The organism is Sphingomonas sp. NCPPB 2930 (genome assembly GCF_042867205.1).
Classification (GTDB): Bacteria; Pseudomonadota; Alphaproteobacteria; order Sphingomonadales; family Sphingomonadaceae; genus Sphingomonas.
In genome coordinates, this window is record NZ_JBHZQU010000003.1 from 115,343 (window position 1) to 230,685 (window position 115,343).

Genomic DNA, 115,343 nt, shown 5'->3' on the forward strand with positions numbered 1-115,343 from the left:
TCGGATCGACGCGAACCGGGCCGTTCGCCGACGATGCATAGGGATTGCCCAGCACGTTGTTGAGGTTGGCGAGCGACGGCGTGCCATATCCGAAATTGCGATGCTGGTAGAAGAAGCCCGCCAGCGACACGAAATCGTTGCCGCCCAACGGCTGGTAGATCCGGGCGTTATACTGGGCCTTGCGCACCTTGGAATAGCGGTAGAGGTCATAGCTCTGGCTGCTGGCGGAGAACCAGGCACGGGTGCCGCTGGCGGTCAGGTCGCCGGTGTTGAGCAGCCCGAAGACGCGGTTCATGTTGCCGCCGCCATGCGAATAGACCGCCGTCGCGCTCAGCGTCTCGGTCGGGAGGATGGTGCGATAATTGACCGTACCGCCCGCCGCGCTGGCGGTCGGCGAGTCGACGTCGGTCGACCCGAAATTGACGTTGACCGATTGCACCAGTTCGGGATCGATCTGCTGGCTGGAATAGATCGCATAATTGCCCGCGTCGTTCAGCGGCAGGCCATCGAAGGTGAAGGCGATGCGGCTGGCATCGAAGCCGCGGATGCGAATGCCGCCGCCATTGCCGCCATAGGGATCGCCCGCATTGTAGTTGACGCCGGGCACGAGGTTGATCGCATTGAAGATCGACTGACCGGGGACGGTATGCTCGATATAGTCCTGCGTGACGATCGCGCGCGCCTTGGGCGAATTGGGCAGGTCCATCACCACCGGCTTGCGAGCGCGTTCGCCCACCACGACGACATCCTGCTCCGCCTTGTCTTCGGCGGCGATCGTGCCCGCCGTCTGGGCAAACACCATTTGCGGAAGCATGGCGCACAGGCACACGCCACCGATACCAGCAAGGCCGGTCCAGTTCTTGATCACATATTCCTCCACGGGAGATTTGGAAGAAGGCCGCCCTATGACCGAGGTTTTTCATTAGTGTGACAATGTTCATGTGTAATGATGATAAATGCAGTAGCGGCGCGGCGGGGCCCAGCCGCTTGATCTGTCGGCCAAAGCGCGACTAGGGCATGCGCCATGACCATTTCCCGCCGCGCGCTGCGCCGCTTCGCCATCGCGATCGCCCTTCCCGCCCTGACGGTGCCATTCTCCGCAGGCGCGACCGCGCAGGGCGTGAAGACGCGGCCTTCTTCGCCCCCGGCGACGGCAAATGGCGGCATCATCCCCCTTCCGCTGAATCCCATCGTACCGCCCGCCCAGCGTGCCTGCACCTCGCGGACGCCGTCCGGGCTGGGCTATACGGTCTTGCGTCCTGGCACGGGTGCGATGCCCGGTGCGGACGCGACCGCGCTGGTCAACTATGTCGGCTATCTGGCCGCGACGGGCGTGGTGTTCGACCAGGCGATGCAGTCGGTCATGCCGGTGGGCGAGGTCATCCCCGGCTTCTCGCAAGGACTGCAAATGGTCGGTCGGGGCGGCATCCTGCGCCTCTGCATTCCGGCCGCCCTGGGTTACGGCGCGCAGGCCTCCGGCCCTATTCCGGCCAATGCGGATCTGGTCTTCCAGGTCGAAATGCTGGACTTCAAGACCGCCGCCGAGATCGCCGAACTCCGCCGTGCTGCGGCGGCTCCCGAGAAGCCTGCGACGCCCCAACCCTGAGCGCGACATATCGAGGAGCCTGCGCGCTCCCGGCAGCCAATGTCATCATATGCGATTGACTCGCATTAGCTAATTTGGCAACGGCCCCGGATGGCCAGATACGGCACCGATGGTTCCGGGCCAAGGCTGGCGGGAGCGACGGGCATGCGAAGGATCGAGCGACTGTCGTCTGTGGCGCGGTCTGCCTTGTCCGTCGCTGCGGCAGAATATGCCGCCTTCGGGCTGGCGGCATGGCCCGCGCCATGACAGTCCTGCCGCCACTGGCCACGCTGTTCGCCGACCAGCGGCGACGGCTGATCGCAGAGGCCTCGCGTGTGACAGGCGACCCCGATTCCGCAGAGGATGTCGTGCAAGAGGCATGGCTGAAACTGGCGCAGCGGGGTCCGGAGCGGCCGGTCGGCGAACCGATGGGGTATATCCGACGCGTGGTCCGCAATCTGGCGATCGATGCCTATCGTCAGCGGCGACGGCAGGAACGGATCATGCCGCCGGATCTCGACGGCGAAAGCGACCGGGTAGCGGCTGCGGCGGCCGATGCGGAGCAGGCCGCGATCGCCGCCCAGCAACTCGCCATCGTCGCCGCCGAACTGCGCCGGATGACCCCGCCCATGCGCCGGGCGGTGGAGATGCATCGCCTGTCGGGGGCACCGTTGCGCGAGATCGCCGCAGAACTGGGCGTGTCGATCACGACGGCCCATTCGCTGGTCATAGAGGGCGTGGCGCGCTGTCGCCGCGCGCTTCACCCAGCGACGAATTAGTCTGCCGGGGCGAAAAAATCGCGGCCCCGTTCGTCCTCGGAGAGAAGGAAGAGGCTGAAGCCATTGTGAGCAAGGACGAGGGCGAGACATGTCACCAGCGCGAGGCGCTGGAATGGATGATCAGGTTGCAGGAGCAACCGGATGATGCCGCCTTGCACGGCCGGTTTCGGCTCTGGCGCGAGACACCGGCGCATGATGCGGCGTGGAGCCAACTCGACCATGTCAGCGCCCTGATCCGGCAGCTTCCATCATCGGACGGCGTGGCGAGGCTTCCCGCCGTATCCGATCGGCGATGGCGACGCGCAGGCCGGACCGTCCTGGTCCCGTTCGCGCTGGCCGCCAGCTTTACCGCCCTTTTTATCGGCCGCGACCTTTTGCCGATCACGCCAGCGGCGACGACGACGCGGACCGGCGAGGTCCGGACGATGACGCTCGCCGACGGCAGCCGCGTCACCCTGGCGCCGCGCAGCGCCATGACGTTCGACGGCGCCCGCCATGCACGCCTGTTGCGCGGAAGCGCCTATTTTCAGGTTCGCCATGATGACGACCATCCGTTCCGGGTCGTCGCGGGCGATGCGGTCGCCACGGATCTGGGAACCGCCTTCGAGGTCGCCATGGAAGACGCCACGACGCATATCGCCGTTCGCGAGGGAGCCGTCGGCGTATCCTGTGCCGGGGGCTGGAAGGATCCCCTCCCCTTGCGGCCCGGCCAGACCGAAGACCTCGACTGCGCATCGGGCGCCCGGCACCGGGGCGAGACGCCGCCCTCCCGTGTCGCCGCCTGGGCGACGGGAAGGCTCGTCATGATCGATCGCCCCTTGGCAGCGGCGATCGCGGCGTTGCGGCCATGGCATCAGGGATGGCTGATCGCCCGCGGCCCCGGCATGGCGCGCCATGTGACCGGCGTTTACGATCTGCGCCATTCCGACCGCGCCCTCGCCGCGATGCGCCAGGCTCACGGCCTGTCCATCACCCGGATCACGCCGTGGATCACCATCGTCCACGCCGATTGAACGGCGAACCCCAAAAAAATTTTGAAACCGCCCGAAAATCCGAGCCGCCCAAACGTCCAACTCATGAATGCGAACAATACGCATTAGCATTTACGGCGTGTGACAATGGGGGACTATGTGAAGAGCGGACGGATCGGTTTTCGATGGAAGCGGCTGGGCATCGGCTTGATGCTGACGGCCTCGACGATGGGGGTCATGGCTGCACCGCTGGCGGCTCAGGGGCGGCCGGACGAAATCAGCCTTGCCATCCCCGCACAACCGCTGGCCGACGCGCTGGCCCTGTTCGCCCAGCAGGCACAGGTGCAGTTGAGCGTCGATGCGGGCCTGCTCGCCGGGCTGCGGTCACGCGGGGCGTCGGGCCGCATGGACCGCGCCCGGGCGCTGGACCATCTGCTCGCCGGGACCGAACTCGACTGGCAGCTGTCGAACGGGGTGCTGACGCTCCGGCGTCGCCCGGCGCGGGCTTCAGGCGGCACGCAGGCCCCGGTGATCACCGACGCCCTGCGCGTCGAGGGAGACGATGCCCCCCGCAATGTCGCGGCAACGCGCGCCGAGCGGGGCCATGACGCGGTCTTCGACGCCGATTTCTCCAGCGGTTACAAGGACCGGGCGGAGATCGAACGCTATAAGGGCGTCACCACCTCCGACCTGCTGAGCGGCATGGTCAATGTCTTGAGCGGCGATGCGCGCAACAGCGGCGCGCTCGACCCCAGCATTCGCGGTATCCAGGGGCCCGGCCGCGTGCCCGTCGTGATCGATGGGACCGAACAGGCGCTGACTGTCTGGCGTGGCTATAACGGCGCGAGCAACCGGGCCTATGTCGATCCCAGCCTGATCTCCGGGCTTCAGGTGCTGCGCGGGCCGACCGATCGGGGCAATATCCGAAGCTCGACCGGCGGTACGGTCGTCATCAACACGCTGGACGCGGACGACGTGCTGCGTCCGGGCCGGACCTTCGGCCTCGACGTGCGGCTAGAGGGCGGCAACAACGCGACCGACCCGCGCCTGCCGACGCTGCTGACCGGGCGCGACTATCGCACCGTGCCCGGCTTCCCGCAAAACTCGCCCAGCTTCGCGCTGCGCGACCCCTCGCTGCTGATCGTGCCGCGCACCCGCGATGACAATCGCTTCTTCTCGCTGGGGGACCGCGCCGTGCGGGTTGCGGCGGCGTTGCGGATCGAGGGGCTCGACCTGTTCGGGGCCTATGCCTATCGCGAGCGGGGCAACTACTTCTCCGGGACGAGCGATCCGGATTATTACCGGCAGACGCAACTCCCCTCCAGCAATCTCAATCGAATCCGCCGCATGGCGCTGGGCTTCGCGCCGGGCGATGAGGTGCCCAACACCTCCAGCGATCTGGAGTCCGTGCTGCTCAAGGCGACCTGGCACATCGCCGACGACCAGTATCTGCTGGTCAGCCTGCGCGACAGCGTGACGCGATATGGCGAGATCATGCCGTCGCGCATCCTGATCGATACCGGCAATGCGCAATGGCCGCTCAGCAAGGTGCATGCCCGCGCCTATAATGCCGAATATAAGTGGCAGCCGGAGAGCCGCTGGATCGACCTGAAGGCCAATCTCTGGGCCACCGACACGACCAGCGACACCTATAATTCCGGCGGCATGCCCAATTTCGCGACCTTCGCCCGGCCGATCCTGGTCGACAATGCCCGCGCCAATGCGATCAACAACCGCTATGGCGTGAACGCCGCCAACACGGTCCGGTTGGGGTCGACCTTCGACCTGACGCTGAGCGGCAATTGGCAGCATGAGAAACTGGCGTCGCGCGACGTCTATGATCCGGCGCGCTTCCAGGGATGGCGGCAATTCCCGCGCGCGGGCCGACGCGAGGAGTTCCTGGTCCGGCTGGACGGCGAATGGCGGCCCGCCAGCTTCCTGAAGCTGAACGCAGGCGTCAGCTATGCCGGTTATTGGGCGGTGGACGATTTCGCGCGCAGCCAGATCGCCAAGGGCAATGCCAACCTGAATTCCACCGTCTATCGCGGCTATAATTCGTTCTTCAACGTAAAGGGCACCGGCGCCGATTTCGCCAAGCGCTACTGGCGCAGCCTGTTGACCGATGTCGATCCCAAGGAGGTCGACGCGCTGATCGCCGAGCTGCTGCCCGAATATCTCGCCAATCCCTATGAGGTCGCGTTCGAGGAACAAGGGCCGACCTGGAGCCCAGATGCCCAGGGACGCTATGCCCGGAACGGCAATCCCTGTCTCAACGGTGCGATCAACCAGATCGCGGGCAATGACGGGACGTGCCGTCTCCAGACCATCGTCGCCACGGTGCCGATCACCGCGCCGCGCCGTTCGGCGCGCCGCTGGGCGCCCAGCCTGTCGGCCACCGTCTATGCCGACGAACAGACCCGCGCCTATGCCCGCTATATCGAGACGTGGCGCTTCCCCAGCATGTTCGAGAGCACGCTGGGCTTCTCCGCCTCGTTTAACCCGCTGGCACCGCTCCAGCCCGAACACGCCAGGCTGTACGAGATCGGCCTGGTGCGCGACCTGCGCCGCCTGTTCCATCTGAATGGCGAGGATCAGCGCGCCGACGTCAAGCTGACCTTCTATCGCAACCATATCTCCAACGTGGTCGAACGGTCCACCAACCTCCAGTTCAGCAACATCCAGGAACAGACGATCGCGGGGATCGAGGCCGAAGCGCGGATTGATACCGGCGGCTTCTATACGCAGCTGGGCGCGGTCTTCATGACCACCAACCAGGTGTGCGACGAAAGCGCCGCCGCGCTTGCCGACAAGAAGAATGGCAGCGTCCCCAACTGCGTCAAATATGGCTTTCCCGACGGTTTCCTGCTGACCCAGGCGACGCCCGAGCAGACGGTGAACTGGACGATGGGCGGCCGCTTCTTCGACAAGCGGCTCGAGCTTGGCGGGCGGCTGACCTATTACAGCCGCTACAACAATCCCTTCTTCGAAAAGATCGCGAACCTGCCGCGCGCGCAGCAGATCGACGTCTATTCGCTCAACGTGCCGTTCAGCTGGGGCGCGATCATCACCGCCGACGCCTATGTCCGCTACAATCTGAACAACCGTTTCTCGGCCGAGCTGGTCGGGACCAACCTCAACGATCGTTATTATGCCGACCCGCTGACCCGTTCGCTGATGCCCGCACCGGGGCGCACCGTCCGGTTGAGCCTGACGGGCCGCTTCTGACGATCCCGCCATTCGACCCCGCCGCCCTCGTCCTTCCTGAAAGCCGGACGAGCGGCGGGGCCGGATCGATGCGCCCGAAGCGATCGGGCGCACACAACCGCAGGAGCAATAGCATGACCTCCATCCAGATGAAGACCATCCTTCTCGCCGGCCTCGCCACCGTCCTGGCCAGCGGCGCGGCGCAGGCGCAGTTCGCCGGGGGATCGAGCGACACCAGCAAGGTGACCGTGGGCGAAAGCGACGTGAATGGCGGCCCGCATGTCGCCGGCCGGGCGGGCATCGGCGTGCCGGGGACCAATGGACGTCGCGTCGATTTCCAGGGGCTGAGCCTCTATGCGGCCCCCGATCTCAACGGCGTGCGCCATCTCAACATGGCGAGCAGCGATACCGCCGATCATAGCAGCTATGGCGATTTCCGCTTTGCCCGTGTCGGCTCGGCGGACCTGTGGTTCGGCGAATGGTCGCAGACGGGCAATGCCTCGGCGGGGGATCACACCGTCTATTATGTCGGCAACACCAGCGGCACGACCGTCCCGACCAGCGGCACCGCGACCTACACGGTCAAGGGGATCGGCGACTATGGCAACAAGGGCGCGCTGACCGGCACCCTGACCGCCAATTTCGGCTCGGGCACGTCGGGTACGCTGCGTGGCAGCCTGTCCAACGCGTCGACCGGCGCGGGGGTCGATATCGGCACGGCGCGGATCATCGGGGCCAGCTTCTCGGGCAACGGGGGCGTGGCGACCCACTCGGGCACAACGGTTGCGTCGGGCGGCGCGGTGAGCGGTCGCTTCTTCGGCGCCGATGCGGCGGCACTGGCCGGGACCGTCAAGTTCGACGGCGCGCGCCAGCATGACACCGCCTTCGGCGGCACGAAGAACTGACGCAAGGGTCGGGGTTCCTGTCTCTCCCTTGCGGGAGCCCCGGCTTCGCCGAGCTCTTATGCGCCATATCCTCCTTCTCGGGTTCCTTTCGCTGTCGGCGTTCCTGTCGTCGGGCACCGTCCATGCCCAGACCGCGCGCAGCGAAGACGATCGCCTTCGCCTCGACCCCGGCATCGACCGCCGCCCCACCGCCCGCGAACGCGCGGCCATCGAGGCGAGCGATCGGCCGACCAGCATCACCATCGATGGTCAGACCTACAGCGTCGCCAACAATCCCGACGATCTGGGCCGCGCGCTATACCTGTCGGTCGCGCGCAGGCAATGGTCCGATGTCCGCCGTTTCCTGCCCGCCTATCTGGCGCTCGCCAATCCCGATCCGATGCTCGTCGCCTGGGCGCGGGGCGGACTGGCGCGCAGCGAGGGGCGGCTGGGCGAGGCCGAACGGGCCTATCGCGCGCTGCTGGCCATCCAGCCCGACTTCCTGCCCGGTCGGCTGGAACTCGGTCGCGTCCTGTTCGAGAACCGCAAGGACCGCGAAGCCCGCACGCTGTTCCGCGACATTCGGGCCGATCTCGCCGATCAGGGCGAGCGCGCCGCCGGGGTCCGCCGCTCGGTCGACACCTTTCTCTCGGTGCTGGACCGCCGACGCGGCTGGCAGGGGATGATCGCGATGGGGCCGGGTTACAGCAGCAACCTGAACCAGACCTCGGCCAGCCAGACCTGCCTGCTGATCGGCCAGGACGGCCGCTGCCTGATCGACCGGACCCTGCCACCGGCCATCGCCTCGGTCGGCGTCAATGTCGAGGGCAATGCCAGCCGCCGGATACCGCTTGGCGGACATGGTGGGCTGCTCGCCCGCGCCTTTCTCTATGGCGACATCTGGCCGGGCCATGGCACCTATGACCAAGCGATGCTGAGCGCGCAGATCGGCTATGATCATCAGACCGCGCGATATAGCCTGACCCTGTCGCCGACCTTCGACCTTGCAGGGTTCGGCCATCGCCTGCTCTACGCCGCGCCGGGCCTTCGCGCCGAGGCGATGGTCAGCCCGTCGCCAAGCACCGCGATCCGTGTCGAGCTGGCGCGGCGGCAGTTCGATTACCACGGTGGCCATGACGATCTGGACGGCGCCTTGACCGAAGCCAATGCCACCTTCTGGCTATCGCTTCGCGGCGGATGGACGCTGTTCGGCGGGGTGGAGGGCGGCGACAAGCAGGCCGCCGCCCGCGCCAATGCCTATCGCCATGTCGGTGCGCGGATGGGCATGGCGCACGGCTTTTCGGATTGGGCGGACCTGACGCTGATCGGCTCCGTCCGCCAGCGGGATCATCGGGGCTATAGCGATCTGCTGGGCGCGGTGCGTCATGACCGCGAGACGAACCTGACCGCCGTGCTGCGCCTGCCCAGGCTGCGCCTCGCCGGGCTGACCCCGAATATCCTCCTTCAGCACAACCGGGTGACGAGCAATGTCGACTGGCTCTATTCCTTCCGCCGCACCGCTGCGAGCATCAGGCTGGAACATGGCTTTTAGCGGCGGACGAGACCGAAGCGGCTACCGCCAGCCCGTCCAGGCGCGGGCATTCGGCACGGCGGCGCTCTTGGTCAGCATGACGGTCGGCGCGCTGCTGTTCAGCATTCGGTGGATCGCACCGCCAATCCCCTCGGTCGATGCCGGAGAGACGGCGGTGTTCCTCGCCCAGTCCATTCCACTCACGCCGGTCGTGGAGCCCAGCACCTCCCCCTCCCCGCCCCGGTTGCCGTCAAAGGCCACGCCACCGCCCGCGACGACCGATACAAGCGCGCCGACGCCGGCCGCCCCGATCTCCCCTGTCCCGATCTCTCCTGTCCACGCCATGCCCGCCTCGCCGCCTGCCCCCGCTTTCCAGCCTCAGGCAACGGGGATGGCGGCCCCGGTCGCAGGCCCCGCCATGCCCCCGGCATCCGCCCCGGCCACGCCCGCCAGCCCGACGTCATCGGCCAGCGCCGCCGCCGACTGGCGCGCCAGGCTGCTCGGCCATCTCAAGCGCTACCGACACTATCCCCGTCAGGCCGAGGCGGCGCGGCAGCAGGGCGTGGCTCGCATCGCGATCACGCTGCGCCGTTCCGGCGAGGTGACGGCGGTCGAGCTGATCCACGGCAGCGGCTTTCCGCTGCTCGATCAGGAAGCGTGCGCAACGGCCCGCCGCGCCTCCCCCGTGCCGCCCGTCGAGGATGGCATTCCCGGCGATCCCGTGACCGTCGAAGTCCCGATCGATTTCGCGCTTCGGCGCTGAGCCTCCCCGCCGTTTCTGCCGGTCGACGGAGGATCCGGGGCCGCCGCGATCGTCATAACCTGTCTCATGGAACCGGATAGCTCGCCTAGCTGACCGGCAATATATGCTTTTCTCGCAACTCCCATCGATTTGATAGGCTTTGACCCGTGGCGCCGAGTGGCGCCCGGTGAGGAGCCGTCCATGACCTCGAACCGCTGTCACGATCCGCCTGTGCTGCGGGCCAGTCGCGCCCGCTTCTAACCTCTGAACCATGATCGGGACCGGCAAGGGTTCGACGCCATCCGTGCGTCGGCGGCCGATGGCCCGCGCCTTGGTCCCATTGCCAGAACCATAAGAAAGCCAATCCATGAAAAGGGGATTTTCGGCGGCGATGACGCTCGTGTTGGAGCGCCGCTGCCTGTTGCTGGCCGCCACGGCTTTGATGCCGTCCAGTGCCGAAGCGCAAGTCGTTCTCGCCAGCCATGCCGTGCCCGCGAGCGGCGCCACCGAGAATGCCGAGCCCGAAGCCGCGCCTGATGGATCCGGCGACGTCGTCGTCACCGCCCGGCGGCGCGAGGAGCGGGCCCAGGACGTGCCGATCGCGCTCAGCGTCGTCGGTGCCGAGCAGCTCGGCCTGCGCGGCGATTACCGGCTCGACCAGGTGCAGCAACTGGTGCCGTCGCTTCAGGTCTTCAGCTTCAACCCGCGCAATACCAACATCAATATACGCGGGCTGGGCTCCAACGTCGCGCTGACCAATGACGGTCTGGAGAATGGCGTCGGCGTCTATATCGACAATGTCTATTACGGACGCGTCGGGCAGAGCCAGTTCGATCTCGTCGATCTCGACCGGGTCGAGGTGCTGCGCGGGCCGCAGGGCACGCTGTTCGGCAAGAACACCACCGCCGGCGCGATCAACATTTCCAGCCGCCTGCCGCAATTCCAATGGCATGCCGATGGCCAGGCCGATATCGGCAATTACGACTATCGACAGTTGCGCGGCTCGGTCACCGGCCCGCTGATCGACGGCCTGGCCGCCTTTCGTCTGAGCGCCGCCTATACCACGCGCGACGGTTTCCTCTACGACACGACCACCCGCCGCCGCGTCCATGATTATGAGAATGCGACGGTGCGCGGCCAGTTGCTGCTGACCCCGGCCCCGGCGCTGACCATCCGCATCATCGGCGACTGGGGGCAGCAGGACCAGTCCTGCTGCATCAACCTGCCGGTGCGGACCTTCGCGACCTATGACAATGGCAGGGCGATCGCGAACAGCTTCGAACAGCGGCTGGCGCGCTTTCCCAACTATACGCCGCTGCCGCTTGATCCCTTTGCCAGGCGGACCGATGCCAATTCGCCGTTCCAGGCCAATATGGACACCTGGGGCGTGTCGGGACAGGTCGATTACGATCTGGGCGGCGCCGCGCTGACGTCGATCACCGCGGCCCGGCAATGGAACTGGTTTCCGCGCAACGATGGCGACCTGACCGCGCTGTCGATCAACACGCAGGGGCATATCCTCAACTTCCAGCGCCAGTTCAGCCAGGAATTGCGGCTCGCCTCGACCGGTTCGCGCGCGGTCGACTGGGTGCTGGGCGTCTATTATTTCCAGCAGGTGGTGCGCGGCTATGGCCGCACCGAATTCGGGTCGGATGCCGCACTCGCCCTCTTCCCGACCGACGATCAGAGGGTGGCGAGCATCGCCACCAACGGCCTGCTGTCCGCCTACCGGTCCGATCCGCATACGAAGAGCGGCGCGGTCTTCGGCCAGGCGACCTGGCACATCACGCCCGCGCTGAGCCTGACCGGCGGCCTTCGCTACACCCATGAGGAGAAATGGGGCAGCTATGCCAATGATCGCCTCTTCGCGCAGCCGACCACCGGGCTGACCGCAGCGCAGGTCGCGCGCGTCGCCGCGATCCGCAACGCGCTGGTTCCGAACCAGGCCTTTTCGGTCGACACCGACGACGACAGCGTCTCCGGACTGGCGACGCTGGGCTGGAAGCCGGGCGAGGACGTGCTGGTCTATGCCACCTATTCGCGCGGGGCGAAGTCGCCGGGGCTGAACCTCACCAATCTGCCCAGCGGCGTCGATCCCATCGTCAGGACCGAGACGGTCGACAATTTCGAGCTCGGGCTGAAGTCCCAGTTTCTCGACCGGCGCGTGACGCTGAACCTCGCCGCCTATCAGACCAATGTCACCGATTATCAGACGACGATCGTCCAGCAGGTGATCGGCACCAACACCTATATCAACTATATCGCCAATATCCCCAAGGTCCGCTCGCGCGGGTTCGAGGGCGATCTGGCGGTGCGCCCGGCCGACTGGCTGAGCCTGACCGGCTCGATCGCCTATACCGACGCCACCTATCGCGACTATCCCAACGGCCCGACCCCGGTGGAGGCGCTCAACCCGACCGCCGCCAGTCCCGGCGGCTCGCCCGCGCGCGACTTCACCGGCCAGCGGCTGGCGGGCGTGCCCAAATGGGCGGCCTCGGTCGGCGGCGATGTCACCCGTCCGATCGGCGGGGGTGCGGAGGCCTATCTGCACGGCGACTGGTCGTATCGCTCCTCCTATTACACCGTCGCCAGCAACAGCCGATACGGGTTGGTCCCCGGCTATGGCTTGGTCAATGCGCGCGCCGGGGTCCGGCTGGGCGAAGACGGCCGCTACGACCTGTCGGTCTGGGCGCGCAACCTGTTCGACAAAGACTATTTCCAGACCTTGAACGTCATCAATTACGGGCTCGTCTCCGCCATTCTGGGCGATCCGGGCACCTATGGCGCGACGCTCAAGGTCCGTTTCTGACGGAGACGGCGATGGCCAGCATTCCCCTGCCCGCAATCGAACGCGATCACCCCGCGCCCCGACCGGCGCCACCCCTTGCAGCACCGGGCCAGCGTTACGGTGCGGCACGGCTGAGCGCCTTCGGATCGCTAGAGGTTCCCGCCTGGGGTGCGGAGTTGGCAATCGCCCTCTTCGTCCCGCAAATCTATGCCAGCCACTACGGCATTCCCTTGGCCGCGCTCGGGATCATCCTGTTCCTGGTCCGCCTTTGGAGCGTCGTCACCGATCCGATCGTCGGTGCCCTGAGCGACCGCAGCCGCACCCGTTTCGGTCGCCGCAAACCCTGGATCGCGGGCGGCGGGCTCCTGTTCGGGCTGGCGTCCATCGCCCTCTTCTTCCCGCCGACGGCTCCCGGGCCACTCTATCTGGCGGCGACGCTGTTCGTGTACACCATCGGATGGACCATGATCGAGGTGCCGTCCTGGGCCTGGGCAGGCGAGGTGTCGGGCGACTATCACGAGCGCACCCGCATCATGACCTATCAACAGGTGCTGCGGTCGATCGGCCTGTTGCTGATCCTGGTCCTGCCGACGCTGATGGATCGAGGAAGCGCGGCTGCGCCGAACGCGAAGCTCCATGTATCGGGCGCCTTCGTCCTGGCGACGCTGTTGCCCACGCTCCTCCTGACCCTGTCCGCGCTGCCTGAGCCCACGCTGCCAAGCCAGTCGCATCACCGCATCGGATTCTGGCGGACGGCCACGATCGTCTTTCGCGACCGGCTGCTCCTGCGCGTGCTCGCCTCCGACCTGGCGGTGACCGCGGGCCAGTCGATCCGCGCCGGGCTGATCGCCTTCTTCTGCATCAGCTATATGGGCCTCGCGCAATGGGCGAGCGGCCTGTACCTGCTGCAATTCGTCTTCGGCGTCGTCGCCGGGCCGCTCTGGCTGGCGATCGGGCGGCGGCTGGGCAAGCGCGAAACGGCGATCACGGGCGAGCTGGTGCAGGCGGCGATCAATATCGGCCTGCTCGCGGTCTTTCCCGACACGCTGTGGCTGCTGGTCGCGCTGGCGGTGGCGCAGGGGCTGACCCAGGCCTCGGGCAACCTGATGCTGCGCGCGATGGTCGCGGACGTCGCCGATGCCCATGAACTGGCGACGGGGCACAACCGCACCGGCCTGTTCTTCTCCGTTTTCAGCCTGGCGTCCAAGGCGGGTCCCGCGATCGGCATCGGCCTCGCGCTCCCGCTCCTCGCCTGGGTGGGTTTCCGGCCCGGAGGGCATAGCGCGCCCGCCGCGCTGGAGGCCCTGAAATACGTCTTCGCGCTCGGCCCCGCCGCCGCGCACATCATCTCGGCTGCGCTGATCTGGCACTTCCCGCTCGACCAGACCCGCCACGCCGCGATCCGCCGCGCGCTCGACACCCGCGCGGCCTCCGTTCCCGTCGAAGCCTGAAGGAGTGTGTGACATGACCGTGATCCAACACCAGTTCGATAACGCCGCCGACGCGCAGAGCCCGCTCGACATCGTGCCCGTGGCCGGGCGGATCGGCGCGGAGATCCGGGGCGTCGCCCTGTCGGGCGACCTGGACGACCTGACCGTCGATGCGATCAAGCGGGCGCTCGGCCGCCACAAGGTGATCTTCTTCCGCGGCCAGACCCAGCTGGACGACGAAGCGCACGAGGCCTTTGCCGCCCGGCTCGGCGAGCCGCTGGCGCATCCGACCGTCCCGGTGGCGGAAGGATCGCGCTTCCTGCTCGAACTCAACTCGCGCGAGGGCGAAGCGGCGTCGCAATGGCATACCGACATCACCTTCCTGCCCGCCTTCCCCGCCGCGTCGATCCTGCGCGCGCTGGTGATCCCACCGGCGGGCGGCGACACGCTCTGGGCCAATGCCGTCGCCGCCTATGAGGGGCTGTCCGCCCCGCTCAAGGCCCTGGTCCACGACCTGCGCGCGATTCACACCAATGCCTATGACTATGCCACCGCCAGCCCCGAGGCATCGTCGGAGGCGATCCGCCGCCACCGCGAGATATTCGCCTCCACCGTCTATGAGACCGAGCATCCGGTGGTGCACGTCCACCCGGTGACCGGCGAGAAGGCGCTTCTGCTGGGCAATTTCGTCAAGAGCTTCGTCGGGCTGAGCCGTGACGATTCCAACCGTGTGTTCCAGATCCTTCAGGATCAGATCACCAAACCGGAAAACACCGTCCGATGGCGCTGGCAGCCGGGCGATGTGGCGATCTGGGACAATCGTGCGACCCAGCACCGCGCGATCGCGGACTTCGGCAGGCAGAAGCGCCACCTGCGCCGCGCGACGATCGCCGGATCGGTGCCGGTCGCGGTCGATGGCGGCTCCAGCCGCGCGCTGAAGCCCGAGCGACTGCTCGAAGCCGCCGAGTGATCCCTTCCGCCGGCATCCCCGCAACACGGGATGCCGGCGGCTCCTTGCCCGACGTTACCGACGGCATGGCCGCGCGCGCCAGGACGCGCTGCATGACCGATTTTTCATGATATATTGTCTCCGCGACGCGCATGGTGCAGAGGTGCCGGACATCCGAGCATCGAGGTATCCATGTCGCTCCCACCATCCGCCCCGATCCTGATCGAGGACCTGTCGGTCGCCTATGGCGATCATCGCGTTCTCGACGGGCTGTCCCTGGCCGTGGGATCGGGCAGCATCACCGCGTTGCTGGGCGGCAATGGCGCGGGCAAGTCGACCACCCTGTCCACGCTGCTGGGCTTTACGCGCGCGCAATCGGGGCGGATCGCGGTGTGCGGCGTAGATCCCGGCACGGCCCCCGACGCCGCGCGTCGCCACATCGCCTATCTGCCCGAGAATGTCGCACTCTACGAGCATCTCTCGGCCATCGAGAATGCCGATTACCTGCTGGCGCTCAGCGGCGAGCGGCAGGGGCGCGACGCGATCGTCGAGGCGCTGCGGGCCGCCGGGTTACAGGAGCGTGCCTGGGACCAGCGGCTGGGCGGTTTCTCCAAGGGCATGCGGCAGAAGGTGGCGATCGCCGTCGCGCTGCTCCGCGCCGTCCCCGTCCTGCTGCTCGACGAGCCGACCTCCGGGCTCGATCCGCGCGCCACGGCGGATTTCAATGCGCTGGTGTCCGCCGTGCGCGAACGCGGCACCGCCGTGCTGATGGTGACGCACGATCTGCTGAGCGCCGCCGACGTCGCCGACGAGATCGCCTTTCTGGAGGCCGGTCGGGTCACCCACCGGGTGACGGCGAGCGGGCCGGACCGGTTCGACGTGCGCGCGCTCCATGCCCGGTTCCAGGTGAGCGGGGAGCGGATCGCCGCATGAGGATCGTCCGCCTGATCGCGCGCGACGAGTTGCGGCTGATGTTGCGCAACCGTGTCGCCCTGATCGCCTTTGCGCTGATCGTGCTGCTGACGCTGGTGGCGGTCGCGAGCAGCTGGTCGCACCAGCGCGGCGTCGCCGAGCTGCGCCAGCGGCATCAGCATGAGGCCGAACACGCCTTCGACGCGCAGCCCGACCGGCATCCGCACCGGATGGTCCATTATGGCCATTTCATCTTTCGCCCGCTCAGCCCGCTCGCGGCATTCGATCCGGGTGTCGATGCCTTTACCGGCAACAGCATGTTCCTGGAAGGACATCGACAGAATACCGCGAATTTCGGCGATGTCCGGCAAAGCTCGCTGCTGATCCGCTTCGGCCAGCTCACCCCGGCCTTCGTGCTTCAGATCGTCGCCCCGCTGCTGCTGATCTTCCTGGGGTTCGGCAGTCTGGCGCGCGAAACCGAGCGCGGCACGCTGCGCCTGCTGATGTTGCAGGGGGCGTCGCGGCGACAGGTGGTGGCGGGCAAGCTGCTCGCGCTGGTCGCGCTGGCGTTGGCGGCCGCCGCACCGGCGATGCTCGGCCTGCTGGTCATCGCCGGACAGCCGGGCGCGCTGGGCCTGCCGATGCTGGTGATCGCGCTGGGTTATCTGCTCTATCTGGGGTTGTGGGTGGTGCTGATCCTGCTCGTCTCGGCCTGGGTCCGCCGCAGCCGCGATGCGTTGCTGGTGCTGGTCGCCTTGTGGGCCGTGACGACGGTGCTGCTGCCCCGCGCCGTGCCCGACCTGGCGAGCGGCACCGTGCCCTTGCAGAACCGCCTGCAGACCGATGTCGCCATCGGGCGCGACCTGCGCCGCATGGGGGACAGCCACAATCCCGACGATCCCCATTTCGTGCAATTCAAGCAGGCGCTGCTCGACCGCTACCATGTCAAGCGGGTCGAGGATCTGCCGATCAACTATAAGGGGCTGCTGGCGCTGGAGGGGGAGCGGCTGACCTCCGAACTGTTCGACCGCTATGCCGCGCAGAGCTTCGCCGCGCAGGCCCGGCAGAATGGACTGGTGAGCGCCGCCGGACTGTTCAGCCCCGCCATCGCGCTGCGCGGGCTGTCGATGGCGGCGGCCGGCACCGACTTCGCCGCGCATCGCCGGTTCCTCGAACAGGCCGAGGTCTATCGCTATGCGCTGGTCCAGCGGCTGAACCGGATGCAGGCCGAGGATGTCAGCTATGCCGACGATACCGCCACCGATGCGGGGGCCGACCGGCGCAAGCGGATCGGCGGCGCGCATTGGCGGGCGATCCCCGATTTCCATTTCGTCGCCCCCACCGACGCGACGCTGGCACGGGCCGCGCTGCCCGGCCTCGCCATATTGAGCCTGTGGCTGATCGCCGCCCTGGCCTTGCTGGGGCTGGCCACCCGCCGACTGGGAGCACGCCGATGACCTTGTGGCGGCACGAACTTCGCTTGTTGCTGCGCCAGCGGCTGAGCGTCCTTGCGCTGGTGCTGCTCGCGCTGTTGACCGTCGCCGCGCTGGGAACGGGCATGGCCGAGGTCGCTCGCCAGCGGGCCGCCATCGCCGCCATTCCGCCCGCCCAGGCCGAGGATATCGGCGCGGTCGCCGACTATGTCGTCCGGACCAAGGACGCCGGAAGCGCGGCCTATTACAGCTTTCACGCCACGTGGGACGCGCCCGCGCCGCTGGCTTTCGCGGCGCTGGGCATGCGCGACGTCGCGCCCTACATCCTGCGCGTTCGCGCGCTGGGGCTGGAAGCGCAGATCTATGACGGCGACACCTTCAACCCCGAGGTCGCCCTGCCCGGCCGGTTCGACTTCGCCTTCGTGCTGGTGTTCCTCGCCCCGCTGTTCGTGATCGCGCTGTTCCACGATCTGGTGTCGGGCGAGCGGGAGGCCGGGCGGCAGCGCATGCTCGACGCGTTGCCGCGCGGTGGTGCGGCGCTGTGGCGGCGGAGGACCGGGTTGCGCCTGATCCTGCTATGGGCCGCGCTCGGCCTGCCGTTCGCGGTGGCAGCGGCGGTCGAGGGGGTCGCGGTCGGCGTCGTCCTGCTCGTCCTGGGCGTGATCGTCGCCTATCTGCTGTTCTGGATCGGCCTGGCCGTACTGGTCGGGCAGTTGCGGTGGAGTTCGGTCGCCAATGCCGCGACGCTGGCCGCCGCCTGGCTTGTGCTGGTGCTGATCGTGCCGACCCTCGGCAATGTCGTCATCGATCGCGCCATTCCGGTCGGACAGGGTGCCGAGATCGCGCTCGCACAACGCGAGGTCGTCAACCATGCCTGGGACATCCCGCGCGAGGCGACGATGCGCCGCTTCTATGCCACGCATCCCGAATTGGCGGACTCCCCGCCGCTGGGGAGCGACTTCCACTATAAATGGTATCTTGCCTTCCACCAGAATGGCGACGAGAGCGTCGCGCCCAAGGTGCAGGCCTATCGCGCCGCGCTGGAACGGCGCGACCGGGCGGGCCGCGCCTTTGGCTGGGTACTGCCCTCGGTCGGGGTGCAGGCGCTGCTTACCCGGCTGGCGCGGACCGACCTGACCGCGCAGCTGGCCTATCAGGATCGCATCCGCGCCTTTCATGCCCGTCTGCGATCCTTCTATTACGGCTATGTCTTCTACGACCGGCCGTTCGGGCGGGACGAGTTTCGGCGCGCGCCACGGTTCGACGACCAGGCGGGAGGCTGAGCCTCAGTCCACCTCCCGCGCCACCGGATATTGCAGCACATGGGGATGCCCCGGCCCGGCCTGCGCATAGAGCCAGGCCAGCCGCGCATCGGGATCGGCGGCAAAGCCCGGCTCGTCCCGCAGCCTGGCCTCGAACACGGCCTTCACCTCGGGCTGGGTCGCCAGGACATGTTCGCCCAGCCTGGCGAGGACGAAGGCGTCCGTATCCGGCGCCGGTGCCAGCATCTCGGGGAAGAAGCCCCAGGCCAGGAAGGAATCCTGGCTCTCCGGCTCCAGCAGCGCGGCGGCGAGCAGGCCGAGCGGCTGGTCGGCGGGCACCCGCACGCTGCCCGCAGGCATGGCCTGTTCGGCCGGTCGATGCTCGAAGCGCGCGGTGATCGGATAGCGCCCCTCCTTGGGCTGCGTCACCTTGGGATCGATCAGCCGGACCCGATCGACCGTCAGCGTGCGGGGCGTGGCGATCGTCTCGAACGCGATGCCGTGCAGGCGCAGGCGGTCGATCACCTCGGTCTGCGCGGACGGCACCCACCAGGCTTTGGGCAGGCGGACCGTCTCGACCGGCTGCTGACCGATGATCGGCATGCGAAAGGAGATGGGCTTGCCCAGCCAGCGCTGCTCCCGGCGGCCCGAGGCGGGTGACAGATAGGTGTCGAACGCCACGCCCTTGAAATCCTCCACCCATCCGATCGGCGTGGGCGCAGGCTGCCAGCGGGTCAGGAGTTCGGCCGGGCGGCTGCCCCGGTCCTCGGCCTTGGCGGCGGCGATGCGGGCGGCATCGGTCCCGGCGATCCTCAGCGCCGCCTCCATCAGCACATAGGTGCCCAGCACCCGCCGACGATAGGGCTTCAGCATGTGGTTCTCGACCAGCACCGTCGGCATGCCGATGAAGTCGCCATAGCCCGTCGAATAGCGCGGCCCTTCGGGGCTGTAGCGTATGCCCTTGTCGGGCTGGCGTGTGTCGATGGGGCTGGGATAGATGGTCGGGACATGCCCTGCGGCCGTCAGCGCCTGCGACACGGCCGGACCGAAGCGGTTCTCCAACCACCCCGCCGTCGCACGATGCCGCGCATATTTGCCCCAGCCTGCATAGGTGAAGGTCACGTCATACTGCATGTCGAAGCCTTCGCTGACATGGCAGTCGATATAGAGGATCGGATCGAGCGCGCGGATCAGGCCGATCATCGCGCGCGACTCCGGCGCGTCAAGCTTGGCATAATCACGGTTGAGGTCGATATCGCGCGCATTCGCATCGCGGCCCTTTTCGGCCGGGCCGCGAATATGCGGATAGTTGTACGCGCTGCGCTGTTCGTGGCCGTCGATATTGTAGATCGGGACGAATACCAGATCGACGGTGTCGAGCAGGCTGTCCTTGCCGCGCAACGCGATGTCGCGCAACAGCATCAGCCCGGCATCCTTGCCGTCGATCTCGCCCGAATGGATGCCGCCCTGGATCAGCACGACCGGCTTGCCGGGCCCGCCCTTGCTGGCGCGGACATAGATCATCTCGCGCCCCTCGGTCGTGCGGCCGAAGCTCTGCACGGAAATCAACGGCGATGCCGCGTCGAGCCGTTCCAGCCATGCGCGAACCTCGGCATAGCGCGGCGTGGTGCGGAAGGCCGCGGCCTCGGCCGGGGTAATCCAGGGGTCGTCCGCCGGGACGATCAGCCGCTCGCTCGCGCCCTTCCACGGCATCGTCGGCGGCAGGATCCTGGCGGACAGATCGTCCGACCCGACCTGCTCCGCCAAAGCGGGAAGCGGCGTCATGGCGACCAGTCCAAGCAGGGCGCCCGCGCGCAGGGCATGAAGAATATCGAGGCGAGAGTGGTTCACGTTCACGGTCCTGTCGTCCGCCATCACCGATGGCGTGGAAGGCCGCCTGCTGGCGCATCCTGAACGATAAGACAATATATCGTTTCCTCAAGCATCCCGTTGGTCGGTCTGGCAAAACTCGGCTCAAGCAGGGAATGGCGATGCTTCGGCACGTTATTCCGGGTGAGCCGTTTGCTGCTGACCCCTTTCAGCAGGAACCGACATGACCGACGATCCCCGCACCAGCCAGCCGACGCATTTTCCCGACGAGCCGCACCAGCCCAGCCCCGGCCTGACCACCGCGATGCACACCAAGCCCGACCATGGCGAGGAGAGCTATGTCGGCAAGGGGCTGCTCACGGACCGGATCGCGCTCATCACCGGCGGGGACTCAGGCATCGGCCGGGCCGTCGCCATCGCCTATGCCCGTGAGGGGGCCGACATCGCCATCTCCTACCTGGCCGACGAACAGGCCGATGCGGAGGAAACGCGCCGCTGGGTCGAAAAGGCGGGACGGCGTTGCCTGTTGCTGCCCGGCGACATACGCGACCGGGATCATTGCGCCAGCCTGGTCGAGCGCACCGTCGCGGAGCTGGGCGGGCTAGACGTCCTCGTCAACAATGCCGCCGCCCAGACCATGAACGAGGGGCTCGACAGCATCGACGATGATGAGATGCAGGACGCCTTCGCTGCCAATGTCTTTGCGATGATCCGTCTCGCCAAGGCGGCTGCACCGTACATGAAGCCGGGCTCGGCGATCATCAACACGACCAGCGAGCAGGCCAAGATCGCCAACAAGTCGATGATCGTCTATGCCGCGACCAAGGGCGCGATATCGAGCCTGACGGTGGGGCTTTCCAACCTTCTGGCAGGTGACGGCATTCGCGTGAACGCGGTGGCGCCCGGCCCGATCTGGACTCCCATCCAGCCGATCGCCAAATCGCCGCAGGAACTGGAGACGCTTGGCCATGACACGCCGATCGGGCGCGCCGGACAGCCGGGCGAACTGGCCCCCGCCTACGTGCTGCTCGCCTCCGCCGAGGGCAGCTATATGTCCGGTAACGTCGTCGCGGTCACCGGCGGCGTCCCGATTTCCTGACCCCCGAAGGCCGGGCCTCGACCGGCGGCCTGTCCGCACATGGCCGAGGCCCGCACCGGATCGCGCATTGTCCGGGCGCGCGGCGATGCTAGGGGTCCGTTCCTTCACGGATTGGAGACGGAGATGACGGTCACATCCAGGCCATGGGACGGCGCGGCGGTCGGCCAATGGCTCGACCACCGGGTCCAGGCCGCCAGGCTTGACCAGGCGGCGGCGGACCGGCGGGGCTACGAGGCGCAGGACGACTATGACAAAGCGGCGGCGGAGGAATGGGTGTGCCGTGCATTGCAGGCTGGCGGAAAGGCCGATGACCAGGCGGCCTTCGCGCTGCACCTGAAAAGCTTGCTCGCGCAGGAGGAGTACCGGACGACCGGCATTTATGATGACCGGCGGTTCGACCGGAACGTCCGTGCCACGCTCCGCAAGATCGCCAAGATGACCAAGGCGAATGAAGGCTTCGAGAACCGACTTCGCTATCAGCGATCCGCCTGACCGCCGTCATGCCCGTGGCGAGCGTGGCGCGGCTTAGTCGCGCCGCGCCATCGCGATCAGGGTCGGTGCATCGACCGTGAACTTGAACCCGAAGACGAGCGCATTGCCGATATGGGTCTTGCGGAACGGGGCGCCGGTCTGGTCGGGGTTCAGGATATACTGGATGTTGGGCGACAGGCGGATGGCGGGGCCGATCTGCGCGCCATAGGCCAGCTCCATCATATATTGGTTGCGGCGAATGTCGCCATCGCCCCCAGCGGACAGGCGCGCGGCGCGCATCCGGGCCATGGCCAGGTCGGAAAAGCTCTGCTGGTTGATGACGAAGCCGATCGTATCGCGATCGCGCCCGGCAAAGGTCCCCGTCTGGAGCAGGCCTAGTTCAAGGAAATGCCGCTCCTCGACCCGGCCCGACAAATTGGTCATCGCGACCCCGAATACCGCCAGCCCCCGGTGCGAATTCATGTCGGGGCGGGTCAGCATCTGGTCGAAACGGGCATAGAGGCCGCTGCGCCCCTTGCGCGTGGCGGACGGGCGTCCGCTCAGGATCGCGATGCCGCCCCGATCGTCGAGCAAAGGATCGGCATAATCGCCGCGATCGACCCAGCCGCCCAGAATGTAGTGGCGCGGTAATCGGTCGGTCTTGAAGTCCGAGGCATAGCCGACCTCATAGGGCACGATGAAACCCGTGCCGCCCTTGAAGCTGAGGCTGAAGCCATTGTCGTCGGCCCGCTTGCGGTTCGGGTTGACCTCATAGATGCCGGCATGGGCGAACCAGTTGTCGGCGATGGTCAGCTTGGCACGGGCCATCCAGCTCGATGCCGGGAAATAGGTGAAGTTGCTGTTCTTGAAGACGAAGGTGGGATTGCCGCACGCCGAATTCGACTGGAAGTTGCAGTAGAGCGGCGAGTTCAGAAAATGGATGTTCGCCTGGCTCTTGCCCGCCTCGATATCGAGCCGGTTGTCGAACAGCCTTTGTTCCCAGGTCAGGATGGCCAGATGGGTGTTCTGCGTGCCCCATACCTCCTGCACCGAGGTATTGTTGCCGATCGCGATCTGCGACAGGCTCTGGCCATGGCGGTTGGTGATCGCGAGGTGAAGGCCACCGCCGCCGATGCCCGCGATCTTGTCGAAGTCGAAATCGGCCCCGACATAGATTTGCCCGGTATAGGCGGCCTTGCGCTCCAACCCGCCGGTGACGTTGGTGGCGGCTTCGCCCGTATAGTTCAGCGCCAAAGTGACGCCGTCGTCGGCCAGCGGCTGCCAGGTCTCGTCGCCCTTCCTCCGCTGGCCCAGGACCAGCGGCACGGCCTTGGTCGCATGTTGCGAGACCTGCGGCGTCGTGGGATCGGACGCGACCGGCGACCTATCCTCGGCGACCACCGTGGCGGCCGGATCGACCGTACGCGACCAGAGCGGGGACACCGGCAAAATGGCCGCTCCGACAATGACACCCAGCTTGAATCGGACCTTGTCCATCCGCATCCTTACCATCATGTTATAGAAAACGTTTTCTCAAATGTTCGCGTTAGGCAGCCGAAGCATTTAGCTATCGTCCCGTAGAACGATTTCCCGCCAAGACCAGTTTATCGCCCCCTAGAAACGGCGCTCCGCCGCCCCGCCCTTATCCCGAGGCGGCAAGCGGCAGGACGGCGTCCCTCTCTTCGACATCGCACAGCGTGGCGACCTCGGCAGCATCGCCCAGCACCACGCCGACCCGCTGGTGCAGGCCCATGGGCTGGATGTCGAGGATGCGCATCGCGCCATCGATCGCCGCACCGCCCGCCTGCTCGATCAGCATCGCCATGGGATTGGCCTCATACAACAGCCGAAGCCGTGCCTTGCCCGGATGGCGGTGATCGGCCGGATAGAGGAACACCCCGCCCCGTTTCAGGATGCGATGGATGTCCGCCACCATCGAGGCGGTCCACCGCATATTGTAATCGCGGCCCAGCGGCCCCTCGCTGCCCTGAACCCGCTCTTCGACATAGTCGGCGATGCGCGGCGACCATTGCCGCCGCCGCGCCAGGTTGATCGCGAACTCGCACGTCCCGGCGGGCAGCCGCATCGGACCGTCGGTCAGCCGCCACGAACCGACCTCCCGGTCGAGCGTGAATTCATAGACGCCGGTGCCGATGGTCAGCACCAAGAGCGTCTGCGGCCCATAGATGGCATAGCCCGCCGCCACCTGATCGCGACCGGGCTGGAGGAAATCGGCCTCGGTCGGCGTACGACCGGCGCAATCCTCGGGCGCGCGCAGAACCGAGAAGATGGTGCCGACCGACAGGTCGACATCGACATTGCTCGACCCGTCGATGGGATCGAACAACAGCAGATATTCGCCCTTGGGGTAGCGATTGGGGATGTGATGGATCGTCTCCATCTCCTCCGACGCCATCGCCGCCAGATGCCCGCCCCATTCATTGGCGTCGAGCAGCAGTTCGTTGGCGATCACGTCCAGCTTCTTCTGGACCTCGCCCTGGACATTCTCCTCGCCGAGACTGCCCAGCACTTCGCCCAAAGCGCCCTTGGACACGGCGTGGCCGATCGTCTTGCAGGCGCGCGCGACCGTCTCGATCAACAGGCGCAATTCGGCGGGCAGCGCGGCGTCGGCGCGTTGCTGTTCGATGAGGAACCGGGTGAGCGACATGCGTTGCATCGTGGTCAGGCTCCGAATAATGTCGGCGGCGCAGTTCGCCCGCCCGTGATATGGATCATGCCGTCACCGAGGGAGACGGGGCGGAAATGGGCGAAAGGCTTGAACCGCGCGAGATCAGTCGCCCGGCCAGCACGACTTTCCGGGTGGCGGCATCGGGATGGTCGAACCGGTCGATCAGCATCGCCATAGCGGTGCGACCGATTTCCTCGACGGGCTGCTCGATCACCGACAGGCCGCCGCCGACAATGTCCATCCACCCTTCATTGTCGAACCCGACCAGTGCGATGTCGTCGGGCACCGACAGTCCATGTTCGCGCAGCGTGCGCAACACCGCCAGCAAGGTCACGCCGTTGCTGGCGACCAGCGCCTGGGGCCGGTCGGCGCGCGCGAGCAGGTCGGCCATGACCTCCGCCACCTCGCCATCGCCATGCGGCACCGCGATCGCCTCGGCCACCAGCCCCAGCCGCTGCGCCGCAGCCTCGAACCCGGCGCGACGCTCCATGCCGGTACGGCTGGTCGCGCCGAACAGACCCGCGATCCGGCGAAAGCCCCGATCGTGGAGATGCTCGACCAGCATCTCCGACATCGCGCCATTGTCCAGGACCACGCAGTCATGCGCGATGCCCGGCGCCGCGCGATCGATCAGCACCATGGGATAATCGGGCTTCGTCCGGGTGATGTTGGCCAGCCCGTCGCGGGTCGGCGCCAGGATGACCCCGGCCACCCGCTCCTCCTGCATCAGTTGCAGATACATGGCCTCGCGCGCGGGGTCCTCGTCCGTGTTGCACAGGATGACCCGCTGTCCGCGACTATAGGCCAGATTCTCGATCGCGCGGGATACGGCGGTGAAGAAGGGATTGCGGATATCGGCGACGATCAGCCCGATCGTATTGGTATGACGCGACCGCAGCCGCCGCGCCGCGAGATTGGGGCGATAGCCCGTCGAGCGCACCGCCGCGAGAACACGCTCGCGCATCGCCAGATCGACGTTGCGACCCGCCAACACGCGCGATACCGTGGCCGCGGACACGTTGGCGACGCGGGCGACGTCTTTGATACCCACGCTCATGGAAAACGTATTCTCCTCTCCGCGCCGTTCTCTCCGGCTCATTTCCATCCTTCATGTCGCGTAAGGCGATTCGTTGCAAGGCCCATTGACAAAGTTGCGGGAAAACGTTTTCCAGTCGGGCAAGCGAAGAATTGAGACTCGCGGCGGAGAGGCCAACAGAGACATGCACACCCAGTCCCCATCACCCGTGATCGGCCCGGAGCTGATCCGCCTCGCCGTGACGGCGACCGACAAGAGCGATGCGATCCGCCAGGCGGGCCAGCTGCTGGTCGCCGCCGGTTGCGTCGCGCCGGGCTATGAGGAAAGCATGATCGCGCGCGAAGGCGTCGCGAACACCTTCCTGGGCGCGGGCGTCGCCATTCCCCATGGCCTGGGCGAGGACAAGGGGCTGGTGCGGCGCGACGGGATCGCGGTTCTCCAGTTCGTCGACGGCATCGAATGGAATCCCGGCCAGATCGCGCATCTGGTCATCGGCATCGCCGCCAGTTCGGACAGCCATATCGCGATCCTGCGCCGCCTGACGCGGCTCATCCAGGACGAGGCGCGGTTGCAGCAACTGGCGAAGACCAGCGACCCGGCGCTGATCGCCGCCGCACTGAGCGACGATGCGCGCGATCAGGGCCAGGCGCGCCCTCCGGCCGAGGATCTGGACGAGCGGGTGAGCTGGACCATCGACTATCCCACCGGGCTGCACGCACGCCCCGCCGCCGCCTGGGCCGAAGCGGCCAAGGCGCTGCCGGTCGCGTTGCGGGTCCGGCATGGTGCCGAGACCGCCGATCCGCGCAGCCTGGTGGCGCTGTTGCAGCTGGGGCTGAAGGCGGGTGATACCGTCAGCATCTCCGCATCCGGTCCTGCCGCCGCCGGCGCGATCGAGAACTTCCGCGCCGCGATCAGCCGCCTGACCGGCCGCGAAAAGGCGGATGCCGCCCGCGCGGCGGAAAAGGCCGCCGCCGCCATACCCGTACGCGGCTGGAAGCCCGTCGGCACCCCGGCGATGATCGCGGGGGTGGCCGCCAGCCCCGGTCTCGCGATCGGCAAGGTCCATGTCCTGGCGGCGGCCGAACTGGACGTCCCCGACCAGCCGGTCGATCTGGCGCGCGGCGGCGCGCTGCTCGACGAGGCGCTGGTGCGCACCCGCGCGCAGATGACGACGCTGATCGACGAGACCACCCGGCGTCTGGGCGCAGGGGATGCGGCGATCTTCGAGGCGCAGGCGACGCTGCTCGACGATACCGATCTTATCACCCTCACCTGCCAGTTGATGGTCGAGGGGCATGGCGTCGCCTGGTCCTGGCATCAGGCGATCGAGCGGATGGCGGGCCAGTTGTCCGCGCTGGGCAATCCGGTGCTCGCCGCGCGCTCGGCCGATCTTCGCGATATCGGTCGGCGCGTGCTGGCCCAGATCGATCCCGGCCTGGGCCTGGGCACGCTGGACGACCTGCCGAAGGAGCCGTGCATCCTGGTCGCGGCCGATCTGGCGCCGTCGGACACCGCCGCGCTCGACACCCGCCGCGTCGCGGGCATCGCCACCGCGCTGGGCGGCCCCACCTCACACAGCGCCATCCTCGCCCGTACGCTCGGCCTGCCATCGGTGGTCGCGGGCGGCGCGGAGCTCTTGTCGCAGGCGGCGGGATCGATCGCGATCGTCGATGGCGATACGGGTCGCGTCTGGCTCGATCCCTCGGAGGCCGATCTCGCCTCCGCGCGGGGTTGGATCGCCGAGATCGCGGCGCGGCGCGCGGCGGAGGAGGCCGAACGCAGCCGCCCCGCGGTGACGCGCGACGGCCATCAGGTCGCGATCGCCGCCAATGTGAACCGGCCCGATCAGGTGGCCGATGCGCTGGCCCAGGGTGGCGAGGGCGTCGGTCTGATGCGTACCGAATTCCTGTTCCTCGAACGCGGCGACAGCCCGAGCGAGGACGAACAGTTCGCGGTCTATCGCGCGATGATCGATGCGCTGGATGGCCGCCCGCTGATCGTCCGCACGCTCGATATCGGCGGCGACAAGCAGGTGCCGCATTTGCATCTGCCCAAGGAGGAGAACCCCTTCCTCGGCGTGCGCGGCGCGCGGCTGTTGCTGCGCCGCCCCGACCTGCTGGAGCCGCAGCTGCGCGCGCTCTACCGCGCGGCCAAGGAGTCGGGCGATCTGTCGATCATGTTCCCGATGATCACCTCGGCCGCCGAACTGGTGGCGTTGCGCGAACGGTGCGAGGCGGTGCGCGTCGCGCTGGACGCACCGGTCGTGCCGATCGGCATCATGATCGAGGTTCCCGCCGCCGCCGTGCAGGCCGATGCCCTGGCCGCCCATGCCGATTTCTTCTCGATCGGCACCAACGACCTGACCCAATATACGCTGGCGATCGACCGGCAGAACCCCGAACTCGCCAGCGAGGCCGACTCGCTTCACCCGGCGGTGCTGCGCCTGATCGCCATGACCGTGGCGGGCGCGCGGCGGCATGATCGCTGGGTCGGGGTGTGCGGCGGGCTGGCGGGCGATCCGTTCGGCGCGGCGCTGCTCACCGGGCTGGGCGTGACCGAATTGTCGATGACCCCGCGCGACCTGCCCGCGGTCAAGGCCCGGCTTCGCACCAGCGAGCTTCCGGCGTTGCAGGCGCTGGCGGCGCGTGCGCTGGAGATGGAGAGCGCAGCGGATGTGCGGGCGCTGGATGCCGCCCCGACCGGCGACCAACTCGAAAGGAATGCCGCGTGATGCGTATCGCCACCGTCACCTTCAATCCCGCGATCGACCAGACGATCACGCTGGATCGGCTGATCCCCGGCGAGGTCCATCGCGCCCGTTCCGTCCGACAGGATGCGGGGGGCAAGGGTATCAACGTCGCCAGCTGCCTTGCCGACTGGGGCGTGCCGGTCAGCGTATTCGGGCTGCTGGGACAGGCCAATGCGGCGCTGTTCGAGACGCTGTTCGCGCAAAAGGCGATCCATGATCGCTTCCTGCGCGTATCCGGCGATACCCGCGTCAACATGAAGCTCGTCGACGATGCCGACACTACCGACATCAACATGAGCGGCGCGGCGGTCGAGGAAGCGCAGGTCGCCGCCGTCGAGCAGGCGGTGGCGGACTTTGCGGGGCCGGACACGCTGATAGTCCTGTCCGGCAGCCTGCCGCCGGGATGCCATCCCGGCGTGTATGCCGACATGATCCGAACCCTGAGCGATCGCGGCGCCAAGGTGCTTCTCGACACCAGCGGCCCTGCTTTGACCCAGGCGCTTCGCGCGGCCACCCTGCCTGCGATCGTCAAACCGAACCGGCGCGAACTGGCCGCCTGGTCGGGCGAGCCGCTCGACGGCCTGGACGATGTCGTACGCTGCGCCGAGACGCTGCTCCGGCGCGGGGTCGCGCTGGTCGTCGTGTCGATGGGAGAGGATGGCGCGCTGTTCCTGTCGGACGAAGGCGCGATCCTGGCGAAGCTGGCGGCGGGGCCGCTGGCCAGCACCGTCGGCGCCGGGGATGCCATGGTCGCGGGCCTCGCTGCCGGAATTTCCGAGGGCGCCTCGCTCGAACGCATCGCCAGACTGTCGACGGCCTTCGCGGTCGCCAAGCTGGGCCGCACCGGCCCGCACCTGCCGAGCGGGGCGACGATCGATTCCCTGGCCGGGCAGGTCATGATCCGCCAGGTCGCCAAGACCGGCCCGGCGATGACGGGAGAGGACGCATGAAGCGGATTTTTGCGATCGTCGATGCGCGCGAGTCCGGCGTCACCGGCGTGCTGGCGGGCGAAGCGCTGCGCCGGGCCGCGCGCGATATCGGCTCGCCGATCGAGATCGAGCTGCGCACCGCGCAGGGTATCGTCAACCCGGTCTCGCCCGGACCGACGGAGAGCGGCGACCGCCTGCTGTTCGTCGGCGCCGCCGACACCGCCGATGCGGCGACCCGTGCCCGCGCCGACCAGATGGTGACGCTGGAGGCGGTGCTCGCCGATCCGGCCGCCGCGCTCGACATGCAGTCCGACCGCGCGGTCGCCGGTCGGGTCCGCAAGATCGTCGCCATCACCTCCTGCCCCACCGGCATCGCGCACACCTTCATGGCGGCGGAGGGGTTGCAGGAGGGCGCGCGGCAACTCGGCTATGACATCCATGTCGAGACGCAAGGGTCGGTCGGCGCGGGCAACCCGCTGACCCCCGAACAGATCGCCGAGGCCGATGTGGTCCTGATCGCCGCCGATCGCGAGGTCGATCGTGCGCGGTTCGCGGGCAAGCGCGTGCTGGTCAGCAACACGAAACCGGCCATCACCGGCGGCGCGGCGCTGATCGAAAAGGCGTTGGCCGAGGCGAGGGTCCAGGGCGAGGCCGCCAGTGGCGATGCGCCCACCGCCTCCCCCGCCAGCGAGCGTGCCGGGCCCTATAAGCATCTGATGACCGGCGTCTCGTTCATGCTGCCCTTCGTGGTGGCGGGCGGGCTGCTGATCGCCCTCGCCTTCGCGCTGGGCGGCATCCACGCCAATGACGATGCCGCTGCGGGCACGCTCGCCCATGCCCTGTTCACCATCGGGGCGAAGGCGGGCTTTGCGCTGATGGTCCCGGCGCTGGCCGGATATATCGCCTATTCGATCGCCGACCGGCCCGGCATCGCGCCGGGGATGATCGGCGGGATGCTCGCCAGCACGCTGGGTGCGGGCTTTCTCGGCGGCATCGTGGCGGGTTTCATCGCGGGTTACGGCGTCGACACGCTGAACCGGGCGATCCGTCTGCCCAAGAATCTTCAGGGCCTGAAGCCCGTGCTGATCCTGCCGCTGCTCGGCACGCTGCTGACCGGGTTGCTCATGATCTATGCGGTGGGCACGCCGGTCGCGGCGGCGCTGGCCTTCCTGACCGAATGGCTGCGCGGGATGCAGGGGTCCAACGCGGTCCTGCTCGGGCTCATCCTGGGCGCGATGATGGCGTTCGACATGGGGGGGCCGGTCAACAAGGCGGCCTATGCCTTCTCGGTCGGGCTGGTCGCGTCGCAGGTCTATACGCCGATGGCGGCGACCATGGCGGCGGGCATGACGCCACCGCTCGCCATCGCGCTCGCGACGCGGCTGTTCCGCACCCGTTTCACCGCCGACGAGCGCGAGGCGGGGGCCGCTGCCGCCGTTCTCGGGCTGGCCTTCATCAGCGAGGGCGCGATCCCCTTCGCCGCGCGCGATCCGCTCCGGATGATCCCGTCGCTGATGGCGGGGTCGGCCGTCACCGGGGCGATCTCGATGGTCGCCGGTGTCGAGCTGCGCGTGCCGCATGGCGGTGTGTTCGTGCTGCCCATTCCTGGTGCCGTCACGCATCTGGCCGCCTATCTCGTGGCGATCCTAGCCGGCGTGGTGGTGAGCGCACTGCTCATCGGCGTGCTGAAGCGTCCGGTGGCGCAAGCATGATTTCGGGGCGGTCGTGATCGGCCGCCCCCCCCCCCACGCCCGGCAATCCCGCCGATGAATGCCGCGCCACGCCCCGTGGCGGGCAAAAGCGACGTTCGGGCCGATGCTTACCCGAGTTGCAACCCGTCGTGGGATCGCGCAGGAGGGACGCCACATAAAAGGGCTTGGACGGAATATGGGGGTAAGGCGCCGGGCCTTTGGGCAATTGCCGCTGCTTCGCGAGCGCAGGGCGCTGGCCTATGCGGCGGCGCTGCTGCTGTCGGCCATCGCCTGGTGGGTGCGCTGGGCGCTCGATCCGGCCTTTCCGCCGGGCTTTCCCTATCTGACCTTCTTTCCGGCGGTCATCATTTCCGCGTTCCTGTTCGGGCGCGGTCCGGGCACCGTTTCGGCCATCGTCTGCGGCCTGCTCGCCTGGTATTTCTTCATTCCGCCGGTCCATACGTTCGATTTCGAATCGCGCACGCTGGTGGCCCTGGGCTTTTACGCCGGGGTGGTTGCGGTCGATATTGGGCTGGTCGATGCCATGCAGCGCGCCAATGAACGCTCGTCCCGACTGGCGGCCGAGCAGCGGCAGCTGGCCGAACGGACCGAGCTCCTCTTCCACGAATTGCAGCACCGGGTGTCCAACAACATCCAGATGGTCGGCGCCATGCTGTCCCTGCAACAGCGGCAGATCGTCGACCCGATCGCGCGCATGGTCCTGACCGACGCGTCCACCAAATTGCAGCTGATCGGGCGGATCCAGCGGCAGCTCTATTCGACCACCGGCGAGCAGGTGCCGCTGAACATCTTCCTCCGCGACCTGATGACGGACCTTTTTGCCGCCGACAGCAAACCGGGCATCCTGCACCGGATCGAGGCCGTGCCCGGCATCCGCCTGTCGCCCGATGCGGCGATTCCGCTGGCCCTCATCATGGCCGAAGGCATTGCCAATGCGATGGAGCATGGCTTTGCCGACCGGGAATTCGGCCAGCTCGTCGTCACCCTGACCCTGGAGGACGATATCATAGAGCTTCGCGTGATCGACGATGGAGCGGGCTTGCCGCCGGATTTCGACCTCCATCGATCGGACAGCCTCGGCCTGAAGCTGGTGCGCAGTCTGGCGAAGCAGATGGAGGCCGAGATCAGCATCCAGAACAACAGGTCATCAGGGACGATGCTGCGCCTCTCGCTGCCGAACAGCGCCGATCAGGGTTGATCGGCAAGGCGCCGCGTGCCGCGCGAATGGGTGTGTCCCGTCGAACCGGTCAACGCGCATGCTCCTCATACACTGCCAGCGTCCGCGCCAGCGCGGCCTGGTCGAGCATCACGCGCTCGACATTCTGCCGCAGCTCATGCGCCAGCGCGCGGGTCGTCGCGACCGCGTGAGGCAGGGCCTCACCCAACGCGCGGAGGATCTTGAAGGCGCGGATGGCGACCTCTTCCTCGCCTGCCCCCTCCCGCACGATCGGCGTGAAGCCGGCGCGGATCATCTCGTCCACGGACGGACGCGGGACATGGACGGGCGGCAGATCGGCGTCCGCTGACGGCGCCTGCGCGGGCAGCTCGCTCAGGGTGCGCAACAACGCATTCAGCACCTCGACGGCGGTGCCGGGATCATTGGTGGCAGGTGCCAGCGCCCGCCCCGCAATCTCGCCAAGGGCGATCTGTCCGAGCCGGGGATCGTGGTCGAAATCGCGGTGCCGCTCGATCACGAAGGCGCCCGACAGGTCGTCGTCGCAGTCCGCCGTCCCCCCGACCACATGGAGCAGCGGACGCCCCTTGTGCACCAGCGTACCGGGGATCGCCTCCACATGCACGACGAGGTCGTGTTCCCGGGCCAGCGCGGCCAGTCGCCCGATATCGACATGCGTCACATAACCGATCGTCTGTGACCGCACTGGCCGCGCATGGGCGGGAACCGGGATGGCCGGTCGTCCGCCCAGATATGGGTCTTTCGCGAACGTCTGCATGGCGGCCCCTGCCGCATCCTCGACCCGGTCGATCACGTCCGACATGCGCCCGAACGCCGCGAGATGGGCGATCCAGCGCAGCAGGGTCACGACAACCAGCGCGACGAGCAGGACCGTGGCGATCAGCAGCAACACGCGCCCCTGCCCGCCATAGAGGCGGGTTTGCAGACCGATGATGCCGACCACGGCAAAGATGAACGCCCCGAGAAAGGTCGAGAGCGCATTTTGCGACATGCGATCCGAGATCAGCAACCGGGTCGCCCGCGGCGTCGCCAACTGGGTCGCGGACGAATAGGCGCTGACCATCGCCGTCAACGAGAAGGTGGTGACGGCGAGCATCGAGGAGGCGATGATTTCCAGAACCGTTCCCACGGCATTCTGGCCGATGTCGCCGGTAAAGTGATAGGGGACCGTTCGGGCGACGATCCCCGCAAAGGCGGCGACGACCACGCTGGCGGCACTGATCAGCGCGGCGCGGAACCAGATCTTGCGTGCGATACGATGGAGGAGCCATCCGATGCGGGCCTTCGAGATCATTGGGTCCTGTGTTTCCTTTTGCTGCCTGTGCCACTCTTGTCGACGACGATCCCTCCCACCGCGTCGCTGGCCCACCGGGATGGAACGCGGGCGCACGGCAAAGGGATGGCGTCCTCTCCGGCAGCTTATACGCAGACGGCCGATCTTTGGCTCACCGCCCCTCAGCGACAGGACAATTTTTCCACGCCGCGCCCGGCCGATTACAGCCCGTTCAGCATCTTCAGGCCCGCGCTATAGATCGTCGGCATGCCATGCTCGATATAGAGCGCCCGCGCATAATCCTTGATAACGTCGATGCGGTAGGCGGTCATGGCGTCGCCGAAGCGAAGCACGACATAATCGCCCTCAAGCGCCGCCAGTAGCGCGTGCTGCTCATCGGCGTCGAGGCGGCGCGTCTCGAAATGGAGGACCATCGGCGAGGCTCCATGGCCGAGAATGTCGAGGATGATCGCCCTGTCCATGCCTCCGGCGTCGACTACTAGGATGTCCGCCGCGCGGCCGCCGGTCTTGGCCAGCATGTCCTGATAGGTGACGACCGGCACCGCCGTCTTTTCGATACAGGACGAGCCTTGGATCATGCTCGTCTTGCCGTTGATCGCCTTCCTGCCATTGCGGACCGGGGAAGCGCCGACAGCCTGGGCCAAGCCCGGTGCCGCGACCATTATCGGGTCGACCGCATAGACACTCCCCTCACCCGTCTCGTATCCGAAGGGCAGGAACATCGCGTTGCGGTTGTTGCGATAGCCACGCTCCAAAGCCGCGAACCTGTGCGCATCGGGCTCCAGCAAAACTGCGGGTGAATCATAGTTGACCATCACCGGCCGCAGCGGGTCGAGCGGCATGCCCTCGCTCGCGCCGATCCGCCACACCATATGGCCGCCATCGCGGTCGAGCAGCCAGGCCGCGACCTTGCCGAATTCGAATGCGAGTCGGTCGTCCGCATCGATCGACATATCGGGTTGCAAAATCGCCGCCATGCCGACGCTGCCGGTGCGGATCTCCCGCATTCCCTGGATCAGAATGCTGACATCCTGTGACCACTCATCGTCGTAACCTGCTAGGATCGCGGCGGGTTCTTCCAGATCGCCCTTGCGGAGCAGATCCATCGCCTTGTCCTTGCGCACCTGCTCGGGCAGCCAGGAGCCGCCCCAGACGTGGATGCCATAGGTGTTTTCCAGCGTCCGTCGGCGCACCGACGCCAGCGGCTGGTCGTAAAGATACGGGTAGAACGCCTCGGTCCCGAGCCGGCGATGCGCATGCCGCTTCAAGAAAGCGCCGAACAGCCATGGCCCGGTCGAGATATTGACCCGTGTCTCATCGAGATCATGGCTCATGATATGATCGAGCAATTCGCGGAAGATCGCGTGCCCCTTCGGCGCGCCGATGAAACCGATCGAGCAATAGTCGGTCGAGGCGTCCTCGTTGCAAACGGTCAGCGTCCGCGACATTTCGGCGGGGTCGAAATGCCGATGCGGCATGACGTCGCAATCCAGGCAGATACCACCGAAGCGATAGAGGATTTCGTAGCGTGCGATGTCGGCGCGCATCGGAAGGACCGAGACGGCCTCGATCTTCTCGCGCGACATGGTCAGTTTCGCGACGTCGGCGTCGGTCCATGTGATGAAGCGCGCATCCGGAAACTGGCGCTGCCACGCCGCCCAATAGGCTTCGTAATGCGGCGGGATCGGCTTGTCTCCGAACCAGACCCGGTGGAACAGACCCTGCTCCAGATCCGGGTCATGCACCGCCACCGGGGCCTCGGGCTGCGGGGCCGGAACCGGAGCGGCGGAGACGAGCGCGTGTTGGTGGATCACGTCATAGGCGCCGCGCGTCGATCCCCAGAGCTGGTGCGCATAGACCGGGTCACCGCCGTCATAGGCGATGCCGGTGAAATGCTCCGGGATGAAATAATGGCTGGGATAGATACGCAGCCGATTATAGCCATAGGCACGATAGGCGTCGGTCACCCGTTGCGGGCCGACGCTCTGCCACGCCATCCGGTCGGTGACGCTGGTCTCGGCGGCGATATCCTTGATGATCTGGCCGACGAACGGGTTTTCGCTCTCGCACCCGAAATAGCCCGCGGCGATCAGGCCCGGACGTGCCACCTCGCTCTCCCAGCAGGCGAACGCCTCGCAGTCGAGGAGATGCTCATCCAGCGGGCGGACGCAGATGCTGTCGGCATCGACCAGAACGCCGCCATGGTGGTAGAGGATTTCCCAGCGCATCATGTCGGCGACGCCGTTGAGTTCGCGCGACCACATCGCATCCATATGCGCGCGGTTGGCCCATTGGCAGGCGGAAAAGTCCTGATTGCCCCATAAGCGGAACTCCCAGTCCGGATGCATCGCCCGCCAGGTATCGATGCAGTTGTTCGGCCGCTTGGCTTCGTCGCCAACCCAGATGACGTGGAGGCGCTTGGGGATCATGGCGGCAATACCTTCTGGCTTGGTCGGGATGTTTGCCGAAGGGTAACCGGACGTGTTTAAGATTGTGTTGTCGCAATCGGAACGGAAAGAATCCGGGCACGAGTGCCGCCCGTGCTGCCCGGGCCACGCGATATTGGCGAACAACGTTTCAGATCGTCAGGCCGACGAAGATCGCGCCGGTCCGGCCACGATCCTGCGCCGCTTCGAACGCGTCGTTGATCCGGTCGAGCGGGAAGCGGTGGGTAATCAGCTCCTGCGTCTTCAGCACCCCGCGCGCCACCAGATCGATCACCTCGACCTGTTCGGCATGGATGTCGTAAAAGGCGAAGCTGGCGCTGGGGATCAGGGTGATCTCGGACATCTGGATACGCTGCCATTCCAGCGGGATGGCGATCGCGCCATCGTCGAAACCGCCGACGATGACGACCTTGCCGCCGCGCCGCACCAGCCGCGTGGCGAGCGGCAGCGTGTCGGGCATGGACTCGCCGCCTGCGCATTCGAACACGATGTCGGCGCCGCGATCGTCGGTCATGGCATAGATCGCAGCCTGCGGGTCGTCGTCGTCCGAATGGACAAGGCGGTCGGCGCCCAGCCGCGCGGCCAGCGCGAGTGCGTGCGGCATCCTGTCGATGATCGTCACGGTCGCCCCGCTGGCCTTGGCGAGCATCAGTTGGCCCAGCCCGATCGGCCCAGCCCCGATGATCGCCACCCGCGATCCGATGGTCAGGCCCGACAGATGCTGGGCATGCAGCGCCACGGCATAGGTATCCAGCAGCGCCGCATCGTCGAACCCCACGCTGTCGGGCAGGCGGTGGAACTTGTGCTGCGGCCCGACGACATATTCGGCATAGGCGCGCGAGACGCTGGCACGGCGGGTCGGATAGAGGTCCGGACAGCGATTATATTGCTGCACCCGGCACCAGTCGCAATGACCGCAGCCGAGCACGGATTCAACCAGCACCCGGTCGCCGATCGCGACGCGGGTGACCGCCGAGCCGATTTCGACCACCTCCCCCGCCAGTTCATGGCCCATGATACAGCAGTGAAGCTCTTCCTCCGCCTTTTCCCAATGGCGCAGGTCGGTTCCGCATATGCCCGCCATCCGCACCCGCGCCTTGACCCAATCGTCGGCGGGCAGGCGTGGCTCCTCGACCTCGGCGATCTCGAAACGGCCATTGGCGGTCTTCCGGGCGGCTTTCATGGCATGTCTTCCGAATGGGCGGCGACCGGGTTCCGGCCCGCCGCGATGGTGGTCGATGTCAGGCCCCTGTCCCCCATGCGAATTGCGCCCCCCGCCAGGGCGGCGGTCAGCACCCGGCCGTCGCGCAGCCCCGCATCCCATCGCTGCCGCACCGAGCGGGGCGAGAAGTCCAGCGCCTTGCCCGCGACCTCGTCCTGCTGGTCGGCATAATGGAGCTGGACCAGCGTGACCGATGCCTCCTGTCCATCGGAGGCGCTGGCATAATGGTCCCGCCAGCGCGTCAGGGTCCGGCGCGACTGTGCGGCGAAGGCCAGATCCTGCGTTCGGCTGATCATCCCGCCGATGCTCGGCGCGCGCGGCCCGGCCAGCGGCAAGAGGTCGACCGCGATACACAGCAGCGGCGCGTCGCCGGGCCGGACCAGCACGGGATCGAGCGGCAGGTTGGCGGACAGCCCGCCATCGACATAGAGCTCGCCATCGACCGCGACCGGGGGAAAGGCGGGCGGCATGGCGCAGCTCGCGCGGATATGGTCGGGCACGATCCGGCCGCGCCCGCTGTCGAACACGACCTCCTCGCCCGTATCCAGCGCCACCGCCTGCACCATATAGCGGACCGCGCCGTCATTCAGCCGGTTGAAATCGACCAGCCGGGCCAGCGTGCAGGCCAAGGGCGTCGTGTCATAGAGCGCGGGCGTATCGCGCGCGGCCAAGGCGGTGCCCAGCGGCGCGAAAAGTCCTCGCCGCCCGCCGAGCAGCGTCGCGATCACTTCCCCGCTGCGCCGCCAGCTGTCGATCATCGCGTCCCATGCCGGCACGCCCACAGGGTCGGTGACTTCGGGACGCCACAGGTCGGACAGTCGCGACAGCCGGTCCTCCGGCGCATTGCCCGCGATGATCGCGCCGTTGATTGCCCCCGCCGAGGTGCCGACGATCCAGTCCGGCGCGATGCCGGCATCGTGCAATGCCTCATAGACACCGGCCTGATACGCGCCCAGCGCATTGCCCCCGGCCAGGACCAGGGCGATACGCAGATCGGGCGGCATGTTGAGCGTCATCCATCGACAAACCCGCGAACGCCCGGATGGTCGCGCGGAGAAACGTCAATATCAGGCATTCTCAATGATATAGATCAGCATTGCTGATAGTCGACGGCAACTCGCGTCGCAGCCGGGACGTTGCCCCGGCACCGATGACCCTGGACCCGCAAGCCGAGCTGACCGATTCCGACCGAGAGCGCGGCTTGCGGCTGCTCGTCATAGAGGCGGGGTTTTCCGGCGGCGCGGCGGCACTCACCAGCGGGGTGATCCTGACCGCCTTCGCGCTGCATCTGGGTGCGTCGAACGTGATGGTCGGCATCCTCGCCGCGATGCCGTTCCTGGCACAGCTGCTGCAACTGCCCGCCATTCAGCTGGTCGAGCGATGGCGGCGGCGCAAGCGGATCGCGGTTCTGTCCAGCCTGATCGGGCGGACCATGTTGGCGGTGATGGCGGCACTCGCCTTTTTCAGCGGGACGGCCGCACTGCTGATCTTCCTGGCGGCGCAGATGCTGTTGTGCGGGCTGGGTGCGGTCGGAGGATGCGCGTGGAATGCCTGGATGCGCGATCTCGCGCCCGACGACCGGTTGGGCGACGTCTTTGCACGGCGGACGGTCTGGCTGACCGCGATCAGCCTGATCCTGGGCCTGGCGGCCGCGCTGGCGCTGGACTGGACGCAGGCCGGATCGTTCGCGCGGGACATGGTGTTCGCCGCGATGTTCGCGACCGGCTGCCTGACCGGGCTGATCAGCGCGCGGATCGTCGCGATGATGCCCGAGCCGCGGATGCCGCCCGCCCCCGGCCCCATCGCGCTGCGCGCGCTGCTGTCCCAGCCGCTGGGCGACCCGAATTTCCGCCGGTTGCTGGTCTTCGTGGCCAGCTGGCAGTTCGCGATCAATCTCGCGACGCCCTTCTTCACCGTCTTCATCGTCCGCCAGCTGCATTTCGCGGTCAGCTTCGTGCTCCTTCTCAGCGTCGCCAGCCAGCTTGCCAATATCCTCGCGCTCCGGCTCTGGGGGCGGCTCAGCGATCGGTTCGCCAACAAGTCGGTCCTGGCGGTCTGTGCCCCCGCCTATATCCTGGCGATCGTCGCGATGATCGGCGCCTCGCAACTGGGCGACCGGGGTGCGGTGAAATGGTGGCTGATCGGGCTTCACCTCGTCATGGGCGCGACCATCGCCGGGGTGACGCTGGCCAGCACCAATATCGCGCTGAAGCTGTCGCCCAAGGGGTCCGCCACCGCCTATGTCGCGGCCAATGCGATGACGACCGCCATCGCCGCCGGGATCGCGCCGATCCTGGGCGGGTTGCTCGCGCAATTCTTTGCTGCGCGCCAGTTCGAGCTGCTCGCGCGGTGGCGCAGCCCGAACGGCATCTTCACCCTGCCAATCACGCTGACCGCCTGGGACTTTTATTTCCTGCTGGCCGGGCTGATCGGCATCTATGCGATCCACCGGCTGTCGCTGGTGCGCGAGACCGGCGAGATCGAGCGGCGGGCAATGGTCGGGCAGGTGCTGAACGAGACGCGGCGCAGCATCCGCAACATCTCCTCGGTCGCGGGCCTCCGTGCCGCGACCGATCTGCCCGGTACGCTGCTGCGCGATGCACGCACGCGCATTCGCCTAAAACGGGCGCAGGCAGCGCGGGCGGCACGAATGCGTTGACCCAGTTTAGCGGAACGGCATTTTCCAGGAACTCCGCTCTTTTCCAGTGGGTTGGTCGTCACACCCGTTACACTTTCGGAATTGTGCCATGCCCCGAACCGCGACGGCTGAAGCGCCGCCCGCCATCAGCCCCCATCTGCTGGACCTGCGCGAACTGCTGCGCGACGAACCCGCCCCGCTGGCCGATTTCACGATCGGCGACCTGACGGTCGGGCTGCACCGAACCGACGCATCGGTCTTCGCGATCGTGCGGCGCAGGGGCAGTAGCGGCGGGCTGGCGGTGCGGGCAGCCTTCCTGTCGACCAACTTCGACTGCGCGGTCCTGCCGCCGGAAGAGGGGGAGGTCGCCCGGCTCCGCGTGACCAGCGCGATGGGCGACCATATCATATCCTGCCTTACCGACCGGCTGGCCTTGGAGCGGCTGCGCATAGCGACGCGCTTCACGCCCGCCCGGCCGATGGTCATGCCCCCAACCCCGCGCGACCTATATCCCTTTGGCGCAGGCGACGATCCCTTGCGCGCGCAAGGGGTGGTCGAGGCGTCGCAGCGCGGGCTGAACACCGGCCTCCTCTATTTCCGAATCGATACGCCAGCCTTTGGCAACATACTCTACATCCAGAATCTCACCGCCTCGAACGCCTATTTCCGCGCCACCGGAACCGTGCCGCGAGAGACGGTGGGGGGCAGCTGGCCCGAACTGGGCTATGCGCTGCCCGTCCCCGATGCCGAGGCCGACCCCGCCGAGGTCGCGCTTCCGGCGGGGAAGAGCGTGACGCTGTCCGACACGCTCCTGGTCTTTCGCCACCATGCCGCGTCGCACGAACGCGAATCCGCGCGCCAGTTCGTGCAGATGCTGGGCAGCGCCTATGACCTGCTCGACCCGCCGCCGGTCGCCTATCGCGACTGGATCGACCGCGCCGAGCGTGCCGCGCGCGATCTGGACGAAGCACCCGACGCCACGATCCGCCATTACGGCCATCGCTATGTCCATCCCTATACGGGGGCGGAATATCCCGACATCATGGTGCAGATGTCGGTGATCGCCGCGCTCCACCGTTGGGGCAAATGGCGCGGCGAACCGCATCCGCTGGAGGCGACGTTCAAGGCGGGGCTGCCGCGCTTCTTCGACGAGGGGCTCGGCACGTTTCGCCGCTATCTGCCCAATGTCGGCAAGGACAAGAATGCCGATGCGGTCGATAGCTGGTATCTCTACCACCCGCTGCTGAACCTCGGCACGCTGGCGCTCGACGGCGATGACGAGGCGCGGGCGCTGTTCCTGAAGGCCATCGGCTATGGCGTGCGCGTCGCGCGGCATTTCGACTATCGCTGGCCGATCGAATATGACGTCACCGACTTCTCGGTCATCACCAAAGAGGCCCCGGTCGACGGGCGCGGGCAGACCGATGTCGGCGGCATCTATGCCTGGGTCATGCTCCAGGCGTTCGAACTGACCGATGACAAGACCTATCTGGACGAGGCGCGCGCGGCGATCGACGCCGCCATCGGGCTGGGCTTCGCCATCAACTATCAGGCCAATCTGACCGCCTGGGGGGCCGCCGCCTGCATGCGGCTGTGGCGGATCACCAATCGCGACGTCTATCGCGAACAAAGCTATGTCTATCTGGCCAGCTTCCTGCACAATGCGGTGATCTGGGACAGCCAGATCGGGCATGCCGCCCATTACGAGACGTTCCTGGCGGTGACCTGTCTTCAGGATGCGCCGTATATGGCGATGTACGAATGTTTCGACAGCTATGCCGCGTTCGAACGCTATCTGGACGATGGCGGTCCCGACCTCGACCCGGAGGCGCGGATGCTCATCGGCGAATATTGCCGCTATGCCCTGTCGCGCGCCTGGTTTTACTATCCCGACGCGCTGCCGCCCGAGGCGATCTCCGAGGAGCAGCGCGAGCCCAACGGTCATATCGACCATGGGCTCTCCTTCCCGCTGGAGGACCTGTATCCCGACGGCCAGCCCGCCGGGCAGGTGGGACAGGAGGTGTACGGCGCGGGGGCGGCGTTCATCTTCGCCTCCAGCGCCTTCCACACCGTCGAGGGCGCACCGTTCCGCCTCTATTGCGACATGCTGCTCCGCGCGGTCGAGCGGGTCGGGGACCATGCGCTGTCGATCCTGCTCGACGGGGGCGAGACGCGCACCGCCTGGCTGCGCCTCGTCCGGCTGAAGCGGCGCACGCTGACCGACAGCCGCGTCACCACCGCCAGCGGCGAGGCCATCGCGCCCGATGCCGTCGACGCCGATCGCATCGATTACCGCGTGCCCGCCCATGGGCGCCTGATCCTGACCTGGGAATAGCCAATGACCAAGAACCCCACCATGTTGTCCGGCCGCCGCATCCTGCTGACCGGCGGCACCACCGGCATCGGCCTTGCCGCGCTGAAAGCTCTGGCGGCCGAGGGTGCACGCGTCCTGACCTTCGGGCGGCATCAGGACGCGCTCGACGCGGCGCTGGCCGGGATCGATGGCGATGTCACCGGGATCGCCGAGGATGCCGCGACGCAGGAGGGTATCAAGCGGGTCTTCGCCGCCGTCGACGACAGGCTGGGCGGTATCGACATGCTGGTCGCCTGCGCCGCACTGGGCGCGCAGCCGATCCACGAGATGGCCGACGACGACTGGCGTTATGTGATCGATGCCAATCTGACCGGCTATCTCGCCTGTGCCCGCGCGGCCATCCTGCGGATGCAGGACCAGGGTGGCGGCCATCTGCTGTTCGTCGGATCGATCAGTACCGAGATCAAGGCCGCAGGTGAAAGCGTCTATGCCGCGACCAAGGCGGGCATCCAGGCCTTCGCCGAGACGCTGCGCAAGGAGGTGGCGGACAAGCGTATCCGGGTCAGCGTGATCCAGCCCGGATCGGTCGACACCGACATGCAGGAATGCAGCGAAGAGGAAAAACAGGCCGCCGTCGCGGATGGACGGATGTTGCCTGCCGAGGATGTCGCCGACGCGATCCTGTTCGTCCTCAGCCGCTCCGCCACCTGCGACATCGTCAATCTGCGGATCGAACCGCTGATCCAGAAGACGGCCTGACGCGGATCAAATCCCTCGACGGCGAGCGCCGCGATTGGCGGCCAGCATCATGAATTATGGTGATCATATGAACGTAACAGAGCCCGACGAGACTTCTTCCAAGGCGGATCGGCCCGATGCCATGTCGGGCGTTTCGCGCAGCGCGATGCTCGATCTGCTCGGCATGCTGCGTTCGATGGATTACGACTTCATCGCGCCCACCCCGGCGTCGCAGGCGCGGGTGATGGCGCGACCCGATCGACAGGTCGGTTCGACAGTTGCCGACCTGCTGGGATGGTCCCTGCCCTGCCGCCGCGACGCCCTGCCCCCTGCTCTCCTCGCGATCCTTGCCGCGCAAGGGTTGCTGGAGGAGCGTCCGGACGGACTGGTGACCGCCGCCATCCGCGTCTCGAACGTGCTGGGGCAGCTGTTCCTTCATTCGCGCTATCCGACCACGGCACGCGATGCCGTATTCCTGGGCCCCGACAGCTACCGCTTCGCCGACTATATTTCACGCCACTTGGCCGGGTTGCCGACCGAGGCGCGCATCCTCGACTATGGCGCCGGGGCCGGGGTTGGCGGCATCATCGCCGCATCGCTGCACGGCAAGGCGGAGCTGACGCTAGCCGACATGAATCCCAAGGCCCTGCACCTCGCGTCGATCAACGCGACCTTCGCCGGAATCGCCAACCACGGCGTTGTGGCGCAGACACCCGAGGAGGTCGACGGCCCGTTCGACCTGATCGTCACCCATCCGCCGTTCATGATCGATCCCGTCCGCCGCGCCTATCGCGACGGCGGCGATCTCTATGGCGGCAGGCTGTCGGTCGACTGGACGCTGATGGCGATCCGTAAGCTGGCGCCGGGCGGCCGCTTCCTGATGCATACGGGCGTGTCGATCGTGGGTGGCCGCGACGTGGTTCGGGACGCGATACAGGACGCGATCCCCAGGGCGGGCTATCGCCAGGATTACCGCGTGCTCGATCCCGACATCTTTGGCGACGAACTGGACAACGCACCCTATGCCGAGGTCGACCGCATCGCGGCGATCGGATTGTGCGTCGAGCGCGCGACCGCCGACCATGACTGACCTCGCGCGGCCATTTCACCGTCATCCATGAGCGAAAAGCCGAACAGAGACGCGGGCGACGATGGGCATGGCCTCATGACGCGGGCCGCCAATCATCGCCTGGCATCCGTGCCATTCGAGCAAAAATTCGGCCGCCCGCCGCTTCCGCCCCACCATCCCGACGCGCGGATCAACGACGTCATCTATGACCGGATGATCGGTCCGCATTGGTCCGCATCGGAGCAGGTCTTTGTCGACAAGCAAACCGCCAAGGTCGAGGCACAGCGACGTTGCCCCGATCTTCATATCCCCGAGACGCTGGCCGTCATCCCGGTCGAAACGCTGGCCTCGCCCGAAGACCTATTCGACCGGCTCCGCCCCTTTATCGGGACCGATGCCCTGGCCAAGCCGACCCATGCCAGCGGCGGCGTCACCTTTTTGCGGGATCTCGCCGATCCTGCGGCGCTGCGCGACCTGTATGATCTGGCCTCGATGGATTACGCGTCGATCCTGCGCGAAATGCAATATTGGCGCCTGCCGCGAAAGATCATCGTCGAGGCGATGATCCCGACGCATGTGGCCGGGCCGCCCGACGATTACAAATTTCACTGCATCCATGGCGAGCCCCTATTGTGCCAGATCGACCATGGCCGCTTCGGACAGCCCTGGAGTCGCCTGTTCCGCGTGCCCCATTTCGATCCGATGGATAAAGGCGACGGCCTGAGCGCGCCGGACGGCTTCACCATGGCCGCGAGGGACCGACTGGAACGGATGATCGCCGCTGCCCGAGCGCTGTCGGCTCCGTTCGCCTTTGTACGCGTCGACCTGTATGACGGCCGCGACGGCATCTATTTCGGCGAGCTCACCTTTACCCCCGCCGCATCGCTGGGCATCGCGCCGTCCAGCGCCGGTGTCCACCGGGAAACCGCGACGCACCGCATCTACAGCCGCATCCTGATGGACGCGCTGCGCAGGACGAAGCAGGCGCCCTAGCCCCCTTCGATCAGCGCCTTGATCCGCGTTGCCATGGCCTCCATGGCAAAGGGCTTGGTCATGACATGCATGCCCGGTTCGAGCTGCCCGTTGCCCACCGCCGCATTCTGGGCAAAGCCGGTGATGAACAGAACCTTCAGATCGGGTCGGGTTACACGCGCGGCATCGGCCATCTGCCGACCGTTCATGCCCCCCGGCAGACCGACATCGGATACCAGAAGGTCGATCCGTGCATCGGATTGCAGGACCTTCAGCCCGGCGGCGCCGTCCGCCGCCTCGATCGCGGTATAGCCCAGTTCCTCCAGCACGTCGGTGACCAGCATGCGCACCGATGGTTCGTCGTCGACGACCAGCACGGTCTCGCCCGATATGGCGCGGGGGGCATCTGCCAGATCGGCATCATCGTCGTCCGGCTCGGCGCGGCCGATATGCGCGGGCAGATAGACGCAGACGGTCGTCCCTTCGCTCGGCTGGGAATGGATACGCACGCTGCCGCCCGACTGGCGGGCGAAACCATAGATCATCGACAGGCCAAGGCCGGTGCCGACGCCGATCGGCTTGGTGGTGAAGAACGGGTCGAACGCCTTGGCGACGACATCGGCGGTCATCCCGGTCCCCGTATCGGACACGCAGACCGCCACGTAGCGCCCCGGCTCCATCTCGTGGAACCGCGCGGTGCGATCGTCGAGCGAGCGGTTGGACGTTTCGATGGTCAGCCTTCCGCCATCGGGCATCGCATCCCTGGCGTTGATGCAGAGATTGAGCAGCGCGTTTTCCAGCTGATTGGGGTCCACCAACGTGGCCCAGAGATCCGCCTGCGCCACATAGCGGGTATCGATATCGGGCCCCGCCGAACGCACGATCAGCTCCAGCATGTCCTCGATCAACCGATTGGGGTCGATCAGCCTGGGGTCCAGCGTCTGGCGGCGGGAGAAGGCGAGCAGGCGGTGAGTCAGGGCGGCGGCACGCTTGGCCGCGCCGTGCGCCGCCGCATTATATTTCTCGACATCGCCGATCCGCCCCTGTGCGATACGGATCGCCATCATCTCCAGGCTGCCCGTGATGCCGGTCAGCAGATTGTTGAAGTCATGCGCCAGCCCGCCGGTGAGCTGCCCAACCGCTTCCATCTTTTGGCTCTGGCGCAATTGCTCCTCGACGCGGCGATGATCGGTCATGTCGCGGCCGATCGAGTAGAACAGCTCCGCCTCGGGCGCGGTGGTCCAGGAGATGACGCGATAGCGGCCGTCGCGTCCGCGAAACCGGTTCTCGAAATGCGCAGCCTCCTCTCCCTTGGCGAGCCGCGCAAACTCGGCGGCCGTCGCCTCGCGGTCCTCCGGATGGATCAGGTCGAAGAAATTACCGCCGAGCAGTTCCTCCTCGGTCCAGCCCAGCATCGCCGTCCAGGCGGCATTGACGGTGTGGAGGCGACCATCGGCGCTGCACACGTCCATCAGGTCGCCCGACAGCTGCCATATCCGGTCGCGTTCGCGGGTGCGTTCGGCAATCTCCTCGGACAGCGTGTCGTTCCGCGCCCGCAACGCGATCTCCGCCGCCTTGCGCTGGCTGGCGTCCTTGAAATAGACCGCCAGCCCGCCGGTCGTGATCGGATGGATGTCGATGTCGATCCATTTGCCCAGGATCGGCGACTTCGCTTCGAGCCGGATGGCGGTGCGCTCGACCATCGCGCGTCGATGGGCATGATAGGGTTCGCTGCCGACCGCCTGGGGAAACTCGTCCCAACAGATCTTGCCGATCAGGTCGCCGGGCGCCCGCCCCCACAGTTCGCCCGCCTTGCGGTTTATATAGGTGAAGCGCCCTTCCGCATCGACCGCGTAAAACGGGTCCTCAAGCGACTCGGTCAGTTCGGCCAGCATCGCATGGGCGCCGCTGGTCGCCTTGCGGCTGTCCTCCAGGTCCTGGACCGCGCGACGCTGATCGGTGCGGTCGCGCAGGATTTTGACATAGCCGCCTTCCTCCAGCCGGAGCGGCATCAGCTCGCCCAGCGCGAAGAACAGGCTGCCGTCGCGCCGTACGTGCCAGCGTTCGTCGGCGGCGCGTCCCGCTTGGTCGGCCAGCTGCATTTCCCGGCGCGGCACGTCGGCCGCACAATCCTCCGCCGTGAAGATGATCTCGCCCGGCTGGCCCAGCGCTTCTCCCGCAGACCAGCCGAGCACATGTTCGGCTCCCTGGTTCCAGCTCGTGATGATGCCGTCGGAATCGAGCGATATGATCGCATAATCCATCGCGCTTTCGATGATGGCATTCGCAATGGCGGCTTTACGCTTCATCGTCTTTCAAACTCGTTGCAATAGGTCCCGCATCGATCGGCCCGACCCCACACATTCGGCCGATCACGTCTGCTCCGCGACCCAGTCGGCCACCTGATAGGCGGCGAAGGGGGAAAACAGCACCGCGCCATCCTCTTGCCCTTCGACGTTGCGAGGCCCCATCACCGTCAGATAGGGCAGCGCCCGGTGGTTCAGCATCGCGATCAGTCGAGCCCGATCCTGCGAGGCTGCGGTGTCGAACAGGATGGCGGCACGGACGGGCTGCGTCGCCAGGACCTGCACGGCCTGCGATGGGTCCACCAACGGGCCGATCATCGAAATGCCACGCTCGCAGAGGACGCTCGCCACGTAATCGGTGACGAAGTTCGTCTCGGCCGCCAGCAGGACGACCGGTCTGACGGCTCCGTCCGCTCGCTGGTGGTTCATGCCGCGCTACGTCCCCCCGCCAGTGCGGCGACACCCGGCATCGCGGCCTCGTCCAGCATCGGCTTCAACCGGCGATAGGTCGCCAGCGCCTGCCCGACGACCTGATCCATATTGTAATAGCGATAGGTCGCCAGCCGCCCGACGAAACTGACATGCGGCTCGGCCAGGGCCAGCGCCTCATAGCGTCTGTAGAGCGCCTGGTTCTCGTCGCGGGGGATCGGGTAATAGGGATCGCCCGTCGCGCTGGGATATTCATAGGTCAGGCTGGTCTGCGGCGCGACCTGCCCGGTCAGATGCTTGTATTCGGTGATGCGCGTATAGGGGACGGCCTCGTCGGGATAGTTGACGACGGCGACGGGTTGATGCCGTTCCTCGTTCAGCGTCCGATGCTCGAAGCGAAGCGAGCGATAGGGCAGCCGACCGTAACGATAGCCGAAATACTCGTCGATCGGCCCGGTGAAGACCAGATGGTCGTGCGGATAGGCGTCGCGGACATCGGCATAGTCGACCCCCAGCAGCAGGTCGATATTGGGATGGTCGAGCATCGCCTCGAACATTCGGGTAAAGCCCTGCGCCGGCATCGCCTGATGGCGATCGCCGAAATAGCGGTCGTCGGTGCAGGTCCGCGTCGGCACCCGCGCGGTGACCGACTTGTCGAGTTCGGACGGGTCCATGCCCCATTGCTTGCGGGTATAGCCCTGGAAGAACGTCTCGTAGAGTTCGCGGCCGACCTTCGACACCACGACGTCGGCGGATGTGCGGATCGGATCGACCGGCTCGGCACGCGAGGCCAGGAACGCCTCGACCTCCGCATCGCTCGACAGGTCCAGCCCGTAGAGCGCGTTGAGCGTCGTGCGGTTGATCGGTATCGGCACCTGCTTGCCGCCGACATCGGCCAGCACGCGATGCTCATAGGGCCGCCAATCGGTGAAGCGCGACAGATAGTCGAATATCTCGCCCGAATTGGTATGGAAGATGTGCGGGCCATAGCGATGGACCAGGATGCCCGCCGCATCGTGATGGTCATAGGCATTGCCCGCGATATGCGACCGCCGGTCGACCACCAGCACGCGCTTGCCCCCATCGGCCGCCAGCCGCTCCGCCATCACCGCCCCGGCGAACCCCGCGCCGACGACCATCACGTCATAGCGATCATGCCGCGGCGGCCAGGTGACGGGGGAGACGATCGGCTCATGCCGGTTGCGCCCCGCCATCTCCGCCTTGATCAGCGCGGTCATCTCCAGTGCCGTGCTGCTCCACGAACCGCGTGAGAGCTGCCTGTCCGCCTCGTCGCGCCAGCCATTCCCTGCGGCCCGCAAGGTCATCGCCGCTTCGCAGGCGGCGACGAAGGCGGCGGGCGTATCGGCGATGGTCACGCCCGCCAGGGCGCCATAATGGCGCACGACATCGGTGATCGGCGTCGAGACGACCGGACACCCCGCCGCCAGATATTCCGGCGTCTTGGTCGGGCTGATGAACCGCGTCGCCTCGTTGATCGCGAAGGGCATCAGGGCGACGTCCCACCCGGCCATATAATCCGGCAGCGCGCTATAGGGCCGCCCGCCCAGATAATGGATGTTGGCGCGTCGCGGCAGGTCGGCTTCGTCGATCTTCACGACGGGGCCGATGACCACCAGCGACCATTCGGGATGGGCATCCGCCAGGGCGGCGAGCAGGGCGAGGTCCATCCGCTCGTCGACGACGCCGGCAAAGCCGAGCCGTGGATGCGGCAGCGACGCCTGATCCGCCGGTTCCCCGCCCCCCGACCGCGCGCGTCCGAAATGCGCCGCGTCGATGCTGGAGGGAAAGGCGTGGACATTGGAATGGCGGCTGCGCTTCGCCTCGTACAGGCTGGTTCCGCCGGTAAAGACCAGATCGGCCCGCTCGATCAGCCGCTGCTCCCGCTCGAGCAGCTGTGGCGGCGCGCCCTTGAAGGCCGAGAGTTCGTCCATGCAGTCATAGACGATGCACGCCGCCGGGACATGGTCCGAAAAGGGCAGCATCATCGGCGTGTAATACCAGCGAATGACCGGGCCGTTCACACTCTCCAGCTCGGTATCGAGCAAAGCCGCCAGCGCCTCGTCCTCCCGGCCTTGCAAGGCCGCGTCGAGTTGCGGGGTCAGCACCACCACGCCGCTTTCCGGGCATGTCCGGCGATGCAGTTCGGATGGGCCGGGCCGATATTCGGGTTCCTCCCAGAACAACACATCCTGCGTTGCTGCGAAGCGCGTCATCAGATGCTGCGGCCGTTGGAAGACGAAGGCCCAGCGAAGATGGCTAAAGCAGATCAGCGTCGATCGCGGGCGGCGGTGGTAAAGGCTATTTGAGCCATGGGCGGCGCTCGACAGCTGGGCGGTCACGGAAGCTCCTTCTAGGTCTCTGTTACAAAACAGAAACATCCCGCCGCTTCGCCACGTTCCGTCTAACCTACTGTATATAAATGCAAATCAGTCAGTTTCCCGGAACGCCCGCAACGCCGGTCCGTTGGGCCCAGGGGAGACAGCGATGGATGGCCTGGAACTTTGGGGTGGCGTGGAATGCACCGTCAATCGCACCGCCACGGGCTATCGCGATCAGATCCGCCTGAGCGGGCATCACGACCGGATCACCGATCTCGACCTGTTTGCCGGCCTGGGCCTGTCGGCGATCCGCTACCCCGTCTTGTGGGAACGCGTGATGGCGGACGGCCAGACGCCCGACTGGTCGTGGACCGACGAGCGGCTGGCGCGGCTGCGTTCGCTGAGTGTCAGGCCCATTGCCGGGCTGGTCCATCATGGCAGCGGCCCGCCCCATACCCATTTGCTCGACGACGGGTTCGCCACCGGCCTTGGTGACTATGCGCGGCAGGTGGCGGAACGTTATCCGTGGATCGAGGACTGGACCCCGGTCAACGAACCGCTGACCACGGCGCGCTTCTCCGCCCTATACGGCCATTGGTATCCCCATGCGCGCGACGAAGGGGCATTCTGGCTGGCGCTGCTCAACCAGATCGACGGCACGCGGGCCGCGATGCGGGCCATTCGCCGGGTGAACCCGGCGGCCCGATTGATCCAGACCGACGATCTCGGCCGCACCTATGCCACCCTGGTCCTGCGCGAACAGGCGGCGTTCGACAATCTGCGCCGCTGGGCCGGATGGGACCTGCTGTTCGGGCATGTCACCCCGCATCACCCTTTATGGGAAAGGATCAACGGCTTCGGGTTCGGCGACCGGCTGCGGCGCATCGCCGACGCCCCCTGCCCGCCCGACATCGTCGGGGTGAACCATTATCTGACCAGCGACCGGTTTCTCGACCACCGGTTGCAGCGCTATCCGCCGCGCAGCCATGGCGGCAATGCCCGCCGCGCCTATGCCGATGTCGAGGCCATACGCGTCCTCGATCCCCCGCCCCCCGGACTGGCCGGGGCCCTTCGCGAAGCCTGGGACCGTTACGGCGTCCCCCTGGCGGTGACGGAGGTGCATAATGGCTGCACACGCGAGGAGCAGTTGCGATGGGCGGCGGAGGCCTGGGACGGCTGCGCCCTGCTCCGGCGGGAAGGCGTCGATATCCGGGCCGTCACGGCGTGGTCGCTGCTGGGCTCGCAGGACTGGGATCGCCTGTTGACCGCGCCCGGCACCTATGAATCGGGTATATTCGACATATCCGGCGGCACGCCGCGCCCGACCGCCCTGGCGTCGCTGTGGAAAGGACTTCCCGCCGCCGCCGAACGCCATCCGGTCGCCCGCGCGCCGGGGTGGTGGCGGCGTCAGGATCGGCTCGTCTATCCGGCGATCCCCCATCCCATCAGGACGCCACCCTCGCACGCAGCGCCCGCCGATCCGGTTCTGCTGATCTGGAGCAGCGACGAGGCTCTGGCCCAGAGCTGGTCGCAGATGTGCAAGAAGCGCGGCATCGCCCATCAATTGGCTAAATGCGAAGCGCATGGAGGAGACATCGCCGCGATGCTGGATCATATCCGGCCATGGGGTCTGGTGCATGCCGACGCCCCGAGCACAGCCGATGCGATCGGACTGGCGCGGGCCTGTGAGAGCAGAGGGATAGCGAGCCTCCACCTCATCCCCGCGCCTGACGGTCACGCCCCGCATGAAACCTTACGAGCCGCAGAAGACGACATCCCACCGTCGTTCCCCGCCAGCGCCTTGCTCATCCCCTGGGAAGGGAGAGCCTCGATCGCAGACCTTGCGCGAATGGATATCGCGCTGGACCTGCTGATCGACGGCCGGGGCGGCCTGCACGATCCCATCCGATCCGCGGCATCGGAGCCCCCCGAAACCGCACGACACGCCGCCGCTATGGGAGCTTTTGGCGACGCCGCTCAAATTTGAGCGAACGGCATCCCTCCTCCGGTATTTCTCAATTCCCCGATCATCACCCCATCGCCGGAGATTTTCATGCCGAAGATCAGAGAGATGATGAAGCGGCAACAGGTGCTTGCCGATTTCGGCGATTTCGCCATCCGCTCGGAGGATCTCGACGCGGTCCTGACCGAGGCCTGCCGCCTGGTGGCGAAGGCACTGGGTACGGACCGCGCCAAGGTCCTCGAAATTCAGGAGGAACGACAGCAACTCTTCGTCCGCGCCGGTGTCGGCTGGGCGAAGGATGTCGTCGGGCATGTCCACCTGTCGATGACGGAGGCCTCATCCGAAACCTACTCGATCAATGCCGGCGAACCCGTGGTTTCCCAGGACATTAGCAAGGAAGACAGGTTCGTCATCCCCGCATTCATGAAAGAGGCCGGAGTCGTCGCGCTGGTCAACGTACCCATATTGGTACCGGGCAGACGCCCCTATGGCGTCCTTCAGGTCGATGCGACCGGCCCGCGCACATTCGGCGACAACGAAATCCAGTTCCTGCGGACCTATGCGACCATATTGGGCCCGGTGATCGACCGGCTCCGCAAGGTGGATCGACTCCATGCCAGCGAAGAACGCTTCCGCCGCATCGTCGAAACCGTCCAGGACTATGCCATCTTCACGACCGATGCCGAGGATCGCATCGACAACTGGTTTCCGGGTGCCGAGGCCGTCTTCGGCTGGACCGCCGACGAGGCGGTGGGGCAGCTCGGCAGCATCGCCTTTACTCCCGAGGACCGGGCGGCGGGAGAGGACAAGCGGGAGATCGAAACCGCGCGTCGCGACGGCTATGCCGCCAATATCCGCTGGCACCTGCGCAAGGACGAACGACGGATCTTCATCGAGGGGGCCGTGTGGGCGCTTCTCGACGAGGGCGGCACGGCTCGCGGCTTCGTCAAGGTCGGTCAGGACGTGACCCAGCGCAAGCGTGCCGAGACGGCCCTGCGCGAAAGCGAGGAGCGGCTTCGCAGCGCGGTCGAAGTCGGTCAGCTGGGGTTATGGGACTGGAACGTCACCACCGGAGAAGTCCACTGGTCCGACGAGCATTTCCGCATGGAAGGCTATGATGTCGGAGAGGTGACCCCCAGCTATGAAGCCTGGTCGTCGCGCATCCATCCCGAGGATCGCGCACGGACCGAGGCGGCGCTTCACCAGGCCATGGAACGGCAGGAGGAATTCGCCCATGAGTTTCGGGTCGTCCATCCGGACCACTCGGTCCATTGGCTGTCCGGTCGGGGCAAATTCGATCATGATGCCGCCGGTTGCCCGATCCGCATGGTGGGTGCGATGGTGGAGACCACCGATCGCCGCGAATGGGAGGAGCGCCAGCAGATCCTGGTCAAGGAATTGCAGCATCGCACCTTCAACCTGATGGGCATGGTGCGCTCGATGGCCGATGCGACCATCCGGTCTAGCGTCGACCTGAAGGACTTCCGCGCCAAATTCCGCGACAGGATCGAGGCACTGGCCAGGGCGCAACGTCTGTTGTCGCAATTGCGCGACGACGAACGGGTGACCTTCGGCGACCTCATCCAGGCGGAGCTGGACGCGACCGGCGCGCTCGATGCCGCCCGTCCGCGCGTCACGCTGGACGGCCCGCACGACGTCCCCCTGCGCTCCGGCACGGTGCAGACCTTCGCGATGGCGCTGCACGAGCTGACGACGAACGCGGTCAAATATGGCGCGCTCAGCCAACCGGGCGCGCATCTTGCCGTTCGCTGGCGGGTCGAGGACGGCGCGAACGGGGAACCGTGGCTGCACGTCGACTGGCGGGAAAGCGGCGTGACCATGCCCCCCGATGGCCAGGCGCCGGGCGGCACCGGCCAGGGTCGCACCCTGATCGAAAAAGCGCTGCCTTATCAATTACAAGCGGAGACGACTTACGTTATGGCGGCAGATGGAATTCACTGCTCCATTGCTCTGCCGGTATCCAACCGGAGCCCATTGGAGTCGCATGATGCCTCTCACCAATCGCCGGATCCTGATCGTTGAGGACGAATATATGCTGGCCCAGGATCTCCAGCTGGAACTGGAAGAGGCCGGCGCCATCGTCATAGGCCCCGAAGCCTCGGTCCCCTCCGCCCTGTCCCGCATCGAACAGGAAGACCGGATCGACGCCGTGATCCTGGACGTCAATCTGGGCGGGCAATTCGCGTTCCCCGTGGCCGACGCCCTGACCGCGCGGCACATCCCGTTCATATTCGCCAGCGGGTATGAGGACGACGTCGTGAAGAGCCGCTATCCCGACGTCGTCAACTGCGCCAAGCCGTTCGTTGCCAGACAGCTCCTACATTCGCTGGAGAATGTCCTGCCCTGACCTTCCGGGCCCATTTGCGCCGTCGAGGCTGACGGGTGGCGCGATCGCACATGGGGGCATGGACCCGATGGACTTGATCCGGATCACGTTGCATGATCCGGAAAGCGCGGGGGTGAAGAGCGGGGGCGCGACCTCGCCAGCGGCGCCAGGGGCGGATTTGACAGAGCTCGCATCGTTCCGGCGTGGCATCCGGCACGGCGGTCAGGAGGTCGGATTGGCGTATTCCTCGAATGTCGGCGGCCAGCACTTCGTCTTTCGCGATCTCAAACACGTCCTGGCCTGCGCATCGCCGCTGCGCTCCGGCGACGAACTGGCCGGTATCGCCGCGGAAAGCGCGGCGCAGCGCATGGCGGCCCGGTTCGTCCTGGCCGATCTCCCGCTCGACCGGTTTCTGCACGAAGCGCTGGTCCCCTATGAGGAGGACGAGGTCACCCGCCTCATCATCGACGGGCATGACGCCTCCGCCTTCGCGCCGCTCGCGCATCTGACCGTCGGGGGCTTTCGGGACTGGCTGCTGTCCGAACAGGCGGACACGGCCATGCTGGCGGCGGTCGCGGGTGGCCTGACCCCGGAAATGGTCGCCGCCGTATCCAAGCTGATGCGCAACCAGGATCTGATCGCGGTGGCGCGCAAGGTCCGCGTCGTCACCGCCTTTCGCTCGACGATCGGCCTGCCGGGGCGATTGTCGACGCGGTTGCAGCCCAATCATCCGACGGACGATCGCCATGGCATCGCCGCGAGCGTGTTCGACGGGCTGTTGTTCGGAGTCGGCGACGCGACGATCGGCATCAACCCGGCGACCGACAACGTGCCCAACGCGATCGACCTGATGAAGATGCTGGACGATCTGCGCCAGCGCTACGACATCCCGACGCAGACCTGCGTGCTGACCCATGTCACCAACACGATCGACATCATGGCGCGCGGCGCCCCGGTCGATCTCGTCTTTCAATCCGTGGCGGGCAGCGAGGCGGCCAATCGCGGTTTCGGCATCGACCTGGCCATCCTGCGCGAGGCGCACGACGCCGCGCGGTCGCTGCGTCGCGGGACGGTCGGCGATAATGCGATGTATTTCGAGACGGGACAGGGCGCGGCCCTCTCGGCCGACGCGCATCACGGCGTCGACCAGCAGACGATGGAGACACGCGCCTATGCGGTCGCCCGCGCCTTCGACCCGTTGCTGGTCAACACCGTCGTAGGCTTCATCGGCCCCGAATATCTCTACGACGGCAAGCAGATCATCCGGGCCGGGTTGGAGGATCATTTCTGCGGAAAGCTGCTCGGCCTGCCGATGGGATGCGACGTCTGCTACACCAACCATGCCGAGGCGGATCAGGACGATATGGACGTCCTGATGACGGTGCTGACCCATGCGGGCTGCACCTTCCTGATCATGGTGCCCGGCGCCGACGACATCATGCTCAACTATCAGAGCCTGGCCTATCACGACATGCTGTACCTCCGCTCCGTCCTGGGCGTCCGCGCCGCGCCGGAGTTCGAGGCGTGGCTCGACCGCATGGACATGCTCGCCCCCGACGGCACGATCCGCGCCATCGGCCCGGACCAGTCCCGGCTGCGGGCATTGGCGGACATGGGGGCGGATATGGGGGCAGCGCGGCCATGAGCGAGGATCGCGACCGTCCCCTGATCGAAGACGCCAAGCCGCGCGATCCATGGACGATCCTTCGCCGGGCGACCAAGGCCCGTATCGGCCTGGGCCGCTCGGGCAACGCCATTCCGATGGACGAGGTCCTCCGCTTCCAGGCGGCCCATGCCATGGCGCGCGACGCGGTGCATGCCATGCTCGATGTCGCCGCGCTGGAGCGGGACCTCGCGCCGCTGGCCGCAATCGCCGTTGCCAGCATGGCCCCGGACCGGGCGACCTATTTGCGACGGCCGGACATGGGACGCCTGCTGGCGCCGGACGATGCGGAGCGGCTGACGACCCTGCGCGGCCCCTTCGACATCGTGTTCGTGGTCGGGGACGGCCTGTCCTCCACCGCGGTACAGCGGCACGCCGCGCCGATCATCCATGCTTGCCGTCAGGCTCTGCCCGAGCTGTCGATCGCGCCGGTCGTCATCGCGCGACAGGCCCGCGTGGCCATCGCCGACCCGATCGGGGCAGCGCTCGGCGCACACCTCAGCGTCATCCTGATCGGCGAGCGACCGGGCCTGACCGTCTCGGACAGCCTGGGCCTGTACCTCACGCACGACCCGCGTCCGGGGCGGCGGGATTCGGAGCGCAACTGTATCTCCAACGTCCACCGGCATGGCGGCCAGAGCTATGAGCAGGCGGCCCGGACGCTGGCATGGCTGGCGCGCGAGGCGTTGCGCCGGTCGCTTTCGGGGGTCGCGCTGAAAGAGGGGCAGAATGCGGACACCCTGGAATCCCAGGGGACCATGCCGCGCATCGCAGGCGAATAATCGTAAGGGGGCTTATGACGCACGGGGCAGACACGCATCTCAAGAAATCGCTGAACGCCTTCCACCTCTGGGGCATTGCCGTCGGCCTGGTCATATCGGGGGAATATTTCGGCTGGAGCTATGGCTGGGCGACGGCCGGGACGCTGGGCTTCCTTGCCGTCACCGCGATCGTCGCGGCGATGTACATCGCCTTCATCTTTTCGTTCACCGAATTGACGACCGCCATTCCGCAGGCTGGCGGCCCCTTCGCCTATGCCTATCGCGCCTTCGGCCCCTGGGGCGGCGCGATCGCCGGTTTCGCCACGCTGATCGAGTTCGTGTTCGCCCCGCCCGCCATCTCGCTTGCGATCGGCGCTTATCTCGCCGTGCAGTTTCCGTCGCTCGATCCCAGGACGGCAGCACTGGGGGCCTATGCGATCTTCGTCGCGCTGAACATCGTCGGGGTCGGGATCGCGGCGACCTTCGAGCTGTTCGTGACGATCCTGGCGGTGGGCGAATTGCTGGTCTTCATGAACGTGGTCGCGCCGATCTTCTCGCTCGACCATTTCGTCGCCGGGGGCTGGGCGGGCAGCGATACGCCCACGCTGCGATCACTCGGCGGCATGTTCGCCGCCATCCCCTTCGCGATCTGGTTCTTCCTGGCGATCGAGGGCGTGGCGATGGCCGCCGAGGAGGCCAAGGAGCCGCGCCGGACGATACCGATCGCCTATGTCACGGGCATAGTGACGCTGACCGCGCTGGCCTTCGGCGTCATGATCCTGGCGGGCGGGTCGGGCGACTGGAAGTCCCTGTCCAACCTGAACGACCCGCTGCCCCAGGCGATGCGGCGGGCGGTGGGGGATTCCAGCGGCTGGCTGCACATGCTGGTCTGGCTGGGTCTGTTCGGCCTCGTCGCCTCGTTCCACGGCATCATCATGGGCTATGCCCGCCAGATGTTCGCCCTGGCGCGCGCGGGATATCTCCCGGCCGCGCTGGGGCGCCTGCATCCCCGGTTCCGGACGCCGCATATCGCCACGATCGCCGGTGCGGCGATCGGCATATTGACGATCTATAGCGACGGCTGGATTCGCTTCGGCGGGCAGCCCCTAACCGCCAGCGTCGTGACGCTGTCGGTCTTCGGCGCCCTGACCATGTACATCATGTCGATGCTGTCGCTGTTCCGGCTGCGGCGGCGCGAGCCCGACCTCGTCCGGCCCTATCGCGCACCTGGCTTCCCGGTCGTGCCCGGCTTTGCTCTGGGCATGGCGGCGGTCGCGGCCGTGGCGATGGTCTATTACAACGCGGCGATCGCGATGCTGTTCGTCACGGTCATGCTGATCGCCGTGCTGCTGTCGGTCCGGCTGCGCGCGACGGCGTCACGCGACCATGGAAACCGGACGGACATGGTCGCCGCCAGCGACGCGTGACGGACCTCCCGGTGCCGCGACATGGGCGCGGCACCGGTTGCCTCGCCGCGGCCTATCGCTGCCGCGTCTCCCACCCCTCGGCGCGGTAATAGTCCGCGTTCGAGGAGGGCAGCATCGGGCGGCCCAGGATATGGTCGGCCGCCTTTTCGCCGATCATGATCGTCGGCGCGTTGAGATTGCCGGTCGTGATCGACGGCATCACCGAGGAATCGACCACCCGCAGCCCCTCGATCCCGTGTACCCGCAGCGCCGGGTCGACCACCGCCATGGGATCGGACGCCGCGCCCATCGCGCAGCTGCACGAGGGATGATAGGCGCTTTCGACATGGCTGCGGACGAATGCGTCGATCGCCTCGTCGTCCATGACCGCCGCGCCGGGCTGGATTTCGCGCCCTGCGAAGGGCGCCATCGTCGGTTGTGCGAAAATCTCGCGCGTCAACCGGACACAGGCCCGCATCTCCACCCAGTCGTCCGGATGGCTCATATAGTTGAAGCGGATCGAGGGCTTTTCCGCCGGATCGGCGCTGCGCAGGCGGACATGGCCGCGGCTCTTAGACCGCATCGGTCCGACATGCGCCTGGAACCCATGGCCCGTCGCGAGCGACGATCCGTCATAGCTGACCGCCAGCGGCAGGAAATGATATTGGATGTCGGGATAGGCGATGCCCGCGCGGCTGCGGATGAAGCCGCAGCTCTCGAAATGGTTGGTCGCGCCGAGGCCCTTCTTGCCGAGCAGCCATTGCGCGCCGATCAGCGCCTTTCGCAGCGGATTCATCGCAGGGTACAAGGTGATCGGCTGCTTGGATTCGATCTGGAAATAGAATTCCAGATGGTCCTGCAAATTCTCCCCCACGCCGGGCAGGTCATGGACCGGGGAGATGCCGTGCGATGCCAGTTCCGCCGCCGGACCAATGCCCGACAGCTTCAGCAGTTGCGGCGAATTGATCGGCCCGCCCGCCAGGATCACCTCGCGCCGGGCATGGACCGTCGTCTCCACCCCGCCGCGACGATAGACGATCCCGGTCGCCCGACGCCCCTCCAGCACGATGCGGGTCGCCAGCGCATGGGTCACGACCGTCAGGTTCGGGCGGCGCATGGCGGGCTTCAGATAGGCATTGGCCGCGCTCCAGCGGCGTCCGCGATGGACGGTCATGTCCATCCGCCCGAACCCTTCCTGCTGACGGCCGTTGATGTCGGCGGTCTCGGGATAGCCCGCCTCGCGCGCCGCATCGATGAAGGCCCGGTACAGCGGGTTGGCCAGGCGGCCATAGCTGGTATGGAGCGGCCCGGAATCGCCGCGCCACGCATCGCCGCCCTCCTCCCGCGTCTCCGCACGCCGGAAATAGGGCAGGACATCGCGATAGCCCCAGCCCGTCGCGCCCTCCGCCTCCCATCGGTCGAAATCCGCCGGATTGCCGCGCACATAGACCATGCCGTTGATCGAGGACGACCCGCCGAGCACCTTCCCGCGCGGGGTATGCAGCCGCCGTCCGTCCAGATGCGGCTCGGGCTCCGTCTCATAGCGCCAATTGTACCGCGCCATGTTCATCGGGATCGACAGCGCGCTGGGCATCTGGATGAAGACCGAGCGGTCGGACCCGCCCTGCTCCAGCACCAGCACCGAATGGCGCCCCCCCTCGGTCAGCCGCGCGGCCAGCACGCACCCGGCCGAGCCCGCGCCAACGATGATGTAATCGAAGCTGTCGGTCATCGCAGATCCGCTCAATAGGGGCAGTCGATGTCGGTCATCGCGACATAGACGCTCTTCAGACGGGTATAATGTTCGATCGCTGCCAGACCGTTCTCGCGGCCCAGGCCCGACGCCTTGTAGCCGCCGAAGGGCAGCTCGATGGGCGTGACGTTATACTGGTTGATCCAGCACGTCCCGGCCTCCAGCCGTGCGATCACGCGGTGCGCCCGCGTGATGTCGGCGGTGAAGACGCCCGCCGCCAATCCGAACTCGGTCGCATTGGCGCGCGCGATCACCTCTTCCTCGTCATCGAACGGCAGCACCGTCATGACCGGGCCGAACACCTCGTCCCGCACGATGGAGGCGCGGTCGTCCTCCGCGACGAAGATCGTCGGGGCGACGAACCACCCGCGCGCGAGATCGCCTTCGGTCAGCCGCTTGCCGCCGGTCAGCAGCCGCACGCCCTCGCGCCTGGCGCGCTCGATATGGCCGAGCACGATGTTCATCTGGGTTTCCGTCACCAGCGGACCGATCTGCGTCGCGGGATCGAGCGGGTCGCCGACGACCAGGCGGGCGGTACGCGCCGCGAGACGTTCCAGAAAGGCGTTCAGCACCGACCGATGCACGAAGACGCGCGTGCCGTTGGAGCAAACCTGCCCCGTCGAATAGAAATTGGCGAGCATGGCACCCGACACCGCATTGTCGAGCGCGGCATCCTCGAACACGATCAGCGGCGACTTGCCGCCCAGCTCCAGCGTCACCGCCTTCAGCCCCGGCGCGGCGGCCGCCATCACCGCGCGGCCCGTGGGCACCGATCCGGTCAGCGATACCTTGGCGATGTCCCTATGCGTCACCAGCGCGCGGCCGAGCGGACCATAGCCCTGCACGACCTGGAAAATGCCGTCGGGCAGCCCGGCGTCCCGGAAGACCTCCTCCAGCGCGGAGGCGGTCAGCGGCGTCTGTTCGGCGGGCTTGAAGATCATTGCATTGCCGCAGGCCAGCGCGGGCGCCGCTTTCCAGCAGGCGATCTGCAACGGATAGTTCCACGCACCGATTCCGGCCACCACGCCCAGCGGCTCGCGCCGGGTATAGCCGAACGCCTCGGCCCCCAGGTCGAGATGCTGTCCCGCCACGGTCGCGGCGACGCCCGCATAATATTCCAGGCAATCCGCGCCGGACAGCACGTCGACCGCCTCGGTCTCCTGGACCGGCTTGCCGGTGTTGAGCGTCTCGATCCGCGCCAGTTCCAGATTGCGTTCGCGCAGGAGATCGGCGGCTCGGTGCAGGATGCGGCCACGATCGCGCGGGGCAAGCGCCGCCCAGGCGGGCTGTGCGGCACGGGCGCGCGCGACGGCGGCGTCGAGGCCGCCCTTGTCCGTCACCGCGATCCGGGCCAGCACCTCGCCGGTCGCGGGATTGCACGGCACGATCTCGCGGCGCGGCGGCGGAGCGGCCGGTATGGCGGCCAGGCGGCTGTCGACGAACGACCCGATCAGCGCGCACGCGCTATCGCCGTCGATCTCGCTCCACTCCGACAGGGCCCCGCGAAGCCACACCCCGTCGATCATCGCCGCGATGGTCGCGGCCAGCGCGGGCGCCTCCTCGGCCGACACCAGCGCGCGGAGCGGATGGCGCAGGTTGGACAGCATCCGCCGCTGATACACACGCTGGATACGGAACAGGCGGGGTTGGTGGCGGACATGCCCCCAAAAGGCCAACCAGACCTTGCTGGTCGCGCCGTCGAGTTCCTCGGGCGCCAGGTTCGTGTCGATCACCGCCTGAAGCCGCTCGCGCGGCCCCTCCGCCTGGGCCAGCCGGAGCCGGAGCCTGGCCCCGAGGCGCGTGGTCAGCGCCCGGAACACCGCTTCGAGCAGGCCTTCCTTGTCGCCGAAATAATGGGCGACGAGCCCCGGCGACACGCCCGCCCGCCCGGCGATCTGGACGAGGGTGGTTCCGACGAACCCCAGCTCGGCCAGGCTGTCGATCGTCATCTCGACCAGCTGGCGGGCGCGACCATCGTCGGCGATCGGTGAAGAACGGGCAATGACCATGTTCTGAAGACTCGTTCAATTGAGCAAGGCATGGAAATCACGATGCCTGGGGTTATATGGCGTTTCTGACCAGGGTGACCAGCCCGTTCGTTGAACGCTTGGTCAATCGCTGTCAACACCTGCGACCGATTCGCAGGGGCCAAGGCCGCCATGGCTCCCCCCTCACCCCGGAAGCACCGAGAAATGATGGGCGGCCGCGATGATCGCTGCGGCCAGGGCCAGCGCCGCATAGGGGCGTATCCCCGCACGCGGCGGATCGGCCGGCCGCGCGCCATCGCCGCGCGCCGCCGCCGGGAACCGGCCCCCGTCCTGGACATAATGGCGAAAGACGAACACCGGCAGGATCATCGCGGCGGCGACCAGTCCGTTGCGCAGCGTGCCGGGACCCCACACTTCCGCCCCGGCGCCCAGCAGCGCCAGATTGACGAACCCCAGCATCGCGCCGACCGCGATCAGACAGTTCGGCGCGCGGAACGGACGCGACCATTGCGGACGGTCGATGCGGTGGATCCACCCCGCCTGAAGATTGAGGAAGATGAAGATCATGTAGCAGACGTTGGACACCATCAGGACCATGAAATAGTCCGACATCATCAGCAGGATCAGGTTGAAGCCCAGGTCCGTCCACATCGCCGCCGTCGGCGCGCCGTGGCGGTTCACCCGCGACAGATAGCGTGGCAGCCAGCCGTCGACCGATGCCTGGTACAGGGTGCGCGAGGACCCCATCATCGACGACATGACGATCAGCAGCAGCGCCAGGATGAACATCGCGACGAACAGGTTCGTGACGATCACGCCGCCCTTCACGATGCTCGCCAGCGCCAGCGCCACGCCCGTCCCGTCATAGATGGCGGGATCCATCAGCCCGCGCAGGCCCAGCGACGCCTGGAACGCCAGCGGCACCAGGGTGAAGATCGCCAGGCACATCAATCCCGCCGAAAAGATCGCCTTGTACGTGTCGCGCGCCGGGTCCCGGAACTCCCGCACATAGCAGACCGCGCCCTCGAAGCCGTAGGTCGACCAGCCCGCCCCGAACAGCCCCGCCGCCAGCACCGTCAGCCCCGCGGCATTCCAGCTGCCAAAGCCGATATGCCCCGCCGCATCGCGGACGATGGGGACGAGCGGAAACAGGTTCGCGGAGGGCAGATCGCCCGTGACGATCGGCACCAGGCCGATGAGCGCGAGCGGGCAGAGACAGGCGAGCGCCAGCACCTTCTGCGTTCGCGCGGCCCGGGCCGCGCCCTGATGCTGCAACAGGAAGGTCATCAGCAGGAAAGCGGCGCCGATGATCGCCACGGCGTTGATCCGCAGCGTCAGTCCGGGCCGGATAGCGCCCAGGTCCAGCAGCGTCAGATGCCATGTGTTGATCGCCGCCCCTGCCGGAAACAGGCTGGTCAGGACATAGGCCGCGGCCAGCCCCGTACCCAGCGCCAGCACCGGCGACCAGGCCAGCCAGTTGCACCATACGGAGATCGGCGCGACGAACTTGCTGTAGCCGATCCAGGCCGCCGCGCCATAGACCGATGCCCCGCCGGACTTGTCGGGATACAGACCCGCAATCTCGGCATAGACGAAACATTGCAGGAAGCCGATCAGCACCGACAGGATCCAGACCGCCCAGGAGGCCTGGCCGACCACCGTCGCGACGCCCCCCATGGTCAGCAGCACCCCGGCGGGCACGCCGCTGATGGCCCAGAATGCGCCGCGCCAATCGAGTGCCCGTTGCAGCGTCGGGAGGCGCCCGCCCGGCGCCTTGGGCCGGATACCGGCCTTCGCCTCGCCGTCCCAGCGCGTCGCCATCACCACATCGTCCGCCATTTCGCCCCCCCTCGTTCGTCAACGGGTCGATCGTCGTCTCGCCGGGGCGGATCAGCCGCCGCCCCGCCATCGCCCCGCTGCCCCCGACAGGCCCCACCCACGCGCCGTCGCCCGCCATGTGGCGGCGGCACGGAGTCCATCGAGAGCAGGCGGGAACGGGTCGCGGCGACCGGATATCGCCGCGACCTGCATCAGAAGCCGCGCCGAAGCGTGACGAACCACTGGCGGGGCGCGCCAGCGAGCAGGGTCTGGTTGTCGCCACTGGCAGTGAAGCCATTGGTACCGACGGTCGAGATGTAGCGCTTGTCGGTCAGGTTGGTCACGCTGCCCTCGATCGCGACGCCGTGGAGCGCTCCCGCATCCTCCCCGAAGCGATAGCCGATGCTGGCATCGACCAGCACGCGACCCGGCACCGACTGGTCGTTCAGATAGGTGAAGTAGCGTTTCGACAGATAGTCCGCACCCGCACGGGCAAAGACATGGCCGTCGTCATAGACGACCTCGCCCTTGACCATATGCTCCGGCGTATCGACCACTGTCTTCCCGGCGGTCGCGGTCAGCACGGTACCGGCGGCGTTCTTCACATCGTCCTGATAGGTGGCGTGATTATAGGAATAGCTGGCGAACAGGCTGAGCGGCCGGACGATGCGATAGAAGGCGGACACTTCCGCGCCATAGCTGTGCACGCTGCCCGCATTGTTCAGCGTGGGCGGATTGCCCTGGATGCCCGACCCGTTTGCGAAGCTGAGCAGCCGGTTCGAGAAGTCGATGAAATAGCCCACCGCCGACAATTGCAGCCCGCCGCTGCGCAGTCGCCCGCCGCCCTCGATCGTCTTCGACGTCTCCGGCTTCAGGGTCGAACGGATACCGTTGAAGCCCGCCTGGGTCGTGGCGAACGGACCCGTCGTCGCCGACGAGACGAAGGCGCGCATATTCTCGGTATAGCTCGCGAAGAGTTCGGCCGCCTCGCTCACATGATAGACCGCACCGACCTGCGGCAGGAACCAGTCCTCGGCCTTGATCCGGCCATTCACCAGGCTGCCGACCAGCAGGTTCGCCTGGTTCTTGACGCGCATCCCCTTCCATCCGCCGTTCAGCGTCAGATTGCCGAGGGTCAGCGTGTCGGCGACATGATATTGCAGGGTCTCGGTGTCGTATTTGCCGTACCATTGCGTCCGATACGGGTTCGACTGGAATTCGAGCGCGTTGCGGTTCGGTCTGGTCCCATCGTTCATGCCGTAGAAGCGGCGCGCCTGGGTGAAGCTGTTGCTCTCATACCAGACACCGACCTCGAAACGGTTCGCCCCGGTCTCGTAGAACAGGTTGGTCAGATTGCCCCCGCGGCTGATGCTATATTCGGTTACCCGAAAGCCCAGCGGCGAGGCGAGCCCCGTGGTCGATGTCGAGGACGCGGCCAAGGGCTTTCCATCCGGCCCCAGTGCACCGGCGGGCGTCGCCGAATAGGGGGTGATCCAGGATCCCTGCCCCTTGTTGTAATGATAATAGCTGGTCGAGACGATCGACAGTTCATCGGTCAGCTTGCCGTCGAAGGTCACGCCCCCCAGCACGTCGCGGCGCAGACCGGCCGCGTTATAATAGGCGTCGTCTGGTGTCCCGAACCCGCTGGGATAGGTGAGACCCGCACCCGTCCAGGGCGCGACGAAGCCCGCCGACGAGCCGTTATTCGCCTTCTGATAGCTCGCGAGCGCGGTCTGGTTCTGGTAAACACGCGCGATCTGCAGCGCGAGCGAATAATTGTCGGTGATATTGTCGTTGTTCAGGCCCCGACGCCGGATGATGTCATAGCTCAGGTCCTGATAATCATTCTCGCGCCGGTCGGAATAATCGACAAAGGCCGTGATGCTGCCGCGCGCACCCATGTCCTTCATCAGCTTGGCATTGACCTGCTGCTGGCGCTGGCGGCCGAACCCCTTCCACTTGTCGGTGGTGAGATAGGCGTAGCTGAGATAGCCCTTGACCCCGCCACCCAGATCGCCGGTGTCGAGCCGCGCGAAGCCGCGCCAGGTATTGTTGCTGCCATAGGTGCCCGACCCGACGATGTCGAACGTGTCGGACGGCTTGCGGCTGACGAATTGCAGCGTGCCGCCCAGGTTGCTGGTCGACGCCGTCCCGAGCGCGCCCGCCCCTTGCGCGACGGTCGTGCTGGCGAGGTTGTCGGAAATGATCGCGCGGCTGATGTGCAGGCCGTTGACATTGCCATAGCTCATGTCGCCGAGCGGCACCCCGTCGAGCGTGAAGCCGAGCTGGTTCTGGTTGAACCCGCGCAAGCTGATCCGCGTCGACCATTCATAGGCGCCGAACGCATCGGCCGACTGGAAATTGACGCCCGGCAGCTTGGCGATCGCCTTGAGCGGCGACGTGCCGGGGGTGAGCCGCTCCATATCGATGGCCGCGACCGTCTGCACCTGGCGCGCCTGGCCAAAGCCCAGCACGACGATGTCGCCATGGGCGGCCTCGGCATCGCCCGAATTGCCCTGCGCGCCGATGGTCGGCTTCGGCGCCTTGGCGGCATCCTGTGCCTGGGCCGCAACGGCCATTGTGAGCATGCCCGTTCCCGCAAGCAGATAGGCAACGATCTTAGTCATCCCACACCCCCCAAAATGTTCCGCGACGGCCCGATTCGGCATTCAATTGTTCGCATCCGCACAAATTTTTGCAAGATGGTTTCACGAGCGTTGAACGAGCGATCAGCATCTTCCATGGGGCATATTAGCGAACGTTATGGCCGCTGCGCTCCTAAGGTGGGGCAAGGCGCGATGCGGGGAGCAGGGCATTGCATAGGACCAGAATGATCTTGTCCGGCATTCCTTGATTGTTTATTCAACGCAGCGATCGTAGGGCGGGACCGACAGGCCCGGCCGCGCTTGGAGGCCGACATGGATCAGCACAGTCGCCGTCATTTCCTGTCCTCGATGGCGGGCGCTGCCGCAGCGTGCGCGATGCCGCCGTCCATCGCGCGGGCCCTCGCGCTGCCCGCCGATCGCCGAAGCGGGACGATCGCCGATATCGACCATGTCGTGATCCTGATGCAGGAGAACCGGTCCTTCGATCATTATTTCGGCACCCTGTCGGGCGTGCGAGGGTTCGGCGATCCGAGGCCGCTGACGCTGCGGTCGGGGCGCAGCGTCTTTCACCAGCCTGGCGCCGATGGTCATGGGATCGTCCCGCCCTTTCACCTCGACACGTCGCGCACGCGGGGCCAGCTGCTGAAGAGCCTGGATCACAGCTGGAAATCGAACAGCGCCGAATGGGCGGCCTATGACTGCTGGGTGCGACACAAGACGCCCATGACGATGGGCTATTTCCGTCGCGCCGACATTCCCTTTTACTATGCGCTGGCCGATGCGTTCACGATCGGCGATGCCTATTACGCCTCGCTTCACGGTCCGACGAACCCAAACCGCATGTATCTGTTCACGGGAACCAGCGGCCTGACCGTAGGCGATCGAGGTCCGCAGGCGGTCGACAATGCCGATGACGGCAACTGGACCGGCGATGCCGCCCGCGACCGCCCCGACTTTCCCGGCGCGCGCTGGACCACCTATGCCGAACGGTTGCAGCAGGCGGGCATCCGGTGGAAGCTGTACCAGGAACATGACAATTACGGCGACAACAGCCTCGCCTATTTCGCGGCGTTTCGGGGCCTTTCTCCGCAGGACGAACTGTATCGGCGCGGCCGGGCGATCGTGCCCGGATCGACGGCGGCGAACGCGGCGGAGACCACGGCCCAGCATCTGGTCGACGCCTTTGCCGCCGATGTGACCGCCGGAGCCTTGCCGCAGGTATCCTGGATCGTCGCCCCCCAGCGTTATTCGGAACATCCCGAGGCCCCACCGGCACTGGGCGAGTCGCTGGTGTCGCGGGTGATCGATGCTCTGACCGCGAACCCGGCGGTCTGGGCGAGGACCGCCCTGATCATCACCTATGACGAGAATGACGGCTTTTTCGATCATATGCCGGGGCCGCTCCCGGCACTGACTCCGACAGCCGGGCGGTCGGGGATCGATGTGGCGGGCGAGAGCTATCGCGGGCAGCCGGTCGGACTGGGCGTTCGCGTCCCCCTCATCGTGGTATCGCCATGGACGCGGGGCGGATGGGTGAACAGCCAGGTCTTCGACCACACCTCCGTCCTGCGTTTCCTGGAGCGGCGGTTCGGCGTCATGGAACCCAATATCAGCCCGTGGCGGCGTGCGGTCACGGGCGATCTGACGAGCATGTTCGACTTCGAGGATCCCGATGCGTCGGCGCTGCACGCCTTGCCATCGACGCGCGATGCCACGGCCCGCCTCGCCCGTCAGGCCCGCCTGCCCGAGCCCGTGCCCGGCACCGTCGGCGATCCTCCCGTGCAGGAACCGGGAGGTCGTCCGGCGCGGCCATTGCCCTATCGGCTGACGGTTGACGAAGCGACGGCGCCGGGCCTGGCGCTGCGCTTCGCCAACACCGGGACCGCCGCCGCCGTCTTCGCGGTGTACGACGTGATGGGAATGGCGGGGCCATGGCACTACACCGTCCTGCCCGGCACGACCATGTCGGACACGCCGCACGGCCTTCCCGCGCACGGCGACTATCGACTGGAAATCCACGGACCAAATGGTTTCCTGCGCGGGCTTTCCGGGACGATGGACGGACCGCCGGGATTGCACGCGTCCCTGGCTGAAAGAGGTGACAGGATCATGCTGACGATCACGCATCACGGCACCGCGCCCATCCGGGTTGCGGTGACACCCCCCGCTGGCACCGGCCATCCCGAACAGACGTGGCGGATGGCGCCCGGCGCGACCCGCACCATCGGCTATGACGTGGCGGGGAACGACCATTGGTACGACCTGACGGTCGCGATAGCGGGCACGACATGGGCCCGCCGCTTCGCTGGTCATGTCGAGACGGGGCGTCCCAGTCGCAGCGATCCCGCGATCCGGACGGGAGCGTCGGCATGAAGCGGCTCGTCATGGCACTGGCGTCCATCGCCCTGGTCGGCGCCGCCCCCGATACGCTCGCCAACTGGACACCGGCCGAGCGGGCCGCGATCGATACGACGCTGTCGCACGCCCAGCCCGGCGACTATGCGACCTTCGACGCCGACAACACGCTCTGGGTCAGCGACCTCGAAGAATCACTGCTGCCATGGCTGGAAAACCATGGGTTCCTGCGTGCGGACCGCCTCGATCCCATGCTGAAGCCGGTGCCGATGCTGCCGGGGGAAAGCCTGTATGGCTATTATCATCGGCTGTGCGAGGTCGATGACAATCTATGCTATCCCTGGATCGCCCAGGCTTTCTCAGGTCTGTCGCTGAAGCTGTTGAAGCAGCAGGTCGACGCGATGATCGCCGATGGGCGACCGATCCCGGTCCGCTACCGGGTCGGCGATCGCGAGGTTGCGGGCACGGTCATGCCGCCCCGCATCATGCCGGGGCAGCGCCAGCTGCTCGCCGGCCTGCGCGCGCGGGGCGTGCGGATCTATGTCGTCACCGCCTCGCTCGAGGAGCTGGTGCGGATGGTCGTCTCCGATCCGCGCTATGGGCTGGACGTGCCGCCGGACCGGGTGATCGGTGTCACCATGCTGCTCCGCGATCCGAAAACCGGGGCGGTAACGACCGCCCGGCAACAGATCGCCAAGGGGCATTTCCTCGACGGCGTCTATTCCGCCGAGCATCACGCCGACATGGTCCTGACCCCGACGCTCTGGGCGCCGCTCACCTGGCATGAGGGCAAGGTCGCGGCGATCCGGACCTATATCGACCCGGTGCGCCATCCGCTGCTCGCCGCCGGGGACAGCGCCAGCGACTGGCCGATGCTATTCTATGCCGACGGATTGCGGATCTGGGTGGAACGTCGTGCGACGCCCAACACCGCCCTGCTCGCGCGGCGCCATTTCATGGCCGACGGGTCGCATGGGCGCGAAAGCGGTACGGGGGCATTCGACCAGCACTGGATCTCCCCCTTCCAGAGCGATCTCGCCCGCGGCGATTGAACACCGCTCCGCCCGCAGCGCCCGAAAGGCCTGCGGGCGGACGCGTCGTGATGGGGGGCAGGATCAGCGGGGCGGCTAGGCCCCGACCTGCACATCGCCGCGCGGAACGGAGCAGCAGGCCAGGATGTATCCGTCCGCTATGTCTTCGTCGAGGATGCCGCCATTGTGGTTCATGTCGACCGCTCCGGCGGCCAGGCTGATCCTGCAGGTGCCGCAAAGCCCGGACTCACAGGCGGCCGGGATGCGCACGCCGACCGAGCGGGCGATTTCGAGGACGGTCTGGCCAGCGGGCGCGACCGCTGCGACGTCGGACTCCAGGAACCGGATCGTCGCAGCATCGGCATCCGGCGCGGCCGGATCGGCGGGTGCCTCGCGGGTCGCCACCGGCAAATCCCCGAAACTCTCCTGATGATAGCGCGCCATGTCGTGGCCCGCATCGGCGAAGATGCCGCGCACGGTGTCCATGAAGCCATCGGGGCCACAGCAGAACACCTCGCGCGTCAGCATGTCGGGCACGAGGATGGGCAGCCGCGTGGCGTCCAGACGGCCGCGATGCCCGCTCCAGGCCACGCCCGGCGGCGTGTCGCGCACGATCATGCTCAGCGCCAGGTTCGGCATCTGCCGGTCGAGCAGTTCGAGTTCGTGCCGGAAGATCAGTTCGTCGGGACTGCGCGCCACGGTGACGAAGGCGATATCGCTGTCCGGCGCGACATCGGCGATCCAGCGGAGCATCGCCATCATCGGGGTGATGCCCGATCCCACCGATACGAACAGATAGCGCGACGCCGGATGGGCGACATGGGTGAAATGCCCCGTCGGACCATAAGCGCGCAGCCGCATGCCGACACGCAGATGATCGAACATCCATCGCGTGCCGATGCTCTCCGCCTGCGCCTTGACGGTCACCGCCACCGACAGGGGGCGGGACGGCGAGGACGACAGGGTATAGGTGCGCAGCAGCGGCCCACCCTCGATCGGGAGTTCCAGCGTCACGAACTGGCCCGGACGATAGCGGAACCAGAGGCCGGGATCGGCGCGGAAGACGAAGGTCCGGACCGTCGGGGTTTCGGCATGGACGCCGATCACCTCCAATTGGTGGAGCCGGTCGTTCCATACGGCCATGTCATCGAGATGCAGATGCGTCCCCCCGCTCATGCCACGCGCCGGACATGGCCCCGCCCGGCCCCGCCCAGCCGTTCCTCGACGGAGCGCGCATACCAGTCGACGAACTGGATCACGCCGCCTTCCTGCAAGGGCGAATAGGGCCCCGGTTCATAGGCGGGCGAGCGGATGCCCAGCGCATTCTCCTCGACGATGCGACGATCCTGGTCGTTGGTCTGCGTCCAGACATGGGTCAGCCGGTCGAGGTCATAGTCGACGCCCTCCACCGCATCCTTGTGGACCAGCCATTTGGTCGTCACCGCCGTCTCGTTCGGCCCGATCGGCATCACGCGGAAGGTCACGGCATGGTCGATCAGGACATGGTTCCACGTCGTCGGATAGTTGAACAGCATCAACGCGCCGATGCGTTCGGCCGCCACCCCGTCCGACAGCCCGCGCGCCACCGCGCGCGCTCCGTTCATCGTATAGCTTTCGGCATCGCGCAGCAGCGGTGCCCGGATCGCACGGAACTGGCCGCTGTCGTGCATGCGGAATTGCGCGGGCAGCCCCGCCGCCTCGCACCGCGCCCAGTGGTCGGCCATCTCGGGATCCTCGCCGCCGCCCGCGACGCCGGTGACGTTGGGCGATTCCGAATAGGTCTTGCACAATTCGGGATGACTGCCCGCGCAATGATAGCATTCGCGGTTGTTTTCCCACACCAGCTTCCAATTGCCCTTCTCGACGATGGTCGACTGAAAGGCGATCTTCGTATCGGCCAGGTTGTGCGGCGCGAAATAGGGGCGCATCAGGTCGCTGAAGGGCGCAAAGGCGGGCGGCTCGGCCGCGAGGCAGACGAAGATATAGCCCGCGACACTCTCGCACGCGACGGGCTTCAGCGAATGCTGGCTGCGGTCGAAATCCTCGCCCATCTGGCGCGCGAAGGCCAGCGAACCGTCCAGATTATAGGTCCATTGATGATAGGGGCAGACCAGCTTCGGGGCGACGCCACGCTCCGCATTGCAAACCCGGCTGCCCCGATGGCGGCAGCTATTGTGGAAAGCGCGGATCGTGCCGTCGCGATCGCGCAGGACGACGATCGGATAGGCCCCGACCTGCATCGTGAAATAGCTGCCCGGCTTGGCGAGTTCGCAGTCGTGCCCGGCGAACAGCCAGTCGCGATACCAGATCAGCTCCAGATCCAGGTCGAAGAAATCCTGGTCGACATAGAAGGGCTGGGGCAGCGAATATCCCGCCTTGCGGGACCGGATCAGGTTCAGCATCTCGCTACGGGCGTTCACCTTGCCATCCTTCTTCTCATGGGTGGTCCCGACCGACGTGAATCACACGGGCGAGCTTCGGGGATCATTGTCGCAACGCTGATTTTATGAGCAACCCGGCATTTGCTAATAGTCGCTGGCGTCAGCTCTTCGGCTTGCGGTTTTCGGGGTCGTAGAGCGGGCGATAGCCGACCGAGGCGACCTCCACCGGATAACGCTCCCCGAAATATTCGACCTCCAGCTTGCGCCCCTCTTGGCACAGCGCCCAGGGCAGATAGGCCAGCGCGATGTTCTTGCCGATCGAGGGGCCATAGGCGATCGAGCTGGTGTAGGACCGCCGCCCCAGTTCGTCGACCGGCACTTCGCCCGTCTCGGGATCGATCACCGGCAGGATGCCGACGGGATAGCGCTTCACCCCCTTCGCATCGACATTGTCGGTCATCACCAGCGTGCACAGCTTGGCGGGCTGATGCGCGCGCGCGCGGTGTTCCAGATGCTTCGCCTTGCCGCGGAAATCGGCTTCCTTGGCCTTGGGGCGCGCCAGATCGGCTTCGAGCAGATTATAATGGGTCAGCAGGTCGGCATTCTGCAGGCGCAGGCTTTTCTCCATGCGCCGCGAATTGGCATAGGTCTCGATCCCGACCGCGATCACGCCGGTCGAGCGCAGCGCATCCCACACTGCCAGCCCGTCTTCATAGGCCATGTGCAGCTCCCACCCTTGTTCGCCGACATAGGAGATGCGGAACGCCATCACGTCTTTGCCCGCGATGCGAACGGTGCGGATCGCGGCGAAGGGGAAATTCTCCAGCGACAGCGCGTCGGGGTCCTCCACCACCTTCTGGAGATTGACGCGGGCGTTGGGGCCCCAGATGCCGATAGTGACGTACTTCTCGGTCACGTCGGTGACGGTCACGTCCAGCCCGCGATCCTGCGCGACGCGGCGCATATAATGGACGTCGCGCGGACCCGCATCGGCGCCGTTCACCAGGCGGCAGCGGTCGGCGAGGCGGAACACGGTGAAGTCGGCGCGGACATTGCCCTCGTCGTCCAGGAAATGGGTATAGACCCCCTTCCCGATCGTCGCATCGCCGCCGACCTTCGCCGCGCACAGCCACTCCATCAGCGCGACGTGATCCGGCCCCTCGATATCGGTGATGTGGAAGTGCGACAGGTTGATCAGGCCGCAATCGGCACTGAGTTCCAGCTGCTCGGCGTTGGACACGCGCCAGAAATGGCGATTGTCCCACTCATTCTCGCGCACCGGCACCTGATTGGCATATTTCTCCAGCAGATGCTCGTTCGCGGCATAGCCATGCGCGCGTTCCCAGCCGCCGAGTTCCATGAAATAGCCGCCCAGTTCCTTCTCGCGCTCCCAGAAGGGCGAGCGGCGAATGCCGCGACCGCCCGAAAAGGGCTCGCGCGGGTGGACCGGCGGGTTATAGATCTTGGCGGCGGTCTCCAGGCAGCGTTCCTCGATGAATTTCGCCTCCAACTGGAACGGGTTGAAGCGCGCATAGTCGATGCTGGCATGGTCGATCGCGGTGCGCCCGTCGGTCATCCAGTCGGCGACCAGCTTGCCCATGCCGGGGCCGTCCTTCACCCAGATACCGACCGCATACCACAGGCCGCGCACCTTCTGGCTCTCGCCGATCGACGGGCCGCCATCGGTGGTGGTCTGGAGCAGGCCGTTGAACGAATGGCTCTCATTATAGCCCAGCTCGCCCAGGATCGGCGTCAGCTCGATCGCGCGTTCCAGCGGTTCGAGCACCTGTTCCATCTCCAGGTCGCGCTGCGACGGCGAGAGGCGCGCCTCCTCCTTCTCCAGCAGGTCGCGCGGATGGACGAGGCGGGGCGCGTGCTCCTCATAATAGCCCCATTCGATCTGCCCGCCCTCGGTCGTACGGGGATCGCCGGTGTCGCGCATATAGGCCGAATTGCCCTGATCGCGCAGCAGCGGATAGCCAATGTCCTTCCCCGTCCCCTCGAACTCGTTATACGGACCGAAGAAGGTCAGCGGGTGGTCGACCGGGAAGACCGGCAGATCCTCTCCCGCCATCTCGGCGATCAGGCGGCCCCACAGGCCGGTGCAGACCACGACATAATCGGCCATGATCGTGCCGCGTGTCGTCACCACGCCCTTGATCCGTCCATCCTCTATGATGAGCGATTCCGCCTGGTTGTTGGCGAACACGGTCAGCTTGCCCGCCGCGACCGCCTGGTCGACCAGCTTGCCCGCCACCGTCTGCGACCGGGGGACGACCAGACCGGCATCCGGGTCCCACAGTCCGCCTTGCACCAGGCTTTCCTCGATCAGCGGGAACTTCGCCTTGATCGTCGCGGGATCGACCAGCTCCGCGCGCGTCCCGAATGCCTTGCCCGAGGCGACCTTGCGGCGGATCTCGTCCATCCGCTGATCGTCGCCGACCCGCGCGACTTCCAAGCCGCCGATGCGCGAATAATGGCCCATCTTCTCGAAGAAATCGATCGAGTAGAGCGTCGTCCAGGTCGACAGATAATCGTGACTGGTCGCGTAGCAGAAGTCGGAGGCATGCGCGGTCGAGCCGATATCGGTCGGCACGCCCGACTTGTCGATGCCGACAATATCGTCCCAGCCGCGTTCGACCAGATGATGGACGACCGATGCGCCGACGATACCGCCGACGCCGACGATCACGACACGGGCCTTTTCGGGAAGCGCTGCCATTCTCTACTCCTATCGGTACGAGGTCGTCGCGGGGATCATGTCGTGCATCCGCCCGGCCTTCACGGCGCGAACACCACGGTGCGGTGGCTGTTGAGCATCACCCGCCCTTCGAGATGATATTTGACGGCGCGGGCCAGCACGCGAGATTCGATGTCGCGCCCTGCCGCGACGAAATCCTCGCTGGTCATCATATGGCTGACCCGCTCGGTTTCCTGTTCGATGATCGGCCCCTCGTCCAGGTCGGGGGTGACGTAATGCGCGGTCGCGCCGATCAGCTTGACCCCGCGCTCATGCGCCTGGTGATAGGGCTTGGCGCCCTTGAAGCTCGGCAGGAACGAGTGGTGGATGTTGATGACCCGGCCGTAGAGCCGTTCGGACAGCTCGTTCGACAGCACCTGCATATAGCGGGCGAGGACGACCAGTTCCGCCCCCGTCTCCTCGACCAGGGCGAGCAGCTTGGCTTCCTGCTCGGCCTTGTTGTCCTTCGTGACCGGCCAGTGATGAAAGGGCACCCCCTCGATCTCCGCCGCCCTGCGCGCCGCATCGTGGTTGGAGACGATCGCCACGACTTCGGCGTTCAGCCAGCGAACCTTGATCTGGTACAGCAGGTGATGCATCGCATGGTCGAATTTCGAGACCATCACGATGATCTTCGGACGCTCGGCGACATCGACGATCGTCAGATCGAGGCCGAACCGCGCGATGGCGGGGTGCAGCACCCCCTCGATCGCGTCGCGCGTCACCGCCTCGCTCACCGTCACCGCGATCCGCAGGAAGAAATGATCCGCCTGCCGATCCCAGAACTGGTTCGATTCCAGGATATTGGCCCCCAGCCCCGCCAGCGCGGTGGTGACGGCGGCCACGATGCCCGGCTGGTCCTTGCAACCCAGCCGTATGACATAGGACTTCTCGGTCATGGAAAGGCTTTCGCTAGGGCTCAGAGCTGGCGTTCCAGGTCCGGCAGGACCTCGAACAGGTCGCCGACCAGGCCGTAATCGGCCACCTGGAAGATCGGCGCGTCTTCGTCCTTGTTGATCGCAACGATCACCTTGGCATCCTTCATCCCCGCCAGATGCTGGATCGCGCCGGAGATGCCGCAGGCGACATAGAGGTCGGGCGCGACGATCTTGCCGGTCTGTCCGACCTGCCAGTCATTGGGCGCATAGCCCGCATCCACCGCCGCGCGCGACGCGCCGACCGCCGCCCCCAGCCGGTCGGCGAGCGGCAGGATCGTCTCGCGGAACTTCTCCGCCGATCCCAGCGCGCGACCGCCCGACACGACGATCCGCGCGGCGGCCAGATCGGGACGCTCGCTGGCGGCGAAGCGATTTTCGACGAAGGTCGATAGGTCGGGCGCGTCCGGAACGTCGACCGTCACGATCTCGGCTAGGTCATCCTGGAAAGCCGCCGCCGCGAAGGCCGCCGTGCGAACCGTCACCACCTTGACCGGGTCCGTCGACCGCACCGTCTGCACCGCATTGCCCGCATAGACCGGCCGCTTGAACGTATCAGGTGCGACGACCGCCACGATCTCCGACAATTGCATGACGTCCAGCAACGCGGCCACGCGCGGCAGGATGCTCTTGCCGTTGCTGCTCGCCGGGGCGACGATCGCGTCATAGCCACCGGCCAGCGACACGATCAGCGCGGCGGTAGGTTCGGCCAGCCGATGTTCCAGCGCTGCCCCCTCGGCCAGCAGCACACGCCGCACCCCGGCCAGTCTGGACGCCGCCAGCGCCACATCCCGCGCACCCAGGCCCGCCACCAACAGGTCGATCTCGCCTCCGATCGCCGACGCGGCGGTCAGCGCGCGCGCGGTCAGTTCCGAAAGGGTCGAATTGTCGTGTTCGGCCAATAGAAGAATGGACATTGCTCTCGCTCCCCCCTTCGCGATCAAAGGATGCCGGCCGCTTCCTTCAGCTTGCCGACCAGTTCGGCCGCCGAGCCCAGGCGCACGCCCGGCTCGCGGACCTTCGGCTCCTCGGTGGTCAGCACCGTCAGGCGCGGCGCGACGTCGACGCCAAGGCTGTCGGCGTCGACCTCCTCGAGCGGCTTTTTCTTGGCCTTCATGATGTTCGGCAGCGAGGCATAGCGCGGCTCGTTGAGGCGAAGGTCGACCGATATGACCGCGGGCAGAGCGACCCGGATCAGCTGAAGGCCGCCATCGACCTCGCGCATCACATCGGCCACGCCGTCGGCGACGGCGATATGCGATGCGAAGGTCGCCTGCGACCAGCCCAGCAGCGCCGACAGCATCTGCCCGGTCTGGTTGGCGTCATCGTCAATGGCCTGCTTGCCGAGCAGGATCAGTCCCGGCCCCTCGCGCGCGGCGATCTCCCGCAACAATTTGGCGACCGCCAGCGGCTCGGGCATCGTGTCGGTCTTCACGAGGATCGCCCGGTCCGCGCCGATCGCCAGTGCGCTGCGCAGCACGTCCTGCGCCTGGGCCGGGCCGATCGAGACCACGACGATCTCGCTGGCGATCCCGGCTTCCTTCAGCCGCACCGCTTCCTCGACCGCGATCTCGTCAAAGGGGTTCATCGCCATCTTCACATTCGCAAGATCGACCCCCGATCCGTCGCTCTTGACGCGAATCTTCACATTGTGATCGACCACGCGCTTGACGGGCACCATCACCTTCATTCCGCCGCCCCCTCGCCAGAATAATCGTGCCGAACCGGGTGAAATCCCTTTCGACAACAGTAGGTTTGCGACGGGGTGCGCCGAGGCGGAAAGAATATTTGCGTCAAATGGACACAAACTCTACGACATGCCGTCCGAAGTTTATCGGCCGACCGGAGAACGGAATGGATCGCCCCCCACCGTCGGTACTGAGCGCGTCGCTGCAACGCCGTGCAAAGGGACTGCGATTGTCGGTCGGTTTCATTCTCGCGCGGCGGTTCACGCTGTGCGCCTTCGCCAACTTCGTGGACGTCCTACGGCTCGCCGCCGACGAGGGCGATCGCAGCCGACATATCTTGTGCGACTGGAAGATCCTGTCGCGCAACTCCGCCGCCATCCCCTCCAGTTCCGGCATCGCCATCCAGCCCGACGAACAGCTGGGCGACCCCACCCGCTTCGACTATATCGTCGTGGTGGGCGGACTGGTCGATGAGATCGACGGCTTCGACAGCGAATATGTCGCCTATCTGCGCAAGGCCGCCGCGCTGGGCGTGCCGCTGGTGGGAGTATGCACGGGCGCGTTCCTGCTCCACAGCGCGGGCGTGCTGGCCGGGTATAAATGCTGCGTCAGCTGGTTCCACCACCGCGACTTCCTGGACCAGTTTGACGGGCTGGACCCGGTGTCCGACCAGATCTTCATCGTCGACCGCGACCGGCTGACCTGTTCCGGGGGCGCGAGTTCGGCGCATCTCGCCGCCTATCTGGTCGACAAGCATGTCGGGCGGGCACAGGCCAGCAAGAGCCTGCACATCATGATCATCGACGAGGCGCTGACCGGCGAAAAGGCCCAGCCCGGCGCGATGCTCGACTATCGTACCGACGATCCCATCGTGCTGCGCGCGCTGCTGATCACCCAGCAGAATATCGAGACGCCGCTGTCGGTCGCCGACATCGCGCAGCGCATGGGGAAGAGCAAGCGGCAGCTGGAACGCCGGTTCAAGACGGCATTGGGGGTATCGCCGCAGGCAGCGTTCATGGACATTCGGCTGTCGCTCGCCCGGCACATGCTGGAAAGCAGCGCCAAATCGATCACGATGATCGCGGTGGAGTGCGGCTTCTGCGACTCCTCGCATATGAGCCGGATGTTCCGGCGGCGCTTCGGATGTTCGCCGCTGGAGTCCCGCCACGCGCTGGCCAACGGGCGCGCCGTCGCCAGCGCCGCTTCGGATTGAGGCACCGGCAGGCGCGCTTTCGCCCTATGAGGGCGGCCCCTCCCAGGCCATAGCCCCCTCGATCCAGGGAAACATGCGGATGAGCGAGTCCACTTTCCCGCCCCGCAGGATCGCGGCGGCCTGAAGCGCCATGTCGCGCGGCAGGTCGCCGAATTCGCCCTTGCGCGCCACCAGCTGGATGCGACGGCGAAAGCTGCCCCGCGGCATCGGCAACACCGTCAGCGCGGGCAGAAGCTCGATCTGACTGGCCAGGCACAGCGGGGTGGCGATGCTCCACCCTTCCAGCGCGACGACGGTGGACAATTGCTGATGGGTGGAATCCACTTCGATCACATTGGGAATGCGCAGCTTCATCCGGGCGAGCTGGCGTTCGATCCGTTGCCCCATCGCCGACAGGAGCGAATAGCGGACAAATGGCAGCTGGGTCATCGCATCGATCGAAACCGGCATGTCCGCATAGGCGGCGGGCGCGACGATCACGAAGGGTTCCTCCATGATCGGGTGATGCTCAATCTCCTCGACATCCTCCAGCTGGCTGGACCCCGTGATCAGCATGTCGATGCTGCGTGCCAGGAATTCGCGGTGCTGGACCAGCGATATACCCGATCGCATCTGCCATTGCTGCGCCCGCGATCCTAGAGCGCGCAGCAACGGCGCGGTCAGGTGGTTGGCGATGCTCTCCGCCATGGCGACGACGACGCATTCGGCGGTCTGCGAGGATTGCTCGCAGACCTCGCGTGCCAGCATCCTGGCCGCCGCGACCAGTTCCGCGCCTTCGCGCCGCAACAGCTTGCCCGCCGGGGTCAGCGCCAGCGGGCGCATGGTGCGATCGAACAGACGCGTATTGAGCGCCATTTCGAGCTTCGAGATGATCTGCGAAACCGCCGATTGCGTCATGCCCAGATGCCGCGCGCTCTGGGTCATGCCGCCAAGCTCGGAGGTCAGGATGAAGACCTCCACGGCGTTGAGGTCGAAGCCCGGCGTCAATCTGGCGGACATTGGCATTACCATCCCATGTGGTGGAGGATGTCGGCGACACCGCCCGGTCGGACCATCAGGATCGCGACCTCACGGCGCCACGGATGCCCCGCCCGGCAGCGCGACGACCCGCACGTCATGGCCAAGCCCCTCAAGCCACGCGACCATCGGCGCGAACGGCACCGCGATGGTCGCGCTGTTGCGCAGCGGATGGACGGCGATCCGCTCGGCGTGGCGGAAGCTCTCGTCAAAGACCAAAGATACCGGGCCGGGCGGCGCGTGCGTGACCGCCAGCGGCGTCACCGCGCCCGGCGTCACGCCCAGCAGCTGTTCCATTTCGTCGGGCTTGCCGAACGAGAATTTGCCCGCGCCCAGCGTCTCGGCAAAAGCCTTCAGGTCGGCACGCCGGTCATGCGGCAGCACGATCAGCCAGAAGCGCTTCTGCTTGTCCTTCAGGAACAGGTTCTTGGTGTGCGCGGCGGGCAAGGCGGCATGGATGCCCGCGCTCTCCTCGACGGTGAAGACGGGCGGATGCTCGATCTTCTCCATCGCGATCCCGGCGGCCGCGAACTGGGCGTAGATTTCGTCTTCGGTCATGATCCACTCGTCAACATTCGGGAAAACTCACCGCCAAGCCGCCTTGCGACGTCTCCTTATACTTGGCGTGCATGTCGGTGCCGGTGCGCATCATCGTCTCGATCACCTGGTCGAGCGAGACGATATGCGTCCCGTCGCCGCGCAGCGACAGAGATGCCGCATTGATCGCCTTGACCGCACCAAAGGCATTGCGCTCGATGCAGGGCACCTGCACCAGCCCCGCGACCGGATCGCAGGTCATGCCGAGATGATGCTCCATCGCGATCTCGGCCGCATTCTCGGTCTGCGCGTCGCTGGCGCCCATCACCGCGGCCAGCCCGGCGGCGGCCATCGCGCTGGCGGTCCCGACCTCCCCCTGACAGCCGACCTCCGCGCCGGAGATTGAGGCGTTGAGCTTGGTCAACACCCCGATCGCACCGGCGGTCAGCAGGAAGTCGTGCATGCCCGCGCGGTCGGCATCGGGCCAGAAATCGCGGTAATAGCGCAGCACGGCAGGCACGACCCCGGCGGCGCCGTTGGTCGGCGCGGTGACGACGCGCCCGCCCGCCGCATTCTCCTCGTTCACCGCAATGGCGAACAGGCTGATATGGTCCATGATATTGTGCGGCGCCTGCCGGTTGCGGAAACGGTCGGCGGCCAGCTTCTGGCGCAGGGCGGGTGCCCGGCGCGGCACCTTCAGCCGCCCCGGCAGGACCCCCTCGGTCTGCATCCCCCGGTCGATGCAGGTCATCATCACCGCGATGACCCGGTCCAGATAGACATCCAGTTCCTCCTCCGAGGTGCGCGCGCGTTCGTTGGCGCGCATCACCTCGGCGATCGACAGGCCGTGCCGACGGCAGATGGCCAGCAACTGCGCGGCGGTGCGAAACGGAAAGGGCGGCTCCCCGCGATCGTCCTCGGCCGCATCTTCCCCGAACCGCTCCTCGGGCACGATGAACCCGCCGCCGATCGAGCACCAACGCTCGCTGACCACGGCCTCCCCGTCCCGGCCCAGCGCGGTCAGACGCAGCGTGTTGGGATGGACCGGCGTCTCGCCGTCGCGGTCGAAGACGATATCGGCGTCGGGATCGAAGGCGATCGCCCGTCCGGCCACCATCAGGCTCCGCGCGGCACGGGCCTGCTCGACGACCAAGTCGATCTGCTCCGGCTCGATCGTGTCGGGGAGAAAGCCCGCAAGCCCCAGCATGACCGCCTTGTCGGTCGCATGGCCCATGCCCGTCCAGGCCAGCGAGCCCAGAAGATCGACCCGCACCCGCTCGAACGCCAGGCCCCGGAGCCTTGCCGCAAAGCCCTGCGCCGCCTTCATCGGCCCGACCGTGTGCGACGAGGAAGGCCCGATGCCGACGCGAAACAGGTCCCGCACGCCCAGCATCGGCCTACGCCTCGGTCTCCGCGACGTGGAGCAGCCCCTCGACATAGCGCGCGAAGGACCGCCACGTCTCGAGATGGAAACGGTCCGGCGCGCGGCGCCAGAGGATGATTTCCGCCTTGTCGTACATGGTCCGCGTGCACATCCCGACCGGGAAGGCACGAAGCGACAGGTCGAGCGCGCAGCCGCTCGCCAACAGCGTCTCGGCCATCATGCGCCCGCCCGCAATCTCCAGCGCGACCTGCCGATGGCTGACATCGACCAGCGAACACACGGCATCGCGCAGCCGCGCCTGGAGCGTCGCCACCCAGTCATCGCGCGCATCCGCCGCCAGGAGCAGCCATTCGTCCGGCCCCAGCCAAAGGGCCGCGACATCCGCCTCGATCGCCGAGCGGCAAGCCTCGCGCGGCAGGACGATGCCGAGCCGTTCGGCGACCAGATCGAGGGTCGCCGCCGGACAGCGCAGCACGGCGCGGCCGAAATGGCCCAGCGGACGGACCGACGCGCTACCGGCCGCGAAAGGCGAAGCGGGGGAGAGATCAGACATCGATGCGGGTGCCTTCCGGATCGTAGAAAACGGGGGAGACGATCTCGACCGCGATCGGCCCGCCCGGCATGGGCACGTGGAGCGTCTCGCCCAGACGCTGGTGGCCGCCGCGCACCAGCGCCAGCGCGATCGGCGCGTCCAGTACGGCGCTGCGATAGGCGGAGGTGACATGCCCGATCGGCGTCGTGGCAGCCGACGGCGCCACGATCTGCGCGCCCTCCTCCAGCACCGTTCGACCGTCCAGGCTCTTCAGGCCGACCAGCTGCTTGCGGTCGGGCGCCCTCATCGCGGGCCGGGCGAGCGATCGCTTGCCGACGAAATCGGGCTTCGCCTTGCCGATCGCCCAGGACAGGCCGACATCGTCGGGCGTGACCGTACCGTCGGTTTCCTGTCCGACGATGATATAGCCCTTTTCCGCGCGCAGGACGTGCATCGTCTCGGTGCCATAGGGCACCATGTCGAACGCCTTGCCGCATTCCCAGATCGCCTCCCACACCATCCGGCCATGACCGCTCGGCACGTTCACCTCGAAGCCCAGCTCGCCGGTGAAGCTGACCCGCATCAGCCGCATCGGCACGCCGCAGATGCGGGCATCGGCGATGCTCATATGCGGGAAGGCGGCGGCCGATATGTCCAGCCCCTCGATCAGCGGCGCGATCACCTCGCGCGCCTTCGGGCCCTGCACCGCGATCACCGACCATTGCTCGGTGGTCGAGGTCAGCCAGACGTTCAGGTCGGGCCATTCGGTCTGGAGATAATCCTCCATCATGCCCAGGACCCGCGCCGCGCCGCCGGTGGTCGTCGTCACATGGAAACGATCCGTCGCCAGCCGCCCGACCACGCCGTCGTCCATCACGAAGCCGTCCTCGCGCAGCAGCACGCCATAGCGGCACTTGCCGACGCCCAGCTTGGTCCAGGCATTGACGAAGAAGCGGTTCATGAATTCGGCCGCATCCGGCCCGACGATCTCGATCTTGCCCAGGGTGGAGGCGTCGAAGATGCCGACGCCCCGCCGTACGCCCACGCATTCGCGCGCGACGGCGGCGTGCAGGTCCTCGCCGGGACGCGGGAAGTAATGCGCGCGGCGCCAGTTGCCGACATCCTCGAACGCCGCGCCTTGCTCCCTGGCCCAGTCGTGGATCGCGGTGATCCGCGCCGGATCAAACAGGTCGCCACGCGCATGGCCCGCCAGCGCACCGAACGTGACCGGCGTATAGGGCGAGCGGAAGGTGGTCAGCCCGATCTCCGGGATCGACCGCCCGGTCGCCTCCGACACGATGCCCAGCGCGTTGATATTGGACAGCTTGCCCTGGTCGGTCGCCATGCCCGTGGTCGTGTAGCGCTTGACATGCTCGATCGATAGGAACCCCTCGCGGGTCGCCAGCAGGATGTCGCGGGCGGTGACGTCGTTCTGCCAGTCAACGAACGCCTTGGCCTTGCCCAGATCGCGCGACGTCGGGGCTGCGCCCATATGGCCACCCTCGCCTTGCGCATGGCGCAGCGCGACCATGGGAAGCAGGGCCGGGCTGGACGCCGTGAAGCCCGCCGCCGACGCCGCGTCCCGCCCCGCCGCGATACCGTCGCCCAGCGCCTCGGCCAGCGCGAACCGGCCCCGGCACGCGCCTGCCGACCGCTCCGCCTCGGCCGATACGTCGGGCAGATAGGCCTGGAGCCCCTCGTCCCAGGCCAGCTTTCCGCGCGATTGGGAGAAGAGGTGGACGCTGGGCGTGAAACCGCCCGCCATCAGCACCGCATCGCAGTCGTGACGCACGGTCTTGCCCTGCGCGGTGATGGTGATGGACGCGACCCGCAGGCCGCCGGTCGTGCCCTCGATCCTGGCATCGGTCGCGACCGGCAGCCCCGCCGCCTGCGCCGCCCCCGATGCGGCGGACGGCCGGCGGATGTCCGCGACCATCGCGACCGTCACGCCCGCCGCCGCCATCTCGTGCGCGACGCGATAGGCATTGTCGTGTGCGCCGACGATGACGATGCGTTGCCCGACCGCGACGCCATATTGCTGGAGATAGGTACGCGCGGCGTCCGCCAGCATGATGCCCGGCCGGTCATTGTCGGGAAAGACCAGCGGCCGCTCGATCGCGCCTGTGGCGAGCACGACCTGGCGGGCGCGCACCTGCCACAGCCGCTCGCGCGGCATGCCCTCGGCCGGGTTCGCCAGATGATCGGTCAGCTTCTCGGTCAGCCCGATCCAGTTGTGCGGGTAATAGCCGAACGCGATCGTGCGCGGCAAAAGCGTGACGCCCGGCAACGCGGCCAGTGCCGTCAGCTCCCGCGTCAGCCACTCCGTCGCCGGCAGCCCGTCGATCATGGTGTCGGCCGCCGCCAGCAGCGATCCGCCGATCCGGGGGCGATCGTCGCACAGCATCACCCGCGCGCCTGCCTCCGCCGCCTGCCGCGCCGCCGCGATCCCCGCCGGTCCGCCGCCGATGACCAGCACGTCGCAATGCGCGTAACGCTGCGTATAGCGATCCGGATCGGGCTCGGACGGTGCGATGCCCAACCCCGCCGCCTCGCGGATGCGCGGTTCGTACAGCCGGTCCCACGCCTTTTTGGGCCACATGAACGTCTTGTAGTAGAAGCCCGCCGGAATGAAGCGGCTCAACAGCCGATCATTGATCGCCATGCGGTCACGTTCGAGGCTTGGGTGCCGGTTCTGGCTGACCGCATCCAGCCCGTCATAGAGTTCGACCTGGGTCGCGAGCAGATTGGGCGTATAGCGTGCCCGGTCGCGACGAATGCCGACCAAGGCATTGGGCTCGTCCGCCCCTGCACCCATGATGCCGCGCGGCCGGTGATATTTGAACGACCGCCCGACCAGGTGCACGCCGTTCGCCAGCAATGCCGAGGCGAGCGTGTCGCCCTCCTGCCCGGTATACTCCTTCCCGTCGAAGGTGAAGCGCAGCGTGCGTCCGGTGGTGACGCGGCCCGGCGCGATGCGATGATGGCCGGTCGTCATGCCTGGTCTCCCTCCGGCGGCTGTTCGCCCACCTTGTAGGTCGCGACGAACGCGTCGGTCCGCGTGTCGCGGATGGCGTTGAAGAAACGGGCGCAGCCATGGAGGTGACGCCAGCGCTCGGCATGTCGCCCCTTGGGATTGGACCGGGTGTAGAGATAGGTGCTCCACTCCGCATCGGTCAGCTCGGCCGGCCGTGCCGGACGCTCGATATGCGCCTCTCCGGCATAGCTGAACTCCAGCTCGGGCCGCTCACCGCAATAGGGACAGGGGATGATAAGCATGGTCGCGCCTCTCAGTGGGCGACGGCGGCGGCCGCCGCCTCGTCGATCATTTGGCCGTCACGGAAACGCTCGATCGTGAAGGGAGCGTTGATCGGATGCGGCTCGTCACGCGCGATGGTGTGGGCCAGCAGGTGCGCGGCGCCCGGCGTCGCCTTGAACCCGCCGGTGCCCCAGCCACAATTGACATACAGGCCCGGCACCGGCGTCTTGGCGATGATCGGCGAGCGATCGGGCGTCACGTCGACGATCCCGCCCCAGCTACGCAGCATCCGCATCCGCCGGAACTGCGGGAACAGCTCGCAAATCGCCTCCAGCGTGTGCGTGGCGATGTGCAGGCCGCCCCGCTGCGTATAGCTGGTATAGGCATCGGTCCCCGCCCCGATCACCAGCTCGCCCTTGTCGGACTGGCTCATATAGGCGTGGATGGTGTTGGACATGACGACACAGGGGAAGATCGGCTTTACCGGTTCGGACACCAGGGCTTGCAGCGGATAGCTTTCCAGCGGCAACCGCACGTCCGCCATGCCCAGCACCACGCTGGTATGCCCTGCCGCCGAGACGCCGACACGCTTCGATCCGATGAAGCCGCGCGTCGTCTCCACACCCGTCACCGCGCCGCTCGCGTCGCGGCGGATGCCGGTGACTTCGCAATTCTCGATGATGTCGACGCCCAGCGCGTCGGCGGCGCGGGCATAGCCCCAGGCGACCGCATCGTGCCGCGCGGTGCCGCCCCGCCGCTGGAGCGCCGCGCCCAGCACGGGATAGCGCATGTCGGGCGAGATGTTCAGCGGCGGACAAAAGGCCTTGGCCTCTTCCGGCGTCAGCCATTCATTGTCGACGCCGTTGATCCGGTTGGCATGGACGTGCCGCTTGAAGACCTGCACGTCGTGGATGTTGTGCGCCAGCATCATCACCCCGCGCTGCGAGAACATGACGTTGTAGTTGAGCTCCTGGCTCAACCCCTCCCACATCTTTAGCGCATGATCGTAGAGCGCGGCGCTCTCGTCGAAGAGATAGTTGGAACGGATGATGGTGGTGTTGCGCCCGGTATTGCCGCCGCCGATCCATCCCTTCTCCACCACCGCGACGTTGCGGATGCCGAACCGGCTGGCCAGATAATAGGCCGCACCCAGTCCATGCCCGCCGCCGCCGACGATGATCGCGTCATAGGAGGGCTTGGGGCTGGCGTTGCGCCATTGCGGCTTCCACCCCTTGTGACCGCCGAGCCCCTGCCGGAACAGCGAGAATGCGGAAAAGCGTTGCATCGTCCCCCTCCCTTTCCCGGCCTCAGCCGCGCGACGTCGCGTAGATCGGATAGCGGGCGCACAGCGCGACCACCTCGCCCCGTGTCTGTTCGATCAGCGCGTCGGGCACGTCCCCGGCGGAGGCCGCGTCGAGGATGCGGTTGATCAGCCGCGCGACCTGCTGAAAGGCGGCGACGTCGAAGCCACGGCTGGTCAGCGCGCCACTCCCGAGACGGATACCAGATGTCACGGCGGGTTTCTCCGGATCGAACGGGATGCCGTTCTTGTTGCAGGTGATGCCGGCGGCATCCAGGATCTGTTCGGCGCGCTTGCCGGTCAGGCCCTTGGGCCTCAGGTCGACCAGCACGACATGGGTGTCGGTGCCGCCGGACACGATGGTATAGCCGTTCGCGGCCAGCGCGGCGGCCAGGGCCTGGGCATTTTCCACGACGCGCCGGGCATAGTCCCGGAAGGACGGGCGCAGCGCCGCGCCGAACGCGACCGCCTTGGCGGCGATGACATGCTCGAGCGGGCCGCCCTGGATGCCGGGGAAGATGGCCGAGTTGACCTTCTTCGCCAGCGCCTCGTCATTGGTCAGGATCAGGCCGCCGCGCGGCCCCCGCAGCGTCTTGTGGGTCGTGGTCGTGACGACATGCGCATGGTCCAGCGGATTGGGATGAACGCCGCCCGCCACCAGTCCGGCGAAATGCGCCATGTCGACCATCAGCACCGCATCGACCGAGTCCGCGATCGCCCGGAACCGTGCGAAATCGATCTGGCGCGGATAGGCCGAGCCGCCCGCGATGATCAGCCGGGGATGATAATCCCGCGCCAGCTCGGCGACCGCGTCATAGTCGATCCGCTGATCCTCCTCGCGCACGCCGTAGGGAATCGCGTTCAGCCACTTGCCCGAAAAGGTCGGCGCCGCGCCATGGGTCAGATGCCCGCCATGCGCCAGGCTCATCCCCATCAGCGTATCGCCGGGCTTCATCAGCGCGAACTGCACCGCCATATTGGCCTGGGCGCCGGAATGCGGCTGGACGTTGGCGAACCGCGCGCCGAACAACGCGCACGCCCGGTCGATGGCGAGCTGCTCGGTCACGTCGACATGCTCGCAGCCGCCATAATAGCGGCGCCCCGGATAACCCTCGGCATATTTGTTGGTCAGGACCGAACCCTGCGCCTGGAGCACCGCCGTCGAGACGATATTCTCCGACGCGATCAGTTCCAGCTTGTCGGATTGGCGCACCCATTCCGCCTCGATCGCCGCCGCGACGGCGGGGTCGGCGTCCCGCAGCGCCCCGCCAAAGAACGGAGCGCCAGCGTCCTCCCCGCAACTGTCCAAGGTCATCATGTCCAAGCTCCCCCGAGGCTTTGGACAGGATGATGCCTCGCCCGCCCCGCCGCCGGAATGCGTGCGCCGCACGCCCCGAAGATTTGCGACACGGCGCGCGCGCGTGGACCGGCGGCGCCCCGCGCCAGAAGACAAAGCCGCAGCCCGGCGGTATGAGCGCGGGATGAGCCGCCTGCTGTTGTTCAACAAACCCTTCGGGGTCCTATCGCAATTCACGGATCGCGGATCGCCGACGGTCCGCGCGACCCTGTCCGACTTCATTACGGTGAAGGGCGTCTATCCCGCCGGAAGGCTCGATCGGGATAGCGAGGGCCTGTTGCTGCTATGCGATGACGGGCGGCTGCAGGCGCGCATCGCCGATCCCCGCTTCAAGATGCCCAAGACCTATCTGGTGCAGGTCGAAGGCGATCCGCAGGACCAGGAACTGGAGGGCCTGCGGCGGGGCGTCCGGCTCAAGGATGGCATGACCCTGCCTGCTGAGGTCGCGCGTATCGACGCGCCGGACCTGTGGCTGCGCGATCCGCCGATCCGCCAGCGCAAGTCCATCCCCGACAGCTGGCTCAAGATCACCATCCGCGAAGGCCGCAACCGGCAGGTGCGGCGCATGACGGCGGCGGTCGGACTGCCCACGCTGAGGCTGGTCCGCTGGTCGATCGGCGACTGGTCGGTCGCCGGGATCGCGCCGGGCGCGTTCGAGGAGGTTACTCCGCCGGGCACGGTCGCCAGCCGCAGATCGGAGCGATGACGCGGCCTGACGGGCGGCGGGCGGCATTGCGGGCCACGCCCCTGCCCGTTGCCGGTTGCCGCCGACCGCGAAACCTGATTTGAGGCTTTGCCCGGAGGCGACTTGACGGCATCCGCCCGGCTCATACGAGCTGCGGATGGGTTGCCGCCATCGTCTCGCGATCGGCTTTCCCGTACGGCAGATCGCATGAGGGCCATTCGGCAGAGTTTTGGATTTCCATGAATTATCGCCATTCCTTCCATGCCGGCAACAGCGCCGATGTCGTGAAGCACAGCCTGCTGATCGCCCTTGTCCGGGCTTTGCAGCAGAAACAGGGTGCACTGACCCTGATCGATACTCATGCCGGTTGCGGGCTCTACGACCTCGACGGCGAGCAGGCCCAACGCACCGGCGAGGCCGCCCAGGGCGTGGTGCGAGCCTTTGCCGATCCAAACCCCTTGCTGGACGACTATCGCGCCGCCGTGCAGGCGGTGAATGACGGGGCGGAACCGCGCCTCTACCCCGGCTCGCCGCAGTTCCTGGCGCAACTGCTGCGTCCGCAGGACTTGCTGATCCTCAACGAGAAGCATCCCGAGGATGCCCGTGCGCTACGCGGTGCGATGCGCGGTACGCCTGCGGCCGTGCATGAGCGCGATGCCTATGAGCTTTGGCTGGCGATGCTGCCGACCCGCACCGGTCGCGGCGTCGTGGTGGTCGATCCGCCCTATGAGCAGACCGACGAACGCGCCCGCATCACCGCGACCCTCGCCGCAGCGCACCGCAAATGGGCCCATGGCGTGACGGTCATCTGGTATCCGCTGAAAGACCGCGCGACGCATCAGCGGTGGAAGGACCAGCTGCGGAGGCTCGGCATCCCGAAATTCCTGTCGGTGGAACATTGGCTGTACGATGCCGATCAGCCCGGCATCTATAACGGCGCGGGCCTCTTCATAGTCAATCCGCCCTATGCCTTCACCCAGGCGCTGCCGCCGCTGCTGGAAGCGCTGCGCGCCGCGCTGGCGCCGGAAGGGCATAGCGGCGTGATCACGGCGGATTGGCTGAACGATTGAGGGCAGAGCGCGGTCCCTGCTCCGCGCTTTCCTCCAGCGGCACCATGTCACCGGGCGGACGTTGACCGCCGCATGAAAACGATCCGCTTTCCCGACGGTACGACCGTCCCCGCGCTGGGCCAGGGCACCTGGATGATGGCCGAAGACGCCGCCCGCCGATCCGACGAGATCGCCGCGCTGCGCGAGGGGCTGTCGCTCGGCCTGACCCTGATCGACACCGCCGAGATGTATGCCGACGGCGAGTCCGAGCGCCTCGTCGGCGAGGCGATAGCGGGCCTGCGCGATGAGGTGTTCCTGGTCAGCAAGGCCTATCCGCAAAATGCCTCACGCAGTCGGCTCCAGCGGGCTTGCGAGGCGAGCCTGGACCGGCTCGGCACCGACCGGCTCGACCTGTACCTGCTGCACTGGCGGGGCAATGTGCCGCTGGCCGAGACGGTCGAGGCGATGGAGCGGCTGGTCGCGGCAGGCAAGATCCTGCGCTGGGGCGTCAGCAACCTCGACACGGACGACATGGCGGAACTCGTCGCGAGTGGCGGCGAACGCTGCCAAACGAACCAGATCCTCTACAACCTGACCCGGCGCGGTCCGGAATACGACCTGATCCCCTGGCTCGGGCAGCATCGCATGCCGGTCATGGCCTATAGCCCGGTCGAGCAAGGGCGCCTTCTGGCGCATCCCGAGCTTGCCGACATGGCCGGGGAGCGCGGCGTCGCGCCCGCGCAGCTCGCCCTGGCCTGGCTGCTGGCGCGGGATGGCGTCCTGCCCATCCCCAAGGCCGGATCGGTCGCGCATGTGCGGGACAATCGCGCCGCACTGGACCTCACCCTGTCCGATGCCGAGTTGCATCGGCTCGACAGGCTCTTTCCGCCCCCACACGGTCCCGAACCGCTCGCGATGCTCTAGCCACGGATATAGTCGACGAACGCCCGCAGCGGTGGCGGCACCAGACGGCGGCCCGAATAATAGAGGAACGGGCCGGAGAAGGACTGCCACCAGTCGGGCAGCACCGGCTCGAGCGCACCGCTCTCCAGCGCGGGCGCGAGCCAGTCCTCGAACAGGTGGATGATCCCGCCGCCCGCGACCGCCACGTCCACCAGCAGGTCCGCCGCGCCGGATACGCTGGCGATCAGCGGTCCCTGCGGCTCGACCCGCACGATCTCGCCGGACCGCTCGAACTCCCATGGACTGGTCAGCGCGCCACTGGTGAAGCGGCCGCGCAGACAGGCATGACCCAGCAGGTCGCGCGGATGGCTCGGCCTACCCCGCGCCTCCAGATAGGCGGGTGCCGCCGCCGTCGCGAAACGCTGGCTACGCGGGCCGATCGGCACCGCGATCATGTCCTGCTCCAGCCGTTCGTCATAGCGGATGCCCGCGTCGCAGCCCGATGCCACCATGTCGACAAAGCCGTCCTCGGCGACGATCTCGACCTGGATGTCGGGATAGGCGGCCAGGAAGCCGGGCAGGATCGCGGGCAGCACCAGCCGCGCCGCGCTGACCGGCACGTTGAGCTTGAGCGTGCCCGCCGGGCGGTCGCGGAACAGGTTCACGACGTCGAGCGCCGCCTCCACCTCGCCCAGCGCCGGGGCCAGCCGCTCGATCAGCCGCGCCCCCGCCTCGGTCGGCACGACGCTGCGCGTGGTGCGATGGAGCAGCCGGACGCCCAGCCGCGCCTCCAGCCGCCGCACCGCTTCGCTCAGCGTCAAGGCGCTCGACCCGACGGTGCGTGCCGCATCGCGAAAGCCACGCGCCTGGGCGACCGCCAGGAATGCATTGAGATCGGCAAGGTCTGCTTTCATCGTTCGGTTTTCCGTACAGCCCGTGCGGATCACTCCGACTTATCACGATGATCCGCAAGCCGTATTTCGGGGCCAGCACAGGAGACACGACGATGACGATCGACCAGGCAGGCACCTATTCCTTCGCAGGCCGCCAAGTGAAGCGGCTGGGTTACGGCGCGATGCAGCTCGCCGGGCCCGGCGTGTTCGGTCCGCCGCGCGACCATGATGCGGCGCTCGCCGTCCTGCGCGCCGCCGTCGAGGCTGGGGTCAACCATATCGACACCAGCGATTTCTACGGCCCGCATGTCACTAACCAGCTGATCCGCGAAGCGCTGTCCCCCTATTCCGACGAGCTGCTGATCGTGACCAAGATCGGCGCGCGGCGCGGTGACGACGCCTCATGGCTGCCCGCGTTCGAACCGGACGAACTGACCCGCGCCGTCGAGGACAATCTGACGAACCTGGGGCTGGAGACGCTCGACGTCGTCAACCTGCGGCTGATGTTCGACGTCCACGGTCCGGCGGAAGGGTCGCTCGCCGCGCCGCTAAGGGCGGTCGCGGACCTGCAACGCCAGGGGCTGGTACGTCATATCGGGCTCAGCAACGTGACGCCGACGCAGTTCGAGGAAGCCCGCGACATCGCGAAGATCGTCGGGGTTCAGAACCAGTACAACCTCGCCCACCGCGACGACGATCGCTTTATCGACGCGCTGGCGGCGGAAGGCGTCGCCTATGTGCCCTTCTTCCCGCTCGGCGGGTTCAGCCCGCTCCAGTCGGCGGCGTTGTCCGACGTGGCGGCGCGGCTCAAGGCGACGCCGATGCAGGTGGCGCTCGCCTGGCTGCTCCAGCGCTCGCCCAACATCCTGCTGATCCCCGGCACCTCCTCGGTCGCGCATCTTCACGAGAATCTCGCCGCCGCCTCGCTGACGCTGCCCGAGGATGCGGTGGCGCAACTGAACGCCATCGGCGGGTAATCAGGCCGTCCGGTTGGCGAGCACGGCGTCGAGCAGACCGGGAAAGCGCCGGTCGAATTCGGCGCGGCGCAGCGTGTTGATCATTTCGCGCCCCGCTTGCGTCGTCTCGATCAGCCCGGCCGCGCGGAGCAGCTTCAAATGGTTGGACAGCGTGCTCTTCGGGATGGACTCGCACGGGGCGGCGTCGGTGCAGCTCAGCCGTTCGGTCGCGGCGAGCCGCGCCACCATGGCCAGCCGATTGGGATCGGCCAGCGCATGCAGCGCCAGATCGAGCGGAACGTCCTCCAGCCGGGGATGGGTGAAGCGGGGCATGCGACAGATATAGGGCCCTACGGTAAATTTAATAGTTCGGGATTATTGAACCATTAAAGCATGCCCCCATCTTCTGCCTGCCGACAGCGCACGACATCGTGGTCGCGGGCCCAGTTTTTGGAGAATGCACATGTCCCTTGCAGGCAAGACAGCGCTCGTCACCGGTGGTTCGCGCGGTATCGGCTCAGCCATCGCCAAGCGGCTCGCGGCGGATGGCGCGGCCGTGGCGATCACCTATGCCGGGAACAAGGCAGCGGCCGACGAGACCGTGGCGGCGATCGAGCGCGCGGGCGGCACCGCCTTCGCCTTCCAGGCCGATGCCGCCGATCCGGCCTCGCAGCGCGCGGGTGTCGAACAGGCCGCCGCAGCTCTGGGCGGGATCGACATCCTGGTCCACAATGCCGGTGTCGCCGAATTCTCGACGCTCGCCGAGGATACCGACGAGACCTATGACCGCCAGTTCGGCGTCAATGTGAAGGGCCTCCATGTCGGCACCCGCGCGGCGCTGCCGCATCTGCGTGATGGCGGCCGGATCATCCTGATCGGCAGCATCTCGGGCGAAATGGCCTTTCCCGCGACCACGGTCTACAGCGCGACCAAGGCGGCGGTGGCGGCACTGGCACGCGGCTGGGCCAAGGACCTCGCGTCCCGCAACATACTAGTCAACACCATCCAGCCGGGACCGATCGACACCGACATGAACCCCGCCGACAGCGAGTTCGCGGGGCAGGTGCTGCAAGCGATCCCGCTCGGCCGCTATGGCAAGGTCGAGGAGATCGCAGGCGCGGTCGCATTCCTCGCCGGACCGGATGCGAGCTATATCACCGGCACGACGCTCAACATCGACGGCGGCGCGACGGCATAAGACCGGTGATCGCCCCCCAGGTCGGAGGGACCGCTGATGCGTCGGCGAGTATGATCCGTAAACTCTACCCCCATACTCGCCAGCCCGTCCGGCCGGCCGCTGGATAAGACCCTAAACATGACGCGCGCCGCCCTTCCCGTAACGGCGGCGCGCGTCGACTTGCGTCCATGCCTCATGGCAACAGCGGAACGATCTGCCAAATGACGGCCCCGTCACGGGCGATCCTGCGGGATCGAAGATCGCGATGGGCTTGCCTCAGCCAGTCCGGCAGGACATGCTCGTATCTATGGCGACCCGTCACGTCCGATCCGTCTTTCTGAGCGCTGCGCTGGCTTTGCTGGCGGTGTCCGGGCTGATCGGCTTGTCGGGTTGGCATAGCGCCTTGGTGCATGACGAAGATGCCGTCCATGCCGTCGTCATACTGCACGACGATGCCGCGTCGCACAGCGATCCGGACGCGCCCCTTCATGCGCTTGCGCATACGGTCGGCCAATGGGTCGTCCATGCCGGCGTCACGCCTCTCGCGCGCATGATCGACGCCCCCGCCATCCGCTGGACGATCGCCATGGAAGACCGGCTCGGAGGTATCGCCCCCGCGACCTTGCTGAGGCCCCCGCGCCGCTGAGCCCGGTTGGGCGCTTCGGCGCCAACAGGCTTCCCATGTGGCAGGAACAGCGAAGATATGAACGGTTATATTGGCCGGGCGCGCATGATGGCGCTTGCCGGTACGCTGGCGGCGCTATGCCCTGCCGGTGCGAGCTGGGCGCAGACCGCGCCTCCTTTCCCGGAATTGCTGCGTCGGGCGCGCGATGCGCCGCGCGTTGCCGCGCTCGACGCCGATGTGGCGCAGGCGCGCGGCCATGCCGAACAGGCGCGGGCGCGTCCCAATCCGTCGATCAATCTCTATGGCGAGAATTTCGCGGGCGACCTGCGCACCAATGCCCGCGACCAGCAGCAGACGACGTTCCAAATCGACCAGCCGATCGAGCTCGGCGGCAAGCGCGCCGCGCGGATCGCCGCCGGGGATGCGGCAGTGGCAGCCGCGTCGGCGCGCGGGGTCGAAGGGCGCAGCGCCTTCGCGACCGAACTGGCGCGTGCCTATGCGGCCGCCGAGATCGCGGACCGCCGCATCGCACTGGCCGAGGATGAGGTCGAGGAAGCGACCGACGTGCTCAAGGTCGCCCGCGCGCTGGTTGCGGCGGGCAAGGAAGCCCGGTTGCGCCAGGTCCAGGCCGAGACCGAGCTGCATACGATGGAGTCGGACCTGGAAATCGCCCATGCGCAGCGGGTCGGTGCGCTTGCCCGGCTGGCGGCACTGGCGGGATCACCCACGCCCTATACGGGTCTGGCGGAGTCCCTCATCGATCGTGTGATTGCGCAGCCGCCGAGTGGTCCGGTCGACCCGCGCCAAAGCGCGACCGTGCGGCTCGCCATGGCCGAACGCGAGGCTGCCGCCCAGGCCGTCACCGTGCAACGGCGGCACGCCACGCCCGATATCACCGCCCAATTGGGGGTACGTCAACTGCGGGTCGCCAGAGGGCCCGCCATCGTCGCGGGCGTGACGATTCCCCTGCCGGTGTTCGATCGCAATCGCGGCAATATCGCCGCCGCCCAGGCCGAATTGCAGGGCCGCGAGGCGCGAGCCGCCGCCGCCCGACTGGAAGCCGAAGCAGGTGCCCGTTCCGCACTGGCCCTGATCGCGGCGACTGACGCGCGGGGTGTCGCGGCACGCCGCACGCTCGCGACGGCGGAGGAAGCCTATCGGCTGGCCCGCCTTGCCTATGAGGCGGGCAAGGCCCCGCTGAGCGAGCTTCTGAGCGCTCGCCACAATCTCGGCGCCGCGCGCGGCGTCATTCTGGACGCCGACATCGCACGCTTCGACGCGCGCGCCTCACTCGCTCGCCTCGCAGGCCTCAGCATTACCGGAGAACCGGTCCAATGACCGCCCGATATCGTCTTTACGGAGGGACCACGCTCGGCCTGGCGGCGGCGGCCACGCTCGGCTTCGCCGCCGCGAAGCTGACCCAGCCCGGCGCACCGCCTACCCCTCCCCCCGCCTCTCCGTCCTCGACCAAGACCGGGCCGCGCGACACGCTGGCCATCTCGCCACAGGCCATAACGGCCTCGCAGATCGCCGTCTCGGCCGCAGGCACGGGGGAGCTGGACCAGGCCGTGATCGCCACCGCCACCGTGCAGGCCACGCCCGACGGGGATGCCATATTGACCGCCCGCGTGCCGGGCACCGTCACGCGCATTCTCGTCCGCATGGGGGACACGGTACGCGCCGGACAGGCGCTGGCGTTGATCGAAAGCCGCGACGCCTCGCAGATCACCGCCGACCGCGCCACCGCCATGGCCCGCGTCGGGCTGGCCCGGCGACAACTCGCCCGCGAGCGCGGGCTGCTGGCGCAGGGCGTATCGCCGCGCGCAGACTATGAGGCGGCCGAAGCCAATCTCGCCGTAGCGCAGGCCGATGCCCGTCGCGCGGGTGCGGCGGCGGGCGCGGCGCGGGTGACGAGGGACGGACGCTCCGTCGCCGTCACCAGCCCCATATCCGGGCGCGTCACACTGACCGAGGCGAAGCTGGGGCAATATGTCGCCGCCGAGACCAATTTGTTCCGCGTCGCCGATCCCCGCCGTCTGGAGATCGCGGCCGCCGTGCCCCCGGCAGAAGCCGCGCGAATCCGGGACGGCGACCGGGTGGAACTCGTCACCCGCGAGGGGCAGACCGTTGCGGGCCGGGTCCGCGCCGCGACCGGGGTAGTCGATCCCCAGTCACGCACCGCCACCGTCATCGTCACGCCGCTCGCCTCCACGGCCGCGCTCGCGCCGGGTCAGCTTGTCCAGGCCCACATATTCGCCAGCGGCGGTGCCGCGCGGAATAGCATCATGATCCCGCAAGACGCGGTGCAGACGCTGGGCGAGCAGGAGGTGGTCTTCGTCCGCACGGCGCAGGGCTTCCGCGCGCGGCCGGTCAGGATCGCGGGCCGGGCGGGCGGCATGGTCGCCATCGCCGACGGCATCACGGCGGGCACGAAAATCGCCACGACCAACGCCTTTCTGATCAAGGCGGAACTCGAAAAGGATATGGGGGGCGAGGAATGATCGCGGCCATCCTGTCCGGCTCGGTCCGGCTTCGCTGGCTGGTCGCGGTCCTGACGCTGGCCGTTATCGTGGTCGGCGCGTGGCAGATCACGCAGCTCCCGATCGATGCCGTGCCCGACGTCACCAATCGCCAGGTGCAGGTCAGTACCTTCGTTCCCGCGCTGGGCCCGGTCGATGTGGAAAAGCAGGTGACCTTTCCCATCGAAACGGCGCTGGCCGGCATTCCAGGTCTGGAAATGACCCGCTCGCTGTCGCGCAACGGCTTCAGCCAGGTAACGGCGGTGTTCACCGATGCCACCAGCATCTATTTCGCGCGCCAGCAGATCGCCGAGCGACTGGCCCAGGCAAGGGACAGCCTGCCCGCCGGGGTCCAGCCGAATCTCGCCCCGCTAAGCACCGGCCTGGGCGAAATCTTCTTCTATTCCATCGCCTTTCGCCATCCCGATGGGCGCGGTGCGCCCCGGATCGACGGCAGGCCGGGCTGGCAGAGCGACGGCAGCTATCTGACGCCCGAGGGCGCAAGGCTCACCACCGAACTCGCCAAGGCGGCCTATCTTCGCACCGTGCAGGACTGGATCATCCGGCCGCAGATGCGCACCGTGAAGGGTGTGGCAGGGGTCGATTCCAACGGCGGCTATGTCAAACAATATCTGATCGAGCCGAACCTGTCCGCGCTGGCCGCCTATGGCATTTCCATGACCGAGCTGGCCGATGCGGTGGAGCGCGCCAATGTGTCGGCGGGGGCGAATTACGTCCGCCGCGCGGGCGAGAGCTTTCTGGTACGCGCCGACGCGCGGCTGAAATCGGTCGAAGACATTCAGGACGCGGTGATTGCCACACGCAATGCCGTGCCCGTCCGGGTGCGCGATGTCGGCCAGGTGACGATCGGCGGCGCGGTCCGCACCGGCTCCGGCAGCCGCATGGGGTCCGAGGCGGTCATCTCGACCGTGCTGATGCTGGTCGGCGAGAATAGCCGCATCGTGTCGACCGCCGTCGCCGACAAGCTCGTCCGGATCAACCGAACGCTGCCCCCGGACGTCTTTGCGGAGCCGGTCTACAACCGTTCGAAACTGGTCAACGCCACCATCGCCACCGTACGCAAGAACCTGTTCGAGGGCGCGCTGCTCGTCATCGTCATATTGTTCCTGCTGCTCGGCAATGTCCGCGCCGCGCTGATCACCGCGGCCGTCATCCCGATCACCATGGTGATGACCGCGACCGGCATGAACATGCTGGGCGTCTCGGGCAATCTGATGAGCCTTGGCGCGCTTGACTTCGGACTGATCGTCGACGGGGCGGTCATCATCGTCGAGAATGCGCTGCGCCATTTGGCCGAGCGGCAGCATGTCGAAGGACGACTGCTGACTCGCGCGGAACGGTTGGAGACCACCGCCGCCTCGGCGCGCGAGATGATCCGGCCGACCGTCTATGGCCAGGCGATCATCTTCCTGACCTTCGCGCCGCTTCTCACCTTCCAGGGGGTGGAGGGCAAGACCTTCGCACCCATGGCGATCACGCTGATGATCGCGCTCGGCTGCGCCTTCATTCTTTCGCTGACCTTCGTACCCGCGATGATCGCGATCTTCATAAAGGGGCGCGTCGAGGAAACCGAAGTGCGACCGATCCGCTGGTTCAAGGCGCGCTATGCCCCCGTGCTCGCCCGCGCAATCACCCGGCCGCGTCCCTTCGTGCTGGGCGGGGCGGCGGTGTTCGTGGCCGCGATCCTGGGCTTCGGGTGGCTGGGTGAGGAGTTCATGCCGCAGCTCGACGAAAAGGATATCACGGTCACGAACTTTCGCGTGCCCTCCGCCTCGATCGACCAGTCGACGCAGATGCAGATGCGGATCGAGAATGCGCTGAAGACGCTGCCCGAGGTGGCGCTGGTCTTTTCCAAGAACGGCAATGCCGATCTGGGCACCGATCCGATGCCACCCAACGCGTCGGACACCTATGTCATCCCCAAGCCCGAGAACGAGTGGCCCGCAGAGGTGCGGTCCAAGGCCGACATCATTCGCCGGATCGAGGAACGGATGAAGCAGGTCATCGGTAACCGCACCGAGATCCAGCAGCCGATCCAGATGCGGTTCAACGAACTGATCGCGGGCGTACGCGCCGATGTCGCGATCAAGCTGTACGGCGACGACCTCGACGCCATGGGGGACGAAGGGCAGAAGATCGCCGATGTCGTGCGCACGATTCCGGGCGCGGCGGATGTCAGCGTCGAACAGACCGACGGTGCGCCGACCTTCGACGTGCGGATCGACCGTCAGGCGGCGGGGCGTCTGGGCCTGTCGGTCGATGCGGTCGCGGCGACCGTCGCGGCGGCGCTCGGCGGACGCGAGGCCGGTTTGCTATTCGAGGGGGATCGCCGCTTCGCGGTCGTCGTGCGCCTGCCCGACGTGCAGCGCGACGATATCGACACGCTGGGCGCCATCCCGGTGATGCTCCCCGCCGCCGAGGGCCAGACCGCCCGCTCGGTTCCCCTGCGCGAGGTGGCGAGCTTCCACTACACCCAGGGGCTCAACCAGATCAGCCGCGAAAATGGCAAGCGGATGATCACCGTGCAGGTGAATGTCCGGGGCCGCGACCTGGGCGGCTTCGTCGCGGAAGCGGAGGCGCGGATCGCGAAGATGACCCTGCCGCCGGGCATGTACACCGAATGGGGCGGCACCTTTCAGAGCCTGCAATCGGCGCAGCTTCGCCTGATGCTGGTGGTGCCGATCTGCTTCCTCGCCATCTATGCGCTGCTGTTCATGGCACTTGGCGGTTTCGTCCCCGCGCTGATCGTGTTCTCGGCGGTGCCGATGGCGCTGGCGGGGGGCGTTTTCGCCCTGCTGATACGGGGCATCCCTTTCTCGATCACGGCGGCGGTCGGCTTCATCGCACTTTCGGGCGTGGCGGTGCTGAACGGACTGGTCATGATGAGCGCCATCGCCCGCCACCGCGAGATGGGCGAGGCGGACGATCAGGCCATCGCCGAAGGCGCGATGGAGCGGGTGCGTCCCGTCCTGATGACGGCGCTCGTCGCCTCGCTGGGCTTCGTGCCGATGGCTCTGGCGACCGGTACGGGCGCGGAGGTGCAGCGGCCGCTGGCGACGGTGGTGATCGGCGGCCTCATCACCTCGACCGCGCTGACGCTGGTCGTGCTGCCCGCGATCGCGGCGTGGGTCTCGCGCCGCACCAGGGCACCGGAACGACCCGGAACGGAACGCCTGGCCCGGACCTGATCCGGGGCCTGCCCCCGGTCGCCGCCGGGGCAGGCAAAGGACGTGCTTTGCATCGCCGCCATGGCGGCATCTTGTTCGCATGGACGGCGAAAGACGGTCAAAGCTGCGGTCGATCCACGACTAGCCTCTGGTGACATTGGCAAAGGAGTGATGACGTGGCGAAGCGAACGACGCTGATCTGGTCCACCGTCCTGTCCGCAGGGCTCTCGATCCCCACCATGGCCGACGCCCACGGCATCTGGTTCGCGCAGCGCGCCAAGCAGATCGCCATCATCTACGGCATCGGCGGCGACGACCTGGAGGCGGTCAAGCGCCAGCCGAATATGGAAAGCGTGCAGGCCTGGGATGCCGAGTTGAACCCGATCCGGGCGCAGCTCCGCGCGGCAGGGCCGGTCGTGCTGGTGGACACCGACGCCCCGCCGACGATCGTCAGCGCGGTCCTTCAGAACGGCACCTGGTCCAAACTGCCCGATGGCGAATTCGTCAAGAAACCCAAGGACGAGGTGCCCAATTCCGTCAAGAGCGAGACGACGATCAAATATGCCACGATGATCAAGGGGCCGCTGGCAAAACCTGTGCCGTTGATCCCCGCGCAGACGCTGCAGATCGTGCCGGTCGGCACCCTGCCCGACAAGCTGGGCACGCCGATGACCTACCGCGTGTTCTTCAAGGGCAAGCCTGTCGCGGGCGCGACGATCATCAACGACATGGTCAACGACCCCGATGCGGCCGAGATCGCGACCGGACCCGATGGCGCCGTCACCCTGCCGGTGCGCAACCAGGGATTGAACGTCCTGCGCGCCGTCTATGTCTCTCCGTCCGATCAGCCGGCCAAGATCGACCGTTACGAACACACCGCGACGCTGTCCTTCACCTTGCCGCACGCGCCCGAGAAATGACCCCTGACCGCCAGCGGAGACCGATCATGAAATACGCCATCGCTTGCCTTCCCCTGATGCTCGCCGCGTCACCCGCCCTCGCCCATGGCGACGACAAGCCCCGCCATGGCGGGCAGGTGGTCGAGGTCGGGGACACCGTGTTCGAGTTGGTCCGCGCCAAGGGCGGCGTATCGCTCTATGTGATGGAGGATGGTGACGAGGTGCCCGCGTCCGGAATGTCGGGCAAGCTGGTCGTGACCACGGGCGCCAAGAAGACCGAGATCGCGCTGACCCCGGCCACGCGCAACCAGTTCGTCGCCAAGGGCGCGGTCGTCGCCCCCGGATCGAAGGTCGGCGTCCTCCTGATCGACCGTCAGACCCAGGCGCGCCAGACGGCGACCTTCGTGATCCGATGACCTGCGGGATGCGACGCAGGGTGCTGCCGCTGGTCGGCATCGCCCTGGCGGTCGGTTGTCACGGCATGGCCGCCGCACACGGCGTCGCCGAGGGGGACAAGGCGTTCATCCAGAACAATCCGGGGATCAATATCATCCCCTATCTGTATCTGGGCGCCAAGCACATGGTCACCGGATACGACCATCTGCTGTTCCTGTTCGGCGTCATCTTCTTTCTCTATCGGCTGAAGGATGTCGGCACATATGTCACGCTGTTCGCCATCGGGCACAGCACGACCCTGCTCGCGGGCGTGTTCTTCAACATCCATGCCAATCCCTATCTGATCGACGCGATCATCGGCCTGTCGGTCGTCTACAAGGCGCTGGACAATCTGGGAGCGTTCCCGATGCTGATCGGGTTTCAGCCCAACCAGAAAGCCGCGGTACTGATCTTCGGTCTCTTCCACGGCTTCGGTCTTGCGACCAAGCTCCAGAGCCTGATCGCGTCGCGCGACGGATTGGTCCCCAATCTCGTCAGCTTCAATGTCGGGGTCGAGATGGGGCAGTTCCTGGCCCTGTGCGCGATCCTGTTTCTCATGACGCTGTGGCGGCGCTCGCCGAACTTCGCGCGCCGCGTCGTCGTCGCCAATACCGTGCTGATGAGCGCGGGTATCGTCCTGACCGGCTATCAGTTCGCCGGTTTCCTGATGGAGAAGGCCGCATGACCGCCACGCTTACCACCGATCCTGCCGTCGCATCCCCTCGCACCGTCGGACGCGCCTCGCTCGCCGCACTGGGCGCGGGCGCCGCGATCCTGACCCTGTTCGTCCTACCCGCCGAATATGGGATCGACCCGACCGGGGTCGGCCGCCTCCTGGGCCTGACACGCATGGCGAATGGCGGCGAGGAGACGGAGGACGCCCCCGCCCCCATGATCGGCACGCCCGACGCCATCGCGATACCAACCCAAACCAAGGCCAACATCGCCCGCGTCACGCCCTTCCGCTCCGACGAGAAGACCGTGACGCTCGCCCCCGGCAAGGGCGTCGAGGTGAAAGCACGGATGAAGGCGGGTGACAGCTTCAACTTCCGCTGGAACGCCTCCGGCCTCGTCCGAGCCGACATGCACGGCGAGCCTATCGGCGGCGGCGAGAGCGACTTCACCGACTATTGGAAGCAGAAGAATGTCCGCTCCGGTCAGGGCAGCTTCACCGCGCCCTTTGCCGGCACGCATGGCTGGTACTGGAAGAACCGGGGGGCGGTGCCGGTGACTCTCGTCGTCCGGCTCGACGGCTTCTACGACAGCGCATTCATACGCGATTGACCGCTTCGGGCGGGGCGTGGCCGATCACATGGCGGAGATCGGCGGCTCGCAAATCCCCGCCCAGGCCACCAGCCCAACGATCGCCACCGCAGCGGCCAGTTCCAGCGACAGGCTGATCCGCAAAGCCCGCAGCCCCTTCTGTCCGGATGCGATCAGGCCGGGGGTCAGCCAGTATCGGTTCGCGGAGGCGAGCATCAGCATGGCCCCGAACAGCGCCAGCTTGGCGATCATCAGCCGACCGTAAAGGCTCTGGGGCAACCGTGTGATCCCATCGACCCCGATCAGCATCGCGGCATTGACCAGTCCCGTGGCCAGGATAGTGGCAACAATCACGCTGCCCACGCCCGCAAAGCCCGCCAGCGCTCGTGCCGCCGCCTCGTGATCGGGCTCGCGGCGGACGACAAGACCAAGAAAGACGATCAGCGCACCGATCCACGCTCCGACCGCCAGCATATGGACGATATCGGCACCCAGGTGGATCCAGCCGACCGCGCCGGAGTCCATGGCACCATGCCCGTTCCAGGCCAGGGTCGCCGTAGCGCCCGCCGCGAACAGTGCAACGACGGACCGTGGCACGATCGACCGCACCAGCAATGTCAGAAGCAGCGCCCCGAGCAGCATCAGGCGCATCACAAAGGCCAGCCCCGGCGCGGTGTCCCGGAGGAGCATGGTCAGCAGGTCGCCACTCAGGGCGGCATAGTCGCCGCCGGTCATCGCAACGGCCAGCAGGACGAAGCCGATGGCCGACGCAAGAATGGCAAGGACGGTGACCGCTACCAGCGGCCACCGCCCTCCTTTTGCGAACAGGGCCAGTCCGAACAGTCCGGGAAGGATGGTCAGCGACAATCCCCGCGCAAGGATCAGCGCGGCCTCCGCCATGGGTCAGCCGACCTGAATCTTGTAGCTGCCGGTGATGCGATGCGTGTCGGCCGACACGACATGCCAGTCCACTTGATACTGGCCACGCGGCAAGGGTGACGCAGGAACCAGGACCAGCGAACGCCCGTCCGCCCCGACCGAGGTCTTCACGGGGATGGCATGCCCGGCCATGCCAGGCATGATCATGGTCAGCTCAGCCCCCGACATCGGGGCGATCAGCTTTTCGGAGAAGTTGAGGACCAGAGTCCGCGGTGCCGTCGCGACCGTGGTGTCGGCCGCGGGACTGGCGCCGAGCAGCTTGGGATGCGCCAGGACGGGCGCGGAAAGGGACGCAGACAGGGCCAGGCCGAGCAGGATACGACGCATGGGATCGAACTCCGATTGGGGGTGAAGAACCGTTGCCCTTCAATACGCGGGCGGAGCGGCCGCCCCTCACCCGCCATGGTTTTTTCGAACCAGGCCGGGGGGAAGACGGCCGCCCACCGATCAATAGGAATAACCGATCCGGACCATGAACTGACGCGGTGCACCCGGCAGCGTCCACAGCCGCGAATAGGAACTGGGGAAATAGTGGACGTTGAACAGGTTGGTGACCTCGCCCGAGATACGCAGCCGGTCGGTTGCCTCGAACGCCGCGGTCATGCGGGTCAGCGTATAGGCGGGCAGATAGTAGAAACTGCCGTTGGCAAAGCGGTAACCGGTCTCGCCCAGGCGCTTGCCGACATAATTGACACCCGCACCCACGGTCAGGCGCTTTTCACCAATATCGAAATCCTTGAAGACCAGCGCGCTGCCGCTGTTCTTTGCGATGTTGATCAGCGGATCGCCTTCGCGCAGGCCGAAGCCGAAATTGGGGTCGAGCGCATCCTGCGCCACTTCGGCATCGATATAGGCATAGTTCAGCTGGACCCGGAACCCGGCGGGCAGCTGGCCCGACAGCTCGGCTTCGACGCCCTTGCTTCGTGCCTTGCCGACCGCCAGCGAGAAATTGGCGTTGATGGGATCGGCGGTCAGGACGTTGTTCTTGTTGGTCTTGAACAATGCGACCGTGCCGGTCAGCCGCTGGTGGAGCAGCGAAACCTTGGCCCCCGCCTCATAGGAGGTGGTACGCTCGGGCACAAAGGCGTTGCCGTTCGCGTCCGTGCCGTTGTTCGGGCGGAAACCACGTCCGTAATTGGCGTAGAGCGAGAATTGCGGTCCGAACAGGTACGTCGCACCCACCGAAGGGCTGAACGCGGTGCGGAACTGCTGCGCGCGGCGGCGCGAGACACGGTCGTCAATGATCTGCTCGAACTGGTCGTAGCGGCCGCCCGCGCGCAACTTCAGTCCGTCCGTGACGTCGATCTGATCCTGCAAATAGGCACCCCAGCTATATTGACGCTCCAGATAGCTCTGGAACGCGCCGGTGCTGGGCAGCTTGCCATAGGCGGGATCGAAGATGTTGATGCGATTGCCCGCCGCCAGATTTCCGGCCGTCTGCGATGCGACGGCTGGCGGGCGATAGCGGTTCTGGACAATGTCCAGCTCATAATCGTCCCAGTCGGCACCGACGATCATATGATGGGTCAGCGGCCCGGTATCGAACGTGCCGCTCAATTCCCCGCGGAAGGTCAGGTCGGTAGTCTTGTAATCCCGGTCGCGTCGCTGGCGCGAAAGAGTGATGCCGTCGGTGTAGAGCCGCTGGCGCCCTGCAGCCAGCTCCGCTTCGGTCGACACGCCCCGGAAGAAGGTGTCGCGATAGCCGACGCCCAGGATGATCGACCAGTTCTTGTCGAAATCATGCTGCAACTGGGCCTGGTGGCCCATGGCGCGGACATGGACGGGTCCGTCGCCCGGCTCGCCGAAAAAGCGGTTGCGCGGAATGAGAGACAGATCGCCGGTCGGCGCGACGATACCGCGATCGAAGGTCACTTTCTGGTCGATGAACTCGAACTCATAGCTGGCCGAGCTGTCCTCGCCCAGTTTGACGAGGAAGGAGGGCGTGACCGTAATCTTCCGGCTGGAATTGAAATCACGGAAGCTGTCAGCCGACTCCGCCGCGCCCGTCACGCGCATCGCGATGCGCGACGACAGCGGCACGTTGAAGTCGCCCTCGCTGCGAAAGGTGTTGAAGCTGCCCGCCGACAGGATCGCGCCGCCGTGCAGGTCGAACCCCGGCTTCTTAGTGATGATATTGACCGTACAGCCCGGCTCGCCGCGCCCGAACAGCGAGGAATTGGGGCCCTTCAGCACCTGGATCTGCTCGATATTCGAGGTGTCGCGCGATCCGCCATAGCCGCGCGCGGCGTTGAACCCGTTGACCAGATAGTTGCTGGCCGAGCCTTCGTCCCCCGAAAAGCCACGGCAGGCGAACACGTCGAACAGGCCGCCGAAATTATTCTGGCGGGCAATGCCGGTTGCAAAGTCCAGTGCGTTGTCCAGCCGGGTTACACCCGCATCGCGCAACGTCTCGGCCGACAGGACCTGGATGCTCTGGGGCACCTCGATCGTGGGGACGGCGGCGACATATTGCTGGCGCTGGCCCTGCACGACGATGTCGGCCTGCTGGGGTTCCTCAGCGATCGCCGCGGTCTTGGGATCGCCATCGGCCGCCCCCGCCGCCGGACGAAACGCCACCGGCACCGTCTGCGCCGAGACCACCGTGGATGTCGTGATCGCCAGAGCGGCGACGCTGAACGATAGCAGATGTCGATAGCGCATATATTTTCCCCCGAAATGATAGTGGCAGTCGCATCGTCCTCTTCGTGACGGCGCCCTGGCCTTCGTCGCGGTCTTCGTGGACCGGCGGGCCATTGTGTCGCCCTCTCTGCGATGCCGGCATCATGGGCAGCAGCGACAAGCATTTTATTGCGAAGCCGTGACCGGATCGGAACGAAATGCGGATTTGCGCGCACCTCACCGACACGATCTTGCCGCCGGAGGAGGCGGGTCTGCCGGGGCGCCGCCTTCAGGCGGGCAGTAGGATCCGGGCCAGTTGGGCGAACCACGCGATGCCAGAGGGAATGACCGCATCGTTGAAGTCATAGCCGGGGTGATGCAACGGCGCGGCATGGCCATCGTCGCGCTGCCCGAGCCACAGATACGCGCCCGGCCGCGCCCGCAGCATGAAGGCGAAATCCTCCGAGGTGAAGGCGGGATCGGCAGCAAGCTGCGCATCCGGGCACACCGCGCGAGCCGCCGCCAGTGCGATGTCGGCGCTGTCGGCGTCATTGATCGTCGCAGGGTAGTAGCGGATATAATCGACCGACACCTGAGTCTCGCTCGCCCGCGCCACACCTTCGCAGATCGCCCGCAGCGACGCCTCGATGCGGTCCTGCACCGCCACCGAAAAGGTGCGCACGGTGCCGGTCAGCCTCACCTCCGCCGGGATGACATTGTGCGAATCCCCGCCGGTGACCTTCGTGACCGACAGCACCGCGCTTTCGGTAGGGGCGACGCGGCGCGCAACGATCGTGTTCAATTCGCCGATCAGGGTGGCAGCGGCCAGTATGGCATCCGGAGTCTGGTGCGGCATGGCGGCATGGCCGCCGCGCCCCGAAATGGTGATGTCGAAGCGGTCCGCCGCCGCCATGATCGGTCCGTGCCGCGTCCGGGCGCTGCCCAGCGGCAGGTCGGGCCAGTTGTGGAGCGCGAACACCCGGTCGCAGGGGAACCGGTCGAATAGCCCGTCCCGCACCATCGCATCCGCACCACCCAGCCCTTCCTCGGCGGGCTGGAAGATGAAATGGATCGTGCCGGAGAAATCGCGGGTCCGCGCCAGAAACCGCGCTGCCCCGATCAGCGTCGCGCTGTGCCCGTCATGGCCGCAGCCATGAAAGACGCCCGGCGTCGTGCTGGCATAGGGCAGCCCCGTCGCTTCCACGAAGGGCAGCGCATCCATGTCCGCGCGGAAACCGATCGCACCGTTGCCGGGGCCGTGACGCAGCGTGCCGACGACCCCCGTGCCGCCGATCCCGGTTGTCACCTCCAGCCCTGCGGACCGGAGCGCATCGGCGACGATCCCCGCGGTGCGATGCTCGTGAAAGCCCAGTTCCGGATGCGCATGAAGATCACGCCGAAGCGCAACGAGATGGCCGAGTTCCTGGGCATCGATGGGCATAAGCAGACCTTCCGACAACGTCAGCCGCGATCCTCGAACAAGGTTTCGATAGGGTCGTAACGCTTCACGATCGGCGACTTGAGGACGATATAGCTGAAATATTTCTCGATCCCGAAATCGCTCTCGAGAATGGACTCGATCAGTTCCTGATATTGCGAGACGTTGCGGGTGATGAACTTGATCAGATAATCATATCCACCGCTAACCAGATGACATTCCACGATCTCGGGCACATTGCGTGCGCGTTGTTCAAAACGGGAAAAGTCGCCGGTGCGATGATCCTTCAACGTCACCTCGGTAAAGACGGTCAGCGTCTCGCCCAGCTTGGCGAGCGCGACATGCGCGCCATAACCGGTGATATAGCCCGCCTTCTCCAGCCGCTTGACCCGCGACAGGCAGGGGCTGGGCGACAAGCCCACCGCATCGGCCAGGTCGACATTGGTGATCCGCCCGTTGCGCTGCAGCTGCGCCAGAATACGAAAGTCCAGTCGATCAAGTTTGGGCGCTGACGTCATGGTGGCGGATATACCCCTTCATTCCCCGTACGAACCGCGATCATCGCAGCGCGGCCCGCACCTCCTGTTGCTCGGCGACATCATCCAACGTGCGCGTCAACCGCGCAAGCAAGGTCGCCATATCCGCCTCGTCGCAACTGATCGCGGGGGCAAGCCCGATCGTCCCGTCGGCAAAGGCGCGGAAGATGATGCCGTGGGCATAGCCTGCCCTCGCCAACCGGTCGGGCAGGCCCAGCGCCGGGTCGAAGCGCGTCTTGGCGGCCTTGTCGGCGACAAGCTCGATCCCCGCCAGCATCCCCGCCTGTCGCACGTCGCCGACCAGCGGATGATCGGCGATCGCCGCCAGCCCGTCGGCCAGCTGCGGCGCGCGGGCAAGACCGTTGGCGATGATGCCGCCTTCGTAAAGGTCGAGCACTGCCATCGCCACCGCCGCCGCGACCGGATGTCCCGAATAGGTGGCGCCGTGCCCGATCGGCAGGTGATTGTCGGGACCGTCTGCGATGCCGTCATAGACCTCCGCCGACATCAACACCGCGCCCATCGGCACGTAACCGGCGGTCAGCCCCTTCGCCAGCGTCATCAGGTCGGGCGACACGCCCTCATGCTCGCAGGCAAACATCGGCCCCGTCCGGCCGAAACCGGTAATGACCTCGTCGACGACCATCAGGATGCCGAGTTCGGTGCAGGCCGCACGAATGGCGGCCAGCCACCCCTTGGGCGGTACGATCACGCCCGCCGAACCCTGCACCGGCTCGGCGAAGAAGGCCGCGACATTCTCCGCCCCAAGCTCGGCAACCTTGTCCTTCAGCGCAGCGACGCTGGCGGCGATCACCGCAGCCGGATCGTCGCCGGCCGCATGGCGATAGGGATAGGGCGCCGGAATGTGATGCTGCCAGCTGTGCGGCAGGTCGAACAGGCGGTGGAAGGCTGGCAGGCCGGTAATGCCCGCACCATTGGACGACGAACCGTGATAGCCCTTGTCGAGCGCGATGATATGCTTCTTGGTCGGACGCCCCCTGGCGTTCCAATAGTGAACGATGAAGCGCAGCGCGGAGTCGACCGAGTCCGATCCCCCTTGCGTGAAATAAACGCGGTCCAGTCCCTTGGGCGCCAGGCCCGCCAGCCGCTCGGCCAGCCGGATCGCCGGTTCGCTGGCATAGGAGAAATAGCCGGTCGCATAGGGCAGACGCCGCATCTGTTCGGCGGCCGCCTCGACCACGCTGTCGTGACCATAGCCGATATTGACGCACCATAGCCCGGCAAAGGCATCGAGAAGGCGATGCCCGTCGCTGTCGGTCAGGTACATGCCCTGCCCCTCGGTCAGCACGGTCGCGCCCCGCGCCTCATGCCCGCGCCATGACGTGACGGGATGGATGAGGTGGCGGCGATCCGCCTCGATCAGCGAATTGGAGAACATGACTGGCCTTATTGTCTTGAATGATGCCAGCTTAGGCGTCCGGTACGGCGGAAGGGGCCGCTCGCCCCTTTCCCGGCATGGGAAGCTGCCGAGTTTTCCGACCCGGCGGCAGATTATGCCGCCCCCGTCCTCAACCGATCGCCGCCGCGATCGCCTTGCCGCATTGCACGGTGTCGGCGGATCCCTTCAGATCGCGCGTGCGGCCGCCCTGGCTGGCCAGCACCGTCTCGATCGCAGTGACGATGGACGCCGCCGCAGCCGTCTCGCCGAGGTGATCGAGCATCATCGCCGCGCACCAGATCTGGCCGACCGGATTGGCGATCCCCTGCCCGGCGATATCGGGCGCCGAGCCATGGACCGGTTCGAACAGCGACGGAACCGCGCGATCCGGATTGATGTTGCCGCATGGCGCGATGCCGATCGTGCCGGTGCAGGCCGGGCCCAGATCGGACAGGATGTCACCGAACAGATTGGAGGCGACGACCACGTCGAAGCGGTCGGGATTCATCACGAACTGCGCGGCGAGGATGTCGATATGATATTTGTCTGTCCGCACCTCCGGGTATTTCTCCGCCATCTCCGCGACGCGACTATCCCACCAGGGCATGGTGATCGCGATGCCGTTGGATTTGGTGGCGGAGGTCAAATGCCTGGCAGGCCGCTTCTGCGCCAGTTCGAACGCATATCGCAATATGCGGTCGGTGCCGGTACGGGTCATGACCGTTTCCTGAAGCACCACCTCACGGTCGGTACCGGGAAAAGCGGTGCCGCCGATCGCGGAATATTCGCCTTCGGTATTCTCACGCACGATCATCATGTCGATGTCGCCGGGCTTCCGCCCCGCCAACGGGCAAGGCACGCCCGGCATCAGCCGCGCCGGGCGCAGATTGACATATTGGTCATACTCGCGCCGGAACTGGATCAGCGAATCCCACAGTGAGATATGATCGGGCACGGTGTCGGGCCAGCCTACCGCGCCGAAGAAGATCGCATCGACATCGCCGATCCGCGCCTTCCAATCCTCGGGCATCATCCGACCGTGGCGGACATAATAGTCGCAACAGGCGAAATCATGCCATTGCTGCTCGACGGTGAAGCCATAGGCCGCCGCCGCCGCCTCCAGTGCGCGCACGCCTTCGGGGACGACTTCCTTGCCGATCCCGTCGCCGGGGATCACCGCAATCCGGTAATGTCTCACAGGCCCTTCAATCCCCCCCAATGGAACGCCTTGGTTTCCAGATATTCCTCGATCCCCTCGCGCCCACCTTCCCGGCCGAGCCCGGAAGCCTTGATCCCGCCGAACGGCGCCATCTCCATCGCCAGCGCGCCCGTGTTCAGCCCGACCATGCCGAACTCCAGCGCCTCTCCCACGCGCCAGGCTCGGTGCAGGTCGTCGGTATAGAAATAGCTGGCCAAGCCGAACGGCGTCGCATTGGCGAGCGCGACCGCCTCTTCCTCGTCGCGGAAGCGGAAGATCGGGGCGACCGGCCCAAACGTCTCTTCGGAGGCCAGCCGCATGTCGGGCGTCGCTTCGGTCAGCACCACCGGCCGCGCAAAGCGCGCATCCCCGCTCACGCCGTCGGGGGCAGCGGCGATATGGGCGCCCTTGGCCAGTGCGTCGGCGACATGCTCGGCGACCTTGGTCGTGGCGGCGGCGTTGATCAGCGGACCAATGGTGACCCCCGCCCGCCGCCCATCCCCGACGCGCAAGGCACGCACCGCCTGGCCCAGCTTTTCCACGAAACGATCGTGAATGCCGTCCTGCACGAACAAGCGGTTGGCGCAGACGCAGGTCTGTCCGGCATTGCGGAACTTGGAGGCCATCGCCCCGGCCACCGCCGCATCGACATCGGCATCATCGAACACGATGAAGGGCGCGTTGCCGCCCAGTTCCAGGCTCAACCGCTTCAGCGTGTCCGCGGACTGCCGCATCAGCAGCGCCCCGACCCGCGTCGATCCCGTAAAAGACAGTTTGCGCACCACCGGCGAGGCGGTCAGCGCCGCGCCGATCGCCTGGGGCATGCCGGTGACGATGTTGACGACACCCGCCGGTATCCCCGCGCGTTCGGCCAGCCTGACCAGCGCCAGCGCCGTGAAGGGCGTGAGCTCGGACGGCTTGATGACGACGGTGCACCCCGCCGCGAGCGCGGGCGCGACCTTGCGGGTGATCATCGCGGCGGGAAAGTTCCAGGGGGTGATCGCTGCGCACACGCCGACGGGCTCGCGGGTCGCCAGGATGCGGCGGTCGGTGGTCGGCGCGGGGATCATGTGCCCGGCGATCCGCCGCCCCTCGCCCGCAAACCATTTGACGAAACTGGCGGCATAGCCGATTTCCCCCTTCGCCTCGGCCAGCGGCTTGCCCTGCTCGGTGGTCATGATCGCGGCCAGTGCATCGATATGGTCGAGGATCAGCCGGTGCCATGCCTCGAGCAGGGTCGCGCGATCGTCCGCCGTGCGGCGCCGCCATCCGGGCAACGCAGCGGCGGCGGCGGCGATCGCCGCCTCGGTCTCGGCCGTCCCCGCCGCCGGAATCGTCCCGATCGTCTCGCCGGTCGCCGGATCGGTCACCTCGAGCGTCGCGCCGTCGTTCGCGCCCGTCCAGGCACCATCAATCAGCATCGTCTCGATCAGCAAGCCGGTCGCGCGCAGGTCCTGAGCGTTCAGCATAGCGCCTGGCTCACGATCGCAAAGCCGGTGCCGGGTGCGGTGCCTTGCGGCTCCCCGCCCCTTACCATCGTCACCACCCGGCCGACGCGGACCAGCCCCAGTTCCTCCAGCCACGCCCCAAGCCCGCTATCGCCCGGAATGTCCAGCCGGATGAATTCACCGCTGCGCGATCCGATCCACTGGGCGATCAGTGCCTTGGCGCGGGTAGCGTCGGGCGCGATCACCGGCCCGACGACATAGCCGCGTCCGAACCGGCGGAAAAGCGCCGCCCCGGTCACCGTATCGCCATGCGTCAGCACGACGCCGTGCGCCTTCTCGCGCAACAGCGTCATGACCGACGGACGATCGAGGCCGGTCGCCGCGTGGACCAGCGAATCGACGACCGCGCCGTCGCGCTCCCCCATCGGCCGGATACGCTCCCCCGGCTCCAGTGGAACCAGCGGGGCCTGAAACGCCGCCCCCTGATGCTGGAGGATTTCACCGACGCCGCGAAAGCCGAGCTTGCGATAGAGCGGCAGCCCATCCTCGGTCGCGTTCAGCATGATCGCAGCGTCGGGGCCCAGCGCGGCCGCAATCTGGTCGAGCACCGCGTCCATCACGATCCGGCCGAGGCCAGCCCCGCGATGACGGCGCGAAACGATCACCATGCCCAGCGTCGCGGTGGCCGGACCGGCCCGCCACCACATCGTCGTGCCGATGATCTCGCCGTTCAGCTCCGCCACCGTGCCGGAGCCCACGGCCAGCATGTCGGCAAGGTCCTCCGCTCGGTGCGGCCATTGTTCGGCCTTGGCCAGCAGGTGCAGCGCGGCGACATCCTGCGGGGTCATGGCGCGAAGCCGCATCGTGCGATGCTCGACCTCGGCAGGGGGCAATTCGGCGCTTGTTGGCATGGTTTTTCGTTCCATCGAAATCCTCTCCCATTCTTTTATCGCAACCATGATGCAGGAGGTGCGTCGCTCACCGCCTTCCGAAGCATTTCACGTGCGATTTGGATGCCTGCACGGAATATCCTGCCGCATCGGGTATCACACCCCCATATTGCTGGCCCCGGCGCCTCTCGCGGCGGTTTCCCGCTGAGAAGGATGCGGTATGCTGTGCGGTCCCGATGGGTCGGATCGGCACATAAGACCGGCCGACAACGCAACTAAAGTGATACCATGCCGACGCAGCGTAGCAGACTATGCCGCGTCGGAGCCGCGTCGGGCGGCCCGGCACCGGGGGGACGCGAAACCGCACGATGATGCTGGAATCCTATTGGTTGGATAGCGGCGAACGCTTTGCGCAGGATGGGGTGCCACCGCTCCCCGCCCGGGCGACGGTCGTGGTCGTCGGAGGCGGGTTCACCGGCCTTTCGGCCGCCCGCCAACTGGCGATGGCAGGGACGCAGGTGATCCTGATCGAGGCAGGGCGTATCGCGTGCGAAGCATCGGGCCGCAATGGCGGCCAGTGCAACAACGGCATTGCGGGCGATTTCGCCGCCCTCAACGCGCGCTTCGGGGCTCAGCGCGCCACCGACCTCTATCGCGCCTTCGATGCCGGGGTCGACCGGGTGGAGGCCATCGTGAACGAGGAAGCCATTACCTGCGACTTCACCCGCAACGGCAAACTGAAACTGGCCGACAAGCCCGACCATGCGGTCAAGCTCGCCCGCTCCGCCGAGTTGCTGGCGCAGACGGTGGAGCCGGACATCCGCCTGCTCGACCGCAACCAGCTGGCCGGGGAAATCCGCTCCGATGCCTTCCATGGCGGGCTGGTCTTCCCGCGCAGCGCCTCCCTCCATATGGGCCGCTTCGCCGCAGGGCTGGCGCGCGCCGCGGCCCGCCACGGTGCCAGGCTATATGAGAATACGCCGCTGACCGGGCTGTCGCGGGTGCCGGGCGGACGGCACAAGCTGGTCACGCCGCGCGGTACGATCATTGCGGATGACGTCCTGCTGGCGACGGGCGCATCGATGACCGGGCCGTTCCGCTGGCTGCGGCGGCGGATCGTGCCGATCGGCAGCTTCATCGTCGCAACCGATCCGCTCGGGGATCTGGCCGACACGATCATGCCGGGACGGCGCAACGGGACGACGACACGCAACATCGGCAATTATTTCCGCCTGACCGCCGACAACCGGCTGATCTTCGGCGGCCGCGCCCGCTTCGCGCTCTCGACCCCGCGCAACGACCTGCGCAGCGGAGCGATCCTCGCGGCGCGGATGCGCGAGATCTTTCCGGGATTGGCGGGGGTCCGCATCGCACATAATTGGGGCGGGATCGTCGACCTGACCGCCGACCGCCTGCCGCGCGCCGGAGTTCGCGACGGGGTGCATTATGCGATGGGCTATAGCGGCCATGGCACGCAGATTTCGGTGCTGATGGGCGAGGTGATGGCGCGGATCATGACCGGGGCCATCCCCGCCGAGGCCAATCCCTTCCACGGCATCGACTGGCCAGCCGTCCCGGGGCATTTCGGACCGCCCTGGTTCCTTCCGCTGGTCGGGGCCTATTACCGCTATCAGGACTGGCGGCATTGATCGGGCGGCGCGACGCAATTCGCCTGATCGGCGGCGGCGGCCTGTCGCTGGGCCTGGGCGCATGCGGCTTTACGCCCGCGCGTCCCGAACCAGCGGGCGGGCGGTTGCGGGTGGCGGTCGCGGTCAGTTCGACCGCCGACACGATGGACCCGGCGCGCCAGACGGTGGTCTCCGACTTCTGCCGCTGCGCGATGGTCTATGACGGGCTGACCCGGCTGGACGCACGGTCCCGTCCCCAATTTGCGCTGGCCGAGGCGATAGAGAGCCAGGATTCGCGCGACTGGTCGATCCGGTTGCGGCGTGGCGTGCGTTTTCACGACGGATCGCCACTCACCGCCGCGGACGTTGTCTACTCGCTGAACCGCCATCTCGACCCGGCGGTGGGGTCGAAGGCGCGAATCTTTGCCCAGCAATTCGCATCGGTCCGCGCCGATGGGCCGGATCATGTCCGCCTTGTCTTGGAAAGCGCCAATTCCGACCTGCCGACGATCCTGGGCATATCGCAATTCCAGATCGTCCGCGACGGTACCCGCGACTTCCGCCATCCGGTCGGCACCGGACCGATGCGCATGGTCGAGTTCGCACCCGGCGTGCGCTCGCTCGCGGTGCGCTGGCCCGACTATTGGCGGCGCAAGGTGCGGCTGGGCGAGATCGAA

The 115,343-nt window shown here is 66.9% G+C and carries 90 protein-coding genes (2 of these 90 running past the window's edge); 48 read left to right on the top strand and 42 right to left on the bottom strand.

The window, feature by feature from the left end; genetic code table 11:
- Positions 1-868, bottom strand: the start of a protein-coding gene (locus ACFX59_RS05645; protein WP_387430454.1) for a TonB-dependent receptor. Its footprint begins 1,676 nt before the window's first position; only the first 868 of its 2,544 coding nucleotides appear in the window; its start codon is at positions 866-868; the stop codon falls past the left edge of the window.
- Positions 869-1,024: 156 nt separating this feature from the next.
- On the opposite strand from ACFX59_RS05645, the gene ACFX59_RS05650 reads away from it, so the two are divergent.
- From ACFX59_RS05650 to ACFX59_RS05675, 6 genes are all read left to right on the top strand, one after another.
- Complete coding sequence (locus tag ACFX59_RS05650) at positions 1,025-1,606, top strand: FKBP-type peptidyl-prolyl cis-trans isomerase (protein WP_387430456.1); 582 nt, start codon at positions 1,025-1,027, stop codon at positions 1,604-1,606.
- Positions 1,607-1,848: 242 nt separating this feature from the next.
- Positions 1,849-2,364, top strand: a complete 516-nt coding sequence (locus ACFX59_RS05655) for an RNA polymerase sigma factor (protein WP_387430458.1) — start codon at positions 1,849-1,851, stop codon at positions 2,362-2,364.
- A 65-nt stretch (positions 2,365-2,429) separates the two neighbouring features.
- Complete coding sequence (locus tag ACFX59_RS05660; RefSeq protein WP_387430460.1) at positions 2,430-3,377, top strand: FecR family protein; 948 nt, start codon at positions 2,430-2,432, stop codon at positions 3,375-3,377.
- Between the two features lie 117 nt (positions 3,378-3,494).
- Positions 3,495-6,560, top strand: a complete 3,066-nt coding sequence (locus ACFX59_RS05665; RefSeq protein ID WP_387430463.1) for a TonB-dependent receptor domain-containing protein — start codon at positions 3,495-3,497, stop codon at positions 6,558-6,560.
- Positions 6,561-6,673: 113 nt separating this feature from the next.
- The gene (locus tag ACFX59_RS05670; protein WP_387430465.1) at positions 6,674-7,444 is read left to right on the top strand and encodes a Slam-dependent surface lipoprotein; all 771 of its coding nucleotides are present in this window, start codon (positions 6,674-6,676) and stop codon (positions 7,442-7,444) included.
- A gap of 58 nt (positions 7,445-7,502) precedes the next feature.
- Entirely contained in the window at positions 7,503-8,975 is a 1,473-nt protein-coding gene (locus ACFX59_RS05675) for a surface lipoprotein assembly modifier (protein WP_387430467.1), read from the top strand.
- Positions 8,976-8,996: 21 nt separating this feature from the next.
- On the opposite strand, the gene ACFX59_RS05680 is transcribed toward ACFX59_RS05675, so the two are convergent.
- Positions 8,997-9,299, bottom strand: coding sequence for a hypothetical protein (locus ACFX59_RS05680; protein WP_387430469.1), 303 nt, complete (start codon positions 9,297-9,299; stop codon positions 8,997-8,999).
- Positions 9,300-9,345: 46 nt separating this feature from the next.
- Between ACFX59_RS05680 and ACFX59_RS05685 the strand changes: the two genes are divergently transcribed.
- The 7 genes from ACFX59_RS05685 to ACFX59_RS05715 all read left to right on the top strand — a co-directional run bounded on the left by ACFX59_RS05685 (position 9,346) and on the right by ACFX59_RS05715 (position 18,491).
- Positions 9,346-9,717: an energy transducer TonB gene (locus ACFX59_RS05685; RefSeq protein ID WP_354293847.1), complete on the top strand. Its 372-nt coding sequence runs from the start codon at positions 9,346-9,348 to the stop codon at positions 9,715-9,717.
- A gap of 346 nt (positions 9,718-10,063) precedes the next feature.
- On the top strand, positions 10,064-12,505 hold the full coding sequence (locus ACFX59_RS05690; protein WP_387430471.1) for a TonB-dependent receptor: 2,442 nt from the start codon (positions 10,064-10,066) through the stop codon (positions 12,503-12,505).
- A gap of 11 nt (positions 12,506-12,516) precedes the next feature.
- A complete protein-coding gene (locus ACFX59_RS05695) occupies positions 12,517-13,935 on the top strand; it encodes an MFS transporter (RefSeq protein ID WP_387430473.1) in 1,419 nt (472 codons plus the stop codon).
- Between the two features lie 13 nt (positions 13,936-13,948).
- The gene (locus tag ACFX59_RS05700) at positions 13,949-14,884 is read left to right on the top strand and encodes a TauD/TfdA dioxygenase family protein (protein WP_387430475.1); all 936 of its coding nucleotides are present in this window, start codon (positions 13,949-13,951) and stop codon (positions 14,882-14,884) included.
- Between the two features lie 171 nt (positions 14,885-15,055).
- On the top strand, positions 15,056-15,796 hold the full coding sequence (locus ACFX59_RS05705) for an ABC transporter ATP-binding protein (RefSeq protein WP_387430477.1): 741 nt from the start codon (positions 15,056-15,058) through the stop codon (positions 15,794-15,796).
- Complete coding sequence (locus tag ACFX59_RS05710) at positions 15,793-17,232, top strand: DUF3526 domain-containing protein (RefSeq protein ID WP_387430479.1); 1,440 nt, start codon at positions 15,793-15,795, stop codon at positions 17,230-17,232. Before ACFX59_RS05705 ends, ACFX59_RS05710 begins: the two co-directional genes overlap by 4 nt.
- On the top strand, positions 17,229-18,491 hold the full coding sequence (locus ACFX59_RS05715) for a DUF3526 domain-containing protein (RefSeq protein ID WP_387430482.1): 1,263 nt from the start codon (positions 17,229-17,231) through the stop codon (positions 18,489-18,491). The genes ACFX59_RS05710 and ACFX59_RS05715 overlap by 4 nt, the downstream gene beginning before the upstream one ends.
- A gap of 3 nt (positions 18,492-18,494) precedes the next feature.
- Here ACFX59_RS05715 and ACFX59_RS05720 read toward each other — a convergent pair whose 3' ends face one another.
- Entirely contained in the window at positions 18,495-20,255 is a 1,761-nt protein-coding gene (locus ACFX59_RS05720; protein WP_387430484.1) for a M14 family metallopeptidase, read from the bottom strand.
- A 268-nt stretch (positions 20,256-20,523) separates the two neighbouring features.
- Between ACFX59_RS05720 and ACFX59_RS05725 the strand changes: the two genes are divergently transcribed.
- Complete coding sequence (locus tag ACFX59_RS05725; protein WP_387430486.1) at positions 20,524-21,399, top strand: SDR family oxidoreductase; 876 nt, start codon at positions 20,524-20,526, stop codon at positions 21,397-21,399.
- A gap of 123 nt (positions 21,400-21,522) precedes the next feature.
- On the top strand, positions 21,523-21,891 hold the full coding sequence (locus tag ACFX59_RS05730; protein WP_309702951.1) for a hypothetical protein: 369 nt from the start codon (positions 21,523-21,525) through the stop codon (positions 21,889-21,891).
- Positions 21,892-21,924: 33 nt separating this feature from the next.
- On the opposite strand, the gene ACFX59_RS05735 is transcribed toward ACFX59_RS05730, so the two are convergent.
- From ACFX59_RS05735 to ACFX59_RS05745, 3 genes are all read right to left on the bottom strand, one after another.
- Positions 21,925-23,367 carry a carbohydrate porin gene (locus tag ACFX59_RS05735; protein WP_387430488.1) on the bottom strand — a complete coding sequence of 481 codons (1,443 nt, stop codon included), beginning with the start codon at positions 23,365-23,367 and terminating at the stop codon, positions 21,925-21,927.
- Between the two features lie 145 nt (positions 23,368-23,512).
- On the bottom strand, positions 23,513-24,547 hold the full coding sequence (locus ACFX59_RS05740) for a class 1 fructose-bisphosphatase (RefSeq protein WP_387430490.1): 1,035 nt from the start codon (positions 24,545-24,547) through the stop codon (positions 23,513-23,515).
- Between the two features lie 55 nt (positions 24,548-24,602).
- Entirely contained in the window at positions 24,603-25,616 is a 1,014-nt protein-coding gene (locus tag ACFX59_RS05745; protein ID WP_387430492.1) for a LacI family DNA-binding transcriptional regulator, read from the bottom strand.
- A gap of 163 nt (positions 25,617-25,779) precedes the next feature.
- Between ACFX59_RS05745 and ptsP the strand changes: the two genes are divergently transcribed.
- From ptsP to ACFX59_RS05765, 4 genes are all read left to right on the top strand, one after another.
- A complete protein-coding gene (ptsP, locus tag ACFX59_RS05750; protein ID WP_387430494.1) occupies positions 25,780-28,326 on the top strand; it encodes a phosphoenolpyruvate--protein phosphotransferase in 2,547 nt (848 codons plus the stop codon).
- Complete coding sequence (gene pfkB / locus ACFX59_RS05755) at positions 28,326-29,294, top strand: 1-phosphofructokinase (protein WP_387430767.1); 969 nt, start codon at positions 28,326-28,328, stop codon at positions 29,292-29,294. Before ptsP ends, pfkB begins: the two co-directional genes overlap by 1 nt.
- Complete coding sequence (locus tag ACFX59_RS05760) at positions 29,291-30,985, top strand: PTS fructose transporter subunit IIC (RefSeq protein WP_387430496.1); 1,695 nt, start codon at positions 29,291-29,293, stop codon at positions 30,983-30,985. Before pfkB ends, ACFX59_RS05760 begins: the two co-directional genes overlap by 4 nt.
- A gap of 175 nt (positions 30,986-31,160) precedes the next feature.
- Positions 31,161-32,183 (top strand): sensor histidine kinase, encoded by a 1,023-nt coding sequence (locus tag ACFX59_RS05765; RefSeq protein ID WP_387430498.1) that lies wholly within the window; start codon positions 31,161-31,163, stop codon positions 32,181-32,183.
- A 49-nt stretch (positions 32,184-32,232) separates the two neighbouring features.
- Here the strand turns inward: ACFX59_RS05765 and ACFX59_RS05770 are convergent, their stop codons facing one another.
- The 4 genes from ACFX59_RS05770 to ACFX59_RS05785 form a co-directional block, all read right to left on the bottom strand.
- Positions 32,233-33,474 (bottom strand): DUF2254 domain-containing protein, encoded by a 1,242-nt coding sequence (locus ACFX59_RS05770; RefSeq protein ID WP_387430500.1) that lies wholly within the window; start codon positions 33,472-33,474, stop codon positions 32,233-32,235.
- A gap of 200 nt (positions 33,475-33,674) precedes the next feature.
- The gene (locus ACFX59_RS05775; RefSeq protein WP_387430502.1) at positions 33,675-35,903 is read right to left on the bottom strand and encodes a glycosyltransferase family 32 protein; all 2,229 of its coding nucleotides are present in this window, start codon (positions 35,901-35,903) and stop codon (positions 33,675-33,677) included.
- A 148-nt stretch (positions 35,904-36,051) separates the two neighbouring features.
- Entirely contained in the window at positions 36,052-37,104 is a 1,053-nt protein-coding gene (locus ACFX59_RS05780; protein ID WP_387430504.1) for a zinc-binding dehydrogenase, read from the bottom strand.
- The gene (locus ACFX59_RS05785) at positions 37,101-38,147 is read right to left on the bottom strand and encodes a patatin-like phospholipase family protein (protein ID WP_387430506.1); all 1,047 of its coding nucleotides are present in this window, start codon (positions 38,145-38,147) and stop codon (positions 37,101-37,103) included. The genes ACFX59_RS05780 and ACFX59_RS05785 overlap by 4 nt, the downstream gene beginning before the upstream one ends.
- A 92-nt stretch (positions 38,148-38,239) precedes the next feature.
- Here ACFX59_RS05785 and ACFX59_RS05790 point away from each other — a divergent pair, with 92 nt between their 5' ends.
- The 5 genes from ACFX59_RS05790 to ACFX59_RS05810 all read left to right on the top strand — a co-directional run bounded on the left by ACFX59_RS05790 (position 38,240) and on the right by ACFX59_RS05810 (position 44,895).
- The gene (locus ACFX59_RS05790) at positions 38,240-39,802 is read left to right on the top strand and encodes an MFS transporter (protein ID WP_387430508.1); all 1,563 of its coding nucleotides are present in this window, start codon (positions 38,240-38,242) and stop codon (positions 39,800-39,802) included.
- A gap of 88 nt (positions 39,803-39,890) precedes the next feature.
- Complete coding sequence (locus ACFX59_RS05795; RefSeq protein WP_387430510.1) at positions 39,891-42,116, top strand: hypothetical protein; 2,226 nt, start codon at positions 39,891-39,893, stop codon at positions 42,114-42,116.
- 3 nt (positions 42,117-42,119) lie between these two features.
- The gene (locus ACFX59_RS05800; RefSeq protein ID WP_387430512.1) at positions 42,120-42,854 is read left to right on the top strand and encodes an SDR family oxidoreductase; all 735 of its coding nucleotides are present in this window, start codon (positions 42,120-42,122) and stop codon (positions 42,852-42,854) included.
- A 67-nt stretch (positions 42,855-42,921) separates the two neighbouring features.
- On the top strand, positions 42,922-43,923 hold the full coding sequence (locus tag ACFX59_RS05805; RefSeq protein ID WP_387430514.1) for a methyltransferase: 1,002 nt from the start codon (positions 42,922-42,924) through the stop codon (positions 43,921-43,923).
- A 75-nt stretch (positions 43,924-43,998) separates the two neighbouring features.
- Positions 43,999-44,895 (top strand): ATP-grasp fold amidoligase family protein, encoded by an 897-nt coding sequence (locus ACFX59_RS05810; protein WP_387430516.1) that lies wholly within the window; start codon positions 43,999-44,001, stop codon positions 44,893-44,895.
- On the opposite strand, the gene ACFX59_RS05815 is transcribed toward ACFX59_RS05810, so the two are convergent.
- The 3 genes from ACFX59_RS05815 to glf all read right to left on the bottom strand — a co-directional run bounded on the left by ACFX59_RS05815 (position 44,892) and on the right by glf (position 49,969).
- On the bottom strand, positions 44,892-47,183 hold the full coding sequence (locus ACFX59_RS05815) for a PAS domain S-box protein (RefSeq protein ID WP_387430518.1): 2,292 nt from the start codon (positions 47,181-47,183) through the stop codon (positions 44,892-44,894). The two genes, ACFX59_RS05810 and ACFX59_RS05815, sit on opposite strands and share 4 nt — an antisense overlap.
- A gap of 63 nt (positions 47,184-47,246) precedes the next feature.
- Complete coding sequence (locus ACFX59_RS05820; RefSeq protein WP_387430520.1) at positions 47,247-47,609, bottom strand: hypothetical protein; 363 nt, start codon at positions 47,607-47,609, stop codon at positions 47,247-47,249.
- Positions 47,606-49,969 carry a UDP-galactopyranose mutase gene (gene glf, locus ACFX59_RS05825; RefSeq protein ID WP_387430522.1) on the bottom strand — a complete coding sequence of 788 codons (2,364 nt, stop codon included), beginning with the start codon at positions 49,967-49,969 and terminating at the stop codon, positions 47,606-47,608. The genes ACFX59_RS05820 and glf overlap by 4 nt, the downstream gene beginning before the upstream one ends.
- Positions 49,970-50,114: 145 nt before the next feature.
- On the opposite strand from glf, the gene ACFX59_RS05830 reads away from it, so the two are divergent.
- From ACFX59_RS05830 to eat, 6 genes are all read left to right on the top strand, one after another.
- Complete coding sequence (locus ACFX59_RS05830; RefSeq protein WP_387430524.1) at positions 50,115-51,935, top strand: dTDP-4-dehydrorhamnose reductase; 1,821 nt, start codon at positions 50,115-50,117, stop codon at positions 51,933-51,935.
- Between the two features lie 66 nt (positions 51,936-52,001).
- The gene (locus ACFX59_RS05835) at positions 52,002-53,954 is read left to right on the top strand and encodes a PAS domain S-box protein (protein ID WP_387430526.1); all 1,953 of its coding nucleotides are present in this window, start codon (positions 52,002-52,004) and stop codon (positions 53,952-53,954) included.
- Positions 53,917-54,279 (top strand): response regulator, encoded by a 363-nt coding sequence (locus tag ACFX59_RS05840; RefSeq protein ID WP_309695103.1) that lies wholly within the window; start codon positions 53,917-53,919, stop codon positions 54,277-54,279. The genes ACFX59_RS05835 and ACFX59_RS05840 overlap by 38 nt, the downstream gene beginning before the upstream one ends.
- Before the next feature lie 214 nt (positions 54,280-54,493).
- Complete coding sequence (locus ACFX59_RS05845; RefSeq protein ID WP_387430528.1) at positions 54,494-55,903, top strand: ethanolamine ammonia-lyase subunit EutB; 1,410 nt, start codon at positions 54,494-54,496, stop codon at positions 55,901-55,903.
- A complete protein-coding gene (gene eutC / locus ACFX59_RS05850) occupies positions 55,900-56,703 on the top strand; it encodes an ethanolamine ammonia-lyase subunit EutC (RefSeq protein WP_387430530.1) in 804 nt (267 codons plus the stop codon). The genes ACFX59_RS05845 and eutC overlap by 4 nt, the downstream gene beginning before the upstream one ends.
- 14 nt (positions 56,704-56,717) lie before the next feature.
- The gene (gene eat, locus ACFX59_RS05855) at positions 56,718-58,109 is read left to right on the top strand and encodes an ethanolamine permease (RefSeq protein ID WP_387430532.1); all 1,392 of its coding nucleotides are present in this window, start codon (positions 56,718-56,720) and stop codon (positions 58,107-58,109) included.
- Between the two features lie 52 nt (positions 58,110-58,161).
- Here the strand turns inward: eat and betA are convergent, their stop codons facing one another.
- The 4 genes from betA to ACFX59_RS05875 form a co-directional block, all read right to left on the bottom strand.
- Entirely contained in the window at positions 58,162-59,820 is a 1,659-nt protein-coding gene (gene betA, locus ACFX59_RS05860; protein ID WP_387430534.1) for a choline dehydrogenase, read from the bottom strand.
- A gap of 11 nt (positions 59,821-59,831) precedes the next feature.
- Complete coding sequence (gene betB / locus ACFX59_RS05865) at positions 59,832-61,850, bottom strand: betaine-aldehyde dehydrogenase (protein ID WP_309703005.1); 2,019 nt, start codon at positions 61,848-61,850, stop codon at positions 59,832-59,834.
- A 162-nt stretch (positions 61,851-62,012) separates the two neighbouring features.
- Positions 62,013-63,668 (bottom strand): APC family permease, encoded by a 1,656-nt coding sequence (locus ACFX59_RS05870; protein ID WP_387430537.1) that lies wholly within the window; start codon positions 63,666-63,668, stop codon positions 62,013-62,015.
- Between the two features lie 191 nt (positions 63,669-63,859).
- Positions 63,860-66,274, bottom strand: a complete 2,415-nt coding sequence (locus tag ACFX59_RS05875) for a TonB-dependent receptor (RefSeq protein ID WP_387430539.1) — start codon at positions 66,272-66,274, stop codon at positions 63,860-63,862.
- A 291-nt stretch (positions 66,275-66,565) separates the two neighbouring features.
- On the opposite strand from ACFX59_RS05875, the gene ACFX59_RS05880 reads away from it, so the two are divergent.
- Both ACFX59_RS05880 and ACFX59_RS05885 read left to right on the top strand, forming a co-directional pair.
- The gene (locus tag ACFX59_RS05880) at positions 66,566-68,626 is read left to right on the top strand and encodes a phosphocholine-specific phospholipase C (protein ID WP_387430540.1); all 2,061 of its coding nucleotides are present in this window, start codon (positions 66,566-66,568) and stop codon (positions 68,624-68,626) included.
- Positions 68,623-69,660 carry a hypothetical protein gene (locus ACFX59_RS05885; protein WP_387430541.1) on the top strand — a complete coding sequence of 346 codons (1,038 nt, stop codon included), beginning with the start codon at positions 68,623-68,625 and terminating at the stop codon, positions 69,658-69,660. Before ACFX59_RS05880 ends, ACFX59_RS05885 begins: the two co-directional genes overlap by 4 nt.
- Positions 69,661-69,735: 75 nt before the next feature.
- Here ACFX59_RS05885 and ACFX59_RS05890 read toward each other — a convergent pair whose 3' ends face one another.
- The 6 genes from ACFX59_RS05890 to ACFX59_RS05915 all read right to left on the bottom strand — a co-directional run bounded on the left by ACFX59_RS05890 (position 69,736) and on the right by ACFX59_RS05915 (position 77,385).
- On the bottom strand, positions 69,736-70,815 hold the full coding sequence (locus ACFX59_RS05890; RefSeq protein WP_387430543.1) for a 2Fe-2S iron-sulfur cluster-binding protein: 1,080 nt from the start codon (positions 70,813-70,815) through the stop codon (positions 69,736-69,738).
- Positions 70,812-72,059, bottom strand: coding sequence for an SRPBCC family protein (locus tag ACFX59_RS05895; protein WP_387430545.1), 1,248 nt, complete (start codon positions 72,057-72,059; stop codon positions 70,812-70,814). Before ACFX59_RS05895 ends, ACFX59_RS05890 begins: the two co-directional genes overlap by 4 nt.
- A 121-nt stretch (positions 72,060-72,180) precedes the next feature.
- Complete coding sequence (locus ACFX59_RS05900; RefSeq protein WP_387430547.1) at positions 72,181-74,742, bottom strand: FAD-dependent oxidoreductase; 2,562 nt, start codon at positions 74,740-74,742, stop codon at positions 72,181-72,183.
- A 59-nt stretch (positions 74,743-74,801) separates the two neighbouring features.
- Positions 74,802-75,659, bottom strand: a complete 858-nt coding sequence (gene purU, locus ACFX59_RS05905) for a formyltetrahydrofolate deformylase (protein ID WP_309703020.1) — start codon at positions 75,657-75,659, stop codon at positions 74,802-74,804.
- 20 nt (positions 75,660-75,679) lie between these two features.
- On the bottom strand, positions 75,680-76,612 hold the full coding sequence (locus ACFX59_RS05910; RefSeq protein ID WP_387430550.1) for an electron transfer flavoprotein subunit alpha/FixB family protein: 933 nt from the start codon (positions 76,610-76,612) through the stop codon (positions 75,680-75,682).
- Between the two features lie 23 nt (positions 76,613-76,635).
- Entirely contained in the window at positions 76,636-77,385 is a 750-nt protein-coding gene (locus ACFX59_RS05915; protein ID WP_387430552.1) for an electron transfer flavoprotein subunit beta/FixA family protein, read from the bottom strand.
- 164 nt (positions 77,386-77,549) lie between these two features.
- On the opposite strand from ACFX59_RS05915, the gene ACFX59_RS05920 reads away from it, so the two are divergent.
- On the top strand, positions 77,550-78,596 hold the full coding sequence (locus ACFX59_RS05920) for a GlxA family transcriptional regulator (RefSeq protein WP_309703025.1): 1,047 nt from the start codon (positions 77,550-77,552) through the stop codon (positions 78,594-78,596).
- Between the two features lie 24 nt (positions 78,597-78,620).
- Here ACFX59_RS05920 and ACFX59_RS05925 read toward each other — a convergent pair whose 3' ends face one another.
- The 8 genes from ACFX59_RS05925 to glyA form a co-directional block, all read right to left on the bottom strand.
- The gene (locus tag ACFX59_RS05925; protein WP_387430554.1) at positions 78,621-79,595 is read right to left on the bottom strand and encodes a LysR family transcriptional regulator; all 975 of its coding nucleotides are present in this window, start codon (positions 79,593-79,595) and stop codon (positions 78,621-78,623) included.
- Positions 79,596-79,664: 69 nt separating this feature from the next.
- The gene (locus ACFX59_RS05930) at positions 79,665-80,171 is read right to left on the bottom strand and encodes a prolyl-tRNA synthetase associated domain-containing protein (RefSeq protein WP_354293893.1); all 507 of its coding nucleotides are present in this window, start codon (positions 80,169-80,171) and stop codon (positions 79,665-79,667) included.
- 10 nt (positions 80,172-80,181) lie between these two features.
- Positions 80,182-81,543 (bottom strand): L-serine ammonia-lyase, encoded by a 1,362-nt coding sequence (locus tag ACFX59_RS05935; protein ID WP_387430557.1) that lies wholly within the window; start codon positions 81,541-81,543, stop codon positions 80,182-80,184.
- A gap of 4 nt (positions 81,544-81,547) precedes the next feature.
- Entirely contained in the window at positions 81,548-82,087 is a 540-nt protein-coding gene (locus tag ACFX59_RS05940; RefSeq protein WP_387430559.1) for a sarcosine oxidase subunit gamma, read from the bottom strand.
- A complete protein-coding gene (locus ACFX59_RS05945) occupies positions 82,080-85,061 on the bottom strand; it encodes a sarcosine oxidase subunit alpha family protein (protein WP_387430561.1) in 2,982 nt (993 codons plus the stop codon). The genes ACFX59_RS05940 and ACFX59_RS05945 overlap by 8 nt, the downstream gene beginning before the upstream one ends.
- Positions 85,058-85,342, bottom strand: a complete 285-nt coding sequence (locus tag ACFX59_RS05950; protein ID WP_387430563.1) for a sarcosine oxidase subunit delta — start codon at positions 85,340-85,342, stop codon at positions 85,058-85,060. The genes ACFX59_RS05945 and ACFX59_RS05950 overlap by 4 nt, the downstream gene beginning before the upstream one ends.
- Before the next feature lie 11 nt (positions 85,343-85,353).
- Positions 85,354-86,607 (bottom strand): sarcosine oxidase subunit beta family protein, encoded by a 1,254-nt coding sequence (locus ACFX59_RS05955; protein WP_387430565.1) that lies wholly within the window; start codon positions 86,605-86,607, stop codon positions 85,354-85,356.
- A 22-nt stretch (positions 86,608-86,629) separates the two neighbouring features.
- Complete coding sequence (glyA, locus tag ACFX59_RS05960) at positions 86,630-87,937, bottom strand: serine hydroxymethyltransferase (protein ID WP_387430769.1); 1,308 nt, start codon at positions 87,935-87,937, stop codon at positions 86,630-86,632.
- 166 nt (positions 87,938-88,103) lie between these two features.
- On the opposite strand from glyA, the gene ACFX59_RS05965 reads away from it, so the two are divergent.
- From ACFX59_RS05965 to ACFX59_RS05975, 3 genes are all read left to right on the top strand, one after another.
- Positions 88,104-88,685: a pseudouridine synthase gene (locus ACFX59_RS05965; protein WP_387430567.1), complete on the top strand. Its 582-nt coding sequence runs from the start codon at positions 88,104-88,106 to the stop codon at positions 88,683-88,685.
- A 218-nt stretch (positions 88,686-88,903) separates the two neighbouring features.
- A complete protein-coding gene (locus ACFX59_RS05970; protein WP_387430569.1) occupies positions 88,904-89,734 on the top strand; it encodes a 23S rRNA (adenine(2030)-N(6))-methyltransferase RlmJ in 831 nt (276 codons plus the stop codon).
- A gap of 72 nt (positions 89,735-89,806) precedes the next feature.
- Positions 89,807-90,637: an aldo/keto reductase gene (locus tag ACFX59_RS05975; RefSeq protein WP_387430571.1), complete on the top strand. Its 831-nt coding sequence runs from the start codon at positions 89,807-89,809 to the stop codon at positions 90,635-90,637.
- Here ACFX59_RS05975 and ACFX59_RS05980 read toward each other — a convergent pair.
- The gene (locus ACFX59_RS05980; RefSeq protein WP_387430573.1) at positions 90,634-91,530 is read right to left on the bottom strand and encodes a LysR family transcriptional regulator; all 897 of its coding nucleotides are present in this window, start codon (positions 91,528-91,530) and stop codon (positions 90,634-90,636) included. The genes ACFX59_RS05975 and ACFX59_RS05980 overlap by 4 nt on opposite strands.
- 92 nt (positions 91,531-91,622) lie before the next feature.
- On the opposite strand from ACFX59_RS05980, the gene ACFX59_RS05985 reads away from it, so the two are divergent.
- The gene (locus ACFX59_RS05985) at positions 91,623-92,486 is read left to right on the top strand and encodes an aldo/keto reductase family oxidoreductase (protein WP_387430575.1); all 864 of its coding nucleotides are present in this window, start codon (positions 91,623-91,625) and stop codon (positions 92,484-92,486) included.
- On the opposite strand, the gene ACFX59_RS05990 is transcribed toward ACFX59_RS05985, so the two are convergent.
- Positions 92,487-92,798 carry an ArsR/SmtB family transcription factor gene (locus ACFX59_RS05990; protein WP_387430577.1) on the bottom strand — a complete coding sequence of 104 codons (312 nt, stop codon included), beginning with the start codon at positions 92,796-92,798 and terminating at the stop codon, positions 92,487-92,489.
- A 130-nt stretch (positions 92,799-92,928) separates the two neighbouring features.
- On the opposite strand from ACFX59_RS05990, the gene ACFX59_RS05995 reads away from it, so the two are divergent.
- The 9 genes from ACFX59_RS05995 to ACFX59_RS06035 all read left to right on the top strand — a co-directional run bounded on the left by ACFX59_RS05995 (position 92,929) and on the right by ACFX59_RS06035 (position 102,592).
- Positions 92,929-93,663, top strand: a complete 735-nt coding sequence (locus tag ACFX59_RS05995) for an SDR family oxidoreductase (RefSeq protein ID WP_387430579.1) — start codon at positions 92,929-92,931, stop codon at positions 93,661-93,663.
- 286 nt (positions 93,664-93,949) lie between these two features.
- A complete protein-coding gene (locus tag ACFX59_RS06000; RefSeq protein WP_387430581.1) occupies positions 93,950-94,288 on the top strand; it encodes a hypothetical protein in 339 nt (112 codons plus the stop codon).
- Between the two features lie 57 nt (positions 94,289-94,345).
- Positions 94,346-95,605 carry a TolC family protein gene (locus ACFX59_RS06005; RefSeq protein ID WP_387430583.1) on the top strand — a complete coding sequence of 420 codons (1,260 nt, stop codon included), beginning with the start codon at positions 94,346-94,348 and terminating at the stop codon, positions 95,603-95,605.
- Positions 95,602-96,768 (top strand): efflux RND transporter periplasmic adaptor subunit, encoded by a 1,167-nt coding sequence (locus tag ACFX59_RS06010; protein ID WP_387430585.1) that lies wholly within the window; start codon positions 95,602-95,604, stop codon positions 96,766-96,768. The genes ACFX59_RS06005 and ACFX59_RS06010 overlap by 4 nt, the downstream gene beginning before the upstream one ends.
- Positions 96,765-99,995: an efflux RND transporter permease subunit gene (locus ACFX59_RS06015; RefSeq protein WP_387430587.1), complete on the top strand. Its 3,231-nt coding sequence runs from the start codon at positions 96,765-96,767 to the stop codon at positions 99,993-99,995. The genes ACFX59_RS06010 and ACFX59_RS06015 overlap by 4 nt, the downstream gene beginning before the upstream one ends.
- A 155-nt stretch (positions 99,996-100,150) precedes the next feature.
- On the top strand, positions 100,151-100,894 hold the full coding sequence (locus tag ACFX59_RS06020) for a DUF4198 domain-containing protein (RefSeq protein ID WP_387430589.1): 744 nt from the start codon (positions 100,151-100,153) through the stop codon (positions 100,892-100,894).
- A gap of 26 nt (positions 100,895-100,920) precedes the next feature.
- Positions 100,921-101,289, top strand: a complete 369-nt coding sequence (locus ACFX59_RS06025; protein WP_309695047.1) for a hypothetical protein — start codon at positions 100,921-100,923, stop codon at positions 101,287-101,289.
- Between the two features lie 8 nt (positions 101,290-101,297).
- Positions 101,298-101,993 (top strand): HupE/UreJ family protein, encoded by a 696-nt coding sequence (locus ACFX59_RS06030; protein WP_307098364.1) that lies wholly within the window; start codon positions 101,298-101,300, stop codon positions 101,991-101,993.
- Positions 101,990-102,592, top strand: coding sequence for a hypothetical protein (locus ACFX59_RS06035; protein WP_387430592.1), 603 nt, complete (start codon positions 101,990-101,992; stop codon positions 102,590-102,592). Before ACFX59_RS06030 ends, ACFX59_RS06035 begins: the two co-directional genes overlap by 4 nt.
- A gap of 24 nt (positions 102,593-102,616) precedes the next feature.
- Here ACFX59_RS06035 and copD read toward each other — a convergent pair whose 3' ends face one another.
- The 9 genes from copD to ACFX59_RS06080 all read right to left on the bottom strand — a co-directional run bounded on the left by copD (position 102,617) and on the right by ACFX59_RS06080 (position 113,059).
- Positions 102,617-103,471 (bottom strand): copper homeostasis membrane protein CopD, encoded by an 855-nt coding sequence (gene copD, locus ACFX59_RS06040; protein WP_387430594.1) that lies wholly within the window; start codon positions 103,469-103,471, stop codon positions 102,617-102,619.
- A gap of 3 nt (positions 103,472-103,474) precedes the next feature.
- A complete protein-coding gene (gene copC, locus ACFX59_RS06045) occupies positions 103,475-103,837 on the bottom strand; it encodes a copper homeostasis periplasmic binding protein CopC (protein WP_387430596.1) in 363 nt (120 codons plus the stop codon).
- Between the two features lie 120 nt (positions 103,838-103,957).
- Complete coding sequence (locus ACFX59_RS06050; protein ID WP_387430598.1) at positions 103,958-106,171, bottom strand: TonB-dependent siderophore receptor; 2,214 nt, start codon at positions 106,169-106,171, stop codon at positions 103,958-103,960.
- A gap of 247 nt (positions 106,172-106,418) precedes the next feature.
- Entirely contained in the window at positions 106,419-107,570 is a 1,152-nt protein-coding gene (locus tag ACFX59_RS06055) for a M20 aminoacylase family protein (RefSeq protein ID WP_387430600.1), read from the bottom strand.
- A gap of 20 nt (positions 107,571-107,590) precedes the next feature.
- Positions 107,591-108,085 (bottom strand): Lrp/AsnC family transcriptional regulator, encoded by a 495-nt coding sequence (locus ACFX59_RS06060; RefSeq protein ID WP_267433172.1) that lies wholly within the window; start codon positions 108,083-108,085, stop codon positions 107,591-107,593.
- 40 nt (positions 108,086-108,125) lie between these two features.
- On the bottom strand, positions 108,126-109,502 hold the full coding sequence (locus ACFX59_RS06065) for an aminotransferase class III-fold pyridoxal phosphate-dependent enzyme (RefSeq protein ID WP_387430602.1): 1,377 nt from the start codon (positions 109,500-109,502) through the stop codon (positions 108,126-108,128).
- A gap of 130 nt (positions 109,503-109,632) precedes the next feature.
- Complete coding sequence (locus tag ACFX59_RS06070) at positions 109,633-110,700, bottom strand: tartrate dehydrogenase (RefSeq protein WP_387430604.1); 1,068 nt, start codon at positions 110,698-110,700, stop codon at positions 109,633-109,635.
- Complete coding sequence (locus ACFX59_RS06075; RefSeq protein WP_387430606.1) at positions 110,697-112,169, bottom strand: NAD-dependent succinate-semialdehyde dehydrogenase; 1,473 nt, start codon at positions 112,167-112,169, stop codon at positions 110,697-110,699. The genes ACFX59_RS06070 and ACFX59_RS06075 overlap by 4 nt, the downstream gene beginning before the upstream one ends.
- Positions 112,163-113,059 carry a GNAT family N-acetyltransferase gene (locus tag ACFX59_RS06080; RefSeq protein ID WP_387430608.1) on the bottom strand — a complete coding sequence of 299 codons (897 nt, stop codon included), beginning with the start codon at positions 113,057-113,059 and terminating at the stop codon, positions 112,163-112,165. Before ACFX59_RS06080 ends, ACFX59_RS06075 begins: the two co-directional genes overlap by 7 nt.
- Before the next feature lie 347 nt (positions 113,060-113,406).
- Between ACFX59_RS06080 and ACFX59_RS06085 the strand changes: the two genes are divergently transcribed.
- Positions 113,407-114,687: an NAD(P)/FAD-dependent oxidoreductase gene (locus ACFX59_RS06085; protein WP_387430610.1), complete on the top strand. Its 1,281-nt coding sequence runs from the start codon at positions 113,407-113,409 to the stop codon at positions 114,685-114,687.
- A protein-coding gene (locus ACFX59_RS06090; protein ID WP_387430612.1) for an ABC transporter substrate-binding protein crosses the window boundary here: on the top strand, positions 114,684-115,343 show its start. The gene runs 867 nt beyond the window's last position; only the first 660 of its 1,527 coding nucleotides appear in the window; it begins with the start codon at positions 114,684-114,686; its stop codon lies beyond the right edge, outside the window. Before ACFX59_RS06085 ends, ACFX59_RS06090 begins: the two co-directional genes overlap by 4 nt.

Bases quoted from the DNA above. Each gene is read 5' to 3' on its own strand.
- ACFX59_RS05650 (WP_387430456.1), top strand. From the start codon at position 1,025: ATGACCATTTCCCGCCGCGCGCTGCGCCGCTTCGCCATCGCGATCGCC.
- ACFX59_RS05655 (WP_387430458.1), top strand. From the start codon at position 1,849: ATGACAGTCCTGCCGCCACTGGCCACGCTGTTCGCCGACCAGCGGCGA.
- ACFX59_RS05670 (WP_387430465.1), top strand. From the start codon at position 6,674: ATGACCTCCATCCAGATGAAGACCATCCTTCTCGCCGGCCTCGCCACC.
- ACFX59_RS05675 (WP_387430467.1), top strand. From the start codon at position 7,503: ATGCGCCATATCCTCCTTCTCGGGTTCCTTTCGCTGTCGGCGTTCCTG.
- ACFX59_RS05680 (WP_387430469.1), bottom strand. From the start codon at position 9,299: ATGGCGTGGACAGGAGAGATCGGGACAGGGGAGATCGGGGCGGCCGGC.
- ACFX59_RS05685 (WP_354293847.1), top strand. From the start codon at position 9,346: ATGGCGGCCCCGGTCGCAGGCCCCGCCATGCCCCCGGCATCCGCCCCG.
- ACFX59_RS05690 (WP_387430471.1), top strand. From the start codon at position 10,064: ATGAAAAGGGGATTTTCGGCGGCGATGACGCTCGTGTTGGAGCGCCGC.
- ACFX59_RS05695 (WP_387430473.1), top strand. From the start codon at position 12,517: ATGGCCAGCATTCCCCTGCCCGCAATCGAACGCGATCACCCCGCGCCC.
- ACFX59_RS05700 (WP_387430475.1), top strand. From the start codon at position 13,949: ATGACCGTGATCCAACACCAGTTCGATAACGCCGCCGACGCGCAGAGC.
- ACFX59_RS05705 (WP_387430477.1), top strand. From the start codon at position 15,056: ATGTCGCTCCCACCATCCGCCCCGATCCTGATCGAGGACCTGTCGGTC.
- ACFX59_RS05710 (WP_387430479.1), top strand. From the start codon at position 15,793: ATGAGGATCGTCCGCCTGATCGCGCGCGACGAGTTGCGGCTGATGTTG.
- ACFX59_RS05715 (WP_387430482.1), top strand. From the start codon at position 17,229: ATGACCTTGTGGCGGCACGAACTTCGCTTGTTGCTGCGCCAGCGGCTG.
- ACFX59_RS05720 (WP_387430484.1), bottom strand. From the start codon at position 20,255: ATGACGCCGCTTCCCGCTTTGGCGGAGCAGGTCGGGTCGGACGATCTG.
- ACFX59_RS05725 (WP_387430486.1), top strand. From the start codon at position 20,524: ATGACCGACGATCCCCGCACCAGCCAGCCGACGCATTTTCCCGACGAG.
- ACFX59_RS05730 (WP_309702951.1), top strand. From the start codon at position 21,523: ATGACGGTCACATCCAGGCCATGGGACGGCGCGGCGGTCGGCCAATGG.
- ACFX59_RS05735 (WP_387430488.1), bottom strand. From the start codon at position 23,367: ATGGACAAGGTCCGATTCAAGCTGGGTGTCATTGTCGGAGCGGCCATT.
- ACFX59_RS05740 (WP_387430490.1), bottom strand. From the start codon at position 24,547: ATGCAACGCATGTCGCTCACCCGGTTCCTCATCGAACAGCAACGCGCC.
- ACFX59_RS05745 (WP_387430492.1), bottom strand. From the start codon at position 25,616: ATGAGCGTGGGTATCAAAGACGTCGCCCGCGTCGCCAACGTGTCCGCG.
- ptsP (WP_387430494.1), top strand. From the start codon at position 25,780: ATGCACACCCAGTCCCCATCACCCGTGATCGGCCCGGAGCTGATCCGC.
- pfkB (WP_387430767.1), top strand. From the start codon at position 28,326: ATGCGTATCGCCACCGTCACCTTCAATCCCGCGATCGACCAGACGATC.
- ACFX59_RS05760 (WP_387430496.1), top strand. From the start codon at position 29,291: ATGAAGCGGATTTTTGCGATCGTCGATGCGCGCGAGTCCGGCGTCACC.
- ACFX59_RS05765 (WP_387430498.1), top strand. From the start codon at position 31,161: ATGGGGGTAAGGCGCCGGGCCTTTGGGCAATTGCCGCTGCTTCGCGAG.
- ACFX59_RS05770 (WP_387430500.1), bottom strand. From the start codon at position 33,474: ATGATCTCGAAGGCCCGCATCGGATGGCTCCTCCATCGTATCGCACGC.
- ACFX59_RS05775 (WP_387430502.1), bottom strand. From the start codon at position 35,903: ATGATCCCCAAGCGCCTCCACGTCATCTGGGTTGGCGACGAAGCCAAG.
- ACFX59_RS05780 (WP_387430504.1), bottom strand. From the start codon at position 37,104: ATGAAAGCCGCCCGGAAGACCGCCAATGGCCGTTTCGAGATCGCCGAG.
- ACFX59_RS05785 (WP_387430506.1), bottom strand. From the start codon at position 38,147: ATGCCGCCCGATCTGCGTATCGCCCTGGTCCTGGCCGGGGGCAATGCG.
- ACFX59_RS05795 (WP_387430510.1), top strand. From the start codon at position 39,891: ATGCCCCGAACCGCGACGGCTGAAGCGCCGCCCGCCATCAGCCCCCAT.
- ACFX59_RS05800 (WP_387430512.1), top strand. From the start codon at position 42,120: ATGACCAAGAACCCCACCATGTTGTCCGGCCGCCGCATCCTGCTGACC.
- ACFX59_RS05805 (WP_387430514.1), top strand. From the start codon at position 42,922: ATGAACGTAACAGAGCCCGACGAGACTTCTTCCAAGGCGGATCGGCCC.
- ACFX59_RS05810 (WP_387430516.1), top strand. From the start codon at position 43,999: ATGACGCGGGCCGCCAATCATCGCCTGGCATCCGTGCCATTCGAGCAA.
- ACFX59_RS05815 (WP_387430518.1), bottom strand. From the start codon at position 47,183: ATGAAGCGTAAAGCCGCCATTGCGAATGCCATCATCGAAAGCGCGATG.
- ACFX59_RS05820 (WP_387430520.1), bottom strand. From the start codon at position 47,609: ATGAACCACCAGCGAGCGGACGGAGCCGTCAGACCGGTCGTCCTGCTG.
- ACFX59_RS05830 (WP_387430524.1), top strand. From the start codon at position 50,115: ATGGATGGCCTGGAACTTTGGGGTGGCGTGGAATGCACCGTCAATCGC.
- ACFX59_RS05835 (WP_387430526.1), top strand. From the start codon at position 52,002: ATGCCGAAGATCAGAGAGATGATGAAGCGGCAACAGGTGCTTGCCGAT.
- ACFX59_RS05840 (WP_309695103.1), top strand. From the start codon at position 53,917: ATGATGCCTCTCACCAATCGCCGGATCCTGATCGTTGAGGACGAATAT.
- eutC (WP_387430530.1), top strand. From the start codon at position 55,900: ATGAGCGAGGATCGCGACCGTCCCCTGATCGAAGACGCCAAGCCGCGC.
- eat (WP_387430532.1), top strand. From the start codon at position 56,718: ATGACGCACGGGGCAGACACGCATCTCAAGAAATCGCTGAACGCCTTC.
- betA (WP_387430534.1), bottom strand. From the start codon at position 59,820: ATGACCGACAGCTTCGATTACATCATCGTTGGCGCGGGCTCGGCCGGG.
- betB (WP_309703005.1), bottom strand. From the start codon at position 61,850: ATGGTCATTGCCCGTTCTTCACCGATCGCCGACGATGGTCGCGCCCGC.
- ACFX59_RS05870 (WP_387430537.1), bottom strand. From the start codon at position 63,668: ATGGCGGACGATGTGGTGATGGCGACGCGCTGGGACGGCGAGGCGAAG.
- ACFX59_RS05875 (WP_387430539.1), bottom strand. From the start codon at position 66,274: ATGACTAAGATCGTTGCCTATCTGCTTGCGGGAACGGGCATGCTCACA.
- ACFX59_RS05880 (WP_387430540.1), top strand. From the start codon at position 66,566: ATGGATCAGCACAGTCGCCGTCATTTCCTGTCCTCGATGGCGGGCGCT.
- ACFX59_RS05885 (WP_387430541.1), top strand. From the start codon at position 68,623: ATGAAGCGGCTCGTCATGGCACTGGCGTCCATCGCCCTGGTCGGCGCC.
- ACFX59_RS05890 (WP_387430543.1), bottom strand. From the start codon at position 70,815: ATGAGCGGGGGGACGCATCTGCATCTCGATGACATGGCCGTATGGAAC.
- ACFX59_RS05900 (WP_387430547.1), bottom strand. From the start codon at position 74,742: ATGGCAGCGCTTCCCGAAAAGGCCCGTGTCGTGATCGTCGGCGTCGGC.
- purU (WP_309703020.1), bottom strand. From the start codon at position 75,659: ATGACCGAGAAGTCCTATGTCATACGGCTGGGTTGCAAGGACCAGCCG.
- ACFX59_RS05910 (WP_387430550.1), bottom strand. From the start codon at position 76,612: ATGTCCATTCTTCTATTGGCCGAACACGACAATTCGACCCTTTCGGAA.
- ACFX59_RS05915 (WP_387430552.1), bottom strand. From the start codon at position 77,385: ATGAAGGTGATGGTGCCCGTCAAGCGCGTGGTCGATCACAATGTGAAG.
- ACFX59_RS05920 (WP_309703025.1), top strand. From the start codon at position 77,550: ATGGATCGCCCCCCACCGTCGGTACTGAGCGCGTCGCTGCAACGCCGT.
- ACFX59_RS05925 (WP_387430554.1), bottom strand. From the start codon at position 79,595: ATGTCCGCCAGATTGACGCCGGGCTTCGACCTCAACGCCGTGGAGGTC.
- ACFX59_RS05930 (WP_354293893.1), bottom strand. From the start codon at position 80,171: ATGACCGAAGACGAAATCTACGCCCAGTTCGCGGCCGCCGGGATCGCG.
- ACFX59_RS05935 (WP_387430557.1), bottom strand. From the start codon at position 81,543: ATGCTGGGCGTGCGGGACCTGTTTCGCGTCGGCATCGGGCCTTCCTCG.
- ACFX59_RS05940 (WP_387430559.1), bottom strand. From the start codon at position 82,087: ATGTCTGATCTCTCCCCCGCTTCGCCTTTCGCGGCCGGTAGCGCGTCG.
- ACFX59_RS05945 (WP_387430561.1), bottom strand. From the start codon at position 85,061: ATGACGACCGGCCATCATCGCATCGCGCCGGGCCGCGTCACCACCGGA.
- ACFX59_RS05950 (WP_387430563.1), bottom strand. From the start codon at position 85,342: ATGCTTATCATCCCCTGTCCCTATTGCGGTGAGCGGCCCGAGCTGGAG.
- ACFX59_RS05955 (WP_387430565.1), bottom strand. From the start codon at position 86,607: ATGCAACGCTTTTCCGCATTCTCGCTGTTCCGGCAGGGGCTCGGCGGT.
- glyA (WP_387430769.1), bottom strand. From the start codon at position 87,937: ATGACCTTGGACAGTTGCGGGGAGGACGCTGGCGCTCCGTTCTTTGGC.
- ACFX59_RS05965 (WP_387430567.1), top strand. From the start codon at position 88,104: ATGAGCCGCCTGCTGTTGTTCAACAAACCCTTCGGGGTCCTATCGCAA.
- ACFX59_RS05970 (WP_387430569.1), top strand. From the start codon at position 88,904: ATGAATTATCGCCATTCCTTCCATGCCGGCAACAGCGCCGATGTCGTG.
- ACFX59_RS05975 (WP_387430571.1), top strand. From the start codon at position 89,807: ATGAAAACGATCCGCTTTCCCGACGGTACGACCGTCCCCGCGCTGGGC.
- ACFX59_RS05980 (WP_387430573.1), bottom strand. From the start codon at position 91,530: ATGAAAGCAGACCTTGCCGATCTCAATGCATTCCTGGCGGTCGCCCAG.
- ACFX59_RS05985 (WP_387430575.1), top strand. From the start codon at position 91,623: ATGACGATCGACCAGGCAGGCACCTATTCCTTCGCAGGCCGCCAAGTG.
- ACFX59_RS05990 (WP_387430577.1), bottom strand. From the start codon at position 92,798: ATGCCCCGCTTCACCCATCCCCGGCTGGAGGACGTTCCGCTCGATCTG.
- ACFX59_RS05995 (WP_387430579.1), top strand. From the start codon at position 92,929: ATGTCCCTTGCAGGCAAGACAGCGCTCGTCACCGGTGGTTCGCGCGGT.
- ACFX59_RS06000 (WP_387430581.1), top strand. From the start codon at position 93,950: ATGGCGACCCGTCACGTCCGATCCGTCTTTCTGAGCGCTGCGCTGGCT.
- ACFX59_RS06005 (WP_387430583.1), top strand. From the start codon at position 94,346: ATGAACGGTTATATTGGCCGGGCGCGCATGATGGCGCTTGCCGGTACG.
- ACFX59_RS06010 (WP_387430585.1), top strand. From the start codon at position 95,602: ATGACCGCCCGATATCGTCTTTACGGAGGGACCACGCTCGGCCTGGCG.
- ACFX59_RS06015 (WP_387430587.1), top strand. From the start codon at position 96,765: ATGATCGCGGCCATCCTGTCCGGCTCGGTCCGGCTTCGCTGGCTGGTC.
- ACFX59_RS06025 (WP_309695047.1), top strand. From the start codon at position 100,921: ATGAAATACGCCATCGCTTGCCTTCCCCTGATGCTCGCCGCGTCACCC.
- ACFX59_RS06030 (WP_307098364.1), top strand. From the start codon at position 101,298: ATGCGACGCAGGGTGCTGCCGCTGGTCGGCATCGCCCTGGCGGTCGGT.
- ACFX59_RS06035 (WP_387430592.1), top strand. From the start codon at position 101,990: ATGACCGCCACGCTTACCACCGATCCTGCCGTCGCATCCCCTCGCACC.
- copD (WP_387430594.1), bottom strand. From the start codon at position 103,471: ATGGCGGAGGCCGCGCTGATCCTTGCGCGGGGATTGTCGCTGACCATC.
- copC (WP_387430596.1), bottom strand. From the start codon at position 103,837: ATGCGTCGTATCCTGCTCGGCCTGGCCCTGTCTGCGTCCCTTTCCGCG.
- ACFX59_RS06050 (WP_387430598.1), bottom strand. From the start codon at position 106,171: ATGCGCTATCGACATCTGCTATCGTTCAGCGTCGCCGCTCTGGCGATC.
- ACFX59_RS06055 (WP_387430600.1), bottom strand. From the start codon at position 107,570: ATGCCCATCGATGCCCAGGAACTCGGCCATCTCGTTGCGCTTCGGCGT.
- ACFX59_RS06060 (WP_267433172.1), bottom strand. From the start codon at position 108,085: ATGACGTCAGCGCCCAAACTTGATCGACTGGACTTTCGTATTCTGGCG.
- ACFX59_RS06065 (WP_387430602.1), bottom strand. From the start codon at position 109,502: ATGTTCTCCAATTCGCTGATCGAGGCGGATCGCCGCCACCTCATCCAT.
- ACFX59_RS06075 (WP_387430606.1), bottom strand. From the start codon at position 112,169: ATGCTGAACGCTCAGGACCTGCGCGCGACCGGCTTGCTGATCGAGACG.
- ACFX59_RS06080 (WP_387430608.1), bottom strand. From the start codon at position 113,059: ATGCCAACAAGCGCCGAATTGCCCCCTGCCGAGGTCGAGCATCGCACG.
- ACFX59_RS06085 (WP_387430610.1), top strand. From the start codon at position 113,407: ATGATGCTGGAATCCTATTGGTTGGATAGCGGCGAACGCTTTGCGCAG.